Source organism: Candidatus Rickettsia kotlanii, from assembly GCA_030295365.1.
GTDB classification, from domain to species: Bacteria; Pseudomonadota; Alphaproteobacteria; order Rickettsiales; family Rickettsiaceae; genus Rickettsia; species Rickettsia kotlanii.
In genome coordinates this window covers 76,959-192,301 of sequence record AP027062.1, presented here as the reverse complement: position 1 = coordinate 192,301, position 115,343 = coordinate 76,959, and the positions used below count along the sequence as shown (strand labels likewise).

The following is a 115,343-nucleotide window of genomic DNA, read 5'->3' as shown; positions in this document are numbered from 1 at the left end:
TATCTTAGTTTTAATGATAAAAGTTTCCCATAATGCTTTATTTTTATCAAATATTCCTCTAGCCGACCAATGCTGTGTCGGTTCTAAATAAAATTCTACATCACCTTTAATTTCATCTTCTTGGAAACTTTTTGAATTTAACTGTATTTCTTGTTCTTTATATGACTCTCCCCACCCTAAGGTAACAATTTCTGCATTGGTAATATGTTTTTTGATTATTACGTCATTCATTAGCGGTGTAATAATCTTAGGCTTATCTCGTACCCATAAATCTTTAATTGTTCTGATGTCTAAATGGTCATAGTGATTATGGTTTATTAATATAACATCTATTTTAGGTAAATCGGTAAAATTAATACCGGGTTTTACCACTCTCTTTGGTCCTGCAAAAGTAAAAGGACTAACCCGTCCCGACCATACCAGATCGGTTAAGATATTTAAACCGTCTATTTGAATTCGAAAGGTTACATGCATTATGTAGGCTACTCGTACAGCGTAATCTCGATCGCTTGATACTAATGAATTTCGTGAAACTCGTCTGTAGTTACGTACTAATTAATGTACAATGTGCAGACTCGTCCTTAAATTCATCTTGTCTGAAGCGATCGAGATTTAGCTGTGTATTTTTACTGCTAGTTATTTTTGTGGTGGAATATCAGTGGAAGTAAGCGGCAGTGCTGTTGGCCATTTTAGTTGTTTTGAAGTTGTTTCCCATTTTAGAATATCAAGTAAGGTTTTAAGTTTTATATTAGGATCAATATTGAGAAACATATTTTATTTAGATAGACCTTCCCTTCGGTTTATTAGAACTTTTAACTTGTTTAGCAAAAGATTTTGTCTTTTTATTTGTTGGTTTATGAATAAATCCTCTAGTTTTTTCTCCTATCGACATGGCTTCTTGAAGTATATCTTTTGGTAGTTTAGCTATAGATGCCGATATTTCCGGAGTTTGTTTTATTTCTACCGTTATCTCTTTTACTTTATTTATATCTCTGCCTATGACTTCATCTAGTGGAACATTTTTATAATCTGCAAGAGCAACAATTGCTCCCATATCAGGCATTTTTGTACGACCATCTAGAAAATTTTTCCATGCTGTTTCATGAGTACCTGTTTTTTCACTTAACTTATACGGGGTTATATTGTCTGTTTCTAATATATTCAGTACAAATTTTTTAAAATTATTTCTAATTTCTTCTGGACCATCTTTATTTGTTTCTGATATATCGTTAATCCGATTAAATCTTTCTTTTGACCTTATATCTTCGCTCATTATTTTTTCCTGTAAAATTTACCCTTAAAAATTGAGAGTTAAAACAACTTCATAGATAACCTCTTAGACTTATTTATTAATATATAACTAATAAATAGTAAATAGAAGATAATTGTAATGAAAATAATAAATTTAAGCTATTGAATGAAGTATTTAGGTCTTATATATGAAATTTAAATTAATCTCTTTTAACTTTTTTTGTTACAAATTATAAAATTTTTCTGTAGTAGGAGCGAATTTAAGATATTTTAAAAAGATTATATAAATTAAAAATTGTTTTTTCTACATCTTGATCATTTATGAATAAGTTAATTTTAACTTCTGATAATTGTATCATGTTAACATTTATATTATCTTTCGTTAACTTTGATAATATCGTTTCAAGTAATTTACAATCATTTTTAATCCCATAACCAATAAGAGAGATTGTAGCAATTTCAGTATCAAAAGTAAAACCTTGTATCTGCTTATCATCTTTTAAATTAGTCAGTAAAGCTTGTAAATTATTTTTATCGGTTAAGTTTGTAATAAAACTATATTCTTCATTATTTTTTATCTCTTGCATAAACTCAATATGATTATTATTTTGTGTAATCATATTTGCAATTTGCAAAAAACTTAAAGAAATGCTCTTTACAGATATTTTTAATAAATTTTTATTAGAAGTAATGCTGTTAATAATCCCACTCTCCATATTTTTATCCTTTGAAGTGATTAACGTACCTTCTGTATCTGGTGAAAATGTTGACAGAACACGCGTATCTATTTTATACCGCATTACTAACTCTCCGGCTCTAGGGTGTAGTACTTTTGCTCCACTTGATGCTAGTGCTAACATTTCTAAAAAATCTATTTCTTTTATCTTCTTGGCATTTGGAATAATTCTTGGATCAGCAGTAAATACTCCCTCCACATCAGTATAAATATCACATCTATCAGCTTTCATAGCTGCAGCGATTAAGGCGGCAGTAGTATCAGACCCTCCTCTGCCCAAAGTAGTTAACCTATTGGATTTGTTAATTCCTTGAAAACCGGCTATTATAGGGACGGCATTTAACTGTAAATATTTTTCTAGTAAATCTGTAGTAATTGATTCTACTAAAGCTTTACTATGATTATTATTGGTGAGCATCGGTAATTGCCAAGCTAGAAATGATCGCGCCTTTATGTCTTCTTCTTGAAGCGCGAGCGCTAGTAATGACGCAGTGACTATTTCACCGCTAGACAGTACTACATCATATTCTGCAAATTGAGAAATGTTTTTAAGGCTTGATACTTCATTACACAATGTAACAAGTTGATTAGTAACACCTGCCATAGCCGAAACTACTACAATTACTTGGTTATTTTTAACTATTTCGGTTTTTATGATAGGAACGATTTTTTTTATTCTATCAATATTTGCAACGGAAGTGCCACCAAACTTTTGAATTATTAAGGCCATAAGTAAAGAAAGCCTAATAGAATATTATATAATTAATTTCTGCCTGTCGTCATCTAGCTTGCTTACAGACATTATTGTGTGGAACGTTTTTCAGTTGTCATCTCACAACTTGATCGTGGGATCCAGCTTAAAATACTAATAATTTAGTACTTTAAATTGTTTTTATGGATCCTGTAGTAAAGCTACGGGGTGACAAAGTAGATTTTACCAATCAACGCAACAATGCCATAAAAAGCATTTTTCGTTCCACGTAACACTAGTAGATCAAACCGCAATACTTAAGCACTGGCAATTTCTTTAACATTCACGATTTTATAATTTCGCTTAGTTAAAAATTCTACTCTACCTTCTATCAAAGCAAATATTGTATGATCTTTGCCAAGCCCTACATTCGTTCCAGGATGAATTTTTGTACCGCGTTGTCTAACTATAATATTACCGGGTATTACATATTGTCCATCGGATTTTTTAACTCCCAGCCTTCGACCAACTGAGTCCCTCCCGTTCCTAGAACTACCACCGGCTTTTTTGGTTGCCATTTTATAATTCCTTTTAAGTTACTATTATTGTTTGGTAATATCTAATATTTTTAACTCCGTCAACTCTTGGCGATGACCGGCTTTACGACGATAATTTTTTCTACGCTTTTTCTTAAAGACTATAATTTTATTATCTTTAAGTTGGTTAGTAATTTCAGCCGTAACTACAGCCCCTTTAACTATTGGAGTCCCAATAAAAGAAGGCTTTGAATATTCGCCAATCATTAAAATTTGATCAAACTGAATTTTAGAGCCAAGTTCTCCATCAATTTTTTCGACTTTAATAATACTATTTCTGTCTACTTTATATTGTTTTCCACCTGCTTTTATAACTGCGAACATGAAAACTATCTCTTTAAAAATTTATAAATATTTATCGTATCATATTATTATATTAGAAATTAGTCAATGATCTTTTTTTATAGCAAATCTATTGTCGAATATCTATTAACACAAATATAATTGCATATTGAGTTACCGCAGCAAACATTGCGGCTAGCAAATCATCAAGCATAACGCCGATACTACCCTTAATATTTTTGTCCAACCAATTGATAGGCCAGGGTTTTACTATATCAAAAAATCGGAATAGGCCAAAAGGTAATATGAAAAGTAATATAATATTTATTGTTAGCGGACTAAAATGTTTAATTAAATACGATTCATTAGCAAATAAAGCAGAAAAAAATACTAAAACGATAGTTAGCATTTGCCCTACTACTTCATCAATTACCACTTCTTTAGGATCTTCTGAATTTGTATAATTTAAATATATTTTAGTAAAATAAGTGCCGAGTATTAAGAGTATTAAACATAGGCTAAAGCTTATAATAAATATACTGACAAGTTGAGCTTCACCGAGAGTAAGACTTAAGAAAGGAATGATTATTTTGTTATTAACAATAAAATATATTAAGAAATAAGTTAGAGGGAAAGCGGCAATCGATCCAAAAGTGCCTGGGCAGTATTTTATTTTCCCGATATAAAAAAAAGTAGCAAAAAATTCTGAAAATTGTTTTTTAGTAAACATTTCTTTAATTATTTTATCCTAGATTAGAGCTATAATATCTTATATAATTAAATTTTAACTTATACAGCAAAAATATCATGGGAATGAGCTTTAGCCATTTATTAATAGTTTTATTAATTATTTTTGTATTATTCGGTGCCGGCAAATTACCACAAGTCATGTCCGATCTTGCTAAAGGTCTTAAAGCTTTTAAAGACGGCATGAAAGACGACGGTAGTGATAAAAATAAATAATTAATCTTTAGTGTCCCTTTGTCATCCCGTAGCTTGACCAGCCTTGTTGCATGGCTTGAAAAACCTACTCGATGTCATCCCCGCGGAAGAGGGGGGGGACATCCTGAACGTTCGTACAACACATGGTCAGGCCACTGATTGACCAATATACAACAACACCCTAATTTCCTGAAACAGTAGAATATGTCCCATTCTCTTTCCTAATAATATCATATCGTCTCTGAGCTACTCTATCGATGAAATGAATATTACCGGATAAACCTATATAAGGTTGTCTACTGTTCATTCTATTTAAAAACCTTTCAGATGCAAATTCATTGCCTATATAGTTTGCAGTCATACGTCCTAAATCATAAGAAAGAAGATGCATGAAGCCTATATGGTTAATACCTAAGTCTTTTGCCCTATCCGGAACGTTGCTATTGAGTAAATTTAAAGAGCCGGTAAAGCTAATATCGATATTTTCAGGGTAATCGATATCAATACGATTATCACCGATTAAAATAGCCTTTTTATCTAAATTATATTTACGAATACTATCAGCGAGTAAGTTTAAATTTTTTGGATCATCTGATAGATAAATAATCGGTTTTGTTGTGTCGCTACGTTCATTTATAATATCGGTATTGTCTGAAATATTTCTTGCGGCTTTTGCTATAGATTCAGGATTATCCTCATAAAATTCAGTGTGTGATAATGATGCATTGTTCTGAATCAATATATTTTGCATTACTTGACTAATAGTTTGCGAATGCTTCCCTTTAGGTAATAATGCCATAAAATCTTTATGGTTGTTACTTGCGTAATAATTAATGATACGTATCAGTTGTTTTAAAGGTGCATGACCGAATACAAATAATTTATCTTCTGCAAGAGCCGGATTATTTGACATAGTTATTATAATAATATCATTTACCTTTGCTTTTTCAGCTATTAGAGAGGTAAAGTTAGAATATAGAGGACCTAAAATAATCTTAGTTTTACGTGCTACTATTTTATCCATAGCGGCTAAAACGTTTTTTTCGTCTGAACCATCGTAAGAAGTAACATGTATGTAAGATTTGATTCCGTCGTTAAGTCCCATTTTAATTAAATCTTTATATTGTTTCCCGACAATACTATCAGGGCCCTGATTTGGCATTAAAATTGCAATCTCAATTTCTGTTTGTTCTTTTTTAGGAAGACTTATAGGTTCTTCTTTAGGAGTTTGACAGGACGTTAAATATATCAAGCAAAAAAATGATAGAACGATTCGTAGTTTATGTTTTATACTAGCCATAATGTTACTTAAAATTAAAAAACTATGATTAGATATCTTTCCAAACCGGGATTATATATTGTTTCAACACCGATCGGTAATTTTGAAGATATAACGCTTCGTGCTATATCGACTTTAAAAAATTCGGATATTATCTTATGCGAGGATACTAGAATATCACAAAAATTGCTAGCAAAACATGACATTCATACAAAATTACAAATTTATAATGATCATAGTGACGAGAAAGATAGAGAAAATATCATAAGTTTAATAAAATCGGGCAATATAATAAGCTTAATTTCTGATGCAGGGACTCCTTTAATTTCCGATCCCGGCTACAAGTTAGTTAGAGATATATGCAATCTTAATTATCATATAGACGTAGTACCGGGAGTATCTGCACCGGTTACTGCTCTAACTTTATCAGCTCTTCCTACTGATCGATTTTTATTTCACGGGTTTTTACCTAAAACTATAGAAAGTAAGAAAAAGATTTTTTCTGAACTAGTAAATCTTAAGGCTACTTTGATTTTTTTTGAAACGGCCCCTCGTTTGATAAATACTTTATCGGTAGCTAAGGAAATACTAGGAAACCGAGACATATGTGTAGCTCGTGAGTTAACTAAACTGTATCAAGAAATAAAAACAGGGGATATAGATGAAATAATAGCGTTCTATCAAAATAATATTTTAAAAGGTGAGATAGTATTGTTGATTTCAGGAAATATACAGGAACAAAACCAACAAAAAAATTTAGAAAATTTTATAGAACTTTGCTTAAGTAAAAACTTAAGTAGCAAAACTACTACCGAACTTGTTTATGACAAATTTAAAGATGTTTATAGTAAAAAAGAGATATATAGATTGGTGAATAAGCAAAAGATTTAATATAAATTTATAGTAGAATATTTACCTCAGAATATGCTAAAATAAAGAGAGAAAATAATATTAGATATAATATCGGAATCCAAGTAACTGATGCAACGGATTACGATAAAAGAGCTTTGTATTACTGGACAAAAATGTATACGGAGCAACTGAAATAGGGATCAGATTATGCGGCATTAAATAAAATAATAGGGATACACATACTTAACTTTACCAGTATTACAGATACAGATGAATATCATAATTCTTTTCAGTTAAAGGAAATAAAAAGTGGTTTAGTATATTTTAAAGATATAGAGTTACATATAAATTTGCTAAGAATTCTAAGGAGGAGTTATCTGACGTCGTCAAGAAAGTTAAAAATGCTTTAGATATATGGCTAGCATTTTTAACACGTAATGATTTATTAAATAAAGATAATTTACCGAAAGAATTGGATAATGATGTATTAAAAAAAGCATTAACCGTGCTTGATTGAGGTAATAAATTTAAATGATGCAGAAAGAGAGGAATATGAAAATCGTTTAGAGTGGCTTAGAATTGAAACTAGTGCTTTTAAAAAGATGAAAGAGACAGGAAGAGCTGAAGGCGAAGCTAGAAGAAATATTGAAATAGCCAAAAGAAATGCTAATTGATAAAGAGCCTCTAGAAACAATAATTAAATATACTAAACTTTCAAAAAAAGAAATAGCAAAGCTAAAAGCAGCAATCGATAAGGCGGAAAAATAAAAAGTCGTCTGCGATATATACTTCGAGTAAATGAGGAATCAGCAGACGACCCATTATAAAAAACAGTATATTTAGTTAGCTGAGCTGTGAGGACAGCCGCAACCTTTTTGAGGCTTATTGCTTGCTGCTGAATCTTTAAGTTTTTTACCGGCTGCCTGCATATCTTGACCTGTACTTTGCATTGTATTACAAGCACTTGTTAAGAAAGCTACAGCTACTAATATAGCAGTTATAAGTGCTAAACGCATAAATTTTACCTTTATCAAATTGAGCTTAGATATTATGAAGTAAGCCCAAAATTGTCAACTCGCAAATATATTAAAATTTAAAGTATTTGTACACATCACTTAGCCGTATCTTTATAATCACATAAGATATTTTAGTTACAAGAGACACAAATACAAAAAGTAAATTCAGAAATTCATCATTATAAATAGGAAGGTGATTTACATTTTTATATGGTAAAAGTCAACGGAGCGAATATGTCTTTTGGCAAGATTTTTTGGGTAAGCAGAGTAGCTTTCAAAGTGCTTATCAAGGCAATGATCTGGTGATAAAAATTTTTGATAAGGAGAAGTATGCCTTTTCCGCTAGCTTAGATTATCATGATCAAAGCTTAGCCGATGTATTATGTAGCCTTTGTTTCCAATAAAATATGACACAAAGGTGACTCGCGTGATACTTCATCTATGGAGATGTTTATAACCATGCTGACTTCTTACAATGCAAGCTTTATCTCACATTCTGGTATAGCAAGACTTCCAATATATCAAGCAAAACCTTTTATTATAAAACATAAAAATCTTGCAGTTAAACTTCATAGTTTTATTGCCGCCTGTGCCAAAGATATTTATTCTAATAAAAAAGAATATATGATTACTGTATCGGTAAAGGAAATGACAAAATAATTCTTAAAGAATATGAGAAAAAAGAAGTTTTAGATAAAATATATGGGACATCAGCACGAAAATTTAGGTAATAAACAAAACCCTATAAAACTTATTGAGGATAATGACAAAACTTTATTTAATCTTTATGATAAAAACGGTATTACATGAATTAACTAGTGCACAAATGGAAGGAGAATTCGCTTGGTTTTGCAAGCATCCGTATCTATTCAGGTGGTAAGGTAAAAGGTGCACCATTCGTTACTTGTCATTTAGAAACATTAGCAATGCTTGATCTTAAACCTATAGAACATGAATATTATTCAGAAATAATTGGTAATTTATAAGATTTACTATAACTCATTATTTAAGGTTAAAATAATAATCGCAATGCTCTTTAATAGGGCAGATTTCGCAATCGGGTTTTCTAGCTTTGCATATATATTTGCCGTGCAGAATTAGCCAGTGATGGGCATGTGTTAGCCATTTTTTATCGATAATCTGCAGTAGCTCTTTTTCTACTATTTCAGGAGTACCGCCTTTAGCAAGTTTGATCCTTTTGGCTACTCTAAAGACATGCGTATCAACTGCCATTGTAGGCATGCCGAATAAGCAATTTAGTACAACATTAGCAGTTTTTCTGCCAACGCCCGGTAGTTTAATTAATTCCTTAAAATCATTCGGTACTGAAGCTTGATAATTGCTGATCAATATTTTACATAATGCGATAATATTTTTTGCTTTGCTGTTAAATAGTCCGATAGATTTTATATATTTTTTAAGTCCTTCTTCGCCGAGTTCTAAAATTTTTTCTGGTGTATCATAAGTTTCAAATAAAGATTTAGTTGCTAAATTTACTGATATATCGCTGGCTTGAGCAGATAATATTACCGCTACTAGTAAGGTAAAATCATTCTTATATATTAATTCGGTTTTCGGATTTGGATTATTCTTGCTAAAAATCTCAAAAATTTTATTAATTATTTGTGCTTGCATATATTGCTATAGAAAGTGTATTCTAGAAGATAAATTATTGAGTCTTAAAATGCTAGAAAATAAAAATTTTAAATTTATAGAAAATGAAATAAAAAATAATAAAGTAGTATTGTTCATGAAAGGTACTAAAGAGTCGCCTGCATGTGGATTTTCAGGAACCGTAGTAGCTATTTTGAATAAATTAGGTGTAGAATTTTGTGATATTAATGTACTTTTTGATGCTGAATTACGTGAAGATTTAAAAAAATTTAGCGACTGGCCGACATTCCCACAATTATACATTAACGGAGAATTAATCGGTGGATGTGATATTGTTGGAGAGTTATATCAAAGTGGAGAACTTGAGAAGATGTTGAAAGCGTATACTCGGTGAATTTCAAAAATTGGCGTAAGTCGTCTAGCCAGTTCTGCGGTGCTCACGTATTCAGTATACGCTCCGCTCCTTGCCTTGCAGACTCCTCGCTCTTTTTGAAATTGACCTTCGTATACTACTAACTCAACCTTAATATTTTAAGTACATAAACATATAAAAACATGAGCAAATATTTAGAATACCCCGAGGTAGAAAGTAAAGAGCAGCCGCCGAAGAAGCTAGTAGTATTACTGCACGGTGTCGGCTCGGACGGACATGATTTAATAGGACTTGTGCCTTATATCAAAAATTATTTACCCAATTGTCATTTTATTTCCCCGCATGGTATCGAGGTTTATGATATGATGCCTTATGGTAGACAATGGTTTAGTTTGCAAGACCGCAGCCCGCATATTATGACAAAGCTAATTGCAAATAATATTTCTAAGGTTGAAGATATAATAAAGCAAAAGCAGGACAAGTTAAATCTAACCAACAAAGATACTATCATTATTGGCTTTTCTCAAGGTACGATGATAGGGTTATATTTAACACTAGTTCAAAAAGAGCCGTTTTTCTGTACTATAGGTTTTTCGGGTGCATTAATTCCACCTATGGAAGTTAATAATAAGCTTACTCCTATATGCTTGATTCATGGGGAATTAGATGAGGTAGTCGGTGTTAGCGAGATGTATAATGCTTCAAACTATTTATCTAAGCTGCATATAGAACATAGCGGACATAAATTAACATCTCTTGCTCATTCAATAGATGGACGGGGGCTTGAGATTGCGATTAATTTTATAAATAACCGTCATTGCGAGCAGCCGTAGGCTGCGTGGCAATCTCAGGATTTTGATACGAGATTGCTTCGTCGAAATTTTCAATTTTTCCTCGCAATGACTATTAGATATCCACACAATAAAACCAAAAAAATATGAGGGTGAATGAATATTTTTAATAATAATTTACACGAAACGGATAACGAGATTAATGAAATAATAAAGTATGAAAAGCTACGTCAAAGTAGCGTAATCGAGCTTATTGCATCAGAAAATTTCGTAAGTCCTGCTGTACTTGAAGCTCAAGGGTCGCTTCTGACTAACAAATATGCTGAAGGATACCCAAGTAAGCGATTCTATAACGGTTGCGAGGAAGTAGATAAAGCTGAAGTTTTAGCTATAGAACGAGTAAAAAAACTCTTTAACTGCAAATATGCAAATGTCCAACCTCATTCAGGATCACAAGCAAATCAGGCTGTATATCTTGCTTTATTACAGCCGGGTGATACGGTTCTTGGTATGTCCTTAGATAGCGGCGGGCATCTAACGCACGGTGCAGCTCCTAATATGTCTGGTAAATGGTTTAACGCCTTTTCTTATAGCGTAAATAAAGAGACTTATTTAATCGATTATGATGAAATTGAACGCTTAGCGGATTTGCATAAACCAAAATTACTTATAGCTGGTTTTTCTGCTTATCCTCGTAATATTGATTTTGCAAAATTTAGAGAAATCGTGGATAAAGTAGGAGCTTACTTTATGGCAGATATTGCTCATATTGCAGGACTTGTTGCCACAGGTGAGCATCAAAGCCCTATTCCTTACGCTCATGTTGTTACCTCTACTACTCATAAAACACTTAGAGGGCCAAGAGGCGGTTTAATTTTATCTAACGATGAAGAGATAGGTCAAAAAATAAATTCTGCATTATTTCCAGGACTACAAGGTGGTCCGTTAATGCATATAATCGCCGCAAAAGCCGTAGCTTTTTTAGAAAATTTGCAGCCTGAATATAAAAGTTATATTCAGCAGGTAATAAGTAACGCTAAAGCTTTAGCAAGTAGCTTGCAAGAAAGAGAATATGATATATTAACAGGTGGTACCGATAATCATATTGTTTTAGTGGATTTGCGTAAAGACGGAATCACGGGTAAGCTTGCTGCAAATTCTTTGGATAGAGCAGGGATTACGTGTAATAAGAATGCTATTCCGTTTGATAAAACTTCGCCTTTTATCACTTCAGGTATTCGCCTTGGTACTTCCGCATGTACTACTAGAGGCTTTAAAGAAAAGGATTTTGTATTAGTCGGTCATATGATAGCAGATATTTTAGACGGCTTAAAAAATAATGAAGATAATAGGGATCTTGAGCAGAAAGTATTAAATGAAGTGACAAAATTAATGGCATTATTTCCGTTTTATGGCTAATTTAAATAAACGACCTGATTGGATAAAAGTAAAAGCTCCTAATTCTACAGAGTACTATAATACAAAAGATTTAATCAAGAATCTGAGATTAAATACTGTGTGCGAGGAAGCTGCTTGTCCTAATATTGGTGAGTGCTGGTCAAAAAAACATACAACTGTGATGATTTTAGGTTCGGTTTGTACTAGAGCCTGTAGGTTTTGTAACGTTAAAACGGGTAGACCGGATTTACTTGATTCGCATGAACCGCGAAGGTTAGCGGAGGCGGTACAGAAGCTAAATCTTAAGCATGTAGTAATTACTTCCGTCGATCGTGATGATCTTGAGGATGGCGGAGCTTCACATTTTGCGGAGTGTATTAGCGAAATTCGAAAATCATCGCCAAATACTACTATTGAGATTCTAACACCCGATTTTTTAAGAAAAGAAGGAGCAGCTGAAATAATAGCAAACGCAAAACCTGATGTTTTTAACCATAATGTTGAAACAGTACCGTCTTTATACAAAACGATTAGACCGGGGGCTAGATATTATAATTCTTTAAGCTTACTTCATAATATCAAAAAATTATCTCCTGAAATTTTTACAAAATCCGGTATGATGGTGGGACTTGGGGAAGAAATAAATGAAGTAGTACAGGTTATAGATGATTTAAGAGAAGCAAAGGTTGATTTCCTAACTATCGGGCAGTATCTGCAGCCTACCAAAAATCATGCTGAAGTCACAAAATATGTTACGCCGGAAGAGTTTAAATATCTAGAGCGAGTAGCAAAAACAAAAGGATTCTTGATGGTTTCGGCAAGCCCGCTAACTCGTTCTTCATACCATGCCGATGAGGATTTTCAAAAATTAAAAGAGAATTACCAACAAAAACTAGTGTCTTAAAATATCATGCTTATTGCCTGTGTGGTCAGTTTTCATAGCTATTATCTTTATTTACTAAAGTAAATAATCCTCATGTTGATTAATTTATATATATGATATCATACGTGTCACGTGTATACGAGTATTTTATGCAGAAGAAATTGATCCATTACTATAGATGAAGTGGTTTATTATAGGCTTTATTCTGTAATAGGTGAACCTAAAATTAGCAAATTTATTGAGCAACTTGTGTTAAAACCTTATGTAATTAATGAGGAGCTTGGAGCCGCTTACAAAGCCAGGGCTCAAGATACAAAAGCTGAGGAGAAGGCCAATGAGTGGGTTAGAAGGGTTAATAGAACGCAATTTTTATGACAAGAGGTGAGGTGTATGGTGGTCGACTTTGATCCTGTGTTAGGTGGGGAAGTCGCTAAGGTAAGACCGGCAATAATTACTCAAATGCTTCATTAAATCGTGTGCAAGTAATACCTTTAACTAGTAACATCGATAAATGCTATCCTTGTGAAGCCTACGTAATGATAGGTATTAAAAAGGTAAAGTCATAACTGATCAAATAATGACAGTAAGCAAATTAAGATTAAAATCTAAAATTAACGTTATCTCTAATAAGGATATACAGTTTTTAAAGTATGCTCTTAAGTTGCAGCTAAGTCTATAACGACTATTCATTCAATATTTAGTACAATGATAAACATAGAAATTGTAAGAAACTACAACAAATGGCGTGAGCATAAGCAGATAAATAAGAGTTTAATCAAAAAAATAACTCAAAATATTTTATTGCGGTTTGATAATTTTAGTAAAATAAAACAATTTGAATTATCAATTTTACTAACAAATCCTGCAGAAATATTGACCTTAAACAAACAATTTCGTAATATAGAAAAAGCTACTAACGTTCTTTCTTTTCCAAGCAACGAATTACATTGGCAGGATTTATATTCTAAACTTGAATTTTTAGGTGACTCTGATTATATGCATTTAGGTGATATAGCATTTTGTTATGAGGTAATATATAATGAATCGTGCGAGCAGCAAAAAACTTTTGAGAATCATTTTATTCATCTTTTAATACATAGTATTTTACACTTAATTGGGTTTGATCATCAAAATGACACAGAAGCAAATATTATGGAAAATCTAGAAATTGAAATATTATCATATTTTGGTATTTTCTCCCCTTATTAACTAAGTAAAAAAATTTATGTTAAAATCTTCAAAAAAAGAAGATTCTAGTAAAAAAAATCAAAATAATAAGTTAATTTTTACTGTACGAAAATTATTCTCTCCGATAAAAAATTTTTTTAGAAAAACAAAAACGCCCGATAATTTTTTTGGTGTCATAAAACGCCTTAAAATTAATAGCCAAAAAATGACTTTAGATGAGCGTAATATTTTAGCTAATTTATTGGAGCTAGAAGATAAAACTATTGAAGATATAATGGTACCGCGTTCCGATATTGCGGCAATAAAATTAACTACGAATCTAGAAGAATTAAGTGAATCTATTAAGTTAGAAGTCCCACATACACGAACTCTTATATATGACGGTACTTTGGATAATGTAGTAGGGTTCATTCATATCAAGGATTTATTTAAAGCATTGGCTACAAAGCAAAACGGTTGTTTAAAAAAGCTTATACGTAAGCATATAATTGCAGCTCCTTCTATGAAATTATTAGATTTGCTAGCAAAAATGCGTCGTGAGAGAACGCATATTGCAATAGTTGTTGATGAGTATGGCGGTACTGACGGTTTAGTTACTATTGAAGATCTTATAGAAGAAATAGTAGGACGAATAGATGATGAGCATGATGAGCAATTAGATAGCGATAATTTCAAGATTATTAATAACTCAACAATTATTTCAAATGCACGTGTTGAAGTAGAAGTGCTTGAAGAAATAATAGGAGAAAAGCTACAAAATGATGATGATGAATTTGATACGATAGGTGGATTAGTATTGACTAGAGTCAGTAGTGTTCCGGCTATTGGTACTAGAATAGATATTTCAGAAAATGTTGAAATTGAAGTTACAGACGCAACTCCTCGTTCTTTAAAACAAGTCAAAATTAGACTAAAAAACGGTTTGAATGGTCAATGAATACGAATTTAGAGTCGGCGTTGTCCTCTAAATTCGTTAAAAATATTTTATCATTATATTTCAGCTTGTGCCTCATTTCCTATCAATTCCATCGGACTTTCTTGTGAAGTTACTTCTGTATAAAATGCTCATATGCTAGAATTGCTCTCATCGTTGCTACTACATCGGGAACACATTTGAGAATAAAAGCCGGAGATTTAAGTAAAATCACCTGCTATCACATAAATTCCAACAGCACATGCTCCTACTACTGCAAGCTTACCATACCAAGGGGTTGGTATCATCACTTCTAAATAACTGGACTATTTTGTTAAGCATAAAAATCAACCTAATTAGTTAATATTAAATTTTAGTTATGCGATATATAACTAAACATTAACTAACTGTCAATGATAATTACCATGAAACATGGACAATATAATTTTATGATATTATTTTCATTTGACTTAGCAGAGAAATTTGAGTTAAATATCGAAGTTATACATAAAAAATTATCATTATGAATGAATTATATATTAAACTACAAAATTATAGTAGTACATATCCTGAAGAAATAGTTACAAAAACAAAAATGCTTGAATTTTTAAATGAATATGAAAATCCTTTTAGCTGAGATTTACAAATAGGACATTTCACTGCGTCGGCTTTTTTACTTAATAATGATAAAACTAAATTTTTATTGATGCACCATAAAAAGCTTGATAAGTGGCTTCAACCAGGCGGTCATTGTGATGGAGATAGTAATATACTAAATGTAGCGATTAAAGAAGCTATAGAAGAATCTGGAATTAATGAAATCAAAACGATAAATAAGGAGATTTTTGATATAGACACCCATTATATTCCACCAACTCATAAGGAGCCTGCTCATTATCACTATGATGTACGATTTTTACTAAAAACAGTAAATAATGATAGTTTTATAAAAAATAACGAATCGAATGAACTTAAATGGTTTAACTTTTCTGATTATTCGAAATTAGATATTGAGCTAGAACGTTCCGTTACTAGAATGATAGAAAAGTTTATGACAATTAACCATACTGCTTGTTAAATATAAATTATTGCCCTATAATGGCGTTTTTTAAATAAAATGTAAATCAAATGCTATCATCTAGAATTTTTTCATTCCGTAGTAAGAACAAGGAAGATAATACTCCAAAAAACCTAGAAATTACATATCCAGGTTTAATTAATGAGAACAGACATATGAACTCTCTAGTAGGCGAAGTTGTTACTATTAAACTTAAGAATCAGCCTCAGTCTCATAATTTTATAAAGAGTGAAAAAGTTACCCTAACTTCATTTAAACCGCCTTCTTCTCAAAGTAAAGACGAATTTGATCCTATCTTAAAAGATGTTGAAAATATCTTAAAGGATTTAGAGGTTTTCTTAGATAATATAGAGACTAAAGCTTTAGGAGAGATTGATTCATAGTAACATCGATAGTTTTATGCTGTAATGTTCCTAGCTAAAAAGGGTATTGTCCGTGTGGATCAAGAAATGCGTTCGGTGTCATACCGTGGCTTGACCACGGTATCTTGGTTACAGACTGTATCCTTAGATCCCATGATTAAGTCGCGGGATGACAATAATTTATTTTATGCTATTTTTTGATATTCAAAATATATTTTTCTTACTGCATAAATCCACGCTAAGCATACAAAAGTAAATACCACCATTAGAATTGGTGCGATTGAGATAAAAGTGGCGGTTGGAACTAAAGTAAAAATAATAGATTGCACAAGACCGCTAGAGGATTTGCCAACTTTTGCACTTATCACGTCAACCGCAGCTTTGCCTTTGGTTTTGAGCTCCTCATCAAGAGGGATATATAACATTTCTCTTGAAGTATCCCATATAGAATACTTAGTACCTTTAGCTAAAATATTTTGAATACCACCGATCGAAACGGCAAGAGCAAGAGGTGACATTAAAATTGCTCCATCAAATAATGATAAAATTTGTTGGTCAAATACGATAAGTACAAAGAATAAAATGCCGGTCACCATTATTATAACCGGTGAAATAACTGCTGCTACAAACCAGTTGTGCATACGCATAACGTTATTACCGATGATGGTCATAACCATTATTGCCACGCCTGTCCAAAGTATATATAGACTGTTAAATTCAGCATAGGTATTTACAGTCGGATATAATTCCTTAATTTTTGCTTTCCATACGGCTTCGACTAAGTTAATAGCAAATCCGAAAGCTGCCGAACAAATTAAAAGTAGCCATAAATATTTTGATTTCGCAATATATTTAAAGCTTTTAATTAGCCCCATACGTTCTGAAGTTGATTTACCGCTTTTTGCTTTAGCATAGAGTAACGGATTAGTAAAAACGTTCTTGCTAATAAATCTAACTAATAAACAACAAATAATAGCAACAATTGCCACAATTGTTGTGGATACTTGAACTAAAGTGATTTTACTATCTGAAATACTCATAAACTTCTTAATAATAGTATCTTCTGATGATAGATTCATCATTAAAAAGCCGACTAATATTAAAGAAGAGTTGCCGAATAGCGAAAAGAGAGTATAAAATCTTTTTGCTTCTTCGGTAGTAGTCAGTTCATTAGCAAACTGCCAAAATAATAATACATAAAAAATATTAGGCCAAAGCTCGGCAAGACTATAATATACTATATAACCCCAATTACCTACTAATGAGATATACCACTTAAAATGAGGATAACGTTCCATCCAGTCAGCTAGATTATTGGGATGTATATGAAAAATATGAATATTAGGATAGATTACAAAAGTGAATAAAACAAAAAAGCTGATAAAAAATGCACTTAAATAATAAAAAATCTTTTCAAAAGTAAGATAATTAATCATTTTAGCATAAATAATCACGAATAAAGCAGCGGCAGGCGTAACGCAATAAACTTTAGCAAAACCTGCTATTTCTGCACTAATCTCAGAGATTAAAATACTATCTTTTAAGATGCGTAAAACATTTTGATTAAATAAAATACAAAACATTAAGGTACTCATTGGAATAAACTTTCCGAGTTCATAATTATGTACAGGCCAAAATGCCATTCTGAATTTGTTTTTAAACGATCGTGATGAGGTACTTAGCATTATAAATCCCTAAGGACAAAAAAAAAACTTAAGCACTTCAAGATTTTATGAAAAGATATTTCCCCTAAAACTTTAGAGCCTATATATATTGTTATTACCTTCTGAAGGTGCTGAACTTATATAATATATTTAGCTTTTTGTCAAGAATTACTAGCAAAATCGATCCAGCTTTAGTAGGTGAGGTAATCCTTGGACAGGTAATAACCGGCGGTAGCAGGCAGAATCCGGTGAGGCAAGCTCTGATTGATGCAGGAATACCAAAAAAAGTGCCGTGGCTATACGATTAATAAGGTATGCGGTTCAGGTCTTAAAAGTGTAGCACTTGCAGCAAATTCAATTATGACGGGTGATAATGAAATAGTTATAGCAGGTGGGCAGGAGAATATGTCGCTCGGTATGCACGGTAACTATATATCAGAGCAGGAGCTAAATGCGGCGATATTAAAATGGTTGATCTAATGCAGTATGACGGATTAACCGATGTATTTTCAGGAGTATTTATGGGTATTACTGCCGAAAATACCTCGAAACAGTTTAATATTAGCAGACAACAGCAGGACGAGTTTGTCTTAAGCTCTCACAAGACAGCAGCTAAAGCACAGCTAGCAGGAGTTTTTAAAGATGAAATCTTACCTATCGAAGTAACGATTAAAAAACTACTAGTTTGTTTGATCATGATGAAACAGTAAGACCTGATACCAGCCTTGAAATTCTGAGTAAATTACGTCCTATTTTTAATAAAAATGGTGTAGTTACGGCGGGTAATGCTTCCTCTATTAATGATGATGCGGCATGTCGTATGGTAGTTTCCGAAGCAGCTTTGAAAAAGCATAATTTAATGCCGCTAGCTCGTATTGTTTCTTATGCTTCAGCCGGTGTTGATCCAAGTATTATGGGTACTACCTCTGTTCCTGCATCCAAAAAAGCTTTAAGTAAAGCAGGTTGGAGCGTTAATGATTTAGAAGTTATCGAGGTTAATTAGGCGTTTGCTGCTCAAAGTATTTATGTAAACCGTGAAATGAAATGGGATATGGAGAAGGTTAATGTTAACGGTAACGGTGGAGCAATAACAATCGGTCATCCGATTGGGGCAAGCGGCGGACGTGTGCTTATGACTCTGATACAAGGCTTACGAAGAGCTAAAAAAGGCTTAGTTACTTTATGTGCCAGTGACGGTATGGGTATGGCTATGTGTGCTGAGCGGTTTAAATGTGCATTTGACTATATAGGCATTAATTTTATTTGTTAAAGAAGAAAGTTGTATTCATCTGAATTAACTACATTGTAATATATATCTGATCTAATATCTCTACAACCTAATAATGCATTATTACAATGTGTTATTGTATTTATAAATTCATGCAAGGTAGAAAAATGAGAGAATGCCTCCGGTTCATAACTCTTCCAATAATTTTCTGCTTCTTCTATATTATTACAAACACGCTTTAGCTTTTGACCAAAATATTTAGGAATATTCCCTAAATTTTTTGCCCAACTCCATACCATAAAATAGTTAGGATTAAAATCAGTAGAATCTATAAGAGGAGTTAGTTTAAAATGCTTCAATAAATTAGAAAAGTTATTTATGAGTTTATGAGAGGCTAACGCTTCATTGGGTACATAATTCTCATCATCAAATTGATGAAATATTTTTAATCTTTTTAGGCATATAGGTATCTCTTTTGTAAGTTCCATATAATGAGAAGATGGAAATTGGGTATTAAAAAGGTACAAGTTTGATTGCTTTTAAGCCATTCCTGGTCATTATTTATTATTTGTGCATCTTCAATTGGATATGCATCATTCCCATCAATTAAACAAGACAATATATAACCTAAGGTAGCTAATTGCATGTTTGGTGACCAGTTTATAGGATTCCAAGAAGACCAAATGCTAGACACTATATATTTAATAATTTCCTTATTATTTTGCTTTATTATATTCTATTTGGGTTAAAGAAATATATTAAATGAATTTATAAATACTAAATTTTATTGAAATCATTAATAATTTGGTAATAATTGTGTTAATTATACACATCTTTTATATGCTATAAATAGTAACATTAAAAAGTTGTTTCCTTCTTCTAGTTTCATACTTAGGATATTTCTATTTTAAGTGTAAACTTCTTTTGGTGTACAATCAATCTGATAAACAAATCAAATCTATCCTCGATGTATGGAAGATTATTGAAGTACTAACTCCTAATAAAAACGAAAATTTAAATAGATATTTTGAAATTATTAGAGAATATACCGATAAAAAAGGTAGTTTTAGTTGCAAACTGGATAAGAAAGAAACGCTTTTTTTCTTAAAAGATGCTTAGTTTGAAAAACTGGATAAAACAAAACTTGATATTGATCTTGAGAAAAACGAAGTAGCAGTTCATTGGCATATTTATCTCGGTTATTTAAAATGGTCGGAAGCTACACTTGAGATTTTAAAGAAAATCCAAAATATAACTAAATTAGATCAAGAGTTCTTAAATGATTATAATAACCATCAAGATAAGCAAGAACAACCGACAAACACCTATTGCTGGTTTAACTATAAATGAAAACGGTAAATATATTGAAGGATCGATGGTTATCTCTACTGCCGCTTATGCTCTTGGTAGAATCATGAGAGATAAGTTCCAAGAAAAAGAATTAAAAGATTTACCAAATTTTGTAGATAATAACAGCCTAATAGAGGAAGTATTTTCAGAAAGCGAGAGAATATATTTTAAGGATAAAAAGCAAGATTCTTGAATTAAACTCTAGATTTAAAAATGATTAATCTTATGATTGATTTTGTAGTTCAGAAGTTATTTATTTAACTGTTTTGAAATATACGTAAGAAGCGTTACCTCGCATAAAAAGAAAAAAGATAAACCGGTAATTTATAATTTTGTTGCTCCTTCTTTAGAAATGTTTAATAGTTTTTTTCTAAGACCATTAGATTTTGTACGAAGTAATATAGAAAAATTTGACTCAGAATCAACAATTGCCACATATCTAAGTAAAGAAGATAAGTCGGATTCCATAAATGTTTTAAAGCATCAAGAAAGTCTACAAGAACTGTTATCTCCATTTATGATGCAACCAACACGTTGGTGTCCATCGCCGAGTCACTCTCTTGCGGCACTGTAAGCTGCATCCTCTTTTCAGGGAAGCTTTTTGCTGTTAATAGTCCGCCTGGTACAGGTAAAACCACAATACTTTTTGATCTTACAGCAAATATCTATGTAGATCGTGCTTCATATTTAGCAATTTTAGAAGATCCTAAGGACGGGTTTCAAAATAAAAAATCTTTCTTACATACACCAAATTTTGATTATCATATTAATTCTTTAAAACCAAAATTACAAACTTACGGTATGGTTGTTGAATCATCTAATAACAATGCCGTTGAAAATATATCTAAAGAAATATCGTTATATAGTAAAATATATAAGCTATATCATAAAGATTTAAGTTATTTTAAACAACTTTTATTGGAAGAGGAAAAAGAGAAAGATTGGGGGATATTTGCTGCGGTGCTCGGTAATCATGGAAATAAAAAGAGATTTTCAAATAAGTTTTAGAAATATAAAGATGAAGAAAAAACGATGATAAGAATGATGAAAAATATAAAATGCTGCAATATCTTAATCTGCTAGTTAATAATAAATGTAAAGATAAAGCCCCTGTATATTTTAAACCTGAATATTGTAATTCTATAGATGAAATTAATAATGAATGGAAAGAAGCGTGTGCTGATTTTAACAATTTATACAGTGAAATTTATAAAGTTTATGAAAATATTGCATCAGTTATTGAATTTAATAAAAAGAAAAGAAAGTTAATTAAGGAAGAGGATTTAGGAGTGATATATGCAGAAAAAAAGAAGAGCAAAATGAGTTAGAATTAGAGCTTGATTATAAAAGCTCTAAAATACTTGAAATTGATTGTGAAATAAAATTATTAAATTTGTTTTTTGAAGAAATTCATGCATTTTTTAAAACTGCAAAATACAATTCTTGCTATGAGCAAAAACGGGCTTTAATTAAGCTAAAAAATAAATCTTCAGAAGAAATTGACCGGATAAAAACTGATATTAAGAATATTAAAGCTGAAATTAAGAAAATTGAGGCTTCTGTAGAAAAAATAAAACAGCTTAACGACGATATAAGCTTAGCTATCGTAAGTTTAAAAGATTAATATTTCAATATTAAGGATTTTGAAGAAGATTTATTTTGAAAAAATTGGCAAGAAAATTTTGAAGATTTAAATAAAGTCACTCCTTACTTTGATAAAGAGTTTGAAAAATTAAGATCAAAATTATTCATAAGTGCTGTAAGATTACATGAGATATTTATAAATATTAATGCTGATAATTTTTGGCATAGCCTGCAATATTTCTTTGATATGGCAGTGCATTCATCGGGTGACCCTAAGATAAACAAAATTGCTTGGCAAAATTTATGGTCATATCTGTTATGTCTACAACTTTTTACTTATTCGATAAAATGTTGGCAACATCCGAACATAATGAAATTCCTTGGTTATTTATTGATGAAGCAGGGCAGATACCGCTATAATAATTAAAAAAAGTCGTAGTAGTCGGTGATCCGCTGCAAACACTATTTCTATATTAAAGCAAGATTTAATGAACAAATTATGTGAACATTTTAAGGTTTCATATCTTGAGTGGTCACCTTCAGAAGTTTCATTGCAAAACCTAGTTGACCGTAATGCTTTATATCAAGCAAAAATAGATGATGTTACAGTTGGTTTGCCTTTATTAGTGCATAGAAGATGCCAAAATCCGATGTTTAAAATATGTAACAAAATAACTTACGGTGACAAAATGATTTTTGCTACCTCTGACTGTAACTCTGATATTAGAACGATTTTAGGTACTTCAAAATGGATAGATATAAAAGATAATAAGGTTCAACGTTATAAATATGAATCGGAAGCCGAATTTCAAAAATTACTAGAGTTATTAAAACAAGTATTAAAAGAGAAAAATGGGGATGATTTGCTCAAACAAATTTACATTATTACAATATATAAAGATTACAGTGAATCTATTTGTAGAAAATTGAATGAAATATATGACAATTCAAGATATGAGAAAACAATTCAAGCATTTAAAATATCGGCACTATTCATGCATTTTAAGGCAAAGAAAACGATACGGTAATAATACTACTAGGAGCTCAGCATCCTCTTGATAAAGGTGCAACAAATATAATGACACAAAAGCCAAAAGTCTTAAGCGTCGGTATTAGCAGAGCTAAAAATAACCTTTATGTTATCGGTAGCCTTGAGATTTGGCTGAAACATAAATATATGCCGGAAATCTATAATATGTTTGGTGATAAAGATTATACTTAGATAGCACTACAAGAATTGGCTAACTGTCCAGACTGGCGGAGAGAGAGGGATTCGAACCCTCGATACGATATGACCCGTATAACGGTTTAGCAAACCGCCGCCTTCGGCCACTCGGCCATCTCTCCGATCATGGCTTTACCTTATATCATCTAATAAGCAAAGTTTCTAGAATTATTTTATAATTTTTCTAACTAAATATAAGCATTTCCCGGTTTTACGGAATTGTTCATAATCAAAGTTTCCTTATCAAATCCGGGTAGTCCTTTAAAGTTCATATACCAATAACTAGGTAAATCATCCCAACTACGGAAATATTCAATATATTTGTAAAACTGTTTAGCCGTGGCTTCGATAGTTTTAATATCCGTGTTATCATCACAAATATCAAAAAGTTATTGGGTTATATAATAAATAAATTTAGTATCATTTTTATATTTAGCTATTAAGTACTCTATAATTTCGATTTGTTTAAGCTAAGATGGATAAGAGTCTGAAATTAACAATTGTACAAAATGCTCACTATCACTACAGATGCTAAATAATATTTCTGAATGTTCTCAAATAATTTCTGATGTTTAACTAAAAATCTATTCCAAGTTATTGCTTCAAGATTGACAAAACTCTTAATAGTCTTTTGGTTGGCATTCGGGAATATATTTTTGTAACGGTACTAAAAAATTGAAGTTATCTAAATTTTGATGAAAATTTTGTAATTCTTCAAAATGTGCAGCCATAAAAATGATTGTACACTGAGTAATAAGAAAACCTACAAAATAAAATTGATGATATTTGAATATCTGCTACTAACTCGCTGTCTAGTTTTCTAATATCATTTACTAATTATTGTATAGTTTTTAATTATAGGTTCTTCATTATTAGCAATAATATAAATTTTCGGATTATATATCTTTGAAGTTATTTCGCAGCATATTTTTTACTGCTTTTACCGTATTTGATTTAGATAATCAAGCTCTAATATATGAATATTGGTAAGTAATAAACTTGCATGATCTATTTTATTAAAAGGAGCAACATACCATGGAGATTCACCTTCTTTAATGTCTTTTTGGATAAGAGCAATTTTTTTATAACATTCTTCTTTTAAAAATGTATCATTAGTATCTGTTAAGGCTAAATTTTAAAATCCTCTATTACCTTATCTAAATAGCTCTGCCAATCACTAGTGAATAATTCTAGCAATTGCTTAAAAAAACTAAAACTAATTTGCATATAATAATATTAAGTTAATTTAAAAACTTTATGAATCAGAAGTTATTAGAGACAGTTATTGACTAACGTTATCTAAACAATTCTGTAGTTCTTCTAAATTACTTATATTACTTAACTTATATGGATAATTAATTTTCCGGAGCATATTTGTTAGTACACTTCCTGCCCCTATTTCTACTATATGAGCGATTTCTAATTTGTGAAATAGTTCTAAAGTTTCACGCCATCTAACTCGCCCGCATATCTGAAGAATTAAATTTTGTTTGATTTCTGTAGGATCTAGAGTAGGTTTTGCGGTATAATTGAGGACTATCGGTATCAGAGGCTTATTAATTACAGCTTGATCAAGAGCTGCTCGCATTTTTTCTTCTGCCGGTTTCATTAAGCTACAATGAAATGGAGCGCTGACTTTCAGCTTTATCGCTTTATAACCTAAATCTTTAATTATACTAATAGCATGATCTATAGCTGTGGTCTTGCCGCTAATAACTATTTGTCCTTCGATGTTGTCGTTGGCAATTTGGCATAAATTTACTTTGTTGATTTCTTCTAATATTTCTTCAAGTTTTTGAAGCGGAATATTAATACAAGCCGCCATGCTCCCCTCACCTTCAGGACATGCTTCCTGCATAGATGTGCTACGTATATGAAGTAGTTTTGCTGCTGTCTCAAGGTTAATACTTTCGGTACTACATAAAGCACTATATTCACCTAGCGAATGACCGGCAGCATAATCGCAAAGACTATCCAAACTTTTACCGGTTTCAGCTTTGATAATATTTATTATTGCCATAGATACTGCCATTAATGCCGGTTGTGCGTTAGTGGTTAAGGTAAGTTCTTCAGAAGGTCCATTAAAAATTATATCAGTGAGTTTTCGGTTTAGTACTTCATCAACGATTTGAAAAGTTTCTTTGGCGGGTTTAAAATTATCATAAAAATCTTTTCCCATGCCGATCAATTGCAACCCTTGACCGGGGAAGATAAAAGCTGTTTTCATATTTTGTATTATCGATTGAGTTTATTAATAGATTTTATTAAAATTTTCTAAAATAGTCAAATTATTTAAAGTATTTAAAACTGTTTTTCAATTATTACGCTATATATAATTTTTACAAAAGTATTAATTTTTCTTAGCTCTATAACTTGATTACTTCCAACTAGTACTATAAATTAAACTAAGAAAATATAAACAAGGAAATTAGTTATGAAGTTAAAAGAATATTTTAAAAAGTACAGCTTTTGGTTCGTGGCTTGCTGCATTTAAAAAATTATTTAGTAAAGAGGCATTAGAAGAGGAAATACTGAATATAAAACTAAAGGAATCTGAAAAGCAAGAGGTTAATAAAAAAGATTTAGTTATTTTATCTAATAATATTATTGAAATTGAACAAAAAGATACAGTAGAGCATGAAATTTCCAGAGTTAACCAATATAAAGAAAAACATAGGTTTGGTATTTACTCTAATTACCAATATTCAATTAGCAAAATTTGCAGAATTTATCTCTAATTTACCAAAAAAACATAGTGAATTTAAGGATTACTTTTGTAGTGAAGAACAAAAAGATGGGTTTTTTAAAGAAGATATTTATAAAAAAGTTGTTAATAAAGGTAAATTAGTTGAAAAATTCCAAAACTCATATAAATATAATTATGAAAAAATAGAACAAAATGTTCATGAATTACAAGCTTATTTAGATTCATATGAATATAATTGTGGCATTCTTAAATCTGATTTATTAGAGCATGATTATTATCATAATGCATAAATTATTATGCTATCTATTTTAGAAGTAGCGGTTTCAATAAAAATCTTATTAATTTTCTTATGACAATATCTAAATATAAATGATTTAAATTTAAGATATAGGAGTTAAATTGAAATAAATGTTACTACTATTATGTAGTATCTAACTAAATTCTTTGAAATTAATGATGTTTGATCAGTTAAATATCTTATATCCTCTGTTAATAAGTATTTTGATTTTTCTTGTTGTAGTTGTTATTTCTAAAATAACAAAGTATAAACAAGCCTTAAAAGAAAAAAATTTAAGTATTATTCCGTATTACCTTTTGCATAAGCATAATGCAGGGATGGTAATTATTTAACCTTTCTATTTTAATTCTTGCTTTATTTTCAAACTTTCTAAAATTTTTAACATAAGACGCTATTTAAATATATGTGTGTCTTAGTAGTATATTATATTAATATAGCAGCTACTAATTGAGAAATTTATCGCAAGTGTGTTTGGCTATTTCATACCAGCAATTTTCAGGAGTAGTAGATTTATTACTAAAACCGCATATAATCAGCCTGTCTTTAGCTCTTGTCATTGCAACGTAGAGTAGTCTTATATATTCTTGCAAATCTCTTAATTTTTCAGCTTCTTTCAGCTCTTGCAAAAACTCAGGAGTATCGGCAGCATTAGCAGAGAAAAACATTTCTCCTTTATCATCCCAAATAAATTTATTGTTGCTTATCGGTAAAGTAGTAGAATCGCATAATATAACAATAGGAGTTTCAAGCCCTTTAGAGCCGTGGACGGTCATTACTCTTATTTTGTCTGAATGCTCCATATCACGTTTAATATAGATATCGTTATTTTCAAACCAAGCAACAAATCCTTGCAGTGAATTATCTATATCATTTGCATAGTTTTTGCTTAATGTTAATAGCTCATTTATCATATCATCACTATCATCATCGTAAATTTCGCGTAAATTTAGATTATGCACCACTAAATCAAAGAAGTTCTCAACAATCGATATTTTATAAATTTCAATTAGAGAATCTAACTTATTATATATCTCCTTATGTGAAGAGAGTATATCCCATAAACTATTCTCACTTTTATTTACAAGAAGTTCGTATAATTGCTGCTCGCTTATGCCAATAATCGGTGATTTTAGTAAACCGGCAAGATTTAAATCATCATCAGGTAGTAACACAAATTTAGCTAATGAAATTAAATCCATTATAGTTAGATTTTCCTTAAGGTTCATTCTATCGCTTACTTCAACTTTAAGTTGAGCTTTGCTAAGTTCTTTGATTAGATTATTACTAAATTCATCTCTCTTCCTGACTAATATCATGAAATCTTTTTCAGATATCCTGTTTGCAGTAGACGGTAAAATTTCTTCGCTTTCTATTTGTTCTTTTATAAAATTTACGATTTTTTCTATGAGTAAATCGGCAGCAGATTTAGAATTTTCATAATCTTTAGGTAATGCCCAAAAAAGCTCTTCTTGTTTTTCATTCGTCACTAATGGCCAAACCGTTACAGAGCCTTGATGTGTACGAAATGAGGATATTAAAGGATTATTTGAAAGAAATAAACTCGGGTAATTGGATTTTATATTTTTTAAAACATTATAAGTAAATTGTAAAATCTCTGTACATGATCTATAAGAATATTCAAGTGTGATATTTTTGAATTTTTTATTAGCATTTGTAAGATTTGCTTTTAGTCGCTCATTTACTAAGTTGAAATTATGAAGATCAGCCCCTTGAAAACTGAAGATCGATTGTTTATCATCGCCGACTATGAAAACACTATTATTTGGCCTCTCTACAGCATTAAACTCTGTTATTAAAGTAGTAACAATATTCCACTGCGGGGGGCTTGTGTCTTGTGCTTCATCGACAAGAATATGATTTATCTCGCTTTCAAGCTTATGCAGCAACCACTCATGAGTAGTTTTATTATTTAGTAATTTCTCGGCGTAGTAAATTAAATCGTCGTAATCGAGTAAATTATTTTCTTCCTTATATGAATCGTATTTTTTTAAAATAATATGCGCAAGTTTAGTCAGTAAGTTCGTATGATATTCTAGCTCTTCTATGCGACGCAGCTCATCTAATCGGTAAATTTCAGAGGTAATTTTTTCTAACTCTAGTAATAATTTAGGATATTTCCTTATTAATTCTTTCGATAAAAGGCTTTGTCGTTTTTTCCCGTCTTTAGTAAAAAAAATTTCTTTCGGTGCTATTTCCACATCGTACTCGGCAAGTAAGTTTTTTACCTTATCGTAAATATTATTTAATTCCCCTAACGCTAATCTTTTATTAGATATTTCTTTGGGAATTTGCTTATTTATAAATAACTTTCTGAATTTAATTTTCTGCTCGATTATCTCGGTAAAAATATCTTGCAGAGTTATTTCATGAAATCGGTTAAGTAAAATTTTAATTAAGTCATTATGTTCATCGCTTAAGTAAATTTCGTTTCTGATATTTAGGAAGATATCTTGTAATTTAGTTTCTTCAAGGATTTTAAATTCTGGTGTTATGCCGGCTTCTAAGGGAAAAGTGTTAAGGATTTTTTGACAAAAAGCATGAATTGTATAGATATTTAAAAGCTTATTGCTATTTAGTATTTTATCATATAAAGTTTTTGCGTTTTCTGTTTCTTGTGGCGATGGCTTATTGCCGCTCATTAAGAAAAGTGCTTCTTCTAGTTGCTCGGCGTTGCAAAGAGAAAGATATTTAAGTCTGCTATTAATTCTTACTTGCATCTCTATAGCTGCAGCATTAGTAAAAGTAAGGCATAAAATATTAGAAGGCTCTACGCCCGTTATTAACAGACGTAAAAATCGGTCGGTTAGGATTTTGGTTTTGCCGGTACCGGCAGATGCTGATACCCAAACAGAGTAATTAGGATCGGATGCTTCTCTTTGTAAATCATTCATTTATGTATCGATTTTCTACTGTCACCCCGTAGCTTGACCACGGGTGCCAGTCTTTTTAATTATTTTTCTGGATCCCGCTACAAGCTCGCGGGATGACGTCCACAGCCATATAACGGCGCCGATAAATTACATATACTACGATTAAAGAAATAGCAAGTCCAAACCAAGTTAGGGCGTATTCTAAATGGTCATTTCTGATTGCTGCTAAATGATTTATTGTAAGAGGTAATAAAATATCTAGATTACTAATATCTTTTCCTTCCGCAATAATATAAAAATTCTCAAGATCTAAGCCTAACACTTTGGATGTTTCTTTTAAATTTAGCGTTAGCCACACATTATTTTTTATATTGTTAGCAGGTAAGTAGATACGAGTTTTTTCTGATGGCATGGTAACACCGATAATCTCGTGCTGCCGGTTGTTTGTAGCTTGCGTGATAATATTTTTATTGCGATTACTGAACCAACCTCGTGCTACTAAAATAACTTTATCTTCTATGGTTTTAAAAGGAGTAACTAAATAATATCCGTCTTTTTCACTCGACATTGACCTTCTACCGTATAAATATATGTCTTTATTAGGCAAAAATTGACCGGTAATTTTTACTTTGTGATAAGGTAAACCATCTTGAATTTCTGCTAAATTAATTGCAGGTGAGGTTAGGTTAGCTTGCATTGAAGCTAAAAATAATTTCTTTTCTTTTAAACGACTAAGCTGCCAAAAGCCTAAAGAGATAAGTATTGTGAAGGTTATAAATACAAGAAAATTTGTTTTCATAAATAAGTTTTAAGGGGATTATTGATAATCGTCATTGCAAGCGAACGTAGAGAGCATGGCAATTTCACGAAATAATATAAAATTCCTGAGATTGCCACGTTGAGGCTTTGCATCTCCTCGCAATGACGTTTTACTAAGCAGTTTTTAAAATTCTACTGAGAAACTCTTTATGTTTTTGCAGCTCTTCTTTTGTAGGTTTAATAACAATAGTAGCTTGCTCTGTTTTGTTATTTACTTGATTGGTTGCTAAATTATTTATTCTGGCAGATTTATCAACCATTTTAAAAGCGGATTGTCTACCGCCCATTAACTCTACATATACTTCTGCAAGTAATGCTGCATCTTTCAAAGCTCCGTGAAGCTGCCTACCTGAATTATCAACTTTAAATCTTTTACATAATGCATCAAGATTATATTTTGAGCCTGGGAACATGCTTCTAGCCATTACTAAAGTATCAATAGTATTTGCTAGTTCCAAGAGTTTAATTTCGGTTCTTTTTAATAATGATAATTCGTGATTTAGAAATTTAATATCGAAAGGAGCATTATGAATAATCAGTTTGCTATCTGAAATAAACTCTAAAAGATCATCGGCTATTGTATGAAATAGAGGCTTGTCTTTTAAAAATTCGCCGGATATGCCATGAATTCTATAAGCCTCAAACGGCATATCTCGCTCAGGATTAATATAAAAATGAAAATTCCTGCCTGTTAATACCTTATTTACCATCTCAATAGCACCGATCTCAACGATTCGATGACCTTGTTGTGGGTCAAGTCCCGTAGTTTCGATATCTAAAATTATTTCTCTTAAACTCGACATTCCAAATTCTTTATTAGCTTCGCTATTTGTTTTTCCAAGTCTAACATATCAACGCCGCTATTTATAGCAAAATCTGCTTTTGCTATTTTGCTCTCTTGTGATAGTTGAATTTCTTTGATTTTATTATAAATTTCTATATCAAACGAAGATCTCGTTATTGCTCTTTGCATTCTTATTTCTTCAGAGCAGTATATTGTTACGACAAAATCGAAATACTTATCAAATTTAGCTTCATAAAGCAACGGTATTTCAGCAAAGCCAAATTTGGAATTAGCATTTTCTTTTTTAAATAAAATGAGTTTATCTATTAGTAAGGGGTAAATAAAATTTTGTAGTTTTTCTCTAGCTAGGTCGTTATTGTAAATTAAATTACTGATTTTTCTAATATTGAAAGACCCAAGTTCAGGTAGTAATTTTAAAATCTGAGTTTGCAAAACTACATCTTGATATAATTCTTTTATGCATTTATCGGCACAAAAAGTTTTATATCCTTTTTCTGCTAAATAATCCAACATAAAAGTTTTGCCTGATGCATAGCTACCGGTAATACCTATTGCTAACATTTTGTTATAAAAATTTTATGTTCATTAGCGAGTTTTATAGTTAATTCTTCTTCGACTATAATTACGTTATTTTTTTGAATCGCTACCCCTTTGTAATTATCTTTAGCAAGATTTTTTATAGTATTAGGACCGATCGTCGGCATATCTAGTCTATTATCTTGACCTAATTTTGCTATTTTTACTAATACTCCTCCATGAGGATTTTTACGTAAATCTGCACATCTCGTTATTAAATTATCCGTTCCTTCGGCAGCCTCTATACCAAGTATGTAGCCACTTTCAACTATAACCGATTGTGCGATGTCGAATGCACTTAGATGATTCAATAATTTTATTCCAAGCTCAATATCATTTTTATCTGAACTTATAGGGTTAGTATCGGTTATAATATTGGAGTTATCTTGTTGATTTTTATATATTTCATTACTTGAAATTACCTTGAAACCGTAACTTTCAAAAAAATCCGCTACTGTTTTTAGCAAACTATCATCTCCTCGAATTTTTTGCCCAACTATTTTGAAAAGCAATAAACCGCCTATTTTATCTACGGCTAAATTTTTAAAATTTGGTCTATTAACTCCACCGATAAAAACAATATTTTTTACCTCATGCTTCTTAAAATATTTTATAGCTGCTCCGATCATACCGATTTTTAAAATCTTATATTCAAAATCTTTAATTTGATCTATATCAGCTTCGTCTTTAATTGCCGCTATATAGCAATTACCGCCTTGCTTTGTATAATGACCTGCTATTAAGTAAGGTAATGAACCTCTGCCGGCGATAATCCCAAGATTTGGTAGCATAATTAAGTTTTTAATTTAGAATTCTAAACATTTATTATAAGTCCATTTTTAATATAAATCTAGAATTCTTATTTGACCTTTACATTTTAATCAAATTAAGGCATAATACTTGGTGCTAATATAGCTATAGTAATAAACGTAATTTAGAATAGAGGTTGCGGACTCGGGGGCAGTACCCGACGCCTCCACCAAAACTTTCTAAATAACTTGCTCCTAAAGGTAATTTGTATGTCGATCCGGTCTCGAAGCCTCATGTTACTTGCGTGTATGCTGCAGTTCTGCATTCCATGTCGCCTTCAAATTTCTCTTTATTAGCTACATTATATAGAAAAGTTTAAATATGTAATAACTCTTAAAGAGTAGATAATACGAAGTTCATCGAGTATTTTTGGGGGGCGAAATAGGATCGACGTGCCTAATAAAAAGATTGCTTTTACTCGGGATGATTCCGCCGATGGCTTTTGCCATATGGGTCAAAACAAAGAAACGCAAACGATAATAATCGTTCTGTAGGTCGTTTAGCTTTAGCAGCTTAAACCCTACGCGGCTTGAGGGTGTGCCGGGCAACAGAAAAACCCTCACTTATACTTGTTTAATTTGAAAAATTGGCATTGCCTGAAAACGGTTGATCTCGTCATTGCAAGCAAATGTAGAGAATGTGGCAATTTCATAAAGTAGGACTCCTGAGATTGTTTCGTCAAAACTTACAGTTTTTCCTCGTGATGACGTAAACTATTCAAATTAAACTTCGTCGACCTATTTTTATTTATTTTTCTCGTATGAATATTGAATATAAAAAATTTGTGTATGAATATATGCTAGAATTTGTGAAAAAAATTCTAACAAAAATTCAGCATGAAAATTTATATGGGGATCAGTTAATATACATATCGTACAGAACCGATAACCCCGCGGTAATTTTACCTTCAAAAGTTAAACAGGCATATCCGAAACAGATAACAATAGTACTGCAATATCAGTTTGAAAATTTAATAGTAAATGATACGGGCTTTTCTTTAACGGTAAGTTTTGACGGTGTGAAAGAAATAATTTACGTACCTTTTGATGCACTTATTAGCTTTGTTGATTCCAATAATAATTACAGTCTCACTTTTAATCAGTCGTTAAATATACATGAAAATCCTCAACATGAAGAGGAAATAAGTAATAATAAAAGTTATCAGACTTCATCATCTTCAAGTCCAAATGTTATAATGTTAGATAAGTTTCGTAATTCTTCTAAACCTAGTTGATGCATATTATGGATTCAAAAGTAGTGATATATACTGATGGTGCATGTGCGGGTAATCCAGGTCCCGGAGGGTGGGGAGCTTTGCTTCAATTTAATGATACTAGCAAAGAAGTATTTGGGTATGAGTTAGATACGACTAATAATCGTATGGAAATTACGGCAGCACTTGAAGCCTTGAGGGTTTTAAAAAAATCTTGTAATATTGAGATTTATACCGATAGTAAATATTTGCAACAAGGAATTACCGCTTGGATTCATAATTGGATAAAAAATAATTGGTGTAAAAGCAACAATGAACCCGTTAAAAATGCCGATTTATGGCAAAAATTATACGCAGAATTGAGCAAACATACTATTATTTGGAAATGGGTAAAAGGTCATGCAAATAATAGTGGTAATATTGCTGCCGATAAACTTGCAGTGCAAGGAAGAGAAACTGCTATAGAAATTTTAAAATGTCGTGGATAGATAAGTTTTTTATTACTTTTTTTTGCAAAAAAGTAGGAGAAGATGAGTTTTTAAATCAATATTATGAAAGCCGTAATATTGATTATGTAGGGCGTCCAAGGAGGTTTGTTATTTATAAAGATGTAAATGAACCTACAAAAATTCCACCAAGTTGGCACGCTTGGTTACATCATTTAGTAAATGAGATACCAAAAAATATGCAGCTTTTTCCATGGCAAAAGAATAATAAAATAGTTAAAAAGTTGCCTAAAACATCAAATCTTAAATATAATAGATGGCAACCGTAATTAATTAATAAAATATAAAAAACAATGCAACAAAACATTATTGAAACAATTATAGGCTTTGTAGTATTAATTATTGCTTTGCTATTTTTGATTTTTGCCTACAAAACATGTAGTTCTATAACTAGCTCAAAAGGCTATCAGGTAACTGCTCATTTCCAAAGTGCGGAAGGGATAGCAGTTGGAAGCGACGTAATGATTTCAGGTATAAAAATCGGTAGTGTAAAGAAAATTACTTTAGATCCAAATAGCTTTTATGCAAGTGTATATCTAAATATTAATGATGATGTTAAAATACCTAAAGATTCTAAAGCCCAAGTAGTCACCATCGGGTTACTTGGAGGTAAATATATTTCAATTGTACCAGGTAATGACGATGAAAATTTAGCGGCTAATGAAGAGATAAAATATACTCAATCAGCCATTAATATTGAATCATTAATTAATAAAATTGTTTCTTTGTTTGGTAGTAAGTAGAAGTAATACGAAATAAAAAATCATTAAATTTAGCCGAATCTAGTTTAGGTTCGGTTTTTTTATTGTTTAAGCTATTGTAAAGTTCTTATAAGAGGAGTATCGTATAAGTTTTGTAGGCAAAATAGTTTGCTTAACAAAATGTAAACTAATAAAGGAGTAAATTATGAAAGAATCAAATTCAAACTCTGCTAAAGTAGATGTCGAAGGTATCAAAAAAAGATATTAAAAGCCTAGTGTCAAGATTACGTAATTTAAAAGGTAAATCCGGAGATATTCTAGATAAGCAGTTAGGTAATTTATCATTCCATTATGGAACATATAAAGGAATGGATAAAGGTAAAGCTAATGTAGCAGGTTTATTTGAGTCGACACGTGACTACCCTTTATGGAATCTAGCCTACGCTTTTGGTGCAGGTGTATTGCTCGCTTAAGCTCTTTCCTTGCATTCTGAGCTTTTAAAAGCTTTTCCTCCTCTTCATCTATTATTCACTCAGAGGTTAAAGTTTCTTCTTCTTTATTTTCCATATTTTAATTCTTATGAATTAGATTATATTATGAATGACAGAGTTTAATTATCATTTGAGAAAAATAATCTATAGAAGTAATTAAAATAAGTCAATGACTATAATTGTTTAGAGTTGAAAAGATTATCATTATACGGGAATGACATCGGAAGGCTAAATTACAGCATAAAACAATTACTTCTATATGATACCTGCTTTTAATCTTAATTTTTATGTTCCAGGATAAACTATAGTATGCTAAGATATTGCTTTTAAAAATAAGTGATTATCAGTGTCAAAATTTTCTTTTAATATTCATCATCAGCATAAAAAAGCTAGAAGCGGTATTATCGTAACCGCACACGGTGAAATGCGTACTCCTGCTTTTATGCCGGTTGGAACTAGAGGAACAGTGAAGGGAATGCTACCTGAATCGGTAGCAGAAACAGGGGCGGATATATTGCTTGGCAATACTTACCACTTAATGCTTCGGCCGACTGCCGAACGTATAGTACGGCTTGGTGGCTTACATAAATTCATGAATTGGGATAAGCCGATATTAACCGATTCGGGCGGTTTTCAGGTAATGTCGCTATCGAAGTTACGCAAGATAAACGAAGAGGGAGTAAGTTTCAGCTCTCATATTAACGGAGATAAATATATGTTAACTCCTGAGCGTTCTACCGAAATACAATATCTGCTCGGTAGCACAATCACTATGGTTTTTGATGAATGTACGCCTTACCCTGCAACCTTTGAAGAAGCTAAAACTTCTATGCAGCTTACGACTAGATGGGCGAATAGATCACGTAATGCTTTTGTTAAGCGGGAAGGCTATGCACAATTCGGTATTATTCAAGGTAGCGTTTACGAAGAATTACGTGAGCAATCGGCTAAGGATCTAGTAGAACTTGATTTTGAGGGTTATGCTATAGGTGGACTTGCAGTAGGTGAGGGGCAGGAGCTTATGTTTAAAGTACTTGATTATGCTCCTGATTTTCTGCCACAAAATAAGCCGCGTTATTTAATGGGAGTCGGTAAGCCTGCTGATATTATAGGTGCGGTTAGCAGGGGTATAGATATGTTTGACTGCGTAATTCCGACACGCTCAGGTCGCAACGGTCAGGCTTTTACGAAATACGGTACGGTCAATATCCGCAATAGCAAATATGCCGATGATAACAAGCCGCTAGAACATGATTGCCTATGTCCTGCTTGTAGAAACTATAGTAAAGCTTATCTACATCATTTAGTTAGAATCGGTGAAATACTTGGCTCTATGCTAATGACATGGCATAATTTAACATATTTCCAAAATCTCATGAGCCGTATTAGAGCATATATTAAACTAGGTAAAGATTTTGATTTTGATTCTTAAAGTGACTAGTTATAAAACATGCCTTATTACATGTAAACGTACTTAAGTAGGTTATGTTATGAAAAAAGTTTGTGCAGATCATACTTCAGTGATTGTAACTAGACAAAAACCGGTAGTTATTATGTCGCTTGAAGATCATAATGCTATGGAGGAAACTATACTTGTTAAAAAGTCCTAAAAATGCTGAACGACTAAAACGAGCAATTAGCGATTTTGAAGAAAATAAAAATTTTAGGAATTGGATTTGATTATAAATTAACATAAAAGTATGAACTACTAATGCAAAATATTGATTTAATATCTGAAGAGGAAGCACAAAAATTACTAAAAGAACTCGCTGATAAAATAGCAGCGTATAACCATGCTTATTATATAGAAGATAATCCTTTAGTTCCTGATAGTGAGTATGATCAACTATTTAATACCAATCTCAAGTTAGAACAAAAATTTCCTCATTTAATTTTAGAAAATAGTCCTAGCAAAAAAGTAGGGGCTAAAATAACAAATAAATTTGCTAAAGTTACGCATCAAGTGCCTATGCTATCTCTCAGTAATGCTTTTGATGAGCAAGATGTGAGAGATTTTGTAGACCGTATAAAAAATTTCTTACGCCTTAATGAGTTTGCTCCTATCTTTTGTGAACCTAAAATAGACGGTTTGTCTTTTTCTGCTGTTTATAAAAACGGGGTGCTTACAACGGGAGCTACAAGAGGTGACGGACGTGTTGGTGAAGATATAACAGCAAATATTAAAACAATTAAAAATTTTCCTCATAAAATAGATAATGTTCCAGAGTTTTTAGAAGTACGAGGGGAAATTTATATTGAAAAACAAGATTTTTTAAATCTAAATAAAGAACAAAAAGAGCAGGGCAAGGATAAATTTGCCAATCCTCGTAATGCTGCTGCCGGATCACTTCGTCAGCTTGATGCTTCTATTACAGCTAAAAGACCACTCAAATATTTTGTATATTCAGGAGGAGTAACTGAACAGAATCTCGCGTCTTCACAAGATCAATTACTTACAAAATTAAAGGAATGCGGCTTTAACATTAATGAAATATCTAAACTTGCAAGTTCTGAAGAAGAAATTTTCGCCTTTTACGAATATCTCAAAACAAATAGGGGAAATTTACCTTATGAAATTGATGGAGTAGTATATAAGCTAAATGATTTTGCACTGCAAAATAGAATGGGCTTTATTGCACGAAGTGCACGCTTTGCTACTGCTCATAAATTTCCTGCAATAATAGGACACACAAAGTTACTTGCTATTACTGTACAGGTCGGTAGAACTGGTACGTTAACGCCGGTAGCCGAACTTGAACCCATAGAAATAGGCGGGGTCACCGTTAGTAGAGCAACATTACATAATTTCCAAGAAATTGCACGAAAAGATGTGCGGATTAAGGATTATGTATTCCTGCAACGTGCTGGTGACGTTATTCCTAAAATCATGGGAGTTGATTTTGATAAACGTCCTAATGATACAGCATCGTTTGATACTCCTTTATTTTGTCTGTCATGCAATTCTAAGTTGCATTATGTGCCTGGAGATATTATTATACGCTGTGATAATGGCCTTAACTGCCCTGCTCAGAATTATGAGCGTATCCGTCATTTTGTATCGAAAAATGCTATGGATATTAAGGGGCTTGGGCGTAAGCAAGTTGAGTTTTTAATAGATAAGGGATTGATTAGTAATCCTTTAGATATTTTCTTTTTAAAAGAAAAAAATGACTCTAGCTTAGCAAAACTTGAAAATATGGATGGATGGGGTAAAAAATCAGTAGAAAATCTTTTTAAAAATATAGAACAATCAAAAAACGTTAGTTTGCCAAGATTTATATATGCATTAGGCATAAGGCATATCGGTGAACAAAATGCTAAATTACTTGCTAGAGAATTTGGCAGCTATAATAATTTTATAGCTCAAATGGAATTGCTTAGAACAAATGAGTCTGATATTTATCAAAAACTAAACAATTTAGAAGGAATTGGTGATAAGATTTTAGTAGATATTATTGATTTTTTTGATGTTAAAGAAAATATTGAGCTTATCAAAAAACTTGGTGAAATATTAAATATTGAAGATTATAAAGAGACTAGAGAACAGAGTAGTTTAACGAACAAGATAGTCGTATTTACCGGTAGTTTACTGACGATATCTAGAGCAGAAGCTAAAGCAACGGCTGAGAAGCTTGGGGCTAAAGTTACAGTTGGCATATCCTCGAACACGGATTTAGTTGTAGCCGGTGTTGATGCAGGCAGTAAACTTAAAAAAGCTAAAGAGCTTAATATTAAAATTATTGATGAAGAAGAATGGCTTACGCTTATAAAAAATGTTTAAAGCAAGGCATTGCTAACTAAATGATAGTAAATGAAAAACTCTATGTCATTCCCGCAAAAGCGGGAATGACATAGAGCCATGCGCGCGAGTTAGTCATAGAAGTGAAATTTATGATTAATTTAAAATGAACTATCGTCATATTTATCATGCAGGCAATTTTGCTGATATAATTTAGTCCTAATTAGTATTTTAGAACAGCTCAAGAAAAAAGAAAAACCTTTTGCAGTTTTAGATGCTTTTGCTAGGCTAGGTCTTTACGATTTAAACTCGGAGGCGGCTTCTAAAACTCTGGAAAGCGATACGGGAATTAATAAATTACTGCAAGCTACTGATCCTATCCCTCAGCTCTTACAAACTTTTTTAAATATAATAAATATAGCAGGCAAAAGTTACTACTCAAGTTCACCTGTTATAATTAAACAATTATTAAGAGCAAATGATCGTTTAATTGCCTGCGAACTTCATCCAAGCGATTATTTAAGTTTAAACAAATTATTACCAAATGATACGCATAATATAGATGCTTATAATGCTATCAAAGCTTTGCTACCATTTAAAGAGAATAGAGGATTAATTTTTCTTGATCCGTCTTTTGAAGTAAAAAATGAGTTTCAAAAATTACTTGAAGCACTTAAAAAAATTAAGCTACGAGTTCTTAATAAGACTATCTTAATTTGGTATCATATAAAAGATTTATCTTTAGTCTGTGATTTTTACCACAATTACAAAAATATCGGATTTAAAGAAAGTATGATTATTAAATATGAGCTTTTAAATAGTGATAAAAATATGGTAAAGTGTGGGTTAATGTTAATTAACCCTCCAAATATTAGAGGAGAATTAGAGAAATTAACAGAATATTTAAGTGGCACTCTTAATTTGAAATTTACATACATTTATCTTGAATGTCTTTTAAAAAATATATCTTTTTACTGTTTATAGTTTTTCTTGTTCAAGGTTGTAGCAGTATTAAAGAATCTAGTGATACTACGTTACTTTCTACTACTTCATCTCAATTAAAGCAAAAATATAAAATTAGCTATGCGGATTTAGTAGTACAGTATGATTTAACAAATAAAAATAGCAAATGTATATATGCAAAAAACTTAGGTCTAATAACTAATAACCCTAAACAAAATAAGATTTTTTTACACAAATTACATAATAAAAACCTGGCAGAATTTAATAAAGCAGCTGAAATAAAAATAGCTGATATAAAGGCAGTTGTAACAAAACTAAATTCAAAATATAAGTTTCTCTCTAAACCGGAGGCTAGCTATTTTGCAAAAAAACAAGCTCATAGGAATAGTATCTCAGAATTAACCAAGCTTGATAAAATAATTAGTACAATACCACTTATGATGCCAGAATATGAGCCGAAAATTACTAGCCATTATGGAACTAGGATAAGTCCTCATAAAAAGAAAAGAAAAAAGAAATGTTCCCATAGCGGTATTGATTTACAAGCTAAAAAAGCAGCACCGATATATGCAGCAGCAAGCGGAATTGTTATAAAAGCTGCTAGAGCACATGATTACGGGAATTTTGTTGAGATTAAACATGGACGCAAATTTGTTACGAAATATGCTCATTTAAAAGAAATGTCAGTCAAGGAAGGAAATAAAATTAAGCGTGGTCAATTTATCGGTATACAAGGTAGCACTGGTAATGTAACGGGTGAACATTTGCATTTTGAAATTCTGTTAGATAATAAAGCAATCAATCCGTTTGACTTTATTTTTAACTACCGTAAATGTTAAACTATGATCAAACTTTTATATCCTGAATTTTGGCAGAAGCGAAATATTATAGCTTATTTGCTTTTGCCTATAAGCTTGGTATATCAATTTTTAGGCTATTTACGAGCTAGTTTAGCACGTCCTATTATGTTGCCTGCTAAAGTTATTTGTGTCGGTAATTGTAGCGTAGGAGGTACGGGTAAGACGCAGATAGTAATGTATCTAGCTAAATTACTAAAAGCTAGAAATGTAAGTTTTGTAATAGTAACTAAGGCTTATGGTAGTAACCTTAACAGTGCAACTATTATACATCAAGGACATACAGTATTAGAGGTAGGAGATGAGGGGGTAATACTTGCAAAGTACGGAGCAGTTATTGCTACTAAAAATATTAAAAAGATTGTGCCATTAATTAACGAGCTTAAACCTGATATAATAATAGTTGATGATTTTCTACAAAATCCTTATTTTCATAAAGACTTTACTATAGTCTCAGTAGATAGCCAAAGGCTTTTCGGCAACGGTTTTCTAATTCCCGCTGGTCCTTTAAGACAATATCCAAATAAAGCCCTTGATGCAGCTGATTTAATTTTTTTAGTCAGTAGCCACCAAGATAAAATACCGAATATTTTAACTCCTTATGTCAATAAGTTAATAAATGCTCAAATAGTTCCTTCAAATAATATAGATAAAACTAAAAATTATTTTGCTTTTAGCGGTGTCGGTAATCCTGAACGTTTCTTTGCGACTTTAAAAAATTATGGATTAAATATAACCGGTTACAAAATTTTCCCTGATCATTATAATTATTTACAAGCAGATTTAGAAAATTTATATTCATTAGCTCAAGAGCATAATGCTACCTTAGTTACTACAAGAAAAGATTATGTTAAGTTTAATGATTTAAATAATAATATTGTCTGTCTAGATGTAGAATTATCTATAAACCGTCCTGATTTATTAAATGAAAAAATTTTTAAAAAAGCTCAGATATTTAATTGAGTATTTTATCGTTGTTATATTCCTGAAAGTAATAGGAATATTCGGTGTAGATAAAGCGGCGGATATTTGTAGTTTTATAGCAAGAAAATTTGGTATATTATTTGCTGTTAATAAAATTGCTAGACGAAATATTAAAGTAGTATTCGGTGATATGTATGATGTTGAAAAAATCATAGATCAAACTTGGGATAATTTTGGTAGGTTTATCGGTGAATTTACATATGTTGGCAAGATGGATGAAGCCGAGTTAGAGCGTAGAATCGAAATAATCGGCATAGAAAATATTAAAAAACTTGAAGGACAACCTTTTTTATTATTTGGCGGTCACTTTGCCAATTGGGATATTAGTCTTAAGATTCTTCATAAATTTTATCCGAAAGTTGCTGTAATTTATCGTAAAGCAAATAACCCGTATGTTAACAAGTTGGTTAATAAAAGTCGTGCTAGTGATAAATTAAGACTTATACCGAAAGGTTCTGAAGGTGGCAGAGCTTTAATCAGGGCTATCAAGGAGAGTGAATCTATTGTTATGCTTGTTGATCAAAAAATGAACGATGGAATTGAAGTGCCTTTTTTAGGACATCCTGCTATGACTGCAAGCGCCATCGCTAAAATTGCTTTGCAGTATAAATATCCAATTATGCCTTGCCAAATCATTAGAACTAAAGGCAGTTATTTTAAAGTAATAGTTCACCCGCAATTAAAGTTTGAGCAAACCGGCGATAATAAAGCCGATTGCTATAATATTATGCTTAATATTAATCAAATGCTAGGAGAATGGGTTAAGCAAAATCCTTCTCAATGGTTTTGGTTTCACAATAGATGGAAGAAATGAAACGTCATTGCGAGGAGTGAAGCGACGTGGCAATCTTGTCAAATATCCTGAAATTGCTTCGTCAATTGCTATGCAATTTTCTCGAATGAGCTACGGTATGACATTTTAAGAAAGCATAGTCCGTAATTTCTCAAGTACTTCTTGAGCGTGATTTTTAGCATTTACCGACCGCCAAATATGCTTAACTATGCCTTCCTTATCAAGTAGAAATGTAGCTCTATCAATACCCATGTATTTTTTACCGAACCTTGATTTTTCTATCCATATCCCTAATTGTTCGCATAAATTTGAATTTGCATCAGAGGCTAAATCAAATTCTAAACTATATTTTTCTTTAAATTTATTATGAGAGTCAAGCGTATCTTTGGATACTCCGATAATTACCGTATTAAGTTTATCGAATTCCGGTTTTAGCTTGTTAAAATCTTGTGCTTCAATAGTACATCCAGGTGTATCGTCTTTCGGATAAAAATATAATATTACGAATTTTCCTTTTAAATCCGATAGTTTAATTACGTTATCTTGACCTATGTGTAAAGATAAATCAGGAACTTTTTTTCCTAGTTCTAATGTCATAACACCCTCAAATTTATTTGATACAATAACTATATACTCAATATGTACTTTTTAAAATGGCTTTTTATAATTATATTATTTATGATACCGGTATATAATACTTAAATTTAATTTTTATTAACTATTTCAATAAAGAGGTTTTATGAGAACTATAAGTGAAGCACTTGAAGAATTACATTAAAATCTTAAGGACTCTGCTAAAATTATTACTGTCGATTTTAATAAAAAATGTCATGAAGTAGCGGATAAATTATCCGTCAAAATTAATGATTTAGAAGAATATACTAAGGATAGTAAAGACCATTCTTGAGAAACTATAAAAGAGCAATATAAAAATTTAACGAAAGAGTTACAGGATTATCAGAAAATTAAAGATGATATAAGTGGAAGAATATAGACAAACTCTTGTGAAAAAACTTAGGTGCTACCACTACTTTATTATTAACACCCCTAGTATTTTTGCAGGTTTGCCTACCAAGGATGACACAAAAGCAAATGAAGTGCAAACTGAAGCAATAGCTACAAGCAGTATAAAAACAATTACCGAAAACTTACAGGAATTAAAAGACAATTTAACAAACCTAGCACAAACGGAATTTAATCAGACCTTAAGCAATACTTATGATCAGATAGCCCAAAGCATTGCAGAGATAAAAAAGAATGTGAAAGATCAGTAAAGATAAAAAAGTGAAGAACTGCAAAAATCTATAGATGCTGTAAAAGCAAAAATAGAAGGTTATAAAAAAGCAGGCAGCAAGAAAAAATACGTCAGCACCTAGTGGATAAATTAGAAGAGCTAAATAAAAATATTAACATATAATAATGATAAAGAAAAAGCAAATTCGTAATTTTTGAACGTCATTGCGAGGAGATGCGTAGCATCGACGTGGCAATTTCATAAAGTAGGATAAACTCCTGAGATTGCTTCGTCGAAACTTATAGTTTCTCTTTGTAATGACTGCGGACAATATATCCTTAAAACCGGTATTATTTATGACTACTATTACCAAAGAAAAAATTACAGCTATGTTAAGCTCTAAATTGGGCTTTTCAAATAATTTATGCGAGGAAATAGTTCATACGGTTTTTTCTAATATTTTAGAAATAGCAAAAGAGCAAAAATTAACTTTAAAGAATTTTGGTAGTTTTGAGGTTAAACAAAAAAATCCACGTCCCGGAATAAATTTTCATACCAAAGCACCGGTAATTATAGAATCAAAAAAGAATTTACGTTTTGTCCCTTCTCCTAAATTAAAAGCTTTAATTAATGAATCTACTCGATGAACTTCGTTATAATTTATTGGCTTGTTGCATGTCTCGGAAAATGCTTTTTATGTCATTCCCGCGAAAGCGGGAATCCAATAAAACCTATAAAAAACTTGTTTTTTAGATTTATTTTGTCAATAATGTGTATCAATATTAAGGTTATTTTTGTGGACTCCCGCCTACGCGGGAATGACATAAAACGAGCCATGCAACAAAATCTGTATTCGGAGTATATGATAAACAATAAGCTAACAAAAAAATATTATTCTGCTAGTGAAGTGATTAAGCATTTAAATATTGCTTTACATCAATTAAGATATCTGGAGGCAAAAAGCTCTGATTTATCTAGTTATAAAATAAATAATAGAAAATATTATACTGCTAATGATATTGATCTACTCCAAAAAGCTTTAAATAAAGATATTACATCTCTTTCTACCGCTAGAATCGATATATTACTTACCAATTTCCATAATTTGTCTCTTCAAATAAAAAATGCTTGCCGATCCCTTGATGACGTGTGTATAGTACTTGTCGTATCACGTTTTAAAGAAAAGAAAGGAACATATTATGACAATAAGACAAATGGTAAAGCCAGTAATTGTAGGTATATCTGGTCCTAGATTAACCGATGTCGAAAGAGAATTATTGGAAGAGCATAATCCTTTAGGTGTAATTTTATTCCGTCGTAATATTAGAAAAAATGATAATGGTGCGCAGGATAAAGAAGCCCTTATTAAGCTTATTGCAGATATAAAAGAAGTGTTAGGGGAAAATACTATCATCTCTATAGATCAAGAAGGCGGTAGGGTAAAAAGGCTCATAGCACCGACTTTTTATGACGCTCCGGCTGCTCAAACTTTTACTGATCCCCAAGTATGTAAACAAAATTATAGTGATATTGCGAAAGAGCTGAGAGAAGTAGGTATTAATCTAGATTTTGCACCGGTAGCGGATTTGATCCACGAAGGAGCAGACAAGATAGTCGGCGATAGAAGTTTTGGCGGGAAGCCAGAAGTAGTCGTGCCTTTATGTTTAGCTGCTATAGACGGATTACAAGAAGAGAAAGTCAGGGCTTGTATAAAACATATTCCGGGCCATGGTAGAGCTACGGTGGATAGCCATAAAAAATTACCAATTGTCGATGCTGATATAGAAGAGTTAGCAAAAACAGACTTTAAAGTATTTAAGGAGCTCGTGAAGCACGATAATATTAAACTTGCTATGACGGCACATATAATTTACAAAGCTCTTGATCCTGAGAATCCTGCCACCCTATCAAAAAAAGTGATAGACTATATTAAAAATAATATCGGCTTTAAAGGGCTTATTATTTCCGATGCAATAGATATGAAAGCTTTAAGCGGTAGTATGGCAGATATGACCAAAAAAGTTTCAGATGCAGGCATAGATATAGTGCTTGAATGTACCGGAGAATTTAACAAAACGTCTGAAGTTCTAGGTAGTGTTTTGGAAAGTTCTATAGATAAATTTTCTGACTTGTTTATTGCTTAATGCTATTATTCATTTAATGTCTCATACCGCGGCTCGACCGCGGTATCTTAGGACACAGTCTGTGATACAAGATCCCCCGTGGTCATAAGCCATGGGATGACAACGGAACTGTACAACGGCAGGTATTTAGCTGTAAAATGGCTATTAAGGAACTTATCCAATTAATCTAAGTTAAAATTAATTAAACAATTATATTGAAAAAATTTATTTTTACTATTAATCTTTTTTTTAATTTTTAGTTAAAGAATTAATTTTATAAATTACTTGAATAGTGTTATACAACAGTCTTGTGGATTTAAGTTCTAAAAGCTATAGGTAAGAATAGAGATATAGAGAATTTTAGGTAGCAGGAGGGGGATTTGATTTATGATATTATTAATCTGCTTAAAGAAGATTTAAATAAAGCAGATATAGAAAATGAGATATATATGCGTCTTAAAGAACCTTATTCTGTTTTAAAAAAGATGAAAAGGAAAGGAGTGCCGATTGGTGCATTGAAAGACTTAATTGCATGTAGGATTATAGTTAAATCTAAAGCTCTATGCTATAATGCTTTGGACGTAGTTAAGAGTTCTCCGCATTTAGATTGGTTATACACCAAAGATTATATCAATAGACCAAAAAGCAACGGCTATCAGTCTCTTCATAATGTAATGCAGCTTGTACACTCTAAACGTAATTTTGAAATACAGATAAGAAGTGAAGATATGCATAAAGATGCCGAGCTTGGTAGAGCAGCTCATTTAAATTATAAAGAAGAACAAGACCGTCATTTGAAAAAAGTTTTTGACGTTACTAATGACACAATACTTTCTAAAGCACGTCAAATGGTGAAACAATTTGAAGGATTAGAAGAGCAAATTGTAGAATATGAAAAAGAAATTATGTGTATTTGGCATACTAAATACGACGAAATGCTAAAATGGGCAAATACTGCTGAAGTGCTAATATTTAACGAAGAATAGGGGGGCATTAGTTCGTCATCCCGTGACTTGACCACGGGATCCAGTTCTTGGTGTCATACTGCGAGGCTTGTAGCGGTATCCATCTAAAAAAATCAAAAATGTATACTTATTAAGTTATTTTTTTGGATCCCGTGGTCAAGCCACGGGATGACACTGATAAGGCATAACACCAATGTGGTAAAAATATAACATTTATTAAAACTTTATAAAAAAAATATAGCGATGCTTGTAATTATATACAATATATAGTATGCTATAGTCTGTAGTTTAGAAACTATTGAAACAAAATATTAGGTTATTTCCTTATCAAATGTGGGATATCTTAACTCACATTTGATAAGTTTGTTTTGATACTAGATACTAAATTTTAACTTAAATATAGGACAAAAATTATGGCTCAAAAACCGAATCTTCTAAAAAAATTAATTTCCGCAGGGTTGGTAACTGCTTCTACAGCTACCATAGTAGCCAGTTTTGCAGGTTCAGCTATGGGTGCTGCTATACAGCAGCATAGAACAACAAACGGAGTTGCTGCAACTGTTGATGGTGTGGGATTTGACCAAGCTGTCAATCCTCCAGTAGATGCTGCGGTTGCTCTAAATGCAGTTATTACTGCTAATCATGGTATTGATTTCAATACTCCAGACGGTAGTTTTAACGGTTTGTCTTTAGGTGTTGCAAACAATTTAGCAGTGACAGTGAGTGCAGATACTACCTTAGGGTTCATTACTAATACTGCTAATAACGGTCACTTCTTTGAACTTACGCTTGGTGCCGGTAAAACTCTTGCTATAACAGGTCAAGGTATTACTGATGCACAAGCTGCTGTTACACGCAATGCTCAAAATGTTGTTGCAGGATTTAATGGTGGTGTTGCTATTGCCAATAATGATCTTCGCGGTGTAGGAACAATAAACTTCGGTGCTGCGGCTTCTACATTAGTATTTAATTTAGCAAATCCTACAACTCAAGAAGCTCCTCTTGTACTTGGAGGTAAGGCTGTAAATGGTGTTAATGGTACATTAGATGTTACTAATGGATTTATTCAAGTTGCAGATAAAAGTTTTGCTACTGTTAAGGCAATTAATATCGGTGACGGTCAAGGTTTCATGTTCAATACTGATGCTACTAATGGTAATGCTTTAAATTTACAAACAGGTGGTGCTACTATTAATTTTAATGGAACAGACGGTACGGGTAGATTAGTATTATTAAGTAAGCATAATGCTGCTACCGACTTTAACGTTACAGAAAGTTTAGGCGGTAATCTAAAAGGTATTATCGAATTTAACACTGCTGCAGTAAACGGTCAACTTATAGCTAATGCAGGCCTTGCTAATGCAGTAATAGGTACTAATAATGACGCAGGTAGAGCTGCAGGCTTTATTGTTAGCGTAGATAATGGTAAGGTAGCAACAATCGCTGGACAAGTTTATGCTAAAGACATGATTATACAAAGTGCTAATCCAAATGGACAAGTAAATTTTAGACATATAGTTGACGTTGGTACAGACGGTACTACTGCCTTTAAAACAGCAGCTTCTAAAGTTGCAATAACCGAAAACTCAAACTTTGGTACTACTGATTTCGGTAATCTTGCAGCACAGATTACAGTTCCTAATGCTATGACCCTTATCGGTAATTTTACAGGTGATGCTAGCAATCCCGGTAACACTGCAGGTGTAATAACTTTTGATACTAACGGTACTTTAGCAAGTGCTAGTGCAGATGCAAATGTTGCGGTGACAAATAATGTTACAGCAATTGAAGTATCAGGTGCCGGAGTTGTCCAATTATCAGGAACACATAATGCCGAGTTACGTTTAGGAAATGTCGGTTCTGTCTTTAAACTTGCTGACAATACAGTTATAAACGGTAAAGTTAACCAAACTGCTCTTGTCGGCGGTGCCCTTGCAGCCGGTGCTATTACCTTAGACGGTAGTGCTACAATTACCGGCGATATAGGTAACGGTGGCGGTGCTGCTATGTTACAAAGTATTACTTTAGCTAACGATGCTACAAAAACATTAACACTTGGTGGAGCAAATATTATTGGTACTAATGTTGGTGGGACGATTAATTTCCAAGCTAACGGTGGTACTATTAAATTAACAAGCACTCAAGATAATATTTTAGTTAATTTTGATTTAGCTATGGCTACTGATCAAACAGGCGTTGTTGATGCGAGTAGCCTAACAAATGCTCAAACTTTAACTATTAGCGGTACAATCGGTGCTATTGGAGCTAATAATAAAACTCTTGGACAATTTAATATTGGCTCAAGTAAAACAGCTTTAAATGGCGGTAATGTTGCTATTAACGAGTTAGTTATTGGAAATAACGGTTCAGTACAATTCGCTCATAATGCTTATTTAATAACAAGAACTACAAATGCTGCCGGTCAAGGTAAAATAATATTTAATCCTGTTGTAGATGGTAATACAACTCTTGCAGCCGGTACAAATTTAGGTAGTGCTATAAATCCACTTGCAGAAATTAATTTTGGATCTAAAGGGGCTCATGTTGATACTGTATTAAATGTGGGTAAAGGTGTAAATTTATATGCTACTAATATTACTACTACCGATGCTAACGTAGGTTCTTTCGTCTTTAATGCCGGTGGAACAAATATAGTAAGCGGTACAGTCGGTGGACAGCAAGGTAATAAGTTTAATACTGTAGCATTAGATAATGGTACTACTGTTAAGTTCTTAGGTAATGCAACATTTAATGGTAACACTACAATTGCAGCTAATTCTACCTTACAAATCAGTGGTAACTATACTGCAAACTGTATCGCATCTGCCGATGGTACCGGTATAGTAGAATTCGTTAACACTAGTCCTATTACCGTAACATTAAACAAACAAGCTGCACTTGTTGATGCTTTAAAACACATAACGGTTTCTGGTCCCGGTAATGTAGTGATTAATGAGATAGGTAATGCAGGTAATTATCATGGTGCTGTGACTAAGACGATTGCTTTTGAAAATGCAAGTTTAGGTGCAGCTTTATTCTTACCTGACGGCATTCCATTGAATGATGCAGACAACAGAATTCCTTTAACAATTAAAAGTACCGTAGGTAATGAAACAGCTACAGGTTTTGCGGTTCCTAGCGTGATTGTTTCAGGTGTTGATAGTGTCATCGCTGACAATCAAGTAATCGGTGATCAAAATAATATCGTAGGTCTAGGTCTTGGAAGCGATAACGGTATAATCGTTAATGCTACTGCATTATATGCAGGTATTAGTACTATAAACAATAATCAAGGTACTGTCACACTTAGCGGTGGTGTTCCTAATATCCCTGGTACAGTTTATGGCTTAGGCACAGGTATTGGCGCTTCACAGTTAAAGCAAGTAACGTTTACTACAGACTATAACAACTTAGGTAATATTATTGCAACTAACGCAACAATTAATGACGGTGTAACTGTTACTACAGGTGGTATAGTCGGAACAGATTTTGACGGTAAAATTACTCTTGGAAGTGTTAACGGTAACGCTAATGTAAGGTTTGTTGACGGTATATTTTCTAATTCTACAAGTATGATTGTTACTACTAAAGCTAATAACGGTACTGTAACTTATTTAGGTAATGCATGCGTCGGTAATATAGGTGCTTCAGATACTCCTGTAGCTTCTGTTAGATTTACAGGTAGTAATAATGGTGCAGGATTACAAGGAAATATTTATTCACAAGTCATAGACTTTGGTACTTATAACTTAGATCTTTTAAATTCTAATGTAGTTTTAGGTGGTGGTACTACTGCTATTAACGGTAAAATCGCTCTTCTTACAAATACTTTAACATTTGCAAGTGGTACTTCAACATGGGGAAACAATACTTCTATTGAAACTACTTTAACATTAGCAAATGATAATATAGGTCACATCGTTATCGCGGAAGGTGCTCAAGTTAATGCAACAACCACAGGAACTACAACCATTAACGTACAAGATAATGCCAATGCAAATTTCAATGGTACACAAACTTATACTTTAATCCAAGGTGGTGCTAGATTTAACGGTACTTTAGGAGCTCCTAACTTTGTTGTAACCGGAAGTAATCGTTTCGTAAATTACGGTTTAATACGTGCTGCTAACCAAGATTATGTAATAACACGTACTAACAATGCAGCAAACGTAGTTATTAATGATATCACAAATAGTCCATTTGGAGGCGCACCGGGTATAGGTCAGAACGTTACAACATTTGTAAATGCAACTAATACTGCAGCATATAATAATCTTCTTTTAGCTAAAAATAGTGTTGATGCTGCTAATTTTGTCGGAGCTATCGTTACCGATACAAGTGCGGCTATAACTAATGCACAATTAGATGTAGCTAAAGATATCCAAGCTCAACTTGGTAACAGATTAGGTGCTCTTAGATATTTAGGTATTCCTGAAACTGCTGAAATGGTTGGACCTGAAGCTAGAGTAATACCAGCTGCGGTTGCTGCAGGTGACGAGGCTGTTGATAATGTAGCTTATGGTATATGGGCAAAACCTTTCTATACTGATGCACATCAAAGTAAGAAAGGTAGTTTAGCTGGTTATAAAGCTGAAACCACCGGTGTCGTAATCGGTTTAGATACGCTAGTTAAAGATAACTTAATGATCGGCGCTGCTATCGGTATCACTAAAACTGATATAAAACATCAAGATTATAAGAAAGGTGATAAGACTGACGTTAACGGTTTCTCATTCTCTCTATATGGTGCCCAGCAGCTTGTTGAGAACTTCTTTGCTCAAGGTAGTGCAATATTTAGCTTAAACCAAGTGAAGAACAAAAGTCAGCGTTACTTCTTCGATGCTAACGGTAATATGAGCAAGCAAATTGCTGCCGGTAATTACGGTAACATGACATTTGGTGGTAACTTAACAGTCGGTTATGATTGCAATGCAATGCAAGGTGTGTTAGTAACTCCAATGGCAGGACTTAGCTACTTAAAGTCTTCTGACGAAAACTACAAAGAGACCGGTACAAAAGTTGCAAACAAGCAAGTTAATAGCAAGTTTAGCGATAGAACCGATTTAATAGTAGGTGCTAAAGTAGCCGGTACTATGAACATAACTGATCTTGCGGTATATCCGGAAGTTCACGCTTTTGTGGTGCACAAAGTAACTGGTAGATTATCTAAAACTCAGTCTGTATTAGACGGACAAGTTACTCCGTGTATAAGCCAGCCTAACAGAACCGCTAAAACATCTTATAATTTAGGTTTAAGTGCAAGCATAAGATCTGATGCTAAGATGGAGTATGGAATCGGTTACGATGCTCAGATTGCAAGTAAATATACTGCACATCAAGGTACTCTAAAAGTCCGTGTAAACTTCTAATCACTCCCGATTAGCAAGTTTATAAGTTCCTCAAGAAAAAAGCCCTCTTTGAAAAAAAAGGGGGGGGCTTTGTTTGTTCTTTCTTCCTGTCTTTATTGCATGGCTCAAAAAACCTACTATATGTCATTCCCGTGTAGGTGGGGATCCAGAAAAAAGCGAGATAAATCGAGCTTTTAATTTTACAAACTTATTGTGTATAATCTTTAGATTACTGGAGTCCCGCTTTCGCGGGAGGGACATAAACGAGTCATACAACAACCCCCCGCCTATGTGGGAATGATATCACCTACTTTTCTACCCCGTGCAATACCTTCACTAACCTCAAATTTTATTGACTTCTAGTCGAAGAGATATAAATTTTACAGCTAAGAATTTAATTCATAAATATTATGAAAAAAATATATTAGTGATTATTATGCTTCTAATAAGTAGAAGTATATTTGCTCAAAGTCAAATATCCAATTTAGTTGTACTGGTTAGCTATTTTATAAATCATGTATCCCAATTGGAAAAACTAAAAGAAAATCTTAATAAATATAAGCAATCTAGTGTAGTAGGGGTAAGCGGTATGGGTAAAACGCAGCTTGCTAGAATGTACGCTGAAATAAAGATAACTATAACATAATTTGGTTGATTGATTGTAATCTTAAATATAGAGATTACTCAAATTATCTAAAACTATTAATACCGAAGTAAAATCACCGGTGATTTCAGAAGATATAGCAGTGATAAAGAAAGATTTAAGGGGTTATCTAGCAAGTAAAGATTAAATGGTTATTGGTATTTGATAATTTAAAAATAGGTGAGAATAAGAAGATAGAGGATTTTATTAATTGGTAGTATAACGGTAATATTATATTTTGTTCCTAAGACGATGAATTATTATTTAACATAATCGCTTTCACTAAGCCGGAAGCTGTATTACTTGCAAAAAATATATTGGAAAATAAAAATCTGGAATTAATAAATTTTTTGACTCAAGCATTTGGAGGTTATCTGATTCTCATAGTTCAAGGAGCACAAATATTAAATCAAATTCAAGGTTGAAACTTCGAGAAATACAAGAAAAAGATAAAAGCCTCTAAGGATAAAATTGAGTTAAATATTAAATATAAAACTTGTTAGCAATGAATTAAAGCCTAGTGCCAAGAGATTACTTGGGATAGTATTGCTTAATAATCAAAGTTTTGCAAAAGAATTATTAAATTCTATTACTGAAGATAAGCATAGTCTAGATGATAATATTTATCAGCTTTCTAAATTTGCTTTGATCTCTAATATTGAACCTAATGAAGTTAATCTGATATTTGAAATGCATGATGTTATAGCTGAAAAAATATTACAAATAAATGGAGATAAAGGAAATAAAGAATATCTTGAACGTAGTGTTACTCATCTTTTAAATTCTATACCTAAAAGTTTAGTAAAGGGGCGTATTTTTAGAAATGCTAAAACTATACTGGATTAATTACAAAAAATGCAGAAAAATACGATATATAAAATTTTAGAGTTATCAATTTATTAATACAATATGCTAATTCTTTCGATTTATATAACTCAAAAAAATTAGTAAATTGGTTTGATAAAAATGATCAAAAAGGTAAATTTAAATTATGGACAATGAATAATGAAGAAAAATTTGCTTATGCTACATATTTAGGACGCATAGGGTGGTATTATAGAACTTGGTCAGATCCTAAAAAAGCAATTGAATATGATATGAAAGCTAGGCAGGTATTTGATGAAGTGAAAGGATATGATTCCATAAAATGTAATGTAGTTTTTGGTTCGGCTATATTCAATATCCAGCTAGGAAAGCTAGAAGAAGCAGAAAAAATATCCAAATGATGGCAGATATGTTCAATCAAAATCTAGTAGATCAAACTGACATAGCAACTACAAATATATATTATGCAAAAGCTAAATTATTTAATATCCAAGGTAAAAATTATGAAGCATTAAGAAGAATTGACGATACTATAAATGCTTGTATCGAAAACGGGATGAAACCTCAAGATTTATTTCTTACCGGTTCATATCTCATTAAATTAGATGTATTATAATCTTAAGAAACATCAGGACACTCTTTCTTTATTAGAACAAGTATATGATATGAATAAGTCGAGTAAAAAAGAGGGAAATCAAGTATTTAGACGAATTTTTACCCAAAAATCAAGAGCAAAACTAGGTTTAGGTGATGTTACCGAAGCTCTAGAATAAAAAAGCTAAAGCAATTTTTCTTAATGATCCAACTAGACCTCACAAAGAGATTATTATATCACCGGGTATAGATTTAGCAAAAACGTTTGTTGCTGAATGGGATGCACTAGTGTTACTTAATCAAAATAAGGAGGTGGTAGATACTTATGCTACTGCTGAAAATATATATTGGAATAACTATAAAGAAAATATGAAAAATGTGTATGAAATAAGTAATATGTATTTTGCGGCCGCTAAAGCTAGTTGTACTTTACCTAAGAAATTTTGGTATGAAAAATTCCGTAATAATTGGATAGAACAATTCGGAGCTGATCATTCGAATATTATAAAAATTTTAAACCTTAAATGTGATGATTCAAATTAGCAAGAATTTTTTCTGATTAGTGCAATAAAAAAACCGGACGCGGTAAGAATAATTCCAAGCCAAATAAAGCTCATCGTTGGCTTGTAATATATTTTAGCATGGATTATATTGCCGTCTATATTACTTAAAACTGCGTAAAGGTCATATGATAAGTAAGAGTATATATCACTTTCTTGCGATAAACTCTTTTCAACTATATAAAGCCTATTTTCCGGCTTTAATATAGTTATATTATGGCTATTATCCTCAAGCCAAAATTCAGCGATCTGTCTATAATAATTTTTACCTTGAGCAAACTTAATATTTTGCAATGTTACTTTAAATTCGTTAAATGTTTTACTTGTTCCTACTCTGCCGGTAAAATCCATTTCACTTTGTAATAATGTATTCATAGTAATACTAAAACTAATTAGTGCAAAACCAAAATGTCCAAGGATCATACTAGCGTTACTTGCTTTAAGTCTATTTCTACAATAATTCGTTTTAACCAAAAGATAATGAATATTATGAAGCATAAGAAATATAGATGCGATTATAGTTAAAATCGATATAACACTAAATGTTACTTTTAATGATATTAAATAAGTAATTATTAGAGATAATATTAGCATTATAATATGTTGTTTAATAGAGCTTTTAGTAGTAAATAATCCTATGGTACCAAGAATAGGGATAACAAATATAATAAAATTATTAACAAAAAATGTTTTACTAATAATAATAGGTTTATTGTCGAATAAAGAGTAAATTGGCGGATAAAGTGTGGCAGCTATTAGCACAATAAGGCTAAGAAGGAGGAATATATTACCGAGGAGTATGGAGTCCCCACAATTCGTCATTGTGAAGCCACGCAAGGTGCTGTGGCAATCTAGGTTAGTTTCCTGAGATTGCTTCGTCAATGCTAATGCATTTCCTCGCAATGATGTGGTAGTATACAACCCAATACTACCAATCCCCATAATCAAAAATATCCCAAGCAAGTATATTCCTCTCTCAGGTGAGAATGCAAAAGAGTGAATTGAGGTAATAAAACCGGAACGTACTAAAAAAGTACTAAATATTACTAATAAAAAAGTAATGATGGATAAAATTATCGTCCAGTTTTGCATACGTCCGGTTTTTGTTGTTACAATTATAGAATGATGGAGCATAATTCCGGATAACCAAGGAAATAGTGAAATATTTTCTACCGGATCAAAAAACCAAAATCCGCCCCAGCCGAGTTCTCTATATGCCCACCAAGAACCAAGGCTAATTCCTATGGTAGTAAATAAGATACCGATATTGGAAAATGTTTTGAGAAGTCTTATGTCATTAATGGATTCCCGCTTTCGCGGGAATGACATAGAGGCACAAACAATAGTAAACGGTACTACATAGCTAACATAGCCTAAATAAAGCAGAGGAGGATGGATGCTCAAAGCAATATCTTGTAGCATCGGGTTTAGGCCTAACCCTTCTTTAGGAACGAAAGAAAACACGTTAAAAGGATTGGAGGTAAAGTAAATAAAGCTGCTAAAAAATAATTGTATGGCTGATAGAATAATAATAGATAAAAATTTAAGACGGTTATCTTCAAGTAAAAATATATAATAGCAACTAACGATTTGTAATAAACAAAACCATAATAACATTGAGCCTTCGTGGCTTGACCAACTACCGGCTATTTTATATATTAAAGGTTTTAAAGTACTGGAATTTAAGAAAACATTTTGTAGTGAAAAGTCAGAGATAATAAAAGCATAGACTAGGGTAAAAAAGGCAAGTATAGCACATGAGGCAGCTATATAGAAGGGGAAAGTAATGAGGTAGTTGTCATTCCTACGAAAGCGGGAATCTAGTCTATAACATAGAGATTTTTTATGGATGCCCACTTTCGCAGGAATGACATAAAAGACAAAAGACAAACTGATAACCGACAAGCACATTGTTGTTAGCAGTAAAAAATTACCGATTTCACTCACTGCTTATTGTTCCCTCGGTAGTAGGTAATACGGTAATTTTTATGCTATCAATCTTATTGGCAATTTTCTTTAAAATAATTACCTTTAAATTAAATACTTCAATTACTTCCCCTTGATTTGGAATTCTAGCAATTTTATGGATTATTAATCCTGCTATAGTGTTTGCATCTTCATCCGATAAATTCCAATCAAGTTCTCGGTTAATATCTCTAATAGTCGTAGTTCCTTTTATAATGAACTCGGTATTAGACTTCTTGATAATTTCATGATTAAGTCTATCATGTTCATCAGTAATAGGGCCTACGATTTCTTCTATAACATCTTCAAGAGTAATAATACCTAGTAGAGTACCATACTCATCTACAACACAAGCAAAATGATTATTACGTTCTCTAAATGCATGTAGCTGGTCTACTACAAGTGCATTCTCAGGGATGAACCAAGGTGGGGTTAGAAGTTTATTAATATCAACTTTTTTTGCATCATTATTATTTTCGTATAATGCTTTAAGCAAATCTTTTAGATTGAGAATCCCTATTATATTATCTCTATTATCTTGCCACAAAGGTATACGTGTATGAGCACCCGATAATAAAGTTTTAATTATCACTTCATGAGGTAGGTCGATATTAAGGGCTATAATACTACTTCTGTGAGTCATAATTTCCGATACCGTCATATTACGTATATCTAATATCCCGCCCAGCATATTACGATCAGATTTATAAACTCCGCCTTCTTGATGGTAATGCTCAATCACGCCTCTTACTTCTTCCGTTCCTGATATTTGAGGATTAAAATTAATACGAAATATGAAGCAAAATATTTTTGTAATGTAATCAAGAGCAATATTAATAGGTTTGAAAAGCTTTAAAAATATTACGATAGTTGAAGCCATTTTTAATGTTAATTGTTCAGGTTTAGCAACGGCTATTGCTTTCGGTACTACTTCGGCAAAAACAATAATTATAAAAGCCATAACGCCGGAAGCAACAATGGGTCCATTATCTCCAAGAAAGCTAATAAAGAGAGTAGTAGCAATAGTGGTACAAACAGTATTGATTAAACTATTACCTATTAATAAAGTTCCTATGACCTTTTCTTTTTTCTTAAGAACCTCTAAAATTGCTTTAGCACGCTTATTACCGGCGATTTTAAGCTTATGAATTTTCCCTGGGGAAGAAGCGGTAATAGCAGTTTCGGTAGCGGCAAATAAAGCAGATAAGGCGATCATTATTATAATAACGATCACAAGTATGATAGTCATTCTTTGTTAAAATATAAATTAACTATAAATAATTATATTAGTAATTATAGGCTTTGCCTAATGTTTTTTTGTTATCGACTACTCCTTTCAGTATCTTTTGTTTTTCGGCTGTTAATAAGATTTTGAAATTTGTTATTTGTAGATGATGTCTTGCGTGATTCGTGTCCAATCGCTATTGCTTGTTGCTGTATTAATAATATATTAGCTTGAGCTTTCCTTAAATTTATACCTTGTTCTTTAGATTCTTCAGTAGTTAGAATTTTTTGTCCTTTCGAGAGTTTTATCGCACTATCGCATACGAAAACTCCGCAATCATATACATTTTCTTGTTGCTTGGTATTTAGATCTGTTATTTTTGCATCGGGATAAATTTCGGTAATATATTCTGTTACTTTTGGTCGAGATTCCAATGGCTCACCATAAGGATCATTATACATAAAGTTTATATTACCTTTATCATCTTTACTAGCCATTAAGAGTAACCAATGTTTATGTCCTGTATTGAGTGGTATAATTGCAGGCTTATTATCTAGTATTAAACCCTCTATTGTAATACGAAGAGTATCTTTTAGTATTTCCGGCTCTTCTAAAGAGGCATGATGAAATATAGAGAACATATTCTTATCTATATTTGCTTCCAATATATTTTTTATATCATCTTCAGTGTATAAATAAGTAGGTTGTTTTATATTTCCTGTATTATAAACACCAACTTGATCTTCAGTATTTATAACCGGTGATGATTTTTTTTCAGGTATCTGCTGTTTTGGCTCTATTACTGGTTTGGCTAATTGTTGTTCTGCTTTTAGAGATTCCTTATACATTTCCTGTGGAATTCCTAATTTTCCCCATGGTGTTTGATTATTAGCGGGAGCTTGCTGTTGCGGTGGATTTTTTATAGAAGATGCAACAGTGGTTAGTGGTTCTTCTGTTATTGTCGGCTTTGCTTCCGTAGTTGGAGTTGTTGATTCGTGAGTTTTAGGTTCTTCTTTTTTGTCGAATATTGCTTCTTTAAAATAGTTAAAGATTCTTTTAAAAAAACTTTGCGGTTGTGGTTGGTTTGCTTTTGGAGGTTCATATGATGTTGTTTGTTCTACTTGTATATCCTTAGGTCTATCATTCATAACTTTCTTTGTATTAAAATTAAAGTCAATAGGATTTACTTCAGTTTTACCTAAATCTTTTTGAAATTGCCTAGATATTTGTGATACATATTGTTTAAAGTTTTCAGCAGCATTATTTGAATCTTTAAAGATTTCATTAATTTCGAGTTTCAATCCGTAAATTTGATCTTCAGAGGTAATACCGAATTTAGCAGTGATAAGATTTATTGCTTCGTCTACAGAAAGAGGCCAAGTTTCTATAATCACTCTACCACCTTGATTTTTAGCGTTTTTTATTATTTTATCTAGCTTTTCTTTATCAGGTATTGTACCGGAAAGTAATTGATCAATTTTACGATCATATACAAGATTGTTAAAAACAGATGTTACTAAACTTATATCCATAATTGTAGTGGTTTTATCTTTTGGTATTATACCATCGGCTATAGATAAATTTTGATCTGCTTCATTTGTAAAAAAAACATGATCAACTTTTTTCATAATTTGCTTCCAATAAGCTTCTAGTTCAGAATTTTGGGGTAATGAATTATATTGATCAAAAGTAATAGTAGTTTTTATATTTAAATTTTGTAAATTAATTAAATCTTGTACCGTTAAAATAGGTTGTATATTATTGTTATTAAGTTGAATATTAAAAATCGGTGTTTTGCCCTTTTTGTGGGATTTTTGTAAGATCTCCGAAAAAATACGTTCTTTATCGGGTATATGTGATGCTTTATTAACTTCTAGCCGGATAATAGGCAGTTTATTTTGAGCTTCCTGCTTGTTTATTTTTTCTAATATCCGATCTTTATCTCCAAGTAGAAGAGTAAATATAATAGGCTCAGCCATTACTAACCTTTATTAAAAGAATATTAGGTTCTGTGAAAATTTCTAATTGATTTGCTATTTTAAGATATTTTTTAGCAAAAATTAATAAGGCTTTTGTAAGGAATAGTTATTCATATTTCAAAAAAATCTTATAATTTGCAGCAAAAAAGAGCCAAAATTAAATCTTTTGAGGAATCTTCACAGAACCTACATATAATTATTAGAATTTTTGAGCTTTAAATCAAGTTATATTTAATAATCCGTGCTTTAGCTTATATAATTTATCCATTTTATATGCTAACTCATGGTTATGTGTTACCATAATAACTGTGGTATTTTGTTCTCTTGCTACTTTTAAAAATAAATTAAATACTTCATTTGTAGTTTTGGGATCTAAATTACCTGTCGGTTCATCTGCTAAAATAATTTTTGGCTTATTAATTAAGCTCCGAGCTATAGCGACCCGTTGTTGTTCTCCTCCCGATAATTCTCCGGGCATATTATAGAATTTTTTTCCAAGTCCTAAATCATCTAATATCTTTGTTGCATCTTCTATTGCTTTTTTTTGATCAAAACCACTAATAAGCCTTGGCATAATAACATTTTCAAGAGCAGTAAAATCTTTAAGTAAGTGATGTTGTTGATAGATAAAACCTAAATAATGAAGACGAATTAGATGATATTTTTGATACTTGCTATTTGGTATGATGACTTGACCGTTTGTAGGTTTATCAAGCAAGCCGGCAATATGTAGTAAAGTTGATTTGCCACTACCTGAAGAACCTATTATAGCGATTAATTCACCTTCATTAACCATTAGATTAAGATTATCTAGTACTCTAACAATAGTTTTGCCTTGGCTGTAATGTTTTGAGATATTTTTTAAAATGAGGACTGTATTATTCATATCTTAGGGCATCCACGGGATTTAATTTTGAGGCTCTATAAGAAGGATAAATTGTCGCAAGAAAACACAATATTATAGATAAAGAGGTAATTAAAATAATATCCTCAGCTCTTACTTTTGAAGGTAAACTATAAAGAAAATAAATAGCTGCCTCGAAAATTTTAGTACCGGTTATATGCTCCAAATAATTCTTGATAGTTTGAATATTATAAGAAAAGGTAACACCAAGGATTACACCTAGTGTTGTGCCAAGTAATCCTATAAACATTCCGTTATAGATAAAAATAAGCATTATTTGCTTAGTGCTTGCTCCCATAGTTCTAAGAATTGCAATATCTGAAGTTTTATCTTTAACAAGCATAAATAAGCTTGAAATAATATTAAATGCGGCAACCGTAATAATTAAAGATAGAATAGTAAACATAGCCGTACGCTCAATAGCAAGAGCACTTAAAAATTGTGAATTTAAGGTTTGCCAATTAAATACATATAGGGTTGGACCTAATAATAATTGTATTTTATATGAATATGCGAGAGCTTTATCAGGATCTAGACTATTAATTTCGATTAAATTAATATCGTTGCCGAGAGATAAGAAATTTTGTGCTGCGGTAAGCGGCATTAATATCGTTGTCAGATCATAATCATACATACCACTATTGAAAATTGCTATAACTTTAAATTCTTTTGATCTTGGCATACTGCCAAAGGTGGTAGAAACTAAATTCGGTGAAATTAATCTAATCTTATCCCCAACGGTTACGCCTAAATTGCTTGCTAATTGTTCTCCGAGTGCTATTACGTTTTTGCCGTGAAAATTATCAAAACTACCAAAATTTACATTTTTAAAGATTTCGTTTCTTACACTTAGATCCTTTAATGTCATGCCTTTAATAAGCACACCGCTATTATTACTTTTACCAAGAGCCAAAGCTTGACCGTGAGCAATGAAAGTGACATGCTTTACATAATCTTGTTTTAGGAGTTTGGCTTTAATCTCTTCATAGTTATCAATACTACCACCTCGCCGATTTATCACTATATCCCCATTTAAGCCGATAATATTTTTAGTAAGCTCTATATGAAAACCGTTCATAATGGACATGACTACTATCAATGCTGCAACGCCGATCATTACGCCCACTAAAGAAAAGGCAGAAATAATAGAAATAAACTTTTCGTTTTTCTTAGCTCTAAAATATCTGAAAGCTATCTTGAAGATAAAATTGTTATTGATCATTTATTTATTTTTTCTTACATCCGTTTCTAGGTTATTCCTGTGTGAATCAGCTTTTTTGTCATTGCGAGCAGCTGTAGGCTGTGTGGCAATCTTATGAAATAATGACAAATTCCTGAGATTGCTTCGTCAAAACTTACAGTTTTTCCTCGCAATGACGACACAATTGATGATAAAAGACATCTATACGTTACTAGAAATCTCAAAGATTTTATCGTACTTAAATAATTTAGGTAATGTTACTAACCCAAGTAGTGTAACACTGGATATAGTAATGCCAAGAGGAATAAAAGTACCGTTATACAAAAATCCTACTAATTGCAGCCCAAATGCTGTTAAAATCAATCTAGCCGCAGTGAAAATAGCCGTCATACGAGCTTTACCGTCCGGAATAGCTTCTAAAAGCAAGGGCCATAATATGTTAATCGGATATATCACGCCAAGAGATAATAATAAAGTAACTATTGTTATGGTTAAAGGATTATTAATATTATATACAACTAATATGCTATTTCCTAGTAGAAATAGTATTATAAATATAACTCCAAAATAGAAGCAATTTTTAATACCGAATTTTTTAAAGCAATAACCGCTTGAAAAGCTCATAATTGAGAATAGAGCTGCCATTGCTCCTTGATAAAGTCCGAAATATTCTAAAGTTACACCTAAATCTTGCATATATAAAATAGGAGCAATCCCAATAAATATCCAATATCCTTGTGCAAGAAATATCATTGTAAGTATATAATATATAGCTTTTGGCGATTTGAAGATAGGTATATATTCTTTTAAAGAAATACGTATTTTTTTATTAACTTCTCTTTTTGGAATAAATAATATACCAAGAATTAGGCTGATCAAACTTACTATAAGCAACAAAACAAAATTGCCACGCCAGCCCCAAAATAAATTGACGTAGCTACCTATAACCGGTGCTATTGCCATAGAAAGGGCAATAGTGCCATTTAAAATGCCCATGAATTTTTGCTGTTCTTGTACCGAATAAATATCGGCAAGAACAACATATACTAGCACTGCAACCGATGATATCCCGCATCCTTGCAAAAATCTTCCAAATAATATAGTTGCATAATTATTTGCAAATACACAAGATAAACTACCAAGATTAAAAATCAGTAAACCGAGTATAATAATCGGTCTGCGTCCGTACCTATCTCCTAAATTACCGACTATAAGCGAAGTAATACAATAGGCAGTTAGATTAATACCAAGTAGTAACTCTGTCATAAAAGTTGAAAGGTTGAATGTATCTTGTATTTCAGGAAAACTTGGAATGAATAAATCTATTTCCGCTCCAGCGAGTATTTCCATAATGATTACGGTAATAATTAATTTCATAAGTAATTGTTAGTTTGAGATTATTTTAGCAAAGTATTATTGAATCCGAAAGCCTGCGCGATGTCATCCTTGCGAAGCATTGTTGCATAGATACCAAGTCATCATTGCGAGCGAACGTTAGTGAGCATGGCAATCGTAGAAATTCTTCCCAAGATTGCTTCATCAATTTACTATTGTAAATTTTCTCGCAATGATGGAAAAACCGATATACACAACAACATTTTTGCGGGGATGACATAAATAAGGACGCAAAAATGACAGCAAAGCCACACAGCAAATCAAGCTTTCTATATTCTTATAGCTTACAATAATTAGTGTATTGTTTAAAGAAAGAATCAATGAATATTTATGCTCGTCTAGCAATTTTTATTTACCAGGAGTATATACATGATACGATAACAGGAAGACTGAAAGGAAGTGCAAGCAGAAATTTTTAGTGACATATGTTAAGAATAATGATCCCTAACATGCGGGACTATTAACAAAATAAATTTTAAAACTAATTAAATTTATTTTTACTGCAAATTACTAAGGCTTTTTTGAAATAGAATTAACTATTCCCTCAAAAATCTTATTAATTTTCGCTAAAAATTCTTTTTAATTATCAATTAAAATTATTTTGTTAATAGCCCCTATCAATTTTAAAAATTAATTAAAATATTAATGATTAATTCCTAAAGTTTGTTTTTGAGTATCGGTAGTATTCTCCATTACCCACTTTTGGACATCAGGACTTAACATATTATACTGATCTGCTGTTAAACTAGCAATCCAAGCTTGTTGATCGTCAGTACTCATAGCTTGTATTTGGGTTGTTGTAACTGAAGCTGGGGCAGGCATTTGCATTGATGAAGCAAATACTGAGTTTGCGCAAGCTAGAATTAATAAAATCTTTAATAAATTTTTCATTTTGTAAACCTTTTTTGTTTTATAATTGTGATTATAACAAAGCCACGGCAGCTTTCAAGCTAAATTATATTAAACATTTAAATTTTTTATATTAAGGAACTTTTATTGTAACAAATATATCAATTATATACTTTATTGTCATTCCCGCGAAAGCATGAATCCAGTAAAAAGTGTTCAGTATCATACCGTAGCTTGACCACAGGACCTTATGTCACAGATTATACCCTAAGATACCACGCTCAAGTCGTAATATAACATTAAAGTTGAGTGGATTCCTGCTTTCGTAGGAATGACATACCCCTTTATATTGTTAACTGCTCTCTGCAAATATTTCGATAAATTTCTGAGTTTTTAGATAAATCATTATGTGATCCTTCAGCGACTACTCTTCCTTTATCTATTACTAAAATATAATCAGCTGATTCTATACTACTAATTCGATGGGCAATTGATATAATAATGTTCCCTTTCATTATTTTTTTTATAGACTCTAGTAATTTTTGTTCGCTCATCGTATCTAAAGCACTCATTGCCTCATCAAGAAGTAAAATTTGCGGCATGCGTAGTAATGCTCTAGCAATAGCTATTCTTTGTTTCTGTCCTCCTGATAATCTAACCCCTCTTGCACCGATTTTAGCATTTATACCGTCATGAAGTTTAGCAGCAAATTCTTCTATTCCTGTAATTTTTATTATCTCATTTATTTCGTCGTCGCTTGCTTCATTATTACCGAATATAATATTTGATTTTATAGTACCAGAAAAAATGCTAGCCTCTTGAGGAACATAGGCAATTAATTTACGAATTTCAGCAGGATTTAAAAGAGTGATATCTTGATTGTTAATAAGGATAGTGCCGTTTTCTTGTCGGTAAAAACGCAGCAGTAACTGTATCACGGTACTTTTTCCTGCACCTGATCTACCTACAATACCAAGAAACTTATTGGCATTTATCTTCAAAGACATATTATTAATAATCCTTAAATTAGGTCTTGAATGATAGGTAAAATCGACATTTTTGAATTCTATCGAGATTGGATCGGAATTATTTAATTCTAAATAATTATTATGTACTATAGGTGTTTTATCTATAATTGTAATTATTCTCTCAAGGGCTGTAACAGGTAAATGCATTTCGCTTAGTAGCTCAACAATACCGCCATAGCTAACTCCGGCGATAATCGCATAATAAATAAACGAGATAATTTGTCCTGCAGATAAATGACCTTTCACTATATCTAAAGCTCCGATCCAAACGACTAAAGTAATCGCAAGAGATATAATGGCTATTGAAATCGCAAAGAATAAAGCACGAATTTTTAAACGGGTTTTGCAGTATATTAAATAGTTTTGTAATTTAATATCAAAATCGGCAATTTTGTTTATTTGATGGTTAAAAGCATAAATAGCTCTAATATTATTAAAAGTTTCATCAATATCTGATGCTAAAAGTGACTTAGATTCTAGAGCTTTTTTAGATAAAACCTTAACATGCTTGCCGAATTTAATTAAAGGAATTAATAAGATAGGAATGGTAATGATTACTATAGAAGCGAGTTTAAAGCTTTCAAAAAACATTAATGTAATGCCGCCAATTAGCATCACCGAATTGCGAATAAAAAAAGATAAGAAATTAACGATGAGAGTAGATATTTGATCTATATCATTTGTTAGGCGTGAAATTATATCGCCGATTTTTAGTTCTTCAAATTCTTCAATTTCATAATTAATTAAATTACTATAAGCTTCTTTTCTTATTTGATTAACTACCTTTTCAGCAATATTATTGATAAAATATGAACGAAAAAAACTAGCAATACTTAAGATAATAATTAATAAACAAATATATAATATAGATTTATCAACCGATAAAATATGGTCTTTGCTCAAGCCTTTATCAACTAAATTTCTAAAAATACTACCGATTAGTAATAATGAAGCTGATACGCTAAGTAAAGAGATCATAACGATGATCAAATCTTTTTTATAGAACCTTAGATATTTAGCTAGTCTATATAAAAGTTTGATATCCATAAGAAAAAAATGTCATTGCGAGCGACTGTAGGTGTTGTTGCATGGATGCCAAATTGTCATTGCGAGGAGCGAAGCGACGTGGCAATCCAGAAGAATAATAAAAAAGTATTAATTTTAGCATTTTTTTACTGGATTGCTTCGTCAATTACTTTGTAATTTTCTTCGTAATGATGATTTGGTAACCACACAACAATTCCAAAACATGGGGCGAGTGACGGGATTCGAACCCGTGACCCTCAGAACCACAACCTGATGCTCTAACCAACTGAGCTACACCCGCCATAAATTAACAACGTAAATTTAGATTATCAGAAGGAGTTAGTCAAGAATATTTATTGTATTAACATTATTTGACTGATATATTATAACTATATATAGTTGCAACATGAATCGGTATATAAAACTTATAAATAAAGCAAAATCCTACAGGATTAAGTTTTTCTGATTTGTACTTTCATGACTAAGTGTGGTTGGGTTAAAGATAGGCAAAAAGGTAGCCATCAGATTTGGTACTCGCCCAAAGGAAATAGGTTATCTATTCACACTTTTGGAAATATGGCAAAAGAATATCAAGTTCGACAATTTTTAAACTTTGCAAAAGGAAATGAAGATGAAAACAAATGATACATTTGACGGGTTTACTATAGAACTTTTTAAAGATACGAATGGAGATTGGCTAGCAAGATTTGAAGAGCTACCGAATGTATCAGCTTTTGGCAATTCGCCTGAAAAAGCACTGCAAGAATTACAACAAGCTTGGACTTTAATGAAAGAAAGTTATATAAGTCATAATCAATCTATTCCCTTGGCTCCGTCTAGGAAAGAGTATAGTGGACAGTTTAATGTTAGAGTAGATAAACGTGTGCATCGAGCTTTAGTACTTGAAGCACTTAGAGCAAAAATTAGTTTAAATGCTTTAGTATCTCAAAAATTAACTTTATCGGTAAAACAATGAAAAAAAAAGCAGTTATTTTATTAAGCGGTGGACCTGATTCTACTACGGTTCTTGAGATAGTTAACAAAATGGATTATGACATTTATGCTCTAAGTTTTAATTATCATAGACGCAATAGTCCAGAAGTCCAAAAAATCCAAGAATTAATTAAAGATTATAATGTAAAACAACATAGGGTTATTAATATTGATTTGCAGTCATTTATCGGTTCTGCATTGACTGATGATAATATAGATGTACCAAAATTTAAAAACACAGATCAATTACCAAGTGACATACCGGTTACTTATGTACCGGCACGTAATACAATATTTTTAAGCTACGCACTAGGGGTTGCTGAGGTTATAGGAGCTAGAGATATTTTTATTGGGGTACACACTAATGATTATACTAACTATCCTGATTGTCGTCCTAAATATATAAAATCCTTTGAAGCAATGGCAAATTTAGCAACTAAGGCAGGAGTAAATGGAGAAAATATTACTATTCATGCTCCTTTAATAAATATGACCAAAGAGCAAATAATTAAAAAAGGGCTTGAGCTTGGAGTAGATTATAGTAAAACAATATCATGTTATGATCCAACAGAGGACGGTTTATCTTGTGGTCAATGTCTATCATGCATTGCACGACTTGATGCTTTTAAAAAGAATAATGTACAAGACCCGATTAAGTATGTATAATTATAGATATATACTCATAAGTAAAATTAATAATAAAATAATATGAATATGCAATATATTTATATTATACATATTATACAGAAAAATAGTTAGTATATATGATAAATAGAGGACATTTATATGCCCCTTTTCCTGTGTTTGATTTAAACGATATAGTTTTACGAGAGTTAGTCGCGGAGGATGCACAAGATTATTTTAATTATATGAGTAAGCCGGAAATGGCTATTTATATAACTGATAGCAATAGGCCTAAAGACATAGAAGAAGCCGGAGAGGAAATACGTTATTGGTCTAGTTTATATAAAAATTATAGAAGTTTTTATTGGGGGATTGCCATTAAAGACAATAATAAATTAATAGGTACTGCCGGTTTTAATATAATAAATCTAGAACATCATAGAGCAGAAATAAGTTATGATCTAGATCCTAATTTTTGGGGTCAAGGTATGATGTTAAAATCTATAAAGAATATTTTAAAATTTGCTGATTATATTGGTATTATAAGAATACAAGCAACAGTAATTACTGATAATTTTCGTTCGATTAATCTTCTTGAGAGATGCGGTTTTGCTAGAGAAGGAATTCTTAAAAAATACGAAATAGTTGCAAATGAGCATAAAGATTATTATATGTACGCAAGAGTACTGTAGTAAGAATTGTTAAAATAAACATAAAAAAGAAAGTTAATGGTAGTAGAAGCTGATAAAAAAGCATTGATTTGTTCGTTTTGTAGTAAAAAACAACATGAAGTAAAAAAACTGATAGCAGGTCCTGCAGTATTTATTTGTGATGAATGTATAGATTTATGTACAGATATTATGAAAGAAGAAAGTAAAGTTGCTTTAAAGCAAATTACTTCTTCAATTCCAACGCCACAAAAAATATGTGGAATTCTAAATGATTATGTAGTTGGGCAAGATCAAGCGAAAAAGATTTTAGCAGTAGCGGTTTATAACCATTATAAGAGGCTTGAATATGTACAATCTGGCAATAATGACGTTGAGCTTAATAAGTCGAATATCTTACTGATCGGTCCTACCGGTTCAGGAAAAACTTTACTTGCTCAAACGCTTGCTAAAATTTTAGACGTACCTTTTACTATGGCAGATGCTACTTCTTTAACAGAAGCCGGGTATGTCGGTGAAGATGTTGAGAATATATTACTACGTTTATTGATAGCAGCTGAGTTTAATATAGCAAAAGCACAAAAAGGTATAATTTATATTGACGAGGTTGATAAAATTGCCCGTAAATCGGAGAATCCTTCTATTACACGGGATGTATCAGGTGAAGGAGTACAGCAGGCATTACTTAAAATTATGGAAGGAACAGTTGCTTCCGTGCCTCCTCAAGGCGGTAGGAAACACCCACAACAAGATTTCGTACAGTTAGATACTTCAAATATCTTATTTATTTGCGGTGGTGCTTTTATGGGGATTGATAGCATTATAACCTCAAGAACTAATCATAGTTCTATAGGCTTTGCAGCTAACGTAAATATAGATAAAGAGAAAAATAATAGTGAGATTCTTAAATCCCTAGAGATTGAGGATTTAACTAAATTCGGTTTAATTCCTGAATTTATCGGTAGATTACCCATCGTTACTACTTTAGATGAGTTAGACAAAGAAACTTTAATTACAATTTTAACTAAGCCTAAGAACGCCATAGTAAAGCAATATCAGAAACAATTTGAGCTTGATGATGCTGAGCTTGTAATTGATGATTCAGCCTTAGAAGCTGTTGCCGAAAAAGCTCTAGCTAAAAAGACGGGAGCAAGAGGACTTCGTTCAATACTTGAGCATCTTTTGCTTGATAGTATGTATAAAGTTGCCGAGCTAAAAAAACAGCGTATTACTATTACAAAAGAGGTAGTTAACGGCTTAGTCGAACCGATAATGACCTCTCTCATTTCTACAAAATCAAACAAAAAACAACCGGTTATTGAAGATATACCGGCGTAAATATTATTTCTTCTCTATGTCATCCCCGTGAAAGCGGGAATCCAGAAAAATAACTTTGATATTGATGTAAGAAGTTACACATGTGATAAAGTAAATGTATACAACACAAGTTTTTTATATGTTTTACTGGATTCCCGTCTACGCGGGAATGACATAAACAAGCCTGCAACAAGACCTACGACTGCTTGCAATGATGGGTTGGTATCTACACAACAACGCCGGCTTGACCACGGGACAATACTAATTTAGTATAAAATTTATCCTAAACTAGTATTTTATAGCGGTTTAAATACCATTAAGAAAAAAATAATACTCAAACTGATAAATGCCGGCCAGCCTAGGTAGAGCCATAATTTAAGTAATTTATAATATTTTTCTGGTAGGGGGAATTTGCTGTTTTAATGCTTCAAGTGCCATATTTTGTAGTTGAATTTGAATCCATACCACCGGGAACCAACAACTACCGACGATTATGTATCCGATATAAGTTAAGGTAAGACATAAATCAGAATAATTATAGCAAGCATATTTACTAATACTATGCCGCTAACCGGTTGAATTATCGCAGTTGGAGTAGTAAAAAGAAGATCAGCTATAACTGTAGTGCAGGCTGCATATGCCGTTGCATTCAAATCACCGGTTTTATTTGCCCACCACATAAAAAAACAGTACCAATTCCAGTACCCAAAAAATAGTAGAACTAATAATATGAATAGTTTTTATAAAAAGATAATCCATTATTTATCTCGTTCTATCGCCATGAATACTAAAGTAAGTAATATTATTAGAATATTTTTAAATATCGGACCAAGTGGATCTAGCCACAATATTGGCTTAAGATATGTTAATAGTAGAGTATAAGCTAGTATTAATAAAATTTGTAAACTACATATCCTATTTATTTTATTTTTGATAATTATTAGAATTCCAAGAATAATATCTATAAAGCAGCTTCCATATAATATGTGTAAGGTGCTATTTGTTTATCAAATCCTAGTGATATTATCATTTACATAATAGTATCATAAATAAAAATGCTTGAAATAATTCTTGTCATTATCCAAAATAGTCCTAAGACAATTTTTATTATAGGTTTTAAAAAATAAAGCCTAGCGTGCCATATGGATTACACGGTTAAAGGTTCGGTTGTAAAACCTTGTTGCAAGTTTCTAGGGATTATAGAAGTAAAATCGATAAAATCTTTTTTATCAGCAATATTAGGTTGAAGTAACATATTATACGTAGTAGAATTAATGAGTCCTATTTTTTTAGACAATCCCCTAATTTAGTTGCTATTTTAATGAATATTAAAGGAAATTTTATTAGTTTTCTAGGATTGTTGTAAACCATCACCTATTAAAGGAATAAAATATGGTAATGTTGTAAGAGCCCTAAATAGCGAGGTACCACCATAACAACCGCTTGCGTAAACAAAAGACGGTTGTAAAATTATCCAGTCTATATTTTCTAATTTTTGTAAATATTCTTCAGCTGCTTTTTTAGTTAAAGCATAAGCAGTGTTTTTTTCATCATCTATTCCAAGAGCTGAAATATGAATAATTATTTGTACGTTAGTAAGGGTGCAAGCCTTAAATAGAGCCTTTGGACCATTGATATGAACATTGTCAATATTATTAGCATGACTAGACGTTAACACACCTGATATATTAATAACCATATTTATGTTGTTTAATCTATTTATCCCGTTTTGTATTAAAATCACAGTATATCACTTCTGCAGTAGGGAACTTTTGCCTGGTCGATTCAACATCTCTAACACAGCATATTACTTTATAATTATTCTTTAATAATTACAGCTATAATATATGATCCAATAAAGCCGTTAGCTCCGGTTACTAGTATTCTCATTATAATATAAACGATTCAGGTACTGACATTTTTTATATCATTAATCAGATCCTGTTGTAAATAGAAGATAAAAAAGGATATGTTATATCCACAACTATTGTTTTTTGGTTAAAAACTTTTATAACCCAATCCTCTTCTTTCTTATCATAAATTGGGGTTGCTCGTGTGTGACTTTAATATTCTCTCATAATAAAATAATTAAAGATTATAAATGATTATATAAAAGATTTGAATATTAAGATTTATATTTTAATATTTATTTAATTAAAATTATGAGTAATAAATTAGAAGTAATAATACAATATTATAATGATATATCAAATTTAGGCGTAAGATTATGGCAAACTACTACTACAGTACTTGCTAGTGTTAATTTAGGTGAGGTATGGAAAATATGGTTCTGTGATAAAAATTTTAAATCTACCGACACTAGATCAAAGTTTGATTTATACTCAATATTTAGAAACAATGTTAAGTACAGTAGCTGCTACCGGCAAGTATCAAGATAATAATATTGATCATTCTCAATGGAGCAATTGTTTTGAAGAGCTAAATAATCGAGATCATTTTTTATGTATAAAAAGCTACAGAAGTTAATAGGAGTAGAAAATAAGAATATCATTGATGCTATGCTAGATGATATAAGGGATATAAATTCATTAGAGTATAGTACCCTAGTTACTAAAGTCCAAGTATTTTTAAAAAATAATTTCAATCTTAATACTTGATTAAATCAGCCAAAGAAATCGATGCTATGGCATATCCTATGATGATAGAGTATTATTTATCGCTATATAGCTAAAGCAATATTACTTACAAACACTTTAAATGTACCGTCCTCTTATGAAAACGAGTTTAATATAGTAAAAAAAGCTTATTTAAATTTTGCAAATTATCTTAATTTATTAGAGCAAAGTCTTACTAGAATAGAAAAAGCTAGTGATAAGTATAATGAAGATCACAAAATTGCTTCTTGGTTAACTTAAAAATCAGCTTTAGTTAGTAATAATTCAGGTAAAATAGCAATTACTTATGTTTCTCTTATAGTGGTGGGTGTAATTGCTTTACGTTCTGTAGTAATCGACGAAAAGGATCCTTGGTATGAATTATGTGCTTTACCGACCACTAGCCTTGCGATGCTAAAAATTTTATTATCTTTTCCTAGTACGGCCTTATCAAATAGACAAACTAAAGAGATGAATAATAATATGTTTCAAGCATTAGAAAATAACAATGACAATGCTGAAGATGTTAAATTTTTATTTGATCACATTCCAAGCTTTGCTAATAATGCCGTAAGTACAATTGCGATTTGTTTTAGATATGCTGCTAATTTAGGGTTCTATTGATTTATTAAATAATGATACTATTAATCGTGTAATTGTATATACGGGCTTTACGATGGTATACAGGGAGTATTAGAAGAACAAAGTAAGGTTACAAATTTTATGCAAAATAAATTAATTAAATTTTTGCATGATAAAATTGTACCGGCTTTAATTGAGCATAAGAAATGTACAGTTGAAGAAATTAAACCATATTTTCAGTTACTATATAAACATTCCAAAACAGATAAGAATACGTAAATAAAAAACTTCAGGCAATATATAATAAACTTACCAATCAAGATATAGATTTTAACAATATTGAATCAGACATTAGTACCTATCATGGATGGAAGAGTATTGCTATGTGTTCGGCAATAGCCACACTGATTTTGGATTATATCTGTTTTTATGAAGATCTAATGTTTTATGCATCAACTTCTGTTAAATTCAGTGTCTTGCTTCTTTATTAGTATCAACATATTATGGCAATAAAGTTATAGAAAATATCACCAGCGAAAAATTAACTAATGATATGTTTTTTCAAAAGTTTTACTATAATGATACGGCAAGATTGAATGTAGTGATAGTACCTTTAATACTGTTTGAGTCTATTAAAGATTTAAAATTCTTAAGTCTTGCAACTTTAATAGATGTTTTAACAACTGCTATATCGGATTTTAATGTCGGTAAGGCAATTATTAGTGCAGGCAAGAATATTGCCGAGCGAACCGCTACTACCCTTACTTGGCTTAATAAGGTTGTCTTAGGCACAAACGATGATATTGATCCTACAGAAGAAGTACCATGCTTAGGTTTTGTGGACACTGCTAATTGATTTGCTATTTTGCAGCAAAAAATAGCCAAAATTAAGTCTTTTTAGAAATGTCCACAAAGCCTAGATTAAGGTTGTAAAATTTACGTTATTTAATGTGCTCTGTCCATTTTTAATATAATTGAATCTTCAGAATTAAGTGTTGCATGTATTAAAAAAGGTGAGGTGACATAGGACTGCACTTCGCTATGCATAAAAGCTTGGTACATTATCAATCTCTAAAGTAAAATTTTTGCTATATTCAAGAAGTGTTTGAGCAGCTTTTAAGTGTATCAAATAACCTATAGTTGTATTAAAGTAACCACCATGATCTACTATCTTCTTGAATACGGATTATTGTAAATATTATAAAATATTTTGTTTTTAGAATGTGACAAAGACAGATAAATTAAATCCTAGGCGGTAGGTAAATGCTTAAGTATTGTTAAAAATTTAAATTACCTATTACGAGAAAATTTATTTATAATTTTTCTGCTATTTGTGGTGGATTTGCTGCTTCTACTTCAATAATCTCAGATTTAGAGGAAACGATTTGATAACGCTCTAAGGTGGCCGGCATGGCTTTATTTCCTGAATCAATACCGAGTTTTTGAATATTCTTTACTCTTGACATTAAATTACGATTAAACGAAGCAGCAAATTTATCGTAATTAGTAACCATATTATGCAGGTTATTACCAATCTTTTGAGAATAATCTGCCATAGTACCGATGGAGCTTAATAGCTTTCTCACTTCTTCAATGATTACCTTATAATTTTCCGAGCGGCGATGATCGGTAATTTGAAATTTTGCAAATGATAGCATATTCATAAGTCCGCTAGGTCCTACCGGAAAGATATTACAGCCCCAAGCTTTTTGTAAAAATTCAGGGTCGGCTGCAATAACTTTCTCAACCGCTTGTTCAGTCGGCAAAAACATTAAAGTAATAACATTGTTAAAGCTCTGATCCTTTTTGTTTAGATTAGTTAAAATATTTGCGGCATAGTCTTTATTCGCTAAAGATTTTAAATGGTAATTCATAGTTTTATTAAGACTCATGTTATTATCTTGCTCGTTTACAAGAAACTTTGAAGCTTTAGAATCAATAACCATTAAATTACCGGAAGGAAGAAAAATGAGCGCATCAGGTCTTAGCTTTCCGCTATCTGGTGTAGTTAGACCGTATTGCATAATGAAATCTAAATTAGGACGTAAGCCCGAAGATTTTAAGATATTCTCAAGGGTAATCTCAGCAAGTAGCCCCGCCCCGATCGGAGAAAGCAGAGACTGTTTTATCAAATCAACCGTACCTTTTGATTGCTCTATATCTTTATTTAATGCTCCCACCATCGTAATTAACCGCTCAAACTCACTATTAAATTTTCCTGAAGCAGTAGCGATATTTTTCTCGGCTAGCTCTCTTGCCGCCGTGTTTTCCATTTTATGTATCGCTATTAATTGCTTAGACAAATCTTGACCTAAATCAAATAACGCAGCTTTAGCCGATGAAAATGACTCTTCTCTTATTTTTTCTGAATCCTTAATAGTCTGTTCTTGATATTCTATTTTACACTTCAATTGCTCAATTATCTGTAAATATCCTATCTTTTCTTGATTTAATAATTGGTTGTTATTGCTAATTTCTAGATTCTGCTCTGATAAAAATTGTAGCTGTGTCCTTAAGGTTTGAGTTTTTACATAAAACCAAATTATTAGCGCTAATAAAATAAGTAGTGTAGTTATAATAGCTGGTAATAAATAAGGCATAGCATGAAGCAAAGTTTAATGTTAAATAATACTAAAGTAATTTGTACTAATTATTTTGGTATTGCCTAGAAAAGGTTGATATAGTCATTGCGAGTTACTACAGGTGTTGTTGCATGGCTCATTTTATGTCATGCCTGCGTAGGTCTTGTTGTGTAGACCGAAAAACCCGTTCGGTGTTATGCCATGGCTTGACGATATCCAAAAAAACTTAAAATACTAAAATTTTAATGTTTTAAACTGGATCCCACGATCAAGTCGCAGGATGACAATTAGGAAACTGGTACACGCAACAAAGCATTCCCGCTTTCGTGGGAATAACATTAGAAGGCTAAACTATAAAACAACTTTTTCTAGGCAATGCTCAATTTCAATACTACAGTAAGACTGTTTCGATATTAGCCTATAATATTTTTATAAACTTATGGAAATATTATAATGGATAGGTTATATAAAAAGCAAGTTGAAGAATACCTAACAAATTACGGTAAGCTTGTATTTATAAGCGGAGCAAGGCAAGTAGGAAAAACTACTAATTAAGCCTCATCCTAATCCAATTTATTTAAATTGGGATTATCTAGAAGATAGAAATAAAATCTTAAACAAACACACCAAACTTTTTAAAAATCTACTTTCTACTATATCCGATAAGAAACCGTGCTTAATATTAGATGAAATTCACAAATATAAAGATTGGAAAAATCTTGTAAAAGGATTTTATGATAAATTCGGAGAAAATATTGAATTTATTATAACAGTTAGTGCCAAATTAAATATATATGAAAAAGGCGGCGATAGCCTAATGGGATGTTATATAAGTTTAACTGTGCATCCGTTATCGGTATCTGAAATAGCTAAAAATTTTGATAATGACATTAATTATATAAAAAGCCTAAAAAATATCAATTTATTCGTTAGAATTACTTGCTAGCATTATAAATGCGCAAGCAGGCTCATTAATAAGCTATACAAACCTTGCTAACAAAGTTAGAGTTTCAGACTAAACAATAAGAAGATGGCTCTCTTTGCTGGAAAAGCATTATTATTGTTTTGCTATCAAACCTTGGTCTAAAAATGTTGTAAAAAGTTTGATAAAAGATCCCCCAATTTACCTTTGGGCTTGGTCGCAAATAAAAGATATAGGAGCGAGATTTGAAAAGTTTGTAGCTTCTCACCTTTTAAAAGCCGTATATTTTTGGAACGAAACAGGGCTTGGTGATTTTGTTTTATACTATCTGCATGATAAACAAAAACGTGAAGTCGATTTAGTAATAACAAAAGATAACCAACCGTGGATTTTAGTGGAAGCAAAAGTAAGTGACTCAGTCGTTTCTTCAAGCTTAAAATATTTTCATGAATTACTTAAACCTAGGTTTAGTTTTTAAGTAAAAATAAACAAGCTATTTCGGGTTCTTGCTTTAATAAACCGCGGGTTTATGGATAGTACCGGTTATTACTTTCTTATCTCAACTTGTTTGATATGAATTTTTGCAAAAAAGGTAGTCTAGGCAAATGTAAATCATATGACTATTTCGTTGCTTATATCGAAATAGTCATTACCAATTAGACATTTAATTATAAGCTGTATCCTTACACATACTACTCTAAATGTAGCTGAATTGACTACTTTATCTGCTAGCGGTTTGAGTGGCTGAACCAGTTTTAACAATTCCGGCGTTAATATAAATTTAGTTTTTTTCTTGATATTCGATAAAAAATAAGCTACAGGACTGCTCTATCACTGCATATTTATCCCATTCTGGATATTGCCTATTTAGATTTCCTATAGGATCAGTGGGACCGTAAACCCCTATACTACCGCATGTATATTTTTTAAAAGGATATAATTCATTATCATAAAATGAACTCTTCAGATACTTATTTCGAACCGCTAGATTAGTATATATAAATTTGTTTTGTTCTTTATGAAAAATAAAAATATCTAAACAATCTTTTTTGCATATATTATAAGCTCTCTCATAGAAAACAGTATAACCGAGTTGCTTAAATTGCGGTAATATTTGTTGTAGAAATATACCGATATCTAAATCATTGTCAAAAGGAATTATGCCTTGATATCTAACGGCTCCAAGCAGAGTGTCGCCGTCTATCCAATAATTAATATTATTCTTACCAAGTAGCTCATGAGTGTCTTTCATTAAATGATAAAGGGCAATAGCTTTTTTCTCGCTAATCCTGTATTTTTTACTTGTCCATCACTTAAAAGGTTACATATCACCAGCCATGTTCTAATATATAAGCATAAAAAATATCCCAGCAAATATAATTAATATTAAACCTATAATATTTTTAAAGAATAATATTGACTTTAATTTTATCATCTTTCATCTCAAATTGTATTTCTTCTGCCGATGTGACGTTTTTTAAATCTTCTGCTAATTCTGCAGATAATACTATGCCGCTAACTTCAAGCAATTTTATTGGAGCTTTTATAGATAGATTCTTCTCAGTTTTAAATTTTCTGACGATATCTAGTATTTCAAGCAGCCCTTCTGCTCCTTTTGCATCGATTTCATAATTTAAGTCACTGTAATTAACCCAGCTACCTTTAACATGAATAGAATTTTCATTATATAATATTTGGTATAATTCTTCGGTAATATGCGGCATGAAAGGTGCAAATAGTTTCAGTAATGTTTGCATAACATGATATAAAGTTAATATGCTACTATATTGTCCTTGTGGATTTTTGTTTTCCTCATCATAGCTTCTTGTTTTGCTTATTTCTAAATAATTATTACAAAATACCACCCAAAAGAATTTTTCCGTCAGATGCATAGCATTTGCATATTCGTAGTTTTGTAACTCATTTGTAGCTAGCTTAACTAATTCCACTAGCTTATTAACCATCCATTTATCAAACTCGTTAGTAATTTTTTCTTTAATATCGAGTAAACTCGCTTTTTTATCTTCACCTTTCAATTTATCAAAATGTATAAAAACAAATTTAGCGGCATTCCATAGCTTGTTAACAAGCCTTTTGCCGTTTTTCATAACGTCTTCAGAATAGGCGGTATCAGCACCTAGCTTTGAATTTGCCGACCAATAACGTATCACGTCGGAACCATATTGTTCTAGCAGTTTTTCAGGAACTAAAACATTGCCCTTAGATTTTGACATTTTACTTCGATCTTCAGCTAAACACCAACCGCTTACCATGATGTTTTTCCACGGCAAAGTATTTTGGTGTAAATGAGCTTTTAAAATAGTATAGAACGCCCAAGTTCTGATAATTTCATGTGCTTGAGGTCTTAAATCCATCGGAAATAATTTATCGTGGCTATCTTTATTAATAGCGCAATCATCAGAAATCCCATGAGTAGAAAGTTGAGGCGAAATGGAACTTGTTGCCCAAGTATCCATTACGTCATAATCAGGTTCTACTTCCTCTTTACTATAATCCATAGGCAAATCTTTTAACGGATCGATAGGCAGCTGCGTAACATCGGCATATAAGATTTTTCCTTCCTCACCTACTCTTTTAGAGTACCAAACAGGGAAAGGCACACCAAAATAACGCTGCCTACTTATACACCAATCCCAACTAATGGCATTAATCCAATTCTCTAAACGAATCTTCATATTTTTAGGATGCCAATTTAACTCATTCGCTCTTTTAAGCAATTCTTCTTTATGTGATATAGTTTTAACGAACCATTGCGGTACAGTTAATATCTCAAGAGGAGCACCTGACCTCTCGGCACATTTAACGGTATGAGTGATGTCTTCTTGTTTAATAAGCAACTCTTGTTCTTTTAAAATATCTATTATTTTTGTTCGAGCTTCTTTAATTTTCAATCCATCTATAGAAGTTTCATGTTGGAAGTCTATTGTGCCTTTTTTAGTGATAATAGTTTTTAACGGTAGATTATGCGTCTTCCACCAAGTAATATCCGTTTGATCACCAAACGTACAGCACATTACCAGTCCCGTACCTTTATCTTGTTGTACTAAAGGGTCAGCAAGCAGTGGAACTTGCTCATTAAAAAGTGGGGTTATAGCTGATTTACCTGCTAGATGCTTATAACGTCCATCGTCAGGGTGATAAAATACGGCTACGCAAGCCGGTAATAACTCAGGTCTGGTAGTGGCTATAGTCAGCGGGTCTCCTTGCTCGGTATTAAACGTAATATAATTCATGAAAGAGGTTTTTTCCTTATCCTCAACATCGGCTTGGGCAAGAGCTGTACCATCTACCGGATCCCATAAAATCGGTTGATTAGCACGATAAATTTCCTCTTTTTGTACTAAATCAAGAAAAGACATTTGTGATATTTTTCGTGATAACGGACTAATAGTTTGGTACTCTAAACTCCAATCAACCGATAAAGCTATTTGGTTAAATAGACTTCTAAACTTTTCTTCTTCACTTTCTACTACCTCTTCGCAAATTTTTATAAATTCAGATTGATCCATATTATAAGCTTTGATCTGTTTCTGCTTTTCAACAAGTCTCTCGGTCGGTAGCCCGTTATCGTCAAAACCCATAGGATAAAAGATATTTTTACCCATCATACGCTGAAAACGTACAATAAAGTCGGTTTGCGTATAGCTATAAACATGACCGATATGTAACTGCCCTGAAACTGTCGGAGGCGGAGTATCGATTACATAGGTTTCTTCTTTTGCAATGTTTGGATTATAAGCATAAATTTGTTTCTCTTGCCAAATTTGCTGCCACTTTTTTTCATTTTCAGTAAAATTATAATTTTTTGGAAATTCTTTCATAGATTTTGTAGTTGATTCAAGAATATTATTATAAAGGTTATATGTGATTGTGACAATAGATGCTTTTCTTTGGAAGGATATGGATATTTAGGATTTGTGTAAGTGGTGCTTGCATGATTAATTACTTATTTACAATTGAGCGAACAAAAGTTTCTTGAAGACCTGTCATTTTGGCAATAACAGGAGTTTTAAAGTCCTGACTGAATATTCCCTTCGCTATAATTACTGCCTTATTATCTGTTCGCCCTCAGCTTTGCCTATCTCAATACCCTGCACCTTTCCTTCATCTCTATATGTATCAGCGATAGTTTTTATAATAGTATCCTTATCTTGCGGTAATAGATGTGTATCCAATACTTCTACTAGTTCCGGTTGTTTTTGTTTTGATAATTTTGCGTTAGTATACCATAAGAACGATCTTAGGTAAATATAACCTTTTTCTTTATCCAATATTATAATATGCTTAAACTCTGTTAAAAACTTCTCCCATAGTTTTATCATATCCTGTATATGGATATGCTGCATCATATATTCTAGCATACCTAAATGTTTTTTCTTGACGATTCTATCATCTGTTATAGCTTGCAAATCTACTAATTGATAATCTTCTGCCATTAATTTCTTTGCCATCACACTATCGGTAAATAAACCCCACAGATTTCTTGGAGCATTATAAATTTCTTTACCGTTGTAAATCACTAAATTATAAACTAGCGGCAATTTATCCTTTCCTTGCTTATGTCTTTCACAAATAATAGTGTATATTTCCATAACCGCAAAGCCGTCCAATAATCAATTGTTGATTGGGCCTCTACTAATACATAAACAAATGCTTCTTCTTTATTATTAGTGCTAATTTTATATGTTATATTACTATATTTCTTATTTAAAGATTCCTCAATGTAGCTTTCTTGTGCTACCGTTATTTTTGATAAATCTACTAAACTCTTAAAATCATCGGGTAGATAATATTCCAAAAATTCTTGTGCTACTACTGGGTCGTTCATTATGATTTTTACTAATGAATCATGTTTTAATTTTTTAGCCATAAAAATCTAGTAGCTTTATTGCGTATTTTATCTTAAATTATCTATAATATCCATACTTATTTAAATTTAAAGTTCAATATGCTAATTCTAGACAAACTTTCACTTACTTTAAAATTAATGCGTGCAGATAAGCTGGTAGCTTATTTGCTGGTTTTTTTCCCTGCTTTATTTGGGTTACTGCTTGCAAACCCTTCAAGAACGGAGTTAATACATTTATTACCGTTATTTATTTTAGGTAGTATAACAGCTAGAAGTAGTGGGTGTATTATTAACGATATATTTGATAGAAAATTTGATAAGCATGTCGCAAGGACTAAAGAGCGACCTTTAGCTAGCAAGGCTTTATCTGTTTCTTATGCTATTTTGATACTTTTTATTCTTAGCGTTATCTCACTTTGTATTTTGCTACTTTTAAACAAAACAGCCATATATACAGGTTTTTTTGCGGTAATAATGATTATCCTATACCCGTTAATGAAACGTATTACTTATTTTCCGCAAGTCTTTTTAGGATTTACCTTTAAGCTAGGGGCCTTAATAGCTTATGCGGCAGTTCAGGATACACTTGATATAGCAGCGATTATTATGTATTTAGCATGCTGTTTTTGGGCCATCGGTTATGATACGATTTACGGATATATGGATATAAAAGATGATAAGAGAATAGGAGTGAAATCGTTAAGTATATATTTAGAGGACAAGCATTCTAAGCTTTGGCTTTCTATATGTTATATAGGTTTTATATTGTTATTTATTCTAGCAACAAAAATGGCTAACCATAATATCGACTATTTACCTATTTTGGCTGCTTTAATTTTATTGACATTGCAAGTAGCAACTCTTGATATTGAAAATCCTGCCAATTGTATGACAAGATTCAGAGCTAATAATTATATCGGATTAGTTTTGAGTATGGTATTTTGTTAAATTCTTATATGTTTTACTGGATTCCTGCTTTTGCAGGAATGATATTGATCCGTGCAACCACTCCTCTAACAGCCCATAAAGTTACCATCGATATTGCGGTTATATAAACCGCAATTGATAAAGAGTTGTCGGTTACATACCATAGCATTAGGCAGATTGACGGAGTAAGACGTCCGATTAATGAAGCACCTATACTACTGCCGATGCCGACTAACATATATTTATCGGCAGTTTTAAATACATCATTTAGCCAGCAGTTCAAAGGTGCCAAGAACCCGACACCGAGTATTATAATCCAAATACGTACAAAATTAACATACCATATAGATGCATTATTCAAGTAGAGCCATAAAGGAATTATGCTTAAACTCATTAAAATAAGAGTACCGTTTAGTATTTTAAGGTAATGTAGCTTTTTTGTTAGATGCCCTATTGTCGGAATCATAATCATATCAAAAATCAGCAACTCAGTATCAAATTTCATCATTATTTCGAGTGATATATCAGTGATAAGCGGAATAAAACTATTCATAAAGACAAAAGGCACTATATAGGTCATATATGAGAAACCTATTACAAAACTAATGCGTAAGATACTTAGTTTACAGTTCCAAATTATAGTTAAGTCTTGTAATAGTGATGATACTACGTCATTGCGAGGAGAGGACCCAGGTGTCATACCGTGGCTTGACCACAGTATCCAAAAATTACGTAAAGTAATTTTATCTTTTTTATTGGATCCCGTGGTCAAGCCGCGGGATGACAATGAGGGCTTTACTACAATATCCTCGCACTTTCTTAAAAAATAACCTATCAATGTTGTAAGCCCGCCAAATATGAAACATAAACGCCAATATGTATTATACTCTACATTTAAAACTATAGTACTGAGAAATGAAGCAAGAATAATACCGACCATAGTAGATGTTTGATAAAGGTAAGAAGCTTTAAACGCTTTTTTTTCTTCTTTATTCTCTAAAATAAATAATGTAGCAATGGTACATTCACCCTCGGAATATACTCCTTGCAACGTTCTAAGCAACACTAATAATAGCGGTGCAAGCCAGCCTATTTGAGCATATGAAGGTATTAAACCGATTAGGTTAGTTGTTAAAGCAACGCCGATTAAAGAATGAGATAAAGCAAAAACACTGCCGTATTTTTTAGCAATTACGCCAAACAAATAAGAGCCTATGGGACGTGTAAATAAAGACGTAGCAAGAACACTATAGGTAAGTATTAAAGCAACGACTTTATCATGATTCGGAAAAAAAATACCAGCAAGCAGCGGAGCAAGAAAACCATAAAGTGCAGTATCGAAATGATCCATTGCATTACCGATTAGGATCGAAAAATCTCTTTTACTTAATGAATTATTCATATATTAATAATTTAAAATTTATAATGGATTATACTCAATGAATTTGGAACATTGGTGACAATGTCTTTATAAGTCCTCGGATGCTGAACGTTTAATATACGCTCCGCTCCTCGGCTTACAGACCGATTACTCTTCCCCAAGTTGATCTTCGTATAACAGCTCTTCATTTTGTAGGAGTATAAAATATATGTAATCTTCCTTGTAAATATTTTTTTTAAGCAATATGGTTATTAAGTTATAGCTTAAAGTAATTATAATGAATGAATAATTTGAAACAAGGAAAGTTTATTACATTTGAGGGAGGGGAAGGGATAGGCAAATCTACTCAATCTCAAATGCTCTATGAATATTTACAATCTCAAAATACTCCCGTTATTTTAACTCGTGAAGTCGGTGGTACTATTGTAGCCGAAAAAATGCGTGAAATTCTAGTACATGAAGAATTACTACCCATGTCTGAGCTATTACAAGCTATGGCAGCACGTTATGATCATATGGCACGGAAAATTATACCAGCGCTACAAGAGGGACATATTGTAATATGTGATAGGTTTATTGACTCCACTGCATGTTATCAAGGATTAGAGCTAGAAAACGGCATAGATTTAGTTTATAATCTGCACAAAACTTTAATGCCTTCTCTTATGCCGGATATTACATTTTTTATTGACATAGAGCCGGATACTGCTATTAAGAGAGTCAATTCACGAAATATGAGCAATAAATTTGACATAAGAGGTCTAGATTTTTATCAAAAAATCTATGATTGCTTTAAAGAATTAAGTAATAGATTCCCTGAGAGAATAAAAACAATTAAAGCTTCAGATTTAAGTCCACTTGAAGTGCATGAATTAATAAAAAAGCATTTATGAACAATACTTACTACATTACTACTCCTATATATTACGTTAACGATGCCCCCCATATCGGTCATGCTTATACTAGTGTTGCAAGTGACGTAATCGCTCGTTTCATGCGAATGCGAGGTTTCGATGTAATGTTTTTAACCGGTACTGACGAACATGGGCAGAAAGTAGAAAAAGCAGCTATTAATAAAAATATTGACCCACAAAAATTTACCGATCAAACATCCGAGAGTTTTCGTCATCTGATGACTGCTATGCATATTTCCAATGATGATTTTATCAGAACAACGGAACACAGGCATAAAGAAGCTGTAGCTGTTTTTTGGCAGAAATTACTAGATGACGGCACTATTTATGAAGGTTTTTACGAAGGGTGGTATGCAGTGAGAGATGAGGCTTTTTTTGATGAGTCGGAACTTACGAGTGACGGTTTAGCACCGACGGGTACTCCAGTTGAATGGGTTAAAGAGCCTAGCTATTTCTTTAATCTTTCAAAATGGCAGGATAAATTGCTTGAGTTTTATGAAGCAAACCCTGATTTTATCAGACCTATATCAAGGCGTAACGAAGTAATTAGCTTTGTTAAATCGGGTTTAAAAGATTTATCGGTATCGCGTACTACTTTTAACTGGGGAATCAAGGTGCCAAACAATGAAAAACATGTAATTTATGTTTGGCTTGATGCACTGGCTAATTATATTTCAGCACTCGGTTATCCTGACGAACAAAGTAATTACGGTAAGTTTTGGCCGGCTGATTTACATGTAGTCGGTAAAGATATCTTGCGTTTTCATGCTGTCTATTGGCCTGCTTTCTTAATGGCTGCAGAAGTCCCGCTGCCGAAAACAATTGTGGCTCATGGCTGGTGGATGAATGAGGGGCAGAAAATCTCTAAATCTCTTGGTAATGCCATTGATCCGATTAAGTTAATTGATGAATTCGGTGTTGATCAAGTTAGGTATTTTCTGATGCGTGAAGTAAATTTTGGTGCGGACGGCAATTTTGCTCGTAGTAATTTAATTACCCGTATTAATAGCGAGTTGTCAAACAAAATAGGTAATTTATTACAGCGTACTACGTCTTTTGTTTATAAGAATAATGACGCCAGAGTGCCTTTGCTTACGCAAGGTGTTATAGATAAAATATATGAGCTACCGATTTTAAAAACCGCAAGTAAATTTGTTGAGCAGAATATTTTATTGATGGAAAAAACAGAGATTAATAAAATTCTTGAAAATATTATTAATTTGGCCGAAGAGGCAAATATCTATATTGATAGCGAAGCACCCTGGCATTTGAAAAAAACCGATCCAGATAAAACGTTAGAAGTGTTATATGCTTTACTAGAAGTTTTACGCTATATTGCGATAATGCTTCTGCCTTTTATACCGAGTTCAGCAAATAAAATGCTTGATCAGTTAGGAGTAAATAAAGAAGAACGTCTATTTAAGCATTTAATACGTGATTATACTTTAATAGCGGGTAGCAATATTTTAGAACCTACCATAATTTTTCCAAAATTTGAATAGTGTGTTATACCGTGGCGAGGCCGCAGTATGACACACCTACTAAGAGTATAATATGTTAATAGATTCACATTGTCATCTTAATTTATGTAGTAACTTGTCATCTCGCGACGCGATCGCGAGCTCTAGTGAGGGTATTAAAACAACTAATATTAGTTGTTTTCTAGATACCGTAGTTAAACCATGGTATGACGCAGTGCTTTTAGATTCTGTCATTCAAAGAGCATTAGAAAATAATGTGCAATATATGCAAACTATCTGCACTAAAATTGAAGATTTACCTATTATTTTAGAGATAGCTGAAAAATATGAAAATGTTTTTGCAAGTGTTGGGGTGCATCCGTGTGAAGTGAATTCTTTTATTAGTCATTGCGAAGCACTGAAAGTGCTGTGGCAATCTCAGGAAGTTTGGACAAGATTGCTACGTCAAGACTACGTCTTTCCGAACTCAGATGCTGAGGCAATTATTATGCTAGCCCAGCATCCGAAAATTATCGGAATCGGTGAAACGGGGCTTGATTATTATCAGCAGCCTTACAATCAAAAATTACAAAAAGATTCGTTTGTAGCACATATACATGCGGCGTCTAGTACACGCTTGCCTGTTATTGTTCATACAAGAGAAGCAGACGAAGATACTATTGACATTTTAACCTCAGAAATGCGTAACAGCAAATTTCCAGGTTTAATACATTGCTTTACCTCTTCAAAAAATCTAGCGGCAAAAATGCTAGATATCGGTTTATATATTTCAATGTCAGGGATTATAACTTTCAAAAAAGCTACTGATTTACAAGAAATAGTCAAATATATACCGCTTGATAGGTTATTAATAGAAACCGACACGCCTTACTTAGCTCCTACGCCTATGCGAGGCAAACAAAACGAACCGGCATTTGTTAGGTATGTTGCTGAAAAAGTTGCCGAACTCAAAAATATAACATCAAAAGAAGTAGCAAATGTTACTACTCATAACTTCAAAACATTATTTTCTAAATTTGAAAAATATATAAATAATACTTTATAAAAACATCAAGTTTGCTAATTTAAAGTTGAAATTTTTAAAATAATATGTATATTTGATATGGAGTTTAATTGCAAAAATACCATCATTACATTGATAAAACAAGACTCAAAGCAAATGCAAGTACAAATAAGAGATTGTTAGAAGCAAAGACTCAAGAAGAAAAAGATAAGGAGATTATACGAATTGATGCAGGTAAAATTAGCAGTAGTAAGCTTTCTGCTGAACGAAAACAAGAACCTAATATTAGAATAGAGCTAAAACCTAATCTAAAGTTTTATTATTTGCAAAATCCTGATTACTATGTCAATAATGAACAAGCCACAGAACCTAAAATAAATGCGAATAAAGAAGATAAAATAACCGTAGTGTAAGCATGTGATGCACTTGCATTATATCTTCAAAACAAATTGAAGATTCATAATATGCCTATTAAGCATAATTTTTCTTCAAATAAACAAGGAACTAAAGGTAATAATAAATGGTTACCCCAGATTGGGTAGGTATGGAAGTTCTTAATGAAAAGTGGAGTTCACTAATTAAAGATTGTGCTAAATATTATACAGGAAAACAAGCAAGGCTTTGGTCTTTTGAAGCAAAAAAAATTATCAATCGTAGTAATTTACGAGAATCTTTTTTCAGGCTTTATCAAATTCCTCATGGGCACATTATGGTTATTTAGTTGCTGCTGACTTAATTGAAAGTAGATAAAATGATATTAGGCATGGTATAGGATTTATTTTAGTAGATATAGAAAATCCTGAAGATAGTGAAATATCAATCCCTGCTAGAGAAAGACCGGAAATAGATTAGAATATGGCTAATAGGTTAGCAGAAGAGAATAAAGATTTTGAAAATTATATAAATAATATTGATACATTCTATAAAAAACAGAAAGTAAATGATAGTACTTGGCTTAATATTAATGACCACATAAATAAAATTCCTAAGCCAAATAAGAAGAAAAAATAAACATATTTATATTATTATCATACACAATATACTGAGAATTTTTAGTGTTAAACTAAGTTTATATTAATTATTTTTAAATTTATGAATAAATTGTGATTAACTGTGATTTAAGTATCAATTATACATATTATATGTTAGAGGGGTTTAGAGCACAAATTGCTCTAATGCATTTAGGTATAAAAATTCTGAAAGAAGTATATGAACATGAGTCATTAGAAGATAACGGTTTTGCAAGAATTATGCATGCTTATTTAACGCTTTGTGAATGCATGACTAGAAAATATGAAAAACCCAAATTTAATATCCTTGAAACAATTATTGATGATAAGACCTATAACATTAATGAAAAAGTTATACTAAAAAAGTCTTTTTGTGAACTAAGGCATTTTCAGAAAATAGGTTTAAAAAAAGAATTACCTCAATTATTAATAGTAGCACCCATAGCAGGACATCGCACTACTTTACTTAGAACAACAGTACAAGAATTATTACCGTATACCGATATTTATATTACAGATTAGACGGAAGCCAGTTATGTGCTGCTTGAAGCAGGGCATTTTGATATGGATGATTATATTGATTATGTAATGGAGTTTATCAATTTTTATAGGACCAAATGTTCACACTATGGTAGTTTGCCAACCTGCTGTTCCACTGCTTGCCGCCATTTTAGCTTAATGTCGGAGAGTAATAGTCCAAATGTGCCGAGTTCGATGATTTTGATGGGCGGCCCTATAGATGCTAGAAAAAATCCCACGGTAGTTGATGAATTCGCTCAAAGTAAAAGTTTAGAATGGTTCTGCCAAATGGTTACAATGTAGGTGCCGCAAAACTATCCCGGACATGGTAGAAAAGTATATCCCGGCTTCCTCCAATTTGCCGGCTTTATGAGAGTATTTAGCAGGTATGGATATGCCGGCAGAGTTTTACTTATAAACTATAGATGAACAATTTTCGTTAGCAAGAGGTAAATTGGTTTCTGAGAAGCGTCCGATCGATTTAAAACATATTACTAAATGTGCTTTACTCGGTATTGAAGGGGAATTAGATGATATTGCAGCGGTAGGGCAAACAAAAGCTGCTTTAAAACTTTGTTCAAATAAATCAATGCAAAGATACCATTTGCAAAAAGGGGCAGGGCATCACGGGGTAGCGGAAGTAAATTTAAACAGTCTATAGTGCCTATTATCAAAGGTTTTATCTATGATTTTGATAAAACTAATTTCAAGCACTCTAAACTTAAGGCAGTATAAAAATAGTCATTACGAGCGGGCATTGCTTGCGTGGATTGTTTTTTCCGTCATTGCGAGGAAATTGCATCGCAATTGACTCAGCATTTTTTTGTTATTTTTTCTGGATTGTCACGCTCCTTTCAGCCACTCGCAATAATGACGGGGTGGTATCCACGCAACAATGTCTTCCTGGAATGATATCGCAACCATACAACATGATCGTAATTACAGGAGAAGTGTAGTAACATTCAACTCTTATTAGTTTTTTTGAATTTCTTGTTGTTGCTGTTGTTTGTATTCTTCCGCTTTTTCTTCGATGTAATTAAAAAAGAAATAAGTAAAAGTTAAAAAACTGGTCAAAATAATACCAAATGTTATTAGTATTGCTTTAAGTTGCTTTCGTGAATCTTCTGCTTTTAATCTTTTCTCTTCTTCATCTATGTCTTTATCATTTTTGACTTCAGATATTATTATTTGTTCTTCTGTAGTATTTTCCATGTTGTAACTCAACTAAAATGAACCGCTTTATTACTAAGTTGTTCCTATAACTTATAGATTTTTGAAGTTTATAAGATTAGCTATATTTGAATGATGAGGTTTAAACTCATAAAAATAGGATATATAAGCAATAATGCTATGTCAATAGCCTTGAATATTAGCGGTGTTATATATATTATTATAATTTGAGTCTCCTAACATTGAAGTATTTAAAGTATCGGAGTAAGCAGCTGATAATATAGCATCATCAAAAGTGACATTAAGATGTCCTATATAGTCTTGAATAAAATTGTTAACAGTAGATTCAAAGTTTATATATTTTATAGGATATGAATAAACAAGCTGTGTACATTCTGTATTTCCTAATTTACTTCCAATCAATGTTAATAACATAGAGTTATATTCATCTTGGGGGTTACGATTAATTATTTCGTAAGTTTTAGCAAGAATATAACAAGCTTCGTTATTTCCCTTCATAGTTTCTAATTTTATTTCTTCAGAAGATAAAATATTATTTAGAAAAGCTTTTTCATATATTTCATAATTCGGTGATGAATCAGATTTTCCGTTAAAAAGAGCAGTAAATCATTTTGATTTATTGGCAACTAAAAGACCATTCATAGTATCGATAATTATGACATTTTCAAGACCTACTACGGTAGTGAATTTATTATTAGAACTAATGAAAGAGTTTGTAGTATTGCTTGTTACTACGTTCCCCTCGCAATAATTATCATTTATATCCCAGTGTTTTACCTGTAATAAGGAATGCCAAGTACCAAGATCATTCCAAACAAAATCGGCTTTATCATGACTATTCCCGAAATATATTCCATTATGGCATTATCTATAGAAATTGCTGCGATTTCATTATAAGCCTCATTGTCTATTGCCAAACTATTCTCATTTTTTACGGCAGTATTAAATGCTTTTGCTGCAATACAGAATAAATCAGGTTGAAGGTTCATTTCTAAGTTTAAGAAGAAGTTGACATCGTATACACTGCCGGAATTCCAAAAATATTCATTACTTTGAAAATGTTTGTTTGCTTGCTCTAATATAGGTTTTTCAATGAAATGATCAACTAGATAAACATTTTCTGCAATTGATAATCCTGTGTTAGCCATACTCGGCACTTATAACATTTATAGGAATACCTATAGTACAAATGCCGAATTCATTAACATAATGTAAAGCTTTATTTATAGTATTAAGATAATTTGTGCTTTAGCCGATAATACTGTAATAATGGCACAAACGGCAGTATTTTTTTGTAAAGGCTCGGCAATTAATGCTATTTCTACATCTATTTCTGCTGCTTGTTCTTTAGTGATTGATTCATATTTTTTGGAAGTAATAATAGTAGGTTGTCCTAAAAATTTATTTCGGTTTAATGTTTGCTGAAGTAAAGTTAGATCACTTAATATTTTTTTTAAAACTGTTTCGGTTTATCCTTAGATGACAAAGGTCATAGTTTTTTACCATTACCTCCTGCCATAATCACCAGCTTTATTAGACTTCTTGCATAACCTCCTTCTAAAGGTAATTAGTATACCTTTAATACTTCAAGATTTGGTACGTTAAATTTCGGAATTTGCCTGTGTTCACGTATTTTTATACGCTGTGCAAGTTTACCACTTATTTGACTCCCAACTTTTGAAGTATCTGCGATATACGTCGATCCAATACTCACTCATGTATCTTTTTGTACGCTGTGGTGCTGTGTTTCGTGTCTCCTTCAAACTCCTCTTTATAAGATAGGTTATGCAAGAAGTCTATTTTAATTGAATAAATAATAAATAGCTATTATTAATAGTTTTAAAAATATGCCAAGTGAATTAACTATATTGGCAAATTTTACAATAAAAAGTACTTCTGCCTGAATGCTTTGTCTTGATAATAGTGCTAGAGCAGCTTAAACAACTTTGTCCCTCTCTACCGTAAACCATAAGTTGCTGAGTAAAATAACCAGGTTTGTTATCGCCGTTTACAAAATCTTTAATAGTAGTACCGCCGGCAGTTATAGCTTTAGTTAACACATCTCTAATCGATTTAATTAAATTTTCTATTTCATCATCCCTTAAATCGCTACCTGATTTATCCGGATGAATTCTAGCTAAATGAAGACTTTCGGAAGCATAGATATTACCGACTCCGACTATAACTCTATTATCCATAATCAAGTTTTTTATTGGTATTTTTTTAGTTTGTAGCTTATTTTTTAGAGAGTCTAACGTCAATAAATCAGAAAAAGGTTCTATGCCTAAATCATTAAAAAATTCTTTTTCTAAGAGATTAGTCTTAAAACTATAAATCATACCGAATCGTCTAGTATCGTTGAAAATTAACTTTTCGCCGTTACTTAAATCAAAAATCACATGATCATGTTTTTGAGTTTTATAATTAACAGATTGCAGAGTAAATCTACCGCTCATGCCTAGATGAACTATTAAAGAATAATCATTATTAAAATCTATAATTAAATATTTTGCACGACGCCTAACATCCAGTATATTAGTATTTAAGATTTCTGTAGCTAAAAGCGGGGATAGCTTATAACGTAAATTATCTCTTTTTAACTCTACATTTTCTATAATAAGCCCGATTAGCTTATCTTTTAGAGAGTTTTTAAGAGTTTCTACTTCAGGAAGTTCTGGCATTTGATAATAATATTTATAATAAAAAACTATGAACCAAACAAATTTTGGCTTTAAAAAAGTAGACTACACTAAAAAACAAGGTTTAGTAAATAACGTTTTTTCTAATGTCGCTGATAAGTATGATTTAATGAATGACTTAATGAGTTTGGGATTGCATCGCTTATGGAAAGATGAATTTATTAGGCAAATTCCAAATCTTAACTCTCATATATTAGATGTTGCTAGCGGTACCGGTGATATTGCTTTAAAACTTGCTAAAAAAGCAAGAGATAGAGTTAATAATATCTCTTTAACTTTAAGTGATATTAATGAAGAAATGTTAAAGCAAGCTAAGAAAAAAGCAATAGATCTGAATTTATTTCAAAATCTTAAATTTACTGTAGCAAGTGCTGAAGCACTACCGTTTCCGGATGATAGTTTTGATTATTATACTATAGCATTCGGTATTAGAAACGTACCTGATATAAATAAGGCTTTAAAGGAAGCATGTAGGGTTTTAAAGCCAATGGGCAAGTTTATATGTCTTGAGTTTTCAAAAGTAAAGGAAGGGTACATAAAAGATTTCTATAAATTTTACTCATTTAATGTTATACCGAGTATTGGTCAAATGATAGCGGGTAATAAAGAGGCATATGAATATTTGGCCGAAAGTATAGATTTATTCCCCTCACAAGACGAGTTTAGAATAATGATTAAAGACGCCGGTTTTGAGGAAGTCGGTTATAAAAATCTAAGTGGCGGAATAGTTGCTATCCACAGTGCGTATACTCAATGAACTTCAAAAATTGGCTACGTCGTTCTACAAGATCTGCGGTACTCTCACATATTAAGTATACGCTCCGCTCATCGACTTATGAACTCCTTGCTCTTTTTAAAGTTGATCTTTGTATACTACTCTTTATTTTACTTCGGAGTATATAATAGATGATAAGTAATTTGTTTAATTTAATACGTGTTTTTCGTATCATCAGTAAAAAGCAAATCTTAATTGATTCAAGAAGTCCTAAATATTTTAGGTTTATCGGTTATATATTAGCCTTATTTTTTGCTCCGGTCTCGTTAATAAAAAAATCACGGGAAGATTACGGCAAACGCTTAATAGATTGTTTAAGTGATCTTGGACCTATTTATATAAAATTCGGACAAACTCTTTCGACAAGAGCCGATTTAGTAGGAGCAGAGATAGCAGGTTATTTAAGATTACTGCAAGATAAGCTACCTCCGTTTGATGGTGGGGTAGCTAGAAGGTTGATAACATCGTTGCGAGGAGACATTTATGTCGATGAAGCAATCTCAGCAAGCAAACAAAAGATTGCCACGCAGTCTACGACTATGAGTCATGACATCCTCCCTTTCTTACACCTCGACGATACTCCCATCGCTGCCGCATCAATTTCGCAGGTACATAAAGCACAACTTATAACCGGTGAATATGTTGCAGTAAAAATTTTGCGTCCGGGTATTCATAAAAAATATAACAGAGATATTAAGCTACTATATTTTCTTGCAAAAATTATCTCAAAATTTCCTAAAGCAAAAAGGCTAAAACCAATTAAAGTAGTCGATAAATTTCATGAAACTATGAAATTTGAGCTTGATTTACGTTTAGAGGCGGCAGCAGCTTCTGAGCTGACGGATAATATGCGAAATGATATTAACGTGATAATCCCTAAAATATATTGGGATTTAACATCAGAAAATATACTAACCACCGAGTGGTTAGATGGTACTTCTATATATGATACTTTGCTACTAAGGGAAATGGGGTTAGAACCAGCAAAAATATCTCAGGATTTTGCAGTAATGTTTTTCAATCAAGCCTATAGAGACGGATTTTTTCATGCTGATTTACATGCAGGGAATATTTTAGTGAATAAGCAAGGTAAGATAATTTTACTTGATTTCGGTATTATGGGCAGACTTAAAGAAAAGGATCGTTTGGCTGTTGCTGAAAGTCTATTTGGCTTTTTAAGGCGTGATTATAAATTAGTTGCTAAAGTACATTTAAAAGCCGGCTACATCCCATCAAATACCGATTTAGATTTATTCGCTCAAAGTTGTAGAGCAGTTACCGAGCCTATAGTAGGAATGCCCATAAAAAATGTTTCCATAGGTAAGCTGCTTGCACATTTATTTAAAATCACGGAAGATTTCGGTATGGAAGTACAACCGGAGTTGTTGCTATTGCAAAAGACTTTAATAATGGTGGAAGGGATAGGCAGACAGTTAGACGGTAATGTTAATATGTGGCAGCTTGCCGAACCTTGGATTAAAAAATGGGCCGTGAAAAATCTAAGTCCTGAAGCGAAGTTGTTACGATTGGTAAAAAGCATGACCTAGATAGTCTAGAAAATATTATTTGACATATAAAAATTATTAATATTATAGCCTTATATATTAAGAAATTTATTATTATGAAACTAAAAGATTTGTTTATTAAATATCCTATTACTACTCCTTGTTTTAGTTGATTGTAAAAATGATAAATTAGTATTTCCTTCAGATAAAGAACAAAAATATAAAAAAGACCTAAAAGAAAAAATAGGAGAGGAAGAGTTTGAAAAATTAGCGGCTTTAGATAAAATTATTCAATGCCTCGAAAACTTAGAAAATATAACTTTAGTAAGTATAGCAAAACATCTTGATAAACCACTTATAGTAGCAAAATTGCTTAATGATGTACAACGTGAATATTATAAATCCATATAGATCCCGATAATAATATTAAATCGATTTTGCATTTCTCAGAAATATATTTTATCGGTGATGTAGGGTAAATATCGGCTGAAGTTTTAAAACGCGAGTATAATGTTGGTACTATACAGCAAAAATCTTTACCGAAAATCATGGCATTATGGCCCACCCCTTACTATTAAACTGGATTCAGAAAAATAAAGAGTATAACAACCCAGATATAGATCCTCAGGTAATGGAGAATATCGTTTTATTGTGTGGAGAGGTTAGTATGGATTTACCTGTAAATGAAAAATTATAGTAAAAAACCATTGCAAGATAACCATGACTTTTAAAATTAACAAAAATGAAAAAGTAAACTTTTAAATTATATAAAGGTATTTAAATGTCTAAAAGCCAAGAGCAAGAGCAAGAATCCATTGATAATATAAGGCAATAGCTTGATGAAGAATATAAAAACCTTTCTTCGTGGGTTCAAGTTGGATATTTAGCTCTTGGAGCTGAAACAGGTAACCAAAAATATGATGAGTTAAATAAACGATATCTAGATCTTAATAAAGATAATTTAGGTATAATACAAAGTGTTGTCCAAGCAGTCGGGAATGTTCCTAGTGCATTGCAGTTTACCTGGGAGGCTTCTCAAGTTTTATCTGATCTTGCATTGGAGCTTAATAACCTCAGAAAAGCGAGAAGTGCTACCACTAGTGTAGGTTCTATTGAAGCTGGTTACAATATGATAGCAGATGCAGTATCGTAAAAAAATGTGCTTCTGTTTTACATTCCGGAACTATATCCAATAGTTCAAAAGAAACTCTTTTACAGTCTAAAGTTATCCCATATCTTCTCACGCCTATTTTAAACAAGAGGCTTAGCAAAATAACAAAAAACTTTCAAACTTCCAAAACAGAAACAATAAATGTATTAGACAAAATAAGTCCTAGATTTATCAGAGAATTATCTACACTAGGAGTAGATTTAATATCTAAAGCACTAGAAAGCGATTTAAGCCCAAAAGCACAAGAAATATATAAAAGAATATTAAACAAAAAACGCGTCATCTCAAGGTGCTATAAAAATATACATGACATTATTACTTCAGACAAAGTAAAACCCCTGCTTAAATCACGATTTAGTGCAATTTTAAAAAAATCCTGATAATCAAAATGGGTGAGTTCAAATTACAGAAAATATAATAAATAATAAAGCACAAAAAATCGCTAAACTTGAATTAATTGCAAATACAGTAGCACTACTTGTAAATTCTAGCGAAAAATTAATTGAAAGTACTCCTTTAGTTATAAAAGCTTATAGTCAGCTTAAAGAAAATCAGCGTTGGACTAAAATTAACCTAAATATGGAAGGGTTAGATACTGAAACTAAAAAAGAGTTATTAAAAGGCAAGAAACCTCAAATAGTAGAGTTAGTTGTAAATGTCAAAAAAATTATTGATAATTTATCTCCTGTTTTAGAAACAGAATTACCGTGATATTTAGATAGTAATAAATAGGATATATTAGATGTTTTAAAACATTCTAAAGTAAAGGAAAGAATAGAATCACAAGGGAAAGATCCGGAGTTCTATGCCTTTTTTAAAAGATGCTCTGCCGTCAATTACTAAACTTGCAAGCCTCGCTCTTCCCGATAGTGATAAAGTTGCTGATACAAAAATTTCAGTTAATTAAGCTACTTCCAAAGGAAGAGAAATTAAAAGAAGAAAAAATAAAAGAGGTAAAAGAATTGATTAGTCCTTTGATACAAATTAAAAACCATAATCCGGAAATAAGAACAATAATTGAAAAAGACCTTCCTGAACTATTAACAAAAAACATGCAAGTAGTTTAAGACCGGTTATAGATGAGTTTTGAAATGAAATACCTAAGGGGCAAAAATTAAAATTAGACGGTGAAAAATTAGTAAAGATAGCCGGTAAACATGCACCTGAATTAATTCAAATTGCCGATAAATTTAGCAAACATGAATACGGTAAAATTATATTGCTGGCGTTAAAATTATTATCAGATCCAAAAGTGCTAGGAGTAGTAGCAGAAACTATAGTTAATTTAGTAAAGATAAAGAAGTGGTAGGACCGCATACAAGTAAGGTATTAGAAGAAAGACAAAGAGAGATAGGAAAATCCAGTAGAGGAGCCTAAGTCCTGTGCACTTTTAATAGAATAATCATAATTATGGCTCTTTTTAGCTGGAAATTATTAAATTTTTTGCAATATGCATAACTATTCCTTTAAAAATCTTATTAATTTTCGCTTAAAAAGATCTAATTATAATCATTAATCAAAAGTGCACAGGACATAGAAACATCTTGCTATTATTTGATTTAAATTATATTGTAAATTCAAAGTATCATTATGAAATTACAAGGATGATAGAAAGACATTATTATTTAACACATATCACAGGTGCTCTTGAGATATTCCCTATTTGTGCCATGCTCGGTCCAAGGCAATGTGGTAAAACTACTTTAGCGCACGCTTATGTTAAACAGCTTAAAGAAGATGAAAAGAGCTACTTTTTTGACCTTGAGGATCCAGCTCACTTAGATCAATTTAAGAATCTTAAAACAACTCTTGAGCCTTTAAACGGTTTAATAGTAATTGATGAAATTCAAAGACAACCTGAAATTTTTCCTTATTTAAGAGTTCTTGCTGACTATTCAAACAAAAAATTTTTAATATTAGGTAGTGCTTCTAGAGAATTATTGCGACAATCTTCAGAATCATTAGCCGGCCGTATTGAATATATGGAGCTTACTCCGTTCAATTTAATAGAGATAAATGATTTTAGGGAGTTATGGTTAAGAGGTGGTTTTCCTAAATCATATTTAGCAAAAAATTATGTCCAAAGTCTTAGATGGCGTAATAGCTACATCACTAGTTTTATCGAGCGTGATTTGCCTAGTTTAGGAATATCTCTTAATGCACATGTAATGAGGCAGTTATGGATGATGCTTGCTCATAATCATGGGCAATTATTAAATTATAGCGAGCTTGGAAGGTCGCTCGGTTTAACGGATATGACTATCAAACGTTATACTGAAATATTAGAGCAAACTTTTATGATTCGGTTATTAAAACCTTGGTATGAAAATATCTCAAAACGTCAAGTGAAAGCACCGAAAGTCTATATACGAGATAGCGGAATACTACATGCATTATTAGGGATTCACGAACATGATTGGTATGTTCACCCAAAACGCGGTCTTTCATTTGAAGGGTTTGTAATAGAGGAGTTAATACGTAAATTTAAAACGGATGCAGAGTATTTTTTTTGGCGAACGCAAACAGGAGTAGAATTAGATTTGTTAATTATTAAGCATGGTAAGAAATACGGCTTTGAAGTAAAAAATGCTGATGCTCCTAATATTACTAAATCAATGCATACCGTTCTTGCCGATTTGCAGTTAGAACATTTACATATTGTTACCGCCGGGAATAATACATATAAAAAAACAGAAAAAATAAGTGTAGTTGGGATAGCAAACTTATCTAATTTACAGCTTGGTTAAAGTATATAAGTTACCATATTTCATTACCTTTAGTCTTATCATTACTTAATAATTCATGATGTAATCATTAATATTATCTAGTAATATATCTAATTCAGATTTTTCGGTGCTAATAACTAAACTGTTATTAATTAATTTTAAACTACACATATGGGTTTTTAGTTTTTACGTAAATGAATCTAATAGGAACGCCCGGCATGTCAAAAGCCTCACGCATATTGTTTACTAAATACCTAGTATAGCTATCGGTAATTTTTTCTGGATTATTAGAGAATAGCTTGAAAGTAGGGGGGCGGGTTTTGGTTTGAGTCATATATTTTACACGCACTCTTCTGCCGCCTTTTTGTAAAGGCAGCGGATGTGCTTCCGTAGTAAAATTAAGCCATTCATTTAATTTGCTAGTAGTTATTTTCTTATTCCAAATTTTATAAATTTTAAGACAAGCATCTAGCACTTGTTCAATATTTTGTTTATTTATTGCTGCAATGAATAGAACGGGGATACCTTTAGCCTGAGGCAGATGAGTATTTATCTGATAATAAAATTCTTCCTGAAATGCTTCTTTTTCGGATTCTTTAACTAAATCCCATTTATTCACTACTATAACTATACTTCTTCCTTCATTTACCACATGGCTTGCAATATTTAAATCTTGCTGTTTTAAAGGAGCTAAAGCATCAATCATTAAGATTACGGTATTAGCAAATTTAATACTGTTAATAGTATCCGATGCCGATAATTTTTCTAAAGACTCTGTAATAGTAGATTTCTTGCGGAGTCCTGCCGTATCAATCAATTTAATATGATTATTTTTATATTGCCAATCAATTTCAATTGATTCACGAGTAATGCCGGCTTCAGGACCGGTTAATAATCTTTCATCATTAATAAGAGCATTTATAAAAGTAGATTTTCCGGCGTTAGGTCTGCCACTAACTACTATCTGCAAACAATCTCCTTTAATTGGATCGGCTATATTTGTTTCGATTGATTCTGCTTCAGGTAACTTGGCAATAATTTCGTCATATAAATCAATTAAGCCTGTGCCATACTCGGCAGAGATAGTTATCATACTATCAAACCCTAATTTGTAGTATTCTTTATCAAAATCAAAAGCTTTCTCGCATTTATTAACTACCAATATAGCAGGCTTATTATATTTTCTAACAAAACTACTAAGTAGCTTATCACCAGGTAATATTCCGCTTCTACCGTCAACCATAAAGCAAATTAAATTTGCCTCTAAAATTGCTTTAGTAGTCTGTTCCATTAACCTCTCTCCCATACTATTAGGATTCTCGTCAAGTCCTGGGGTATCAATTAACAAAAATTCAAAAGAGCCGATTTTGCCGTCTGTATATTTTCTATCTCTAGTGACGCCTGGCAAATTGTGAACGATAGCTTTTTTACGTATGCTTAATCTATTGAAAAGCGTTGATTTGCCTACATTCGGACGACCAACTAAAGTAATGATTTTCTTAGTCATTATTAATATATTATTATGGTTAAGAGAACTAATAATGCCCCGATAAAACCTACTATATTTGCTATTATAATAGGTATATTTTTTATTAATATGCCGTATATAAGCCAACTACAAAGAGCAATAGCACTTATAGTAAAGGCGGGCATAGAAACAGAAGCCGAAGATTGGCAGGTGAAAATCTTATGAGCCTGTACATAAAACATCAAATTGCCGATTGTACCGACAATCGTTATATATTTTTCGTAAAATGTCATGAATTTTGGAGACATATATTTATTTTTAAAAAGTGGTCTATGTCATTCCTGTGTAGGCGGGAATCCATTAAAATCATATAAAAACTTGTTTTTATATGGTTACAATATTAAAGATTAAAGCTATTTTTTGGGCCCCCGCCTACGCAGGAATGACATACGGCATCCTAAGATAGCAACATTCCACATTGACTATCCCTTAAAACTCACAATTACCGGTATATGATCTGAAGGTTTTTTTTGAGTCCTTAAATTATAATCCATATAGCAATTTTCTAAATAGTCAATAGTATTATTACAACCAAGAATCATATCAATCCTCATACCTTTATTTTGTTCAAAACATCCGGCTCTATAATCCCACCATGAAAATTCTTGTTTACTCGGATGCATTAATCTGTACAAATCCTCAAATCCGGAATTTAGAATAGTGCGTAATTTTTTTTGTTCAACCTCAGTAAAACAAGTAGTTTCAGCCAGTAGCTTAGGTGAATATACGTCTATATCGAATGGTGCAATATTGAAATCACCGCCTATGATAGTTTTTTCGTCAAAAGATTTTTTAGTTGATAGATAATTGATAAAATTATCATAAAATGCTAGTTTTGCTACAAATTTATCGCTACCGACAAATGAACCGTTAGGAGCATAGAGCGAGATTATATTACAAAATCCTATAGGTAATGATAATTTTATTTCTAAGAATCTTGCTTGATCACTGCAGTCATTATTTGGAAAATCCTTAATTATTTCATCGGCAGGAAATTTTGAAATTATAGCAACACCATTATATGATTTTTGCCCGTGAACATAAGAATTATAAGGTAGATCGGATAATGCATCAAAAGGAAATTTTGTGGTTTCGCATTTTATTTCTTGCAATAATAAAATATCCGGATTTTCTTTAAATAAAAAATTACGCAATAAATTAAGTCTTGTTTTTATGGAATTAATATTCCAAGTAGCTATCTTCATGTTTATTTTTCTATACCTTCTAATTTGTCATTACGGAATCGCCACTCAAGAAAACCAAAATGATAAACTAAGAGACTAGTAATAAATGCTCCGGAAATTACTATACTCATTGAATATTTTATTGTATGATAATTTGGGTTACTACTGTACATATCTAATAATATGCTAAAAGCTATACCCCATAATACAGTGATTTCAATGCTAACTCCTCTTGGTATCCTCTTAATTGAATTTTCTTTCATAATAAAATCTCGTAATATTGCACCGCAATTAGCTATAATGAAAGCAAAAAACGGGACCCAAAAACTTAGAGGCTCAATTTTATGAATAATAACCATTGTAACTCCTCTCAGTAGTATAAGTAGCTCCTGCTGTTATGTCGGCATGGTCGCTTTGAATATCTAATTGATCTTGATACCAGCTATCTTGATTGTACTCAATATTGATACCTATTTTTGCAGCAATAGTGTTAATTAATTCTATATTCATACCGGGAACGGTAGTATCGTTTGAAGCAGCAATTAAGTATTGATAAGGCTCATTTACATACCATGCATTTATCAAAGTTTTTTTATCAGCTGTTCCTTTGCATTCTAAAATTACTTGTTGTGCGTTTGTGTCTATGCTTAAAGCATACAAATTTTTAGAAATGAGAAGTATAAAAATAAAAAGCTTTTAAATTTTCATGGTCTGTATTTTTTTAGAATTAAAATGTCATCCCGTAGCAATATTTTATTGTCATTGCGAGAAGAATTACGCAGTAATGCGACGAAGGAATCTCAGGAGCTTATTATTATTTCATGAGATTGCCACGCAGCCTACGGGCTGCTCGCAATGACGATAAAAACCAAAGCCTTTAATCACGAACTACTCTAATTTCACCGTCAGAAAATTTAATATTAAAAATTTTTTCATTCGCAGCAGTAATTTTAGAAGATAAAAAATTACCCGTTTCTCCTTTAACTATAGCAAAACCTCGTTTTAATACGTTGTGATAATCAAGACTTGCAAGTAACGTACTATTTAATTCTAATTTATACTCAAAGTTTTTCAAAGTATTATTTGTCGATTTTGATAGATAAGCTGTTTGATGTATTAATTCTAATGTTTTGTAATTGATTATTTTAGCAGGGTTAACTCTTTCTTTAGAAAAAGATTGAATCTTTGTTTCTTGTAGTTCAATAAAGCACGGTAAAGCATCTAGTAAATTAAAACCGGTTTCGTCCAGTAATTGCTGCCTATTATTTATATAGTGAGAGAGATATCTGTGTATTTTATCGTAATTTACTATATTTTGTTCGTGGTATTTAATTAACCGGTTAGTATTATTCAATAATATTTTTTTATAAGATTGTAGCGTATTATTTAAAATAGATCGTACCGGTACGGCAAATTCTGCGGCAGCAGTCGGTGTTGGAGCTCTTTTATCGGCTGCTAAATCTATTAAAGTATAATCCACTTCATGACCTACTGCGGAAATGATAGGAATTTTTGAGTTATAAGCAGCACGTACTAATATCTCATCGTTAAATGACCAAAGATCTTCTATAGAACCGCCACCTCTAGCAACAATTATAACACGTGGTTTATTTACCTCTTCTAAATTGTTAAATCCTTCAATTGCTTCAGCAATTTCATTGCTGGAATTTTCGCCTTGTACGCTAACCGGCCATATTATTATCCGAGTCGGAAAACGTTCGCGAATACGATGAATAATATCTTTAATAACAGCACCGGTTATTGAAGTGATAACGCCTATTTTATCAGGTAAAAAGGGTATAGGAATACGTATTTTATTAAATAAGCCTTCTTTCTCGAGCCTTGCTTTACGCTCATTTAGAATTTGTAGCATAGCTCCAAGTCCTGTGGGTTGCAAATTATCTACCGATAATTGATAACGTGAATTACCTGCATAACTTGAGAGTTTACCACTAATTACTACTTCCATGCCGTCATTTAAAGGCAATTTGATTTTAGCAAGAATAGGACGCCAGCAAGTACAGGCTAAAATGGCGGTATTTTCTTTTAAGTTAAAATAAGCATGACCTGAGTTTGCTGTTTTTAAGCCTGAAATTTCGCCTTTTACCTTAATATAGCCAAAATTATTTTCTAATAGTTCTTTGATTTTATTAGAAATCTCACTAACTGAAAACTCTTTGGTTGCTTGATGTGCAATGAAATTGTATAGCATTTTATTAGTACTTGTTTTTTTGCGTTGAGGGTAACACATTATTCGTCATTACGAGGAGAAACTATAAGTTTTGACGAAGCAATCTTAGGAGTTTATCCTACTTCATGAGATTGCCACGTCGATGCTATGCATCTTCTTGCAATGACGGTTATCATCTCCATAGAATAACCTTGCACTACAAAAGAGCAAGCAAAATTTTTTATTATTTGATATATTGCTAATAGCTTGCTATTATTTTTTACTATTAAAATATATTTATTAATATAAATGCTACTGCGAATAATATGTTTGCTTATTATCATAATATTTTCTTTGGTAAGTTTTGCTGCTCTTTCTAAGAATGGTCAAAATATTAAAATAAGCAATATTATAGCTGACTTCGTAGAGTATAATGAAAATCAGGATTTGATATATGCTAAAGGTAATATAAGAATTATCACGGATAAGTATTTATTAACGGCAGATAATTTACTTTATGATATAGAAAACAATATTTTATGGGTAGAAGGTAATATCCGAATTAAGGATAAACAAAATCGGATAATAGAGGGAAACAAAGCGATTTTAAAAGATGAATTTAAGAAAGGTATCATATCGGGATTCATTTTGCTTTCCGGTGATAATAATCTTTTAATTGCTAAACTTGCTGAAAGAATAGATGAAAATAATCTTAAGCTGCACCATGCTGAGTTTACCCCTTGTGATGTCACTTGTAATAGAAACCCTATTTGGCAAATTGCTGCTAAGGATGCTTATATTCATTCCGTAGAGCATAGAGTAGTTTATAAAGACGTGTTTTTTGAAGTATACGGTGTACCGATTTTTTACTTACCGTATTTTTTCCATCCGACTCCTACAGCCCCTGCAACTTCTGGATTATTGGTACCTAACTTCAAAAATAAAGGGTTTGGCGTCCCCCTATATCTACGTGCAAAACCTAATATGGATTTTACTCTCACTCCAAGAATTTTTAGTAAATATCAAACTTATAAGCTAGAAGCACGTTATCGCCTGAATGATACCGATAATATGAATTTTCAAGTTAGTTACGGTAAATTACCGTATTTTCTAGAAAAAGACGGAAGTGTAGTGAAAAATAAAAAAGTTTCTTCTTATCATTATATAGCAAGTGGTAATTTTATTAGTACCGATAAAGTTTATGATTACGGTTTCAGAATGGAGCGTACATCGGATAAAGCTTATTTAAAAAATTATTATAATAACTACGCTTCATATTTAACTTCTAAAATATTCTTAAATAAAATTCATGAGGTTGATTATTTTTCGGCGGAAGGATTAAGTTTTCAAGGCTTAGGTAGTAATGATCGTAAATATACCGATCCTCTAGTATTACCAAAAATCAATACAAAAAACGTGATAAATCTGAATGATAATGACAACAGCCATATCGTTGTTGAAAATAATACATTAATGTACAAAGAAAGAATAGGAAAACAAGTTGCTAGAACCTCTTTACAACTATCCTTTATGCATAATGTGCTGACTGCTTCAGGACAAATTTTTGATTTTGCTGCTAAAGATAGAGGCGATTTTTATCTTGCTAGACGGGCTTATGTAGATAAGCCGAGAGAAAGTAAATCATTTCAAAGGAATATACCGGAATTGCAAACTTTATGGCGTTATCCATTAGTAGGCAATATAACAAAAACGATAAATTTACTTATTGAGCCGGTAGTTTCTTTTACTATGGGACGTAAACTATCTAAGAAAGATAAAAATTTTGTTATAATTGATCCTGCTAAATATGAATTATCCGAAAAAAATATCTTTTTATCCAACCGTTATAGTGGTATTGATTGCCATGATTTCGGTAATAGATTAAGTTACGGCTTAAATACTAGTATTGCTAAAGAAGAAAATCATTTAAAATTATTTTTAGGACACTCCCGTAATACAAGATATAGTATAGATTTGCCGGCTGATGATACAGAAAATGTAGGGCAGATACTAGGTAATCTTTCTAATAATTTAGAAGTGTTTTATAGCTTTCGGAAAGATAGATATTTCAGACCCATTAGAGATGAAGTGGGAGGAAATTTTAACTATGATAAGATTAACTTTCTAGGTAGTTTTATTCAGCTTACCAAGCTTAACAAATATTATTCTTCTGTAGAAAGTATAAAGGTTTCAAATAATAGAGTACGACAATTTTATGGAGACATAAATTATCAGCTAACGGGAAATTGGACTATAGGCTTTGGTGCACGCATTGATCTCTCTAGACGATCTTCAAATTTACTGACTCGAACTATTAGGATGACATATGTTAAAGATTGTGTTAGAATTACTGCAAAGATTTATTCCGATTATCTAGCCGATGGAAGTAGAGGAATCAAAAAGACTACCTCTTCGCCGACTATTTCTATCGGTTTAAAAGTTTTAAACGTGTGAGTATACTCGTTTTATTTGAAAAATTGGCTACGTCGTTTTATAAGTTCTGTGGTGCTCACGTACTAAATGTACGCTCCGCTCCTTGACCTATAGACTCCTTGCTCTTTTCCCAATAAAACTTCGTCTACTTACTGGTCACTTATTCAGAGTATCACATGAGAAAATTATTATTAATCATTACCGTTTTTTTTACTTTTAATGTAGCACAAGCATCATTACCGAATATAGTAGCATTCGTAAATGATGAACCTATTACTCTTAATGAGTTTCGTGCTAGAAAAAAAATGATTATGGCACTAAATAATGTTGAAAGTCTAACGCCTGTTCAAGATAAGCAGCTAAGTGACTTAGCACTCAAGAGCTTAATTGATGAATCTTTGCTTTTTCAATATGCAGGAGATAGAGAAATCCCGCAAGAAGAGATAGATAACGCTATTAAGTCTATTGAAGATCGTAATAAAATGCCTCACGGTTCTCTTCTTCAGTATCTAAAAAGCAGATCGGTTAATCCTGATAGTTTTGTTTCCCAAATTAAATCTGAGTTGATTAAAATGAATATTTTATCAAGTCTATCAAGATCGGTACAAGTAAGTAATAAAGAAATAGATGTTGCAATTTTATCTAGCGATCAAAAAGACGTAGAAATTTCAATGCAAGTATTTACATCTAAGGATGGTGGCAATAGAGCGTTTACGCAGATGAATAATTTGAAAAATCGACTAAAAAAATGTGCGGATGTTAAAAAATCACTTTATGATAATTTTGCTACTATGCAAATTATTACCGATAAGCTTAGCAAGATAGAAGGCGTAAAACAAACTATTGTAAAGGACTTAACTCCTGATAAAGCAAGTAATGTTTTTGAAGTAAATAACAAATTTGAAATAACATTAGTGTGTAGCAAAAAAATCTTAAATGTTAATGAAGATGAAAATAATTATGTAGTAAATTTCCTAACTAATAAAAAGATTTCGCAAAAAGCACAAAAAATGTTTGAAAATATGCGTAAAAAAGCAGCTATAAAAATAATGTTGCCATCTTAGTGTAGTGTGTGTTATTCTATGTCATTCCCGCGTAGGCGGGAATCCGGAAAAATAACCTTGATTAATACAGAATTATATTTGATAAAAACAAACATATAACAACAAGTTTTTATATGTTTTACTGGGTTCCCGCCTACGCGGGAATGACATACCCTATGCTCCCTTCAATTGCAAAACACGCAGCTTTACATCAAGTTAATCCTCTTAAAAAGCACGGACAAAATTTTATTTTTGACAGTAGTCTATGTGATAAGATCGTACGTGCAAGTAACCTGGCAGAAAATAGCCGAGTATTAGAAATAGGGCCCGGCACAGGAGGGTTAACTAGGTCAATATTGCAGAAAAATCCTAAATCCTTAACTGTTATAGAAACAGATGAGAGATGCCTCCCGCTCCTTAATGAGATTAAAGAATATTATCCTAATCTAAATATTATTAAACAAGATGCTCTTAAAATAAATTTAACTGATTTAAGCTATGATATAGTCAATTCAGTTGGATTTGCATACAAGAAGCTAGAAGCGAAGCCTATAACTAATAGGAGAGTGACGAGTAATGATATAGGCGAGTCCAAATCAATTGACTATAAAGTAACTATAATCTCTAATTTACCGTATCATATAGGTACTGAGTTAGTGATCAGATGGCTGAAAGAAGCGCGGCTAATTACTAGTATGACGCTAATGTTACAAAAGGAAGTAGTAGAACGTATTTGTGCTATGCCCTCAACTAAAGCATATGGCAGATTATCGGTAATATGTCAGCTAATAGCTAAAGTAGAAAAGTACTTTGACATAGCGCCAACTGCTTTCTATCCACCTCCTAAAGTATATTCTGCGATAGTTAAACTAATACCTTTAGAAAATCCGCCGTCTATTGCTCTGATAAATAAAGTTGAGCAAATAACAAAGCTTGCTTTTGCAGGACGACGGAAAATGATCAAATCATCACTGAAAAATCTTGTACCTAATATACATGAAGTATTAACTCAGTTGAAAATCAATAATAATTATCGCGCTGAAAATCTTACCCCTCAAGATTATTTGAGAATTGCTGAAATATTATAGCTTGCATCACTCAGCTTTATCTAACTTTTTTGCTTCTGCTTCTTGCTGTAGTTTATTCTGCTGCTTTTTCTTCTATATAGTTAAAAAAGAAATAACAGAAAGTTAAAAAACTAGTCAAAACTATTCCAAGAGTTATTAGTATTAACTTAAGCTCTTTCCTTGCATTTTGACCTTTTAATTTCTTTTCTTCCTCTTCATCAATATAAGACTCAGAGGTTAAAATTTCTTCTTCTTTATATTTTTTACTCTTTAAAATTAGCTTATATATTAATGATAGAGTTTAATTATCATGTGAGAGAAGTAATTTATAGGGGGGGGGAATAAGTCAATAATTATATATTTAATAAATCTATCTTACTCAAAAATACGGCTTTTTCTATTTACTAGGTAAATATAATTTAGTTCTTGAGTCTTATAATAAAGCAATTGAACTTGATCCTACAAATTCTGAAGCACAATATAATAAACAACATTTATTAAAGCGTATGTATTATTAAGTAAAAAATGCTGAAAAGCTTTTACTTATTGCCTTTTCAATCATTCTGTTTGCTAGATTTTTTTAGTCTAAAATAAGCGAGGCAAGTGATGCTATTCATTTATTGTCATTTGCTTGATTGCGATGCGAATTAATACATTAGGGGCACAGCTACGCATTAATTTCGGTTATCGCTACAGGTTCCCTTGATATCAACAGCCTCAAGTGCCTATAAGATATTTAAAAGTTCCAGCGTGAGCAAAAAAAGACGTTTAGTAAATTTAATATTGGGGAACTTAATATTGAAACCTGAAAAGCTTGATTTTATGCTGTGTTCGTCGTTTGATATATTGTGAATTTTCCTAAAAATGGTGAATGGTACCCGCGGCCGGACTTGAACCGGCAAGAGCTTACGCTCCACGGATTTTAAGTCCGTTATGTCTACCATTCCATCACGCGGGCAGCTGTGGACATTCAGGTTGCATTTGCTAAGCAAGTGGACAGATTAATAAAAAAAATACCAAAAAGCAAGTACTTTTATCGTTAATAATTAGTCTGATATGCAAAAGTTATTAAACACCTTTAAAATCGTTAGTTTACTTATTAATTTATTAGATAATTAACTTAAATAGTGACAAAATAGTAATAATATGATAGGTTAGTTTCAGAAAGTAATACTTTCTCTTGCATGTTATGGACATGTTTATTGACAAATGCCGCAAGGTAAGGTAGTTTTGCATAATGAATTTTATCGGCTCTTATATTTAAGTAAGGCTTAAAGTAAAATTTAAGTTTTAGTTATTATAAGCGTGTGTTAAGTTCAAATAAGTAATTTCTATCTAATAAAGGTTTTTATGGCTACAAATATAGTAGGTAAAGTTAAGTGGTATAATTCTACGAAGAATTTTGGATTTATTGAACAGGAAAATGGTGGCAAAGATGTGTTTGTACACAAATCAGCCGTAGACGCAGCAGGTTTACATAGTCTTGAAGAAGGACAAGGTGTAATTTTTGATCTTGAAGAAAAGCAAGGAAAAGCCTATGCTGTTAACCTCAGAATTAAATAAATATATTTATAATACCAAAAGCAGTTATCCAAAATTGTTTATAGTTTAAGGTAGCCTAGTCATCTTTATCAAAATAGTAAATATTTTGTTTTTGTCTTATAATAACCTATATAATTTAAGTATAATAAATTATTTTTACTAAAGGGTATGAAAGTGCCCTAAATCTAATAATATTATTCTGGCTTGAATAAGATTCTAAAATAGTTTCATTGTTCATTATCGTTTTATATATTTAGTTAGTGTTTTGTAATCTAGCTTAAGCATATTTTTTGATTCAGGATAATTATATAAGTCGTTATTTTAATTTACTATAACTTATTTTTTATACAATAGACCTCTTGCATCACTGGTCTTATAAAGGGAATAAACACTGCTACTCTACACAGCGTACATAGTTAAGTATGTAAGGATGAGAGAGCAGCGTCGATGTCTCATATATCTTTAAGCAATGAGTTATGTTAAGAGGTCTAATCAATAATGTGCATATTTTGATTTAAAACTATATTGGATTATATAATGAAAAATTTTAATTTATCTGAAGAATTAATTATTGCTCTCGAGACAATGAATATAACTGCGCCGACTGAAATACAAAAACAATCGATTCCGGTTGCAATGGCGGGATCGGACATACTTGCTTCTAGCCAAACAGGTTCAGGCAAAACTCTTGCTTATTTATTGCCGTTAATTGATTCATTTATTAAAAATAAAACTACTGCTTTAATTCTTGTTCCGACTAGAGAATTAGCAACACAAATACACAGTACTTTAAATAAAGTAACTACATCCTATAAAATTAATAGTGCAGTTTTGATAGGTGGTGAACCGATGCCTAAACAATTTATACAATTAAAAAAGAATCCAAAAGTGATTATCGGTACGCCGGGGCGTATTATCGATCACTTAAATAGGGAAAGTCTAAAAATTGATCGTATAGGCATAACCGTACTTGACGAAATGGATAGGATGCTTGATATGGGGATGAAAGAACAATTAGAAGAAATCAATAAATTTTTACCGGAAAAAAGACAAGTTTTAATGTTTTCTGCTACTATGCCAAAACATATTATTGCTATTTCTCAAAAATATCTAAACAATCCGGTACGTATTACGGTAGGTGCTACTAATAAAGCAGCTGTAGAAATAAAACAGGAATCAATGCATGTTTCTGATAAAGAAAAATTTAGTGAATTAACTAAACAACTTGGTAATAGGGAAGGATCGGTCATTATTTTTGTGAAGACTAAACGCTCTGCCGATCAATTAGCTAAAATGTTGAAATATGAAAATCATACAGCAGAAGCTATACACGGTGATTTAAGTCAGCGTCAACGTGCAAGAGTAATTTTATCATTTCGTAAGTCAAACCATAGAATAATGGTAGCAACTGATGTAGCGGCTCGTGGGCTTGATATTCCTCATACACAGCATGTTATTAATTATGATTTACCTATGTGTCCTGAAGATTATTTACATAGGATAGGTAGAACGGGTAGGGCAGGGGTTACCGGACATGCGTTGTCTTTTATTTCTCCTGATGATGTTATTAGATGGCGTGCAATCGATCGTCTAGTAAATAAAGGAGAATCTACGCCACGTAGTGAGTTTAGAAGTGACAAAAATAATCGTAAAAGATCATTCGGTAAAAGAACCGGTGGTGACGGTAAAAAGTTTAATGCTTTTGATAGTAGCCGTAAAAGAACCTTTGATGGTAACAGCTACAGTAATAAAAGAAAGAAAGTATCGTAGTGTAGGTTTACGTCATTTATATCATTGCGAGGAACATTGTATAGCAATTGACAAAGCAATCTCAAGAGTTTACTATTATCTCATGAGATTGCCACGCAGCCTACGGCTGCTCGCAATGACAATTAGATATCCATGCGGGTAATGCCTTCGCAGGAATGAAATTTGTATATTTTAAAGGAGGATAAATTCATAAGTTTAAATTTTTCACGATTTCAATATATATCTAATATTTTCTTTATATTAATTATTTCTTTTCCCGGGGGCTTAATTTATTTACTTGCCGGTTCAACTCTTTCTTTTTGGCTTCGAGAATCCGGCTTTGATAAAATCACTATCGGGCTTTTTAGTTTAGTGAAGTTTATTCATATATTTAAATTTTTATGGGGTCCTTTGCTTGAAAAAGTAAGTTTTGCTCCTTTAAGTAAGCGGGGATATAAGTATTGTTTAATTATTGCTTTGGTTAGTTGTATTTTTTGTGTATATGTTCTAACAAGTTTTAACCCTAACACTCATTTTATACCATTTGCTTTATGCTTAGTAGCTGTGACATTTTTTTCGTCCATTTATGATATGTTACTTCAATCATCACAGATGTTACTGATTACAAATAAAAATTGGGGCATAAGTGAGGCATCTTGTATTACAGGCTTTAGAATAGGTATACTTATAGCAGGTTCAGGAGCATTATATTTATCTACTATCATATCCTGGAAAGATGTTTATCGTGCTATGACAATTTTATGTATACCGTCATTACTATTAATTATAATCTATCCGCTTAAATTTAAAGATAAGATAATTATTAATGATTTTGAGAGATTTTGGCATGCTTTTTATGATTTTGTCAAGAAACCTAAATGGCTAATAATTGTTAGTTTTATGCTTCTATATCGTCTTCAAGATAATTTTTTGTCAATTATGCCGAATATGTTTTATCTCGATATTGGGTATACGAAGAAAGAGTTAGCTTTTGGATATAAAGCTTTCGGTATGTGTGCTGCAATTCTTGGAGGTTTTATAGGTGGAGTTTTGTGCCGAAAATATGAATATTCTTATTTACTTAAAAGAGTATTAATATATCATGCTTTATCTAGCCTATCTTTTTTATTTCTCTATTTTTATAATCGAGATATTACAAGTTTGTATATAGCGGTCTTTTTTCAAGAATTTACCAAGGGCTTAACTATGTCGCCGTTTTTTGCTTACCAATTAAGATGCTGTAGTTCTAAATATTGTATAACCCAAATTGCTTTAATTACTTCTATTGCTTATATTAGTACCATATTTTTTGGTAGTATTTCAGGCTATGCAGCTACTTATTTAGGCTGGACTTATTTCTTTATTGTAGCAGGATTTTGTTTTATACCGGCTTATATATTAATTAGATATTTGCCGCCTTATGTTATTCCTAGCTAAAAGCGGGAATCTCTCTTAAATTGCATGAGATTGCTTCATCGGCAAAAATGCCTAAATACAAATATATTGTAAAAGTAGTACTATCAATTTATAATAATCAACAAATTTATTAGTATGCTTTAATTATGTTTATTCAAACTGAAAATACTCCAAATCCGGATGCAATAACATTTTTCCCAGGGCAGGAAATAAGTAGTGATCAGCCGGTATTTTTTAGTGAGTTTGCTGAAGTAAAAGGCAGAAGCAAACTTGCAGAATCATTATTTCATATTAATAATGTAAAATCAGTGTTTTTCGGTAGTGATTTTATAACAGTAACTAAACAAGCTGAAGGTAATTGGCAAGTTATAAAGCCTGAAGTCTTAATGGTTATTATGGATCATTTTGTTTCAGGCTTTCCTGTATTTGAAGAAAACACCAAAGCAGATAATGTAAATCATAACCTTGATGGGCTTTCGGAAATAGAGAAGCAAATCGTAGAGATTATTGAAGCTAGGGTGCGTCCATCTGTTGCACAAGATGGCGGTGATATAATATATAAAGGCTTTGAAAACGGTGTAGTTAAATTAGCACTTCGTGGTGCATGCCTTGGATGTCCTAGTTCCACTATCACCTTAAAAAACGGTATTGAGTCCATGCTTAAACATTTTGTACCGGAAGTGCAAGAAGTTAAAGCTATAGAGGAAGATTTTGAGTAATTTAGTATGCTAACTGCGAGCGACTACGGACCTTGTTGTATAGGTTAGTCTTCGTCATTGCGAGAAGAAACTGCAAGTTTTAACGAAGCAATCTAGTAAAAAATTCTGATTTACAGAATTTTGATTGTTTTTTCTGGATCGCCACGCAGTTTACGACTGCTCGCGATGGCGTTAAATGTCATATAGTATATTAAATTTTTTTGAAAAATAGTATGGTTCTATTCTTCCTTTGCAGAATTGATTGTATCATTTTGATGCCAAATAACGTAATGTAGTTTAACATCTTTTGGAGCATATACTACGATAGGTAGTTTGCTATTATATCTTAAAAATGTTTTATCACCTCAAAATACACTAAACACTAGCCAGTTGGTATGGTTGCTTTTACGTTTGGGCATGCCATCATTGTACTAGCAGGGTGATCACTAACTTGATCGATTATACAATAATTATATCCCCATCCTTCTAAAGTTTTCGTTTCCTTGGCTTGCAAAGCGTTTTGCTATAAAAAACTTTTAATCTTTTTAATTTGATAAAGATAAATCATGAATGTGACATTTAAATGTTTTATCTACATAATTTATTAGTGATGCAGTATCTGCAGGAAAATTTAATCCCGTTTCTTTCTTAAAAAAGCCGGTATGTCATGAATATCAGACTCTTTATTATCTTGATCTAGAGTACTAACAACAACGTTTTTGCGTTCTAAAGTTTGATTATTTGAAGCACGCAGAGAACCCCAGATTTTTCCTAAAAATGATGGTTTGGGTGAGTCATCTTCAGATTTGTTGAAAGTATTGGCATGTAATCCTAGCTCTTTTTCATTCCCAATAAAATTTTGATTTATTGGAGAGTCGGTAATTTCAATATTTTCGGTACTGTAGCTGTTAAAATCAGGAATTTCTTCTATTTGTGTAGGTTGTGCTATAGCTTTATTATAAGTGTCCTCAGGAACTATATTGGTAGTTTCAGCTATTGCGGGTTTATATGTCGGTACTTTATCGGCATCAATACCGGTAGCAACAACTGATACTCTGATAATTCCTTTTAATTCCGGATTAAACGTTGAACCGAAAATAATATTAGCATCAAGGTTATCTACTTCTTCTCTAATTCTATTAGCAGCGTTGTCAACTTCAAATAAGGTCATGTCGGAACCGCCGGTAATATTGATTAATACACCTCTTGCACCGCACATTGAGCTATGATCTAGCAGTGGATTTGAAATTGCAGATTCTGCCGCTTTAATAGCTCTATCTTCACCACTAGCTTCACCTGTACCCATCATTGCTTTACCCATTTCGCTCATTACTGCTTTAATATCGGCAAAATCAAGATTAATAAGTCCCGGCATAATCATTAAATCCGTTACTCCTCTAACGCCTGCATGTAATACGTCATCTGCCATTTTGAAAGCATCAGCAAACGTTGTTTGTTCATTAGCAATACGGAATAGATTTTGGTTCGGTATTACAATTAAAGTATCAACGAATTGCTGTAATTCAATAAGTCCTTTATCGGCAGTTTTCATACGATGACCGCCTTCAAAATGGAAAGGTTTAGTTACTACCCCAACTGTAAGGATGCCTAGTTCTTTAGCAATGCGTGCAATAACCGGTGCAGAACCAGTACCTGTACCACCGCCCATACCTGCCGTAATAAATACCATATTGCTATTTTCTAGGTAACTACGAATTTCGCTTT

Annotated in this window: 127 protein-coding genes, 3 tRNA genes, 1 other RNA gene and 15 pseudogenes (2 of these 146 cut by a window edge); 84 read left to right on the top strand and 62 right to left on the bottom strand. The window is 31.9% G+C overall.

Translation table 11 applies throughout. The features are described from left to right. The 7 genes and pseudogenes from QUD19_RS01200 to QUD19_RS01170 all read right to left on the bottom strand — a co-directional run. Positions 1–474 carry the 5' portion of an MBL fold metallo-hydrolase gene (locus tag QUD19_RS01200; protein ID WP_498808653.1) on the bottom strand. The gene continues 171 nt to the left of window position 1, outside the view, so only the first 474 of its 645 coding nucleotides appear in the window; it begins with the start codon at positions 472–474; its stop codon lies off the left edge, out of view. Next, positions 460–771 (bottom strand): annotated as a pseudogene (locus QUD19_RS01195) (palindromic element RPE3 domain-containing protein); the annotation flags it as partial. The pseudogene QUD19_RS01195 and the gene QUD19_RS01200, both read right to left, overlap by 15 nt. A gap of 7 nt (positions 772–778) precedes the next feature. Then, positions 779–1,273 (bottom strand): XRE family transcriptional regulator, encoded by a 495-nt coding sequence (locus QUD19_RS01190; RefSeq protein WP_498808275.1) that lies wholly within the window; start codon positions 1,271–1,273, stop codon positions 779–781. 238 nt (positions 1,274–1,511) lie between these two features. Further along, entirely contained in the window at positions 1,512–2,717 is a 1,206-nt protein-coding gene (locus QUD19_RS01185) for an aspartate kinase (RefSeq protein ID WP_498808274.1), read from the bottom strand. Between the two features lie 278 nt (positions 2,718–2,995). Continuing rightward, the gene (rpmA, locus tag QUD19_RS01180) at positions 2,996–3,256 is read right to left on the bottom strand and encodes a 50S ribosomal protein L27 (protein WP_498808273.1); all 261 of its coding nucleotides are present in this window, start codon (positions 3,254–3,256) and stop codon (positions 2,996–2,998) included. A gap of 24 nt (positions 3,257–3,280) precedes the next feature. Next, on the bottom strand, positions 3,281–3,598 hold the full coding sequence (rplU, locus tag QUD19_RS01175) for a 50S ribosomal protein L21 (RefSeq protein WP_004997480.1): 318 nt from the start codon (positions 3,596–3,598) through the stop codon (positions 3,281–3,283). A gap of 88 nt (positions 3,599–3,686) precedes the next feature. Further along, positions 3,687–4,286, bottom strand: a complete 600-nt coding sequence (locus QUD19_RS01170) for a phosphatidylglycerophosphatase A family protein (protein WP_498808272.1) — start codon at positions 4,284–4,286, stop codon at positions 3,687–3,689. Between the two features lie 77 nt (positions 4,287–4,363). On the opposite strand from QUD19_RS01170, the gene tatA reads away from it, so the two are divergent. Continuing rightward, positions 4,364–4,519: a twin-arginine translocase TatA gene (gene tatA, locus QUD19_RS01165; protein ID WP_392505597.1), complete on the top strand. Its 156-nt coding sequence runs from the start codon at positions 4,364–4,366 to the stop codon at positions 4,517–4,519. 160 nt (positions 4,520–4,679) lie between these two features. On the opposite strand, the gene QUD19_RS01160 is transcribed toward tatA, so the two are convergent. Next, a complete protein-coding gene (locus QUD19_RS01160) occupies positions 4,680–5,798 on the bottom strand; it encodes a penicillin-binding protein activator (protein WP_498808271.1) in 1,119 nt (372 codons plus the stop codon). Between the two features lie 24 nt (positions 5,799–5,822). Between QUD19_RS01160 and rsmI the strand changes: the two genes are divergently transcribed. The 3 genes from rsmI to QUD19_RS01145 all read left to right on the top strand — a co-directional run bounded on the left by rsmI (position 5,823) and on the right by QUD19_RS01145 (position 7,303). Further along, a complete protein-coding gene (rsmI, locus tag QUD19_RS01155) occupies positions 5,823–6,668 on the top strand; it encodes a 16S rRNA (cytidine(1402)-2'-O)-methyltransferase (protein ID WP_498808270.1) in 846 nt (281 codons plus the stop codon). A gap of 5 nt (positions 6,669–6,673) precedes the next feature. Next, positions 6,674–6,826, top strand: coding sequence for a PD-(D/E)XK nuclease family transposase (locus tag QUD19_RS01150; RefSeq protein ID WP_498808652.1), 153 nt, complete (start codon positions 6,674–6,676; stop codon positions 6,824–6,826). 312 nt (positions 6,827–7,138) lie between these two features. After that, on the top strand, positions 7,139–7,303 hold the full coding sequence (locus QUD19_RS01145; RefSeq protein WP_498808269.1) for a hypothetical protein: 165 nt from the start codon (positions 7,139–7,141) through the stop codon (positions 7,301–7,303). 165 nt (positions 7,304–7,468) lie between these two features. Here QUD19_RS01145 and QUD19_RS01140 read toward each other — a convergent pair whose 3' ends face one another. Beyond that, positions 7,469–7,645 (bottom strand): entericidin A/B family lipoprotein, encoded by a 177-nt coding sequence (locus QUD19_RS01140; RefSeq protein ID WP_498808268.1) that lies wholly within the window; start codon positions 7,643–7,645, stop codon positions 7,469–7,471. Between the two features lie 459 nt (positions 7,646–8,104). On the opposite strand from QUD19_RS01140, the gene QUD19_RS01135 reads away from it, so the two are divergent. Next, entirely contained in the window at positions 8,105–8,305 is a 201-nt protein-coding gene (locus QUD19_RS01135; RefSeq protein ID WP_498808267.1) for a hypothetical protein, read from the top strand. Between the two features lie 158 nt (positions 8,306–8,463). Then, on the top strand, positions 8,464–8,631 hold the full coding sequence (locus QUD19_RS01130; RefSeq protein WP_498808266.1) for a hypothetical protein: 168 nt from the start codon (positions 8,464–8,466) through the stop codon (positions 8,629–8,631). Between the two features lie 16 nt (positions 8,632–8,647). On the opposite strand, the gene nth is transcribed toward QUD19_RS01130, so the two are convergent. Then, a complete protein-coding gene (gene nth, locus QUD19_RS01125) occupies positions 8,648–9,280 on the bottom strand; it encodes an endonuclease III (protein WP_498808265.1) in 633 nt (210 codons plus the stop codon). Between the two features lie 49 nt (positions 9,281–9,329). Here nth and grxD point away from each other — a divergent pair, with 49 nt between their 5' ends. The 7 genes from grxD to tlyC all read left to right on the top strand — a co-directional run bounded on the left by grxD (position 9,330) and on the right by tlyC (position 14,829). Next, a complete protein-coding gene (gene grxD / locus QUD19_RS01120; protein ID WP_498808264.1) occupies positions 9,330–9,653 on the top strand; it encodes a Grx4 family monothiol glutaredoxin in 324 nt (107 codons plus the stop codon). Positions 9,654–9,814: 161 nt separating this feature from the next. Then, positions 9,815–10,465: a dienelactone hydrolase family protein gene (locus QUD19_RS01115; protein ID WP_498808263.1), complete on the top strand. Its 651-nt coding sequence runs from the start codon at positions 9,815–9,817 to the stop codon at positions 10,463–10,465. Positions 10,466–10,579: 114 nt separating this feature from the next. Next, complete coding sequence (gene glyA, locus QUD19_RS01110; protein WP_498808262.1) at positions 10,580–11,842, top strand: serine hydroxymethyltransferase; 1,263 nt, start codon at positions 10,580–10,582, stop codon at positions 11,840–11,842. Beyond that, on the top strand, positions 11,835–12,725 hold the full coding sequence (lipA, locus tag QUD19_RS01105; protein ID WP_498808261.1) for a lipoyl synthase: 891 nt from the start codon (positions 11,835–11,837) through the stop codon (positions 12,723–12,725). The genes glyA and lipA overlap by 8 nt, the downstream gene beginning before the upstream one ends. Before the next feature lie 162 nt (positions 12,726–12,887). Next, on the top strand, positions 12,888–13,079 hold the full coding sequence (locus QUD19_RS01100; RefSeq protein WP_498808260.1) for a hypothetical protein: 192 nt from the start codon (positions 12,888–12,890) through the stop codon (positions 13,077–13,079). Between the two features lie 330 nt (positions 13,080–13,409). After that, the gene (gene ybeY / locus QUD19_RS01095; protein WP_498808259.1) at positions 13,410–13,913 is read left to right on the top strand and encodes an rRNA maturation RNase YbeY; all 504 of its coding nucleotides are present in this window, start codon (positions 13,410–13,412) and stop codon (positions 13,911–13,913) included. A 16-nt stretch (positions 13,914–13,929) separates the two neighbouring features. Further along, positions 13,930–14,829: a hemolysin C gene (gene tlyC, locus QUD19_RS01090; protein WP_498808258.1), complete on the top strand. Its 900-nt coding sequence runs from the start codon at positions 13,930–13,932 to the stop codon at positions 14,827–14,829. A gap of 53 nt (positions 14,830–14,882) precedes the next feature. Here the strand turns inward: tlyC and QUD19_RS01085 are convergent. After that, a pseudogene (locus QUD19_RS01085) lies at positions 14,883–15,113 on the bottom strand (hypothetical protein). Between the two features lie 215 nt (positions 15,114–15,328). On the opposite strand from QUD19_RS01085, the gene QUD19_RS01080 reads away from it, so the two are divergent. The 3 genes from QUD19_RS01080 to QUD19_RS01070 are packed head-to-tail and all read left to right on the top strand — an operon-like array spanning position 15,329 to position 16,266. Beyond that, positions 15,329–15,442, top strand: coding sequence for a hypothetical protein (locus QUD19_RS01080; RefSeq protein WP_014411033.1), 114 nt, complete (start codon positions 15,329–15,331; stop codon positions 15,440–15,442). 9 nt (positions 15,443–15,451) lie between these two features. Further along, positions 15,452–15,883, top strand: coding sequence for an NUDIX hydrolase (locus QUD19_RS01075; RefSeq protein ID WP_498808651.1), 432 nt, complete (start codon positions 15,452–15,454; stop codon positions 15,881–15,883). Positions 15,884–15,933: 50 nt separating this feature from the next. Further along, a complete protein-coding gene (locus tag QUD19_RS01070; protein ID WP_498808257.1) occupies positions 15,934–16,266 on the top strand; it encodes a hypothetical protein in 333 nt (110 codons plus the stop codon). Between the two features lie 164 nt (positions 16,267–16,430). Here the strand turns inward: QUD19_RS01070 and tlc5 are convergent, their stop codons facing one another. Further along, positions 16,431–17,930: a GTP/GDP exchange transporter Tlc5 gene (gene tlc5, locus QUD19_RS01065; RefSeq protein WP_498808256.1), complete on the bottom strand. Its 1,500-nt coding sequence runs from the start codon at positions 17,928–17,930 to the stop codon at positions 16,431–16,433. A gap of 101 nt (positions 17,931–18,031) precedes the next feature. On the opposite strand from tlc5, the pseudogene QUD19_RS01060 reads away from it, so the two are divergent. Next, a pseudogene (locus QUD19_RS01060) lies at positions 18,032–19,179 on the top strand (acetyl-CoA C-acetyltransferase). Here QUD19_RS01060 and QUD19_RS01055 read toward each other — a convergent pair. Next, positions 19,176–19,625 (bottom strand): hypothetical protein, encoded by a 450-nt coding sequence (locus QUD19_RS01055; protein ID WP_498808255.1) that lies wholly within the window; start codon positions 19,623–19,625, stop codon positions 19,176–19,178. The pseudogene QUD19_RS01060 and the gene QUD19_RS01055 overlap by 4 nt on opposite strands. A gap of 439 nt (positions 19,626–20,064) precedes the next feature. Between QUD19_RS01055 and QUD19_RS01050 the strand changes: the two genes are divergently transcribed. The 3 genes from QUD19_RS01050 to QUD19_RS01040 are packed head-to-tail and all read left to right on the top strand — an operon-like array spanning position 20,065 to position 20,680. Further along, positions 20,065–20,256, top strand: coding sequence for a hypothetical protein (locus tag QUD19_RS01050; protein ID WP_498808254.1), 192 nt, complete (start codon positions 20,065–20,067; stop codon positions 20,254–20,256). A gap of 9 nt (positions 20,257–20,265) precedes the next feature. Further along, a complete protein-coding gene (locus QUD19_RS01045) occupies positions 20,266–20,487 on the top strand; it encodes a hypothetical protein (protein ID WP_498808650.1) in 222 nt (73 codons plus the stop codon). Continuing rightward, positions 20,417–20,680, top strand: a complete 264-nt coding sequence (locus QUD19_RS01040; RefSeq protein WP_498808253.1) for a hypothetical protein — start codon at positions 20,417–20,419, stop codon at positions 20,678–20,680. Before QUD19_RS01045 ends, QUD19_RS01040 begins: the two co-directional genes overlap by 71 nt. 131 nt (positions 20,681–20,811) lie before the next feature. Here the strand turns inward: QUD19_RS01040 and QUD19_RS01035 are convergent, their stop codons facing one another. Beyond that, positions 20,812–20,955 carry a hypothetical protein gene (locus tag QUD19_RS01035; protein WP_498808252.1) on the bottom strand — a complete coding sequence of 48 codons (144 nt, stop codon included), beginning with the start codon at positions 20,953–20,955 and terminating at the stop codon, positions 20,812–20,814. A gap of 69 nt (positions 20,956–21,024) precedes the next feature. On the opposite strand from QUD19_RS01035, the gene QUD19_RS01030 reads away from it, so the two are divergent. The 5 genes and pseudogenes from QUD19_RS01030 (at position 21,025) to QUD19_RS01010 (ending at position 23,293) form a co-directional block, all read left to right on the top strand. Beyond that, positions 21,025–21,495, top strand: a complete 471-nt coding sequence (locus QUD19_RS01030) for a hypothetical protein (protein ID WP_498808251.1) — start codon at positions 21,025–21,027, stop codon at positions 21,493–21,495. A 50-nt stretch (positions 21,496–21,545) separates the two neighbouring features. After that, entirely contained in the window at positions 21,546–21,815 is a 270-nt protein-coding gene (locus QUD19_RS01025; RefSeq protein WP_498808250.1) for a hypothetical protein, read from the top strand. A 65-nt stretch (positions 21,816–21,880) separates the two neighbouring features. Further along, positions 21,881–22,150 (top strand): annotated as a pseudogene (locus QUD19_RS01020) (hypothetical protein). Positions 22,151–22,559: 409 nt separating this feature from the next. Beyond that, a complete protein-coding gene (locus QUD19_RS01015) occupies positions 22,560–23,099 on the top strand; it encodes a hypothetical protein (RefSeq protein WP_498808249.1) in 540 nt (179 codons plus the stop codon). Between the two features lie 50 nt (positions 23,100–23,149). Next, positions 23,150–23,293: a hypothetical protein gene (locus tag QUD19_RS01010; RefSeq protein ID WP_498808248.1), complete on the top strand. Its 144-nt coding sequence runs from the start codon at positions 23,150–23,152 to the stop codon at positions 23,291–23,293. 33 nt (positions 23,294–23,326) lie between these two features. Here the strand turns inward: QUD19_RS01010 and QUD19_RS01005 are convergent. The 3 genes and pseudogenes from QUD19_RS01005 to fabD form a co-directional block, all read right to left on the bottom strand. Continuing rightward, positions 23,327–23,418 (bottom strand) — tRNA-Ser (locus QUD19_RS01005). 66 nt (positions 23,419–23,484) lie between these two features. After that, positions 23,485–23,757: pseudogene (locus QUD19_RS01000) on the bottom strand (hypothetical protein). 821 nt (positions 23,758–24,578) lie between these two features. Continuing rightward, on the bottom strand, positions 24,579–25,523 hold the full coding sequence (fabD, locus tag QUD19_RS00995) for an ACP S-malonyltransferase (RefSeq protein WP_498808247.1): 945 nt from the start codon (positions 25,521–25,523) through the stop codon (positions 24,579–24,581). Positions 25,524–25,933: 410 nt separating this feature from the next. On the opposite strand from fabD, the gene QUD19_RS00990 reads away from it, so the two are divergent. Then, entirely contained in the window at positions 25,934–26,293 is a 360-nt protein-coding gene (locus tag QUD19_RS00990; RefSeq protein WP_498808246.1) for a hypothetical protein, read from the top strand. Positions 26,294–26,744: 451 nt separating this feature from the next. On the opposite strand, the gene QUD19_RS00985 is transcribed toward QUD19_RS00990, so the two are convergent. The 5 genes from QUD19_RS00985 to QUD19_RS00965 form a co-directional block, all read right to left on the bottom strand. Then, positions 26,745–29,213, bottom strand: coding sequence for a UvrD-helicase domain-containing protein (locus QUD19_RS00985; RefSeq protein WP_498808245.1), 2,469 nt, complete (start codon positions 29,211–29,213; stop codon positions 26,745–26,747). Positions 29,214–29,268: 55 nt separating this feature from the next. Then, the gene (locus QUD19_RS00980; RefSeq protein ID WP_498808244.1) at positions 29,269–29,991 is read right to left on the bottom strand and encodes an SURF1 family protein; all 723 of its coding nucleotides are present in this window, start codon (positions 29,989–29,991) and stop codon (positions 29,269–29,271) included. 133 nt (positions 29,992–30,124) lie between these two features. After that, complete coding sequence (gene dnaQ / locus QUD19_RS00975; protein WP_498808243.1) at positions 30,125–30,814, bottom strand: DNA polymerase III subunit epsilon; 690 nt, start codon at positions 30,812–30,814, stop codon at positions 30,125–30,127. Next, entirely contained in the window at positions 30,802–31,377 is a 576-nt protein-coding gene (gene coaE, locus QUD19_RS00970) for a dephospho-CoA kinase (RefSeq protein WP_498808242.1), read from the bottom strand. The genes dnaQ and coaE overlap by 13 nt, the downstream gene beginning before the upstream one ends. After that, positions 31,371–32,183 (bottom strand): LpxI family protein, encoded by an 813-nt coding sequence (locus QUD19_RS00965; RefSeq protein ID WP_498808241.1) that lies wholly within the window; start codon positions 32,181–32,183, stop codon positions 31,371–31,373. Before QUD19_RS00965 ends, coaE begins: the two co-directional genes overlap by 7 nt. Positions 32,184–32,257: 74 nt before the next feature. Here QUD19_RS00965 and ssrA point away from each other — a divergent pair. The 12 genes and pseudogenes from ssrA to QUD19_RS00905 all read left to right on the top strand — a co-directional run bounded on the left by ssrA (position 32,258) and on the right by QUD19_RS00905 (position 42,470). Beyond that, positions 32,258–32,766, top strand: a transfer-messenger RNA (tmRNA) gene (ssrA, locus tag QUD19_RS00960). Between the two features lie 196 nt (positions 32,767–32,962). Then, positions 32,963–33,436 (top strand): ClpXP protease specificity-enhancing factor SspB, encoded by a 474-nt coding sequence (locus tag QUD19_RS00955; protein WP_498808240.1) that lies wholly within the window; start codon positions 32,963–32,965, stop codon positions 33,434–33,436. Next, positions 33,436–33,903, top strand: coding sequence for a ribonuclease HI (gene rnhA / locus QUD19_RS00950; RefSeq protein WP_498808649.1), 468 nt, complete (start codon positions 33,436–33,438; stop codon positions 33,901–33,903). Before QUD19_RS00955 ends, rnhA begins: the two co-directional genes overlap by 1 nt. Then, positions 33,891–34,190, top strand: coding sequence for an NADH-ubiquinone oxidoreductase subunit NDUFA12 family protein (locus QUD19_RS00945; protein ID WP_498808239.1), 300 nt, complete (start codon positions 33,891–33,893; stop codon positions 34,188–34,190). Before rnhA ends, QUD19_RS00945 begins: the two co-directional genes overlap by 13 nt. A gap of 24 nt (positions 34,191–34,214) precedes the next feature. Continuing rightward, entirely contained in the window at positions 34,215–34,664 is a 450-nt protein-coding gene (gene mlaD / locus QUD19_RS00940) for an outer membrane lipid asymmetry maintenance protein MlaD (protein WP_498808238.1), read from the top strand. Positions 34,665–34,861: 197 nt separating this feature from the next. Continuing rightward, entirely contained in the window at positions 34,862–35,095 is a 234-nt protein-coding gene (locus QUD19_RS00935; RefSeq protein WP_498808237.1) for a hypothetical protein, read from the top strand. A gap of 364 nt (positions 35,096–35,459) precedes the next feature. Next, positions 35,460–36,545 carry a tRNA guanosine(34) transglycosylase Tgt gene (gene tgt, locus QUD19_RS00930; protein ID WP_498808236.1) on the top strand — a complete coding sequence of 362 codons (1,086 nt, stop codon included), beginning with the start codon at positions 35,460–35,462 and terminating at the stop codon, positions 36,543–36,545. A gap of 279 nt (positions 36,546–36,824) precedes the next feature. Beyond that, positions 36,825–38,894 carry an NAD-dependent DNA ligase LigA gene (gene ligA / locus QUD19_RS00925; protein WP_498808235.1) on the top strand — a complete coding sequence of 690 codons (2,070 nt, stop codon included), beginning with the start codon at positions 36,825–36,827 and terminating at the stop codon, positions 38,892–38,894. Positions 38,895–39,018: 124 nt separating this feature from the next. Beyond that, a pseudogene (gene rlmJ, locus QUD19_RS00920) lies at positions 39,019–39,836 on the top strand (23S rRNA (adenine(2030)-N(6))-methyltransferase RlmJ). Next, complete coding sequence (locus QUD19_RS00915; RefSeq protein ID WP_498808234.1) at positions 39,800–40,654, top strand: M23 family metallopeptidase; 855 nt, start codon at positions 39,800–39,802, stop codon at positions 40,652–40,654. The pseudogene rlmJ and the gene QUD19_RS00915 overlap by 37 nt, the downstream one beginning before the upstream one ends. Positions 40,655–40,657: 3 nt before the next feature. Then, the gene (gene lpxK, locus QUD19_RS00910) at positions 40,658–41,635 is read left to right on the top strand and encodes a tetraacyldisaccharide 4'-kinase (protein WP_498808233.1); all 978 of its coding nucleotides are present in this window, start codon (positions 40,658–40,660) and stop codon (positions 41,633–41,635) included. Continuing rightward, positions 41,598–42,470 carry a lipid A biosynthesis lauroyl acyltransferase gene (locus tag QUD19_RS00905; protein ID WP_498808232.1) on the top strand — a complete coding sequence of 291 codons (873 nt, stop codon included), beginning with the start codon at positions 41,598–41,600 and terminating at the stop codon, positions 42,468–42,470. The genes lpxK and QUD19_RS00905 overlap by 38 nt, the downstream gene beginning before the upstream one ends. A 105-nt stretch (positions 42,471–42,575) precedes the next feature. On the opposite strand, the gene bcp is transcribed toward QUD19_RS00905, so the two are convergent. Beyond that, positions 42,576–43,046 carry a thioredoxin-dependent thiol peroxidase gene (gene bcp, locus QUD19_RS00900; protein ID WP_498808231.1) on the bottom strand — a complete coding sequence of 157 codons (471 nt, stop codon included), beginning with the start codon at positions 43,044–43,046 and terminating at the stop codon, positions 42,576–42,578. A 417-nt stretch (positions 43,047–43,463) separates the two neighbouring features. On the opposite strand from bcp, the pseudogene QUD19_RS00895 reads away from it, so the two are divergent. The 12 genes and pseudogenes from QUD19_RS00895 to QUD19_RS00840 all read left to right on the top strand — a co-directional run. Next, positions 43,464–43,894: pseudogene (locus QUD19_RS00895) on the top strand (hypothetical protein); the annotation flags it as partial. 145 nt (positions 43,895–44,039) lie between these two features. Continuing rightward, positions 44,040–44,330 carry an HU family DNA-binding protein gene (locus QUD19_RS00890; RefSeq protein ID WP_498808647.1) on the top strand — a complete coding sequence of 97 codons (291 nt, stop codon included), beginning with the start codon at positions 44,040–44,042 and terminating at the stop codon, positions 44,328–44,330. A 215-nt stretch (positions 44,331–44,545) separates the two neighbouring features. Beyond that, positions 44,546–44,840: pseudogene (locus QUD19_RS00885) on the top strand (MerR family transcriptional regulator). Between the two features lie 42 nt (positions 44,841–44,882). After that, positions 44,883–45,827 (top strand): beta-N-acetylhexosaminidase, encoded by a 945-nt coding sequence (gene nagZ / locus QUD19_RS00880; protein ID WP_498808230.1) that lies wholly within the window; start codon positions 44,883–44,885, stop codon positions 45,825–45,827. A 359-nt stretch (positions 45,828–46,186) separates the two neighbouring features. Beyond that, positions 46,187–46,792 (top strand): RelA/SpoT-related domain-containing protein, encoded by a 606-nt coding sequence (locus tag QUD19_RS00875; protein ID WP_498808229.1) that lies wholly within the window; start codon positions 46,187–46,189, stop codon positions 46,790–46,792. A gap of 392 nt (positions 46,793–47,184) precedes the next feature. Next, positions 47,185–52,140: an outer membrane protein OmpB gene (ompB, locus tag QUD19_RS00870; RefSeq protein ID WP_498808228.1), complete on the top strand. Its 4,956-nt coding sequence runs from the start codon at positions 47,185–47,187 to the stop codon at positions 52,138–52,140. 331 nt (positions 52,141–52,471) lie between these two features. Further along, on the top strand, positions 52,472–52,765 hold the full coding sequence (locus QUD19_RS00865) for a hypothetical protein (RefSeq protein ID WP_498808227.1): 294 nt from the start codon (positions 52,472–52,474) through the stop codon (positions 52,763–52,765). Positions 52,766–53,308: 543 nt separating this feature from the next. After that, the gene (locus tag QUD19_RS00860) at positions 53,309–53,608 is read left to right on the top strand and encodes a hypothetical protein (protein WP_498808226.1); all 300 of its coding nucleotides are present in this window, start codon (positions 53,309–53,311) and stop codon (positions 53,606–53,608) included. A 152-nt stretch (positions 53,609–53,760) separates the two neighbouring features. Then, a complete protein-coding gene (locus QUD19_RS00855) occupies positions 53,761–53,988 on the top strand; it encodes a hypothetical protein (RefSeq protein ID WP_498808225.1) in 228 nt (75 codons plus the stop codon). Then, entirely contained in the window at positions 53,985–54,203 is a 219-nt protein-coding gene (locus tag QUD19_RS00850) for a hypothetical protein (RefSeq protein ID WP_498808224.1), read from the top strand. The genes QUD19_RS00855 and QUD19_RS00850 overlap by 4 nt, the downstream gene beginning before the upstream one ends. After that, on the top strand, positions 54,193–54,360 hold the full coding sequence (locus tag QUD19_RS00845) for a hypothetical protein (protein ID WP_498808223.1): 168 nt from the start codon (positions 54,193–54,195) through the stop codon (positions 54,358–54,360). The genes QUD19_RS00850 and QUD19_RS00845 overlap by 11 nt, the downstream gene beginning before the upstream one ends. Positions 54,361–54,469: 109 nt before the next feature. Beyond that, positions 54,470–54,724 carry a hypothetical protein gene (locus QUD19_RS00840; RefSeq protein ID WP_498808222.1) on the top strand — a complete coding sequence of 85 codons (255 nt, stop codon included), beginning with the start codon at positions 54,470–54,472 and terminating at the stop codon, positions 54,722–54,724. Here the strand turns inward: QUD19_RS00840 and QUD19_RS00835 are convergent. From QUD19_RS00835 to QUD19_RS00795, 9 genes are all read right to left on the bottom strand, one after another. Then, entirely contained in the window at positions 54,721–56,688 is a 1,968-nt protein-coding gene (locus tag QUD19_RS00835; protein ID WP_498808221.1) for a heme lyase CcmF/NrfE family subunit, read from the bottom strand. The two genes, QUD19_RS00840 and QUD19_RS00835, sit on opposite strands and share 4 nt — an antisense overlap. Next, positions 56,681–57,955: an HlyC/CorC family transporter gene (locus QUD19_RS00830; protein ID WP_498808220.1), complete on the bottom strand. Its 1,275-nt coding sequence runs from the start codon at positions 57,953–57,955 to the stop codon at positions 56,681–56,683. The genes QUD19_RS00835 and QUD19_RS00830 overlap by 8 nt, the downstream gene beginning before the upstream one ends. A 71-nt stretch (positions 57,956–58,026) precedes the next feature. Continuing rightward, positions 58,027–59,910: a YopJ family acetyltransferase gene (locus QUD19_RS00825; protein WP_498808219.1), complete on the bottom strand. Its 1,884-nt coding sequence runs from the start codon at positions 59,908–59,910 to the stop codon at positions 58,027–58,029. Positions 59,911–60,130: 220 nt separating this feature from the next. Then, positions 60,131–60,796: an ABC transporter ATP-binding protein gene (locus QUD19_RS00820; RefSeq protein WP_498808218.1), complete on the bottom strand. Its 666-nt coding sequence runs from the start codon at positions 60,794–60,796 to the stop codon at positions 60,131–60,133. After that, the gene (locus QUD19_RS00815) at positions 60,789–62,036 is read right to left on the bottom strand and encodes a lipoprotein-releasing ABC transporter permease subunit (protein ID WP_498808217.1); all 1,248 of its coding nucleotides are present in this window, start codon (positions 62,034–62,036) and stop codon (positions 60,789–60,791) included. Before QUD19_RS00815 ends, QUD19_RS00820 begins: the two co-directional genes overlap by 8 nt. 180 nt (positions 62,037–62,216) lie before the next feature. Beyond that, entirely contained in the window at positions 62,217–63,392 is a 1,176-nt protein-coding gene (locus tag QUD19_RS00810; RefSeq protein WP_498808216.1) for a multidrug effflux MFS transporter, read from the bottom strand. Positions 63,393–64,052: 660 nt separating this feature from the next. Further along, a complete protein-coding gene (locus QUD19_RS00805; protein ID WP_498808215.1) occupies positions 64,053–64,301 on the bottom strand; it encodes a DUF2673 domain-containing protein in 249 nt (82 codons plus the stop codon). A gap of 302 nt (positions 64,302–64,603) precedes the next feature. Continuing rightward, complete coding sequence (locus QUD19_RS00800) at positions 64,604–66,334, bottom strand: ABC transporter ATP-binding protein (RefSeq protein ID WP_498808214.1); 1,731 nt, start codon at positions 66,332–66,334, stop codon at positions 64,604–64,606. A 203-nt stretch (positions 66,335–66,537) separates the two neighbouring features. Then, positions 66,538–66,614, bottom strand: a tRNA-His gene (locus QUD19_RS00795). Between the two features lie 176 nt (positions 66,615–66,790). Here QUD19_RS00795 and QUD19_RS00790 point away from each other — a divergent pair. The 5 genes from QUD19_RS00790 to clpX all read left to right on the top strand — a co-directional run bounded on the left by QUD19_RS00790 (position 66,791) and on the right by clpX (position 69,936). After that, positions 66,791–66,958 (top strand): type II toxin-antitoxin system HicA family toxin, encoded by a 168-nt coding sequence (locus QUD19_RS00790; RefSeq protein WP_498808213.1) that lies wholly within the window; start codon positions 66,791–66,793, stop codon positions 66,956–66,958. Then, positions 66,945–67,289: a toxin-antitoxin system HicB family antitoxin gene (locus QUD19_RS00785; protein WP_498808212.1), complete on the top strand. Its 345-nt coding sequence runs from the start codon at positions 66,945–66,947 to the stop codon at positions 67,287–67,289. The genes QUD19_RS00790 and QUD19_RS00785 overlap by 14 nt, the downstream gene beginning before the upstream one ends. Further along, entirely contained in the window at positions 67,286–67,972 is a 687-nt protein-coding gene (gene queC, locus QUD19_RS00780) for a 7-cyano-7-deazaguanine synthase QueC (protein WP_498808211.1), read from the top strand. The genes QUD19_RS00785 and queC overlap by 4 nt, the downstream gene beginning before the upstream one ends. 98 nt (positions 67,973–68,070) lie before the next feature. Continuing rightward, positions 68,071–68,622, top strand: a complete 552-nt coding sequence (locus QUD19_RS00775) for a GNAT family N-acetyltransferase (protein WP_498808210.1) — start codon at positions 68,071–68,073, stop codon at positions 68,620–68,622. A 36-nt stretch (positions 68,623–68,658) separates the two neighbouring features. After that, positions 68,659–69,936 carry an ATP-dependent Clp protease ATP-binding subunit ClpX gene (gene clpX, locus QUD19_RS00770; RefSeq protein ID WP_498808209.1) on the top strand — a complete coding sequence of 426 codons (1,278 nt, stop codon included), beginning with the start codon at positions 68,659–68,661 and terminating at the stop codon, positions 69,934–69,936. 275 nt (positions 69,937–70,211) lie between these two features. Here clpX and QUD19_RS00765 read toward each other — a convergent pair. The 6 genes and pseudogenes from QUD19_RS00765 to QUD19_RS00740 form a co-directional block, all read right to left on the bottom strand. Continuing rightward, positions 70,212–70,274 (bottom strand): annotated as a pseudogene (locus tag QUD19_RS00765) (DUF2269 domain-containing protein); the annotation flags it as partial. 25 nt (positions 70,275–70,299) lie between these two features. Then, positions 70,300–70,383, bottom strand: a complete 84-nt coding sequence (locus tag QUD19_RS00760; protein WP_498808646.1) for a hypothetical protein — start codon at positions 70,381–70,383, stop codon at positions 70,300–70,302. 41 nt (positions 70,384–70,424) lie between these two features. Then, positions 70,425–70,595: a DUF2269 family protein gene (locus QUD19_RS00755; protein ID WP_498808208.1), complete on the bottom strand. Its 171-nt coding sequence runs from the start codon at positions 70,593–70,595 to the stop codon at positions 70,425–70,427. A 78-nt stretch (positions 70,596–70,673) separates the two neighbouring features. After that, positions 70,674–70,850 carry a DoxX-like family protein gene (locus QUD19_RS00750; protein WP_498808645.1) on the bottom strand — a complete coding sequence of 59 codons (177 nt, stop codon included), beginning with the start codon at positions 70,848–70,850 and terminating at the stop codon, positions 70,674–70,676. A 212-nt stretch (positions 70,851–71,062) separates the two neighbouring features. Further along, a complete protein-coding gene (locus tag QUD19_RS00745; RefSeq protein WP_498808207.1) occupies positions 71,063–71,212 on the bottom strand; it encodes a hypothetical protein in 150 nt (49 codons plus the stop codon). A gap of 54 nt (positions 71,213–71,266) precedes the next feature. After that, complete coding sequence (locus tag QUD19_RS00740; protein WP_498808206.1) at positions 71,267–71,614, bottom strand: NAD(P)H-binding protein; 348 nt, start codon at positions 71,612–71,614, stop codon at positions 71,267–71,269. A 463-nt stretch (positions 71,615–72,077) separates the two neighbouring features. Between QUD19_RS00740 and QUD19_RS00735 the strand changes: the two genes are divergently transcribed. The 5 genes from QUD19_RS00735 (at position 72,078) to QUD19_RS00715 (ending at position 73,968) form a co-directional block, all read left to right on the top strand. Continuing rightward, positions 72,078–72,314, top strand: a complete 237-nt coding sequence (locus QUD19_RS00735; protein ID WP_498808205.1) for a hypothetical protein — start codon at positions 72,078–72,080, stop codon at positions 72,312–72,314. Between the two features lie 63 nt (positions 72,315–72,377). After that, a complete protein-coding gene (locus QUD19_RS00730; RefSeq protein WP_498808204.1) occupies positions 72,378–72,533 on the top strand; it encodes a hypothetical protein in 156 nt (51 codons plus the stop codon). A 318-nt stretch (positions 72,534–72,851) separates the two neighbouring features. Continuing rightward, complete coding sequence (locus tag QUD19_RS00725) at positions 72,852–73,154, top strand: hypothetical protein (protein WP_498808203.1); 303 nt, start codon at positions 72,852–72,854, stop codon at positions 73,152–73,154. A 99-nt stretch (positions 73,155–73,253) separates the two neighbouring features. After that, on the top strand, positions 73,254–73,391 hold the full coding sequence (locus QUD19_RS00720; RefSeq protein WP_498808202.1) for a hypothetical protein: 138 nt from the start codon (positions 73,254–73,256) through the stop codon (positions 73,389–73,391). Positions 73,392–73,665: 274 nt separating this feature from the next. After that, entirely contained in the window at positions 73,666–73,968 is a 303-nt protein-coding gene (locus QUD19_RS00715) for a hypothetical protein (RefSeq protein ID WP_498808201.1), read from the top strand. A 183-nt stretch (positions 73,969–74,151) separates the two neighbouring features. Here the strand turns inward: QUD19_RS00715 and QUD19_RS00710 are convergent, their stop codons facing one another. Together QUD19_RS00710 and QUD19_RS00705 are read right to left on the bottom strand one after the other, a co-directional pair. Continuing rightward, on the bottom strand, positions 74,152–74,241 hold the full coding sequence (locus QUD19_RS00710) for a hypothetical protein (protein ID WP_498808200.1): 90 nt from the start codon (positions 74,239–74,241) through the stop codon (positions 74,152–74,154). Between the two features lie 184 nt (positions 74,242–74,425). Continuing rightward, on the bottom strand, positions 74,426–75,712 hold the full coding sequence (locus QUD19_RS00705; RefSeq protein WP_498808199.1) for a DNA recombination protein RmuC: 1,287 nt from the start codon (positions 75,710–75,712) through the stop codon (positions 74,426–74,428). Positions 75,713–76,244: 532 nt separating this feature from the next. Between QUD19_RS00705 and QUD19_RS00700 the strand changes: the two genes are divergently transcribed. Next, positions 76,245–76,640: an ATP-binding protein gene (locus QUD19_RS00700; protein ID WP_498808644.1), complete on the top strand. Its 396-nt coding sequence runs from the start codon at positions 76,245–76,247 to the stop codon at positions 76,638–76,640. A gap of 94 nt (positions 76,641–76,734) precedes the next feature. Then, the gene (locus QUD19_RS00695) at positions 76,735–77,094 is read left to right on the top strand and encodes a DUF4143 domain-containing protein (protein ID WP_498808198.1); all 360 of its coding nucleotides are present in this window, start codon (positions 76,735–76,737) and stop codon (positions 77,092–77,094) included. 134 nt (positions 77,095–77,228) lie between these two features. Here the strand turns inward: QUD19_RS00695 and QUD19_RS00690 are convergent. The 3 genes and pseudogenes from QUD19_RS00690 to QUD19_RS00680 form a co-directional block, all read right to left on the bottom strand. Then, positions 77,229–78,051: pseudogene (locus tag QUD19_RS00690) on the bottom strand (LicD family protein). Beyond that, positions 78,020–80,458: a valine--tRNA ligase gene (locus tag QUD19_RS00685; RefSeq protein ID WP_498808197.1), complete on the bottom strand. Its 2,439-nt coding sequence runs from the start codon at positions 80,456–80,458 to the stop codon at positions 78,020–78,022. The pseudogene QUD19_RS00690 and the gene QUD19_RS00685 overlap by 32 nt, the downstream one beginning before the upstream one ends. A 222-nt stretch (positions 80,459–80,680) precedes the next feature. Continuing rightward, positions 80,681–81,465 (bottom strand): annotated as a pseudogene (locus QUD19_RS00680) (Rpn family recombination-promoting nuclease/putative transposase). A gap of 120 nt (positions 81,466–81,585) precedes the next feature. On the opposite strand from QUD19_RS00680, the gene ubiA reads away from it, so the two are divergent. After that, the gene (gene ubiA / locus QUD19_RS00675; RefSeq protein WP_498808196.1) at positions 81,586–82,434 is read left to right on the top strand and encodes a 4-hydroxybenzoate octaprenyltransferase; all 849 of its coding nucleotides are present in this window, start codon (positions 81,586–81,588) and stop codon (positions 82,432–82,434) included. A 13-nt stretch (positions 82,435–82,447) separates the two neighbouring features. Here the strand turns inward: ubiA and QUD19_RS00670 are convergent, their stop codons facing one another. After that, entirely contained in the window at positions 82,448–83,815 is a 1,368-nt protein-coding gene (locus QUD19_RS00670) for an MFS transporter (protein WP_498808195.1), read from the bottom strand. A gap of 260 nt (positions 83,816–84,075) precedes the next feature. Here QUD19_RS00670 and tmk point away from each other — a divergent pair, with 260 nt between their 5' ends. The 7 genes and pseudogenes from tmk to phaZ all read left to right on the top strand — a co-directional run bounded on the left by tmk (position 84,076) and on the right by phaZ (position 89,456). Further along, positions 84,076–84,687, top strand: coding sequence for a dTMP kinase (tmk, locus tag QUD19_RS00665; protein ID WP_498808194.1), 612 nt, complete (start codon positions 84,076–84,078; stop codon positions 84,685–84,687). Beyond that, positions 84,684–86,210 carry a methionine--tRNA ligase gene (gene metG, locus QUD19_RS00660; RefSeq protein WP_498808193.1) on the top strand — a complete coding sequence of 509 codons (1,527 nt, stop codon included), beginning with the start codon at positions 84,684–84,686 and terminating at the stop codon, positions 86,208–86,210. Before tmk ends, metG begins: the two co-directional genes overlap by 4 nt. 52 nt (positions 86,211–86,262) lie before the next feature. Then, positions 86,263–87,234: a TatD family hydrolase gene (locus tag QUD19_RS00655; RefSeq protein WP_498808192.1), complete on the top strand. Its 972-nt coding sequence runs from the start codon at positions 86,263–86,265 to the stop codon at positions 87,232–87,234. 68 nt (positions 87,235–87,302) lie between these two features. Continuing rightward, complete coding sequence (locus tag QUD19_RS00650) at positions 87,303–87,605, top strand: hypothetical protein (RefSeq protein ID WP_498808191.1); 303 nt, start codon at positions 87,303–87,305, stop codon at positions 87,603–87,605. A 107-nt stretch (positions 87,606–87,712) separates the two neighbouring features. After that, positions 87,713–87,913, top strand: coding sequence for a hypothetical protein (locus QUD19_RS00645; RefSeq protein WP_498808190.1), 201 nt, complete (start codon positions 87,713–87,715; stop codon positions 87,911–87,913). Positions 87,914–88,047: 134 nt separating this feature from the next. Beyond that, complete coding sequence (locus tag QUD19_RS00640) at positions 88,048–88,203, top strand: hypothetical protein (RefSeq protein WP_498808189.1); 156 nt, start codon at positions 88,048–88,050, stop codon at positions 88,201–88,203. A gap of 92 nt (positions 88,204–88,295) precedes the next feature. Further along, positions 88,296–89,456 (top strand): annotated as a pseudogene (phaZ, locus tag QUD19_RS00635) (polyhydroxyalkanoate depolymerase). A gap of 237 nt (positions 89,457–89,693) precedes the next feature. Here phaZ and QUD19_RS00630 read toward each other — a convergent pair. The 6 genes and pseudogenes from QUD19_RS00630 to mutM all read right to left on the bottom strand — a co-directional run bounded on the left by QUD19_RS00630 (position 89,694) and on the right by mutM (position 92,593). Beyond that, positions 89,694–89,933 (bottom strand): RP671a family tick cell line-upregulated protein, encoded by a 240-nt coding sequence (locus tag QUD19_RS00630; protein ID WP_498808188.1) that lies wholly within the window; start codon positions 89,931–89,933, stop codon positions 89,694–89,696. Between the two features lie 141 nt (positions 89,934–90,074). After that, complete coding sequence (locus QUD19_RS00625; protein ID WP_498808187.1) at positions 90,075–90,410, bottom strand: hypothetical protein; 336 nt, start codon at positions 90,408–90,410, stop codon at positions 90,075–90,077. 108 nt (positions 90,411–90,518) lie between these two features. Continuing rightward, positions 90,519–90,617 carry a hypothetical protein gene (locus QUD19_RS00620; RefSeq protein ID WP_498808643.1) on the bottom strand — a complete coding sequence of 33 codons (99 nt, stop codon included), beginning with the start codon at positions 90,615–90,617 and terminating at the stop codon, positions 90,519–90,521. Between the two features lie 68 nt (positions 90,618–90,685). After that, positions 90,686–91,060, bottom strand: a complete 375-nt coding sequence (locus QUD19_RS00615) for a glycosyltransferase family protein (RefSeq protein ID WP_498808186.1) — start codon at positions 91,058–91,060, stop codon at positions 90,686–90,688. Further along, positions 91,053–91,718: pseudogene (locus QUD19_RS00610) on the bottom strand (palindromic element RPE5 domain-containing protein). The gene QUD19_RS00615 and the pseudogene QUD19_RS00610 overlap by 8 nt, the downstream one beginning before the upstream one ends. Before the next feature lie 53 nt (positions 91,719–91,771). Beyond that, a complete protein-coding gene (gene mutM, locus QUD19_RS00605; protein WP_498808185.1) occupies positions 91,772–92,593 on the bottom strand; it encodes a bifunctional DNA-formamidopyrimidine glycosylase/DNA-(apurinic or apyrimidinic site) lyase in 822 nt (273 codons plus the stop codon). Positions 92,594–92,621: 28 nt separating this feature from the next. Between mutM and ubiE the strand changes: the two genes are divergently transcribed. The 6 genes and pseudogenes from ubiE (at position 92,622) to QUD19_RS00575 (ending at position 98,809) form a co-directional block, all read left to right on the top strand. Further along, a complete protein-coding gene (ubiE, locus tag QUD19_RS00600) occupies positions 92,622–93,368 on the top strand; it encodes a bifunctional demethylmenaquinone methyltransferase/2-methoxy-6-polyprenyl-1,4-benzoquinol methylase UbiE (protein ID WP_498808184.1) in 747 nt (248 codons plus the stop codon). Positions 93,369–93,517: 149 nt separating this feature from the next. Next, on the top strand, positions 93,518–94,933 hold the full coding sequence (ubiB, locus tag QUD19_RS00595) for a 2-polyprenylphenol 6-hydroxylase (RefSeq protein WP_498808183.1): 1,416 nt from the start codon (positions 93,518–93,520) through the stop codon (positions 94,931–94,933). Between the two features lie 437 nt (positions 94,934–95,370). Beyond that, positions 95,371–95,588, top strand: a pseudogene (locus tag QUD19_RS00590) (hypothetical protein). Between the two features lie 1,053 nt (positions 95,589–96,641). Next, complete coding sequence (locus tag QUD19_RS00585; protein WP_498808182.1) at positions 96,642–96,773, top strand: hypothetical protein; 132 nt, start codon at positions 96,642–96,644, stop codon at positions 96,771–96,773. Between the two features lie 167 nt (positions 96,774–96,940). Then, the gene (locus tag QUD19_RS00580) at positions 96,941–97,129 is read left to right on the top strand and encodes a hypothetical protein (RefSeq protein ID WP_498808181.1); all 189 of its coding nucleotides are present in this window, start codon (positions 96,941–96,943) and stop codon (positions 97,127–97,129) included. A gap of 537 nt (positions 97,130–97,666) precedes the next feature. Beyond that, the gene (locus QUD19_RS00575) at positions 97,667–98,809 is read left to right on the top strand and encodes an ATP-binding protein (RefSeq protein WP_498808180.1); all 1,143 of its coding nucleotides are present in this window, start codon (positions 97,667–97,669) and stop codon (positions 98,807–98,809) included. A 142-nt stretch (positions 98,810–98,951) separates the two neighbouring features. Here QUD19_RS00575 and der read toward each other — a convergent pair whose 3' ends face one another. From der to QUD19_RS00540, 7 genes are all read right to left on the bottom strand, one after another. Further along, entirely contained in the window at positions 98,952–100,295 is a 1,344-nt protein-coding gene (gene der, locus QUD19_RS00570) for a ribosome biogenesis GTPase Der (protein ID WP_498808179.1), read from the bottom strand. Positions 100,296–100,297: 2 nt separating this feature from the next. After that, positions 100,298–100,564, bottom strand: a complete 267-nt coding sequence (locus tag QUD19_RS00565) for a SemiSWEET family transporter (RefSeq protein ID WP_498808178.1) — start codon at positions 100,562–100,564, stop codon at positions 100,298–100,300. Between the two features lie 174 nt (positions 100,565–100,738). After that, positions 100,739–101,521, bottom strand: coding sequence for an exodeoxyribonuclease III (gene xth, locus QUD19_RS00560; protein ID WP_498808177.1), 783 nt, complete (start codon positions 101,519–101,521; stop codon positions 100,739–100,741). A 2-nt stretch (positions 101,522–101,523) separates the two neighbouring features. Continuing rightward, positions 101,524–101,859, bottom strand: a complete 336-nt coding sequence (locus QUD19_RS00555) for a hypothetical protein (protein ID WP_498808176.1) — start codon at positions 101,857–101,859, stop codon at positions 101,524–101,526. Continuing rightward, on the bottom strand, positions 101,843–102,160 hold the full coding sequence (locus tag QUD19_RS00550) for a transporter substrate-binding domain-containing protein (protein ID WP_498808175.1): 318 nt from the start codon (positions 102,158–102,160) through the stop codon (positions 101,843–101,845). Before QUD19_RS00550 ends, QUD19_RS00555 begins: the two co-directional genes overlap by 17 nt. Before the next feature lie 217 nt (positions 102,161–102,377). Further along, entirely contained in the window at positions 102,378–103,712 is a 1,335-nt protein-coding gene (gene xseA, locus QUD19_RS00545; RefSeq protein ID WP_498808174.1) for an exodeoxyribonuclease VII large subunit, read from the bottom strand. Between the two features lie 92 nt (positions 103,713–103,804). Next, positions 103,805–104,014: a hypothetical protein gene (locus QUD19_RS00540; protein ID WP_014409496.1), complete on the bottom strand. Its 210-nt coding sequence runs from the start codon at positions 104,012–104,014 to the stop codon at positions 103,805–103,807. Between QUD19_RS00540 and QUD19_RS00535 the strand changes: the two genes are divergently transcribed. The 3 genes from QUD19_RS00535 to rsmA all read left to right on the top strand — a co-directional run bounded on the left by QUD19_RS00535 (position 103,980) and on the right by rsmA (position 108,234). After that, a complete protein-coding gene (locus tag QUD19_RS00535; protein WP_498808173.1) occupies positions 103,980–106,124 on the top strand; it encodes an LPS-assembly protein LptD in 2,145 nt (714 codons plus the stop codon). The two genes, QUD19_RS00540 and QUD19_RS00535, sit on opposite strands and share 35 nt — an antisense overlap. Before the next feature lie 155 nt (positions 106,125–106,279). Continuing rightward, positions 106,280–107,167, top strand: a complete 888-nt coding sequence (locus tag QUD19_RS00530) for a SurA N-terminal domain-containing protein (protein WP_498808172.1) — start codon at positions 106,280–106,282, stop codon at positions 107,165–107,167. A gap of 155 nt (positions 107,168–107,322) precedes the next feature. Beyond that, positions 107,323–108,234, top strand: coding sequence for a 16S rRNA (adenine(1518)-N(6)/adenine(1519)-N(6))-dimethyltransferase RsmA (gene rsmA, locus QUD19_RS00525; protein WP_498808171.1), 912 nt, complete (start codon positions 107,323–107,325; stop codon positions 108,232–108,234). Positions 108,235–108,240: 6 nt separating this feature from the next. On the opposite strand, the pseudogene QUD19_RS00520 reads toward rsmA, so the two are convergent. Further along, a pseudogene (locus QUD19_RS00520) lies at positions 108,241–108,490 on the bottom strand (RP671a family tick cell line-upregulated protein). A gap of 91 nt (positions 108,491–108,581) precedes the next feature. On the opposite strand from QUD19_RS00520, the gene QUD19_RS00515 reads away from it, so the two are divergent. Next, positions 108,582–108,731 (top strand): tetratricopeptide repeat protein, encoded by a 150-nt coding sequence (locus QUD19_RS00515; RefSeq protein ID WP_084520609.1) that lies wholly within the window; start codon positions 108,582–108,584, stop codon positions 108,729–108,731. A 354-nt stretch (positions 108,732–109,085) separates the two neighbouring features. Here QUD19_RS00515 and QUD19_RS00510 read toward each other — a convergent pair. After that, positions 109,086–109,171, bottom strand: a tRNA-Leu gene (locus QUD19_RS00510). Positions 109,172–109,563: 392 nt separating this feature from the next. Between QUD19_RS00510 and QUD19_RS00505 the strand changes: the two genes are divergently transcribed. From QUD19_RS00505 to QUD19_RS00490, 4 genes are all read left to right on the top strand, one after another. Beyond that, positions 109,564–109,776: a cold-shock protein gene (locus QUD19_RS00505; protein ID WP_498808170.1), complete on the top strand. Its 213-nt coding sequence runs from the start codon at positions 109,564–109,566 to the stop codon at positions 109,774–109,776. 516 nt (positions 109,777–110,292) lie between these two features. Beyond that, positions 110,293–111,525 carry a DEAD/DEAH box helicase gene (locus tag QUD19_RS00500; protein WP_498808169.1) on the top strand — a complete coding sequence of 411 codons (1,233 nt, stop codon included), beginning with the start codon at positions 110,293–110,295 and terminating at the stop codon, positions 111,523–111,525. Positions 111,526–111,693: 168 nt separating this feature from the next. Continuing rightward, positions 111,694–112,941 (top strand): MFS transporter, encoded by a 1,248-nt coding sequence (locus QUD19_RS00495; protein WP_498808642.1) that lies wholly within the window; start codon positions 111,694–111,696, stop codon positions 112,939–112,941. A gap of 125 nt (positions 112,942–113,066) precedes the next feature. Continuing rightward, a complete protein-coding gene (locus tag QUD19_RS00490) occupies positions 113,067–113,639 on the top strand; it encodes a NifU family protein (RefSeq protein ID WP_498808168.1) in 573 nt (190 codons plus the stop codon). A 218-nt stretch (positions 113,640–113,857) separates the two neighbouring features. Here QUD19_RS00490 and QUD19_RS00485 read toward each other — a convergent pair whose 3' ends face one another. The 3 genes from QUD19_RS00485 to ftsZ all read right to left on the bottom strand — a co-directional run. After that, positions 113,858–113,944, bottom strand: a complete 87-nt coding sequence (locus QUD19_RS00485; protein ID WP_498808641.1) for a hypothetical protein — start codon at positions 113,942–113,944, stop codon at positions 113,858–113,860. A 56-nt stretch (positions 113,945–114,000) separates the two neighbouring features. Then, positions 114,001–114,132 (bottom strand): ecotin family protein, encoded by a 132-nt coding sequence (locus tag QUD19_RS00480; RefSeq protein ID WP_498808167.1) that lies wholly within the window; start codon positions 114,130–114,132, stop codon positions 114,001–114,003. Positions 114,133–114,249: 117 nt separating this feature from the next. Further along, on the bottom strand, positions 114,250–115,343 hold the 3' portion of the coding sequence (gene ftsZ / locus QUD19_RS00475; protein ID WP_498808166.1) for a cell division protein FtsZ. 265 nt of this gene lie beyond the right edge of the window; only the last 1,094 of its 1,359 coding nucleotides appear in the window; its start codon lies off the right edge, out of view; it ends in the stop codon at positions 114,250–114,252.

Coding starts and splice junctions, on each gene's coding strand:
- QUD19_RS01190 (WP_498808275.1), bottom strand. CDS start 1,273: ATGAGCGAAGATATAAGGTCAAAAGAAAGATTTAATCGGATTAACGAT.
- QUD19_RS01185 (WP_498808274.1), bottom strand. CDS start 2,717: ATGGCCTTAATAATTCAAAAGTTTGGTGGCACTTCCGTTGCAAATATT.
- rpmA (WP_498808273.1), bottom strand. CDS start 3,256: ATGGCAACCAAAAAAGCCGGTGGTAGTTCTAGGAACGGGAGGGACTCA.
- rplU (WP_004997480.1), bottom strand. CDS start 3,598: ATGTTCGCAGTTATAAAAGCAGGTGGAAAACAATATAAAGTAGACAGA.
- QUD19_RS01170 (WP_498808272.1), bottom strand. CDS start 4,286: ATGTTTACTAAAAAACAATTTTCAGAATTTTTTGCTACTTTTTTTTAT.
- tatA (WP_392505597.1), top strand. CDS start 4,364: ATGGGAATGAGCTTTAGCCATTTATTAATAGTTTTATTAATTATTTTT.
- QUD19_RS01160 (WP_498808271.1), bottom strand. CDS start 5,798: ATGGCTAGTATAAAACATAAACTACGAATCGTTCTATCATTTTTTTGC.
- rsmI (WP_498808270.1), top strand. CDS start 5,823: ATGATTAGATATCTTTCCAAACCGGGATTATATATTGTTTCAACACCG.
- QUD19_RS01140 (WP_498808268.1), bottom strand. CDS start 7,645: ATGCGTTTAGCACTTATAACTGCTATATTAGTAGCTGTAGCTTTCTTA.
- QUD19_RS01135 (WP_498808267.1), top strand. CDS start 8,105: ATGCTGACTTCTTACAATGCAAGCTTTATCTCACATTCTGGTATAGCA.
- nth (WP_498808265.1), bottom strand. CDS start 9,280: ATGCAAGCACAAATAATTAATAAAATTTTTGAGATTTTTAGCAAGAAT.
- grxD (WP_498808264.1), top strand. CDS start 9,330: ATGCTAGAAAATAAAAATTTTAAATTTATAGAAAATGAAATAAAAAAT.
- QUD19_RS01115 (WP_498808263.1), top strand. CDS start 9,815: ATGAGCAAATATTTAGAATACCCCGAGGTAGAAAGTAAAGAGCAGCCG.
- glyA (WP_498808262.1), top strand. CDS start 10,580: ATGAATATTTTTAATAATAATTTACACGAAACGGATAACGAGATTAAT.
- lipA (WP_498808261.1), top strand. CDS start 11,835: ATGGCTAATTTAAATAAACGACCTGATTGGATAAAAGTAAAAGCTCCT.
- ybeY (WP_498808259.1), top strand. CDS start 13,410: ATGATAAACATAGAAATTGTAAGAAACTACAACAAATGGCGTGAGCAT.
- tlyC (WP_498808258.1), top strand. CDS start 13,930: ATGTTAAAATCTTCAAAAAAAGAAGATTCTAGTAAAAAAAATCAAAAT.
- QUD19_RS01080 (WP_014411033.1), top strand. CDS start 15,329: ATGAATGAATTATATATTAAACTACAAAATTATAGTAGTACATATCCT.
- QUD19_RS01070 (WP_498808257.1), top strand. CDS start 15,934: ATGCTATCATCTAGAATTTTTTCATTCCGTAGTAAGAACAAGGAAGAT.
- tlc5 (WP_498808256.1), bottom strand. CDS start 17,930: ATGCTAAGTACCTCATCACGATCGTTTAAAAACAAATTCAGAATGGCA.
- QUD19_RS01055 (WP_498808255.1), bottom strand. CDS start 19,625: ATGGAACTTACAAAAGAGATACCTATATGCCTAAAAAGATTAAAAATA.
- QUD19_RS01040 (WP_498808253.1), top strand. CDS start 20,417: ATGATTATAATAACCATCAAGATAAGCAAGAACAACCGACAAACACCT.
- QUD19_RS01035 (WP_498808252.1), bottom strand. CDS start 20,955: ATGGAATCCGACTTATCTTCTTTACTTAGATATGTGGCAATTGTTGAT.
- QUD19_RS01025 (WP_498808250.1), top strand. CDS start 21,546: ATGCTGCAATATCTTAATCTGCTAGTTAATAATAAATGTAAAGATAAA.
- QUD19_RS01015 (WP_498808249.1), top strand. CDS start 22,560: ATGAACAAATTATGTGAACATTTTAAGGTTTCATATCTTGAGTGGTCA.
- QUD19_RS01010 (WP_498808248.1), top strand. CDS start 23,150: ATGACACAAAAGCCAAAAGTCTTAAGCGTCGGTATTAGCAGAGCTAAA.
- fabD (WP_498808247.1), bottom strand. CDS start 25,523: ATGAAAACAGCTTTTATCTTCCCCGGTCAAGGGTTGCAATTGATCGGC.
- QUD19_RS00990 (WP_498808246.1), top strand. CDS start 25,934: ATGAAATTTCCAGAGTTAACCAATATAAAGAAAAACATAGGTTTGGTA.
- QUD19_RS00985 (WP_498808245.1), bottom strand. CDS start 29,213: ATGAATGATTTACAAAGAGAAGCATCCGATCCTAATTACTCTGTTTGG.
- QUD19_RS00980 (WP_498808244.1), bottom strand. CDS start 29,991: ATGAAAACAAATTTTCTTGTATTTATAACCTTCACAATACTTATCTCT.
- dnaQ (WP_498808243.1), bottom strand. CDS start 30,814: ATGTCGAGTTTAAGAGAAATAATTTTAGATATCGAAACTACGGGACTT.
- coaE (WP_498808242.1), bottom strand. CDS start 31,377: ATGTTAGCAATAGGTATTACCGGTAGCTATGCATCAGGCAAAACTTTT.
- QUD19_RS00965 (WP_498808241.1), bottom strand. CDS start 32,183: ATGCTACCAAATCTTGGGATTATCGCCGGCAGAGGTTCATTACCTTAC.
- QUD19_RS00955 (WP_498808240.1), top strand. CDS start 32,963: ATGAATATTGAATATAAAAAATTTGTGTATGAATATATGCTAGAATTT.
- rnhA (WP_498808649.1), top strand. CDS start 33,436: ATGCATATTATGGATTCAAAAGTAGTGATATATACTGATGGTGCATGT.
- QUD19_RS00945 (WP_498808239.1), top strand. CDS start 33,891: ATGTCGTGGATAGATAAGTTTTTTATTACTTTTTTTTGCAAAAAAGTA.
- mlaD (WP_498808238.1), top strand. CDS start 34,215: ATGCAACAAAACATTATTGAAACAATTATAGGCTTTGTAGTATTAATT.
- QUD19_RS00935 (WP_498808237.1), top strand. CDS start 34,862: ATGTCGAAGGTATCAAAAAAAGATATTAAAAGCCTAGTGTCAAGATTA.
- ligA (WP_498808235.1), top strand. CDS start 36,825: ATGCAAAATATTGATTTAATATCTGAAGAGGAAGCACAAAAATTACTA.
- QUD19_RS00915 (WP_498808234.1), top strand. CDS start 39,800: ATGTCTTTTAAAAAATATATCTTTTTACTGTTTATAGTTTTTCTTGTT.
- lpxK (WP_498808233.1), top strand. CDS start 40,658: ATGATCAAACTTTTATATCCTGAATTTTGGCAGAAGCGAAATATTATA.
- QUD19_RS00905 (WP_498808232.1), top strand. CDS start 41,598: ATGAAAAAATTTTTAAAAAAGCTCAGATATTTAATTGAGTATTTTATC.
- bcp (WP_498808231.1), bottom strand. CDS start 43,046: ATGACATTAGAACTAGGAAAAAAAGTTCCTGATTTATCTTTACACATA.
- QUD19_RS00890 (WP_498808647.1), top strand. CDS start 44,040: ATGACTACTATTACCAAAGAAAAAATTACAGCTATGTTAAGCTCTAAA.
- nagZ (WP_498808230.1), top strand. CDS start 44,883: ATGACAATAAGACAAATGGTAAAGCCAGTAATTGTAGGTATATCTGGT.
- ompB (WP_498808228.1), top strand. CDS start 47,185: ATGGCTCAAAAACCGAATCTTCTAAAAAAATTAATTTCCGCAGGGTTG.
- QUD19_RS00855 (WP_498808225.1), top strand. CDS start 53,761: ATGAATAATGAAGAAAAATTTGCTTATGCTACATATTTAGGACGCATA.
- QUD19_RS00850 (WP_498808224.1), top strand. CDS start 53,985: ATGATGGCAGATATGTTCAATCAAAATCTAGTAGATCAAACTGACATA.
- QUD19_RS00845 (WP_498808223.1), top strand. CDS start 54,193: ATGTATTATAATCTTAAGAAACATCAGGACACTCTTTCTTTATTAGAA.
- QUD19_RS00830 (WP_498808220.1), bottom strand. CDS start 57,955: ATGACTATCATACTTGTGATCGTTATTATAATAATGATCGCCTTATCT.
- QUD19_RS00825 (WP_498808219.1), bottom strand. CDS start 59,910: ATGGCTGAGCCTATTATATTTACTCTTCTACTTGGAGATAAAGATCGG.
- QUD19_RS00820 (WP_498808218.1), bottom strand. CDS start 60,796: ATGAATAATACAGTCCTCATTTTAAAAAATATCTCAAAACATTACAGC.
- QUD19_RS00815 (WP_498808217.1), bottom strand. CDS start 62,036: ATGATCAATAACAATTTTATCTTCAAGATAGCTTTCAGATATTTTAGA.
- QUD19_RS00810 (WP_498808216.1), bottom strand. CDS start 63,392: ATGAAATTAATTATTACCGTAATCATTATGGAAATACTCGCTGGAGCG.
- QUD19_RS00805 (WP_498808215.1), bottom strand. CDS start 64,301: ATGAAAAATTTATTAAAGATTTTATTAATTCTAGCTTGCGCAAACTCA.
- QUD19_RS00800 (WP_498808214.1), bottom strand. CDS start 66,334: ATGGATATCAAACTTTTATATAGACTAGCTAAATATCTAAGGTTCTAT.
- QUD19_RS00790 (WP_498808213.1), top strand. CDS start 66,791: ATGACTAAGTGTGGTTGGGTTAAAGATAGGCAAAAAGGTAGCCATCAG.
- QUD19_RS00785 (WP_498808212.1), top strand. CDS start 66,945: ATGAAAACAAATGATACATTTGACGGGTTTACTATAGAACTTTTTAAA.
- queC (WP_498808211.1), top strand. CDS start 67,286: ATGAAAAAAAAAGCAGTTATTTTATTAAGCGGTGGACCTGATTCTACT.
- QUD19_RS00775 (WP_498808210.1), top strand. CDS start 68,071: ATGATAAATAGAGGACATTTATATGCCCCTTTTCCTGTGTTTGATTTA.
- clpX (WP_498808209.1), top strand. CDS start 68,659: ATGGTAGTAGAAGCTGATAAAAAAGCATTGATTTGTTCGTTTTGTAGT.
- QUD19_RS00755 (WP_498808208.1), bottom strand. CDS start 70,595: ATGTGGTGGGCAAATAAAACCGGTGATTTGAATGCAACGGCATATGCA.
- QUD19_RS00740 (WP_498808206.1), bottom strand. CDS start 71,614: ATGGTTATTAATATATCAGGTGTGTTAACGTCTAGTCATGCTAATAAT.
- QUD19_RS00735 (WP_498808205.1), top strand. CDS start 72,078: ATGAGTAATAAATTAGAAGTAATAATACAATATTATAATGATATATCA.
- QUD19_RS00730 (WP_498808204.1), top strand. CDS start 72,378: ATGTATAAAAAGCTACAGAAGTTAATAGGAGTAGAAAATAAGAATATC.
- QUD19_RS00720 (WP_498808202.1), top strand. CDS start 73,254: ATGCAAAATAAATTAATTAAATTTTTGCATGATAAAATTGTACCGGCT.
- QUD19_RS00715 (WP_498808201.1), top strand. CDS start 73,666: ATGTTTTTTCAAAAGTTTTACTATAATGATACGGCAAGATTGAATGTA.
- QUD19_RS00705 (WP_498808199.1), bottom strand. CDS start 75,712: ATGCCTTATTTATTACCAGCTATTATAACTACACTACTTATTTTATTA.
- QUD19_RS00685 (WP_498808197.1), bottom strand. CDS start 80,458: ATGAAAGAATTTCCAAAAAATTATAATTTTACTGAAAATGAAAAAAAG.
- ubiA (WP_498808196.1), top strand. CDS start 81,586: ATGCTAATTCTAGACAAACTTTCACTTACTTTAAAATTAATGCGTGCA.
- QUD19_RS00670 (WP_498808195.1), bottom strand. CDS start 83,815: ATGAATAATTCATTAAGTAAAAGAGATTTTTCGATCCTAATCGGTAAT.
- tmk (WP_498808194.1), top strand. CDS start 84,076: ATGAATAATTTGAAACAAGGAAAGTTTATTACATTTGAGGGAGGGGAA.
- metG (WP_498808193.1), top strand. CDS start 84,684: ATGAACAATACTTACTACATTACTACTCCTATATATTACGTTAACGAT.
- QUD19_RS00655 (WP_498808192.1), top strand. CDS start 86,263: ATGTTAATAGATTCACATTGTCATCTTAATTTATGTAGTAACTTGTCA.
- QUD19_RS00645 (WP_498808190.1), top strand. CDS start 87,713: ATGGTTACCCCAGATTGGGTAGGTATGGAAGTTCTTAATGAAAAGTGG.
- QUD19_RS00640 (WP_498808189.1), top strand. CDS start 88,048: ATGGCTAATAGGTTAGCAGAAGAGAATAAAGATTTTGAAAATTATATA.
- QUD19_RS00630 (WP_498808188.1), bottom strand. CDS start 89,933: ATGGAAAATACTACAGAAGAACAAATAATAATATCTGAAGTCAAAAAT.
- QUD19_RS00625 (WP_498808187.1), bottom strand. CDS start 90,410: ATGAAGGGAAATAACGAAGCTTGTTATATTCTTGCTAAAACTTACGAA.
- QUD19_RS00615 (WP_498808186.1), bottom strand. CDS start 91,060: ATGGCTAACACAGGATTATCAATTGCAGAAAATGTTTATCTAGTTGAT.
- mutM (WP_498808185.1), bottom strand. CDS start 92,593: ATGCCAGAACTTCCTGAAGTAGAAACTCTTAAAAACTCTCTAAAAGAT.
- ubiE (WP_498808184.1), top strand. CDS start 92,622: ATGAACCAAACAAATTTTGGCTTTAAAAAAGTAGACTACACTAAAAAA.
- ubiB (WP_498808183.1), top strand. CDS start 93,518: ATGATAAGTAATTTGTTTAATTTAATACGTGTTTTTCGTATCATCAGT.
- QUD19_RS00585 (WP_498808182.1), top strand. CDS start 96,642: ATGGAAGGGTTAGATACTGAAACTAAAAAAGAGTTATTAAAAGGCAAG.
- QUD19_RS00575 (WP_498808180.1), top strand. CDS start 97,667: ATGATAGAAAGACATTATTATTTAACACATATCACAGGTGCTCTTGAG.
- der (WP_498808179.1), bottom strand. CDS start 100,295: ATGACTAAGAAAATCATTACTTTAGTTGGTCGTCCGAATGTAGGCAAA.
- QUD19_RS00565 (WP_498808178.1), bottom strand. CDS start 100,564: ATGTCTCCAAAATTCATGACATTTTACGAAAAATATATAACGATTGTC.
- xth (WP_498808177.1), bottom strand. CDS start 101,521: ATGAAGATAGCTACTTGGAATATTAATTCCATAAAAACAAGACTTAAT.
- QUD19_RS00555 (WP_498808176.1), bottom strand. CDS start 101,859: ATGGTTATTATTCATAAAATTGAGCCTCTAAGTTTTTGGGTCCCGTTT.
- xseA (WP_498808174.1), bottom strand. CDS start 103,712: ATGCTATACAATTTCATTGCACATCAAGCAACCAAAGAGTTTTCAGTT.
- QUD19_RS00535 (WP_498808173.1), top strand. CDS start 103,980: ATGCTACTGCGAATAATATGTTTGCTTATTATCATAATATTTTCTTTG.
- QUD19_RS00540 (WP_014409496.1), bottom strand. CDS start 104,014: ATGATAATAAGCAAACATATTATTCGCAGTAGCATTTATATTAATAAA.
- QUD19_RS00530 (WP_498808172.1), top strand. CDS start 106,280: ATGAGAAAATTATTATTAATCATTACCGTTTTTTTTACTTTTAATGTA.
- rsmA (WP_498808171.1), top strand. CDS start 107,323: ATGCTCCCTTCAATTGCAAAACACGCAGCTTTACATCAAGTTAATCCT.
- QUD19_RS00505 (WP_498808170.1), top strand. CDS start 109,564: ATGGCTACAAATATAGTAGGTAAAGTTAAGTGGTATAATTCTACGAAG.
- QUD19_RS00500 (WP_498808169.1), top strand. CDS start 110,293: ATGAAAAATTTTAATTTATCTGAAGAATTAATTATTGCTCTCGAGACA.
- QUD19_RS00490 (WP_498808168.1), top strand. CDS start 113,067: ATGTTTATTCAAACTGAAAATACTCCAAATCCGGATGCAATAACATTT.